Origin of the sequence: Variovorax sp. OV700 (genome assembly GCF_900099805.1) — a bacterium.
In the GTDB taxonomy this organism is placed as follows: domain Bacteria; phylum Pseudomonadota; class Gammaproteobacteria; order Burkholderiales; family Burkholderiaceae_C; genus Variovorax.
On the sequence record NZ_FNDR01000015.1, the window covers coordinates 1 to 111132 of the forward strand.

Consider the following 111132-nt stretch of genomic DNA (forward strand, 5'->3'; position numbering starts at 1 on the left):
GCCACGGCACGCTGGGCTGGACGCATGCCTGCGGCTCGGGCAAGTCGATTGCGCGCATCGTGAGCGGGCTCGCGCCGGAGGTGGATTTCGCGTTCACCGGGTTGACGCATGGCACACGAGGCAAGGCATTGGTGTCACCATTGGGTGGGCCATCTGCTTAGGCAGCTGATATGGCCTGGCACCGGAGGACCATTCAAACGGGGCCGCAGAGCGGCCTGATCGGCGGTGGCATGAAGGATCGGCTGTGTCGATTTCTGCAACGTGCCGGATCGTTTGTTCACCGGTTGGTCGTTCGCTCGGGTGCAATGGAAGAAGCCGCTTGGATGCCGCCACCCGATGTGCACTCAAAGCCTGCCGAGCCGCCGAACGAAGCACATCAACGCCGTCGGGTGTAAGTTAGTGCCATTCCTATCTGACATCTGGAGCAATGCATGATCGTCGAACGCATCTGGACCGGCAACGCCTATCGCAACTACAACTACCTGATCGTTTGCCCCGAGAGCGGCGAGGCTCTTGCCATCGATCCCCTGGACCACCAGAAATGCCTGGCGGCCGCCAAGGACAAGGGCTGGCAGATCACGCAGATCCTCAATACTCACGAGCATCACGACCACACGGGCGGCAATGAGGCCGTCGTCGCGGCGACGGGCGCCAAGGTGATTGCGCACCACCAGTCGGGCTCTCGCATTGCCGGCATGGATCGCGGCGTGAAGGCGGGCGACGTGATCAAGGTCGGCAAGACCGTCGAGCTCGAATGCATGGACACGCCCGGCCACACGATGTGCCACATCTGCCTGCGCTCTCACACCGAAAGGCCGGCACTGTTCTCCGGCGACACGCTGTTCAACGCCGGCGCGGGCAACTGCCACAACGGCGGCAATGTGGAATCGATGTACACCACCTTCGTCGAGCAACTCGCCAAGCTGCCCGACGACACCCGCGTCTACCCCGGCCACGACTACATCGAAAACAACCTGCGTTTCACGCTCGCGCGCGAACCCGACAACGCTGCCGCCAAGGCGCTGCTGCCTGGCGTGGCAGGGCATGACCCGGCCAAGGCCCGCGTCACGACGCTGCGCGAAGAGAAAGAGGTCAACACCTTCCTGCGTCTGTCGAGCCCGAGTGTCATTGCAGCGCTTCGCGAGGCCTTTCCCGATCTGCCCGAGAAGCCGGATCCGAAGACCGTGTTCGTCAAGCTTCGCGAGCTGCGCAACACATGGTGAGCCGCTAGCCAACATTACTCCGACCGTCGCGGGGCCGCATAGCGCCGCACCGATCGATCAGGTGCCTCGCACTCAGCCGAGTTCGGCCTTGGCCAGGCGGCACACCGACAGCAGCGCGAGCAGGTTGGGATCGCGCTCGCGTGTGCGCAGGAAGTTGAGCGCAATGGTCTGGCGCATCAGGTACCTGGACTGCAACGGGATCAACTGCACCTTCTGCGGCATGACACCGCGCACCCGCCCCGGCAGCAGCGTGTAGCCCACGCCGCCGCTCACCAGGTTCATGAGCGAGAAAATGTCGTCGGTCTTCATCACCACGTTGGGGGTGAAGCCGGCGATGCGGAAGGTCTCGACAAAACCCCGGTAAGTCACGAAGCCCTCGCTCAGGCTCACGAAGCGTTCGCCGGCGCAGCTGCTCAGGTCGATTTCCTTTTGCCCGGAGTAGGGCGAGCCGACGGGTGCCGCGAACTGGATGTCGTCCTCGAACAGGGGCTCCGACTCGACATCGGAAACATCCTCCGGGATGGCCATGAGCGCGGCGTCGATCGCGCCATCGCGCAGCTTCTGCAGCAAGTGCGCATTGGAGCCGAGCACGAGCTCGGTGTGCAGGTCCGGCTTGCGCAGCTTCATTGCCATGATCAGCTGAGGCACCGTGCGGCTCGTCAGGGAATAGAGCGAGCCGATGCGAATGCGGTCGGCCGAGTAGCCGGCGACTTCCCGCGTGGCGCGAATGCCCTCGGACATGGTGCGAAGCACTTCGCGCGCCACCTCCGCCAGCGCATGGGCGGCTTCGGTCGGATGCAGATTGCGGCCCTCGTGCCGGAACAGCGCGCAGCGCAGCCCGGTTTCCAGCGAATGCAAGGCGCGGTGCACGCTCACGGCGCTGATGTCGAGCTTTTCCGCCGCGCGGGCGAGATTGCCGGTCTCCATGAAGGCCAGCAGGATCTCGAGCTTGCGGAAGGTGATCTCTTCGTCGACGTGGAGGAGCATGGGCGGCCTGCGGATGAAATCTGATCGTAACGCCTGCAAGGCGATTGGATCGCGCGCCCGCGTGCGCTACATGTTGGCGCGGTGCGCCTGCTTGCGTTCGGTGAACTTCCTCGCGCCGAGCGAGTAGGCGCCGGACGCAAAATTGATGGCGTGCCCACGCCGGGCAGCGGTCGCGGCCTTGGCGAACATCTCGTCGCCCATTTCCTTCCACCACGATTTGGTGATAGCCACGGAGGTTGGCGACCACTGCGACACCTGCGCGCAGATTTCCGCCACCCGTTCGTCCAGGCGAGCGTCGTCCACGACTTCATGGACCAGGCCGAGCGCCAGGGACTGTGCGGCCGGCACGATCTCGGCGAGCAGCACGAGCCGCTTCATTGCTGCCTCCCCGATGATCGAATGCAGCAACGCGCTGCCGAAGATGGCTGCGGAGCCCACCTTGAACTCCGTCATGCCGAAGCGCGCCTGGGTGGAAGCGATGCGAAGGTCGGCCATGAGCGCGATCTGCAGTCCTGCGCCGGCGGCCACGCCGTTGATCCGGGCGATGACCGGCTTGCCGAGCGCGCGGAACACCTCGTACAGGGCCATATAGCTGTCGATCCGCGCGGCTGAGCCTGCCGCGTCCATGGCGGCGCTCTCGTGCTGGTCTTGTCCCGCGCAGAAAGCCTTGCCCGCGCCGGTGATCACGATCACGCGCACCTGTGCGTCGGCATCGGCCGACAACAGGGCGGACTGGAAGAGCTCGCGCTGCGTACGGTCGAACGCGTTCATGGCGTGCGGGCGATCCATCGTGATCAAGGCGACGCCCTTGTCGATGGCCAGGGTAACGCAGGGATTCAAGGAAGGCGTTTTGTCAGTCATTGGTCGGCTCCAGGATGTGTGTCGGGTTCTAGCGGGCCACCTTGATCCGCTGCACCACCTGCTCCCATTTGTTCGATTCGTTCTGCAGCCGGTCGCGCGCCTGGGCGGGCGTGCTGCGGACGGCCTCGATCCCGAGCTGCGCGAAGCGGCGCTTGACCGCCTCATCGTCCAGTGTCTCGTTGAGCGCCGTGTTCAGCGTGGCGATCACGTCGTCGGGCGTTCCCTTGGGCGCCAGCACCGCATAGACCGAGGCGGCAACGAACTGCGGCAGGCCCTGCTCCGCAAACGTTGGCAGGCCCGGGAAGATGTCCAGCCGCTGCGGGCTCGCCACACCCACGGCCACGACCTTTCCTGAGGCCAGGTTGGTGAGCGCGGTGGGCGAGGTGGTCACCATGAACTGGATCTCGCCCGCAAACAGATCGGCCATCGCCGGCGCGGAACCGCGATAGGGCACGTGCAGCAGTTCGAGCGACGCCTGTTGGCGGAACCACTCGGTGACGATGTGTTCGGTCGAGCCGTTGCCCGAGGAGCCGTAGGCGACCTTGCCCGGCTGCTGCTTGGCTTTGGCGGCCAGGTCCGCGTACGAGGCGATGCCGCTCGCCTTCGACGCGAGCATGACCAGGGGCAGTTCGCCGACGGTGGCCACCGGCCTGAAGTCTTTGGCGATTTCGTAGCCGACGGCCTCGGCACCGGACATCTTTTCCGACATGACGTAGGAGGTGGTCGGTGCCATGAGGAGGGTGTGGCCGTCCGGTGCCGCCCGCTTGACGAATTGCGCTCCGATTGCACCGGAGGCACCCGCCTTGTTGTCCACCACCACCGAGAGCTTCAGCTTCTGTGCCATGCCTTGCGCAAGGATGCGCCCGACCACGTCGACGCCGCCGCCGGCCGGGAAGGCCACGACCAGGGTGATGGGCTTGTCGGCGAGGGCGGCCTGGGCCCAGGCGCAGAAGGCGAGGCTCGAAACCATCACCATCGCTTGCCGCCAGCGATTCAAGTGAACTCGGATCATGGTTTTTCCTTTCAGTTGAGCAATCGATGGAGGCCTTGAATCGGGCGGGAGTCAGCGCTTGGCCGCGCGAAAGCCGGCAGCGTCAGCGTCCCACACACCCGTGACGCTGCGAGACAGCTCCTTCTTCTGGATCCGCTGTGTCGGCGTCTTGGGGAAGGCGCCGATGAACTCGACGTAGCGTGGAATCTGGAAGTACGGCAGCTTGCCGCTGCACCAGCGAAGCAGATCGGGCGGCGTGATGCTTGCGCCTTCGCGCAGGCGCACGAACAGCTTGAGTTCGTCTTCGCCCAACTCGCTGGGGACGCCGACCAGTGCCACTTCGGCCACCGCATCGTGCTGCGCAAAGACGCTCTCCACGTCCCAGGCCGCGATGTTGATGCCGCGGCGCCGCAGCATGTCCTTCTTGCGCCCCGCATAGAAGAGATTGCCGTTCGCATCGCGGTGCGCGAGATCGCCGCTCAAGAACAGCTCGCCGCGGCGCGCGGCTGCATCGGCCTGCGGATTTCTGAAGTAGCCCAAGAAGCCCAGGCGCGGGTTGAGGGCGCGAATGGCGACCTCGCCCTTGTCGCCCGGCTCGACCGGCGATCCGTCGTCCGCAAGAAGCGAGATCTCGTAGTACGACAGCGGCTTGCCGATGGAGCCCGGTGGCCCGTCGATGTTGGCCGTGACGAAGGTGATGAGTTCGGAGAGCCCATAGCCTTCCCGCATCGACACACCGAAACGCTCGGCGAACGCGTGCCACACATCGGCGGGACAGCCGCCTCCCCAGGCGATGCGCACGCGGTGCTCGCGGTCATCGGAGCGCTCCGGCTGCTTCAACAGCATCGGCAGCACGCTGCCCAGGTAGTGGATGTGCGTGGCCTGGTGGCGACGGACGTCGTCCCAGAACCCTGAAGCGCTGAAGCGTTCCAGCATCGCCAGCTGGAAACCGCCCGTGAGCGCGGCAATCGCGACGGCCACGCCGGAGCCGTGGTGTAGCGCCTCCCAGAACAGGAAGATGTCACCCGGTCCGGCCTCCGTCAAGCGAAGGATGGCCATCGGTCCGGCGCGCAGTTGGCGGTCGGACTTCAGAACGCCCTTGGGTGCGCCGGTGGTGCCCGAACTGGGACTGAGGGCAATGATCTCGTCGGTCCTCACGAGGGGCGCGGCATCGTCCTCGTCGCACGATGCGAAGCGGTCGAACTCTCCGTCGATGCCGTTGCGCCAGATCGTCCGGGGCAGGTTGATTCCGAGTTCCTCGAGAGCCGCGCGGAATGCGGTGTCGGCCACGATGGCCTGCGGCGCGAGTTCGTGGAGGAGGTGGGCCAGCGGTGCGCCCAGCAGGTGCACGTTGATCGGCACGCGAACCATCCCCAGTCGCGCCAGCGCAAAGAGCAGGTAGAGGTGGTCCGGGTGGCTGGGCAGCATGACCGCGACCCGGTCGCCCTTTTGCAAGCCTTGCGACTTCAACAGGGCCGCCACCTGGTTCACTCGCCGGTCCAGCATTCCGACGCTGATGCGCTCGCCCTTGAAGGAGCAGTAGATGTCTTCGGGATTCGAACGGGCGCGGCGAGCGAGCAGTTCGCCGATGGTTTCCTCGCTAAGCGGGTCCATGGCGACGGAGCCGGTCGAATGGTTTGCCTGCGACATCTTGTTCCCGTGAAATAGCCTTAACGAAGAATAATTGAAATGCAATTACATCGATTGCATTTCAATTAATGTTGCGCGTTATGCGGCGCTTCGTCAAGTGCGGGGATGTGGGTACCCCGGCAACCGCGCGCGGGCTGTTCGCCGGCTGATCGGCCGTCCGCAAGGGGAAATGGGGAAAAGCGCGCGGGAGCCGCGGCGCTCAGGTGGAGGCTTCGCGCGCCGCCAGTTCGAGCCGGGGAAGGATCAGTTCGCGCACCTGGGCGATGTCGTAGCGCGAACGGACGGTCGATACGTTCAGGGCTGCGATGGGGCGCCCCGAAAAGTCCGTCACGGGCACCGACACGGAGACGCCGTCGTCGCCGAAATTCTTCTCCGTGAACGAGTGGCCGTCTTCCGCCGCCTTGCGGAATATCGAAAGCACCTCCGATCGGCTGCGGGTGCCGAAGCGGGCACGCACCGCGGGGGACAACGCGTCGAGCATCTTCGCGAGCTGTGCCTGCGGAGCTTGCGAGAGAAGCACCTGGCCGGATGAAGAGGTGAGCGCGGGAAAGCGGCTCCCCACCGGGAGATTGATGGCCGTGACGTGCGCTCCCGGAATGTTGAGCAACACGACGACTTCGTCCCCGTCCAGCTCAACCCATGACACCGTTTCGCGCGTCTCCTTGGCCAGCTTCTCGAGCAATGGATACGCAAGCTCTCTCTGAGGATGGTGCCGATGGATGCCGCGCACCAGCCCCAGGAGCTTCAGCGAGGGGAGGTACTTTTTCGACTCGCGGTCCTTGCCGAGATAGCCGAGCCGATGAAGCGTGTAGACGAAACGCTGCGCCGCGCTGCGGCCCATGCCTGTGTGCTGCGCAATGTCGCCGATCGAGAGGGCGGAGGGATGCTCGTTGAACAGTTCGAGGATGCGCATCCCCTTTTCCATCGAACCGACGAACAGGCGCCCATCGACGTCGCCTTGATCTTCGTGCGAATCGGCCGGGGCGGAGGGGCGGCGCGTCGAGCGCTTTGGAGACGTGTCCACGAGGAGCGTGACGGTCGATGGTGTGAATACGTATCGAGGCGCGCCACGCTTTCAAGGCGCGGGCCGGATCGGGCAAGGGGCGAAAAATAGTGTAGCGCACCGGGTCGAGCCCGGCGCAACACCTCTCGCGCCCCTCGCCCCTTCGCACCGCTCACTCGGCAGTGGCCGGGTCGATCACGCTGTACACCCGGTCCACCCGGTCGGCCGGGAAGCCGCCAAGCTCCGCGTGCCGGCGCACCAGGGCTTCGTCGGCGGACTGGTAGACGCAGTAGATCCGGTCGTCGGTCACGTAGCTGTGGATCCACTGGATGTCGGGGCCCATGCTGCTCAACACGCCGCAGGACTTTTGCGAGATGGCCTTCAAGTCTGCCGGGGTGAATTGGCCGGCGCCGGGGATGTGCCGTTCGATAACGAATTTGGGCATGGCGATACTCCTATCTAGAATCATCGGTCAAGGGCGACCAAGACCTATGTTGCCGACGCGAAGCAGCCTCGTATTGCCCGCTCCGCCGGACTTGTTGACTGAAACCCCGCCCTCGCTCGACCGGGAGGAGACGATGGATGTCTTGTCGGACGTACTGCGGACCATCCGCCTGGAGGGCGCGCTGTTCCTGAACGGGGACATGCATGCGCCCTGGTGCTTCAAGGTGCCCAAGGGCACCGACATGGCGCGGCTCCTGAGGCCTGGCGCGCAGCGGCTGGCCATCTGCCACCTGGTGCTGCAAGGCGAATGCTGGGCCCAGGTCGACGGCGGGGAGCCAATCCGCGCATACGCTGGCGAAGTGATCGCCGTGCCGCATGGCGACTCGCACGTGCTGGGCAGCGGCCTGCACCATGCGGCGGTGGACGTGGCGCATGTGGTGAGTCCGCGCGCCCCCGAACTGGAGCGCATCCGCTACGGCGGCAATGGCGACCGCACGGTGCTGGTGTGCAGCTGGTTCGCGTACGAAGGCGATGCACCCAATCCCGTGATGGCGAACATTCCGCGCCTGTTCACCACGGCGTTGCGCAGCCGGCCGGCCGGCCCGTGGATCGAGCAGTCCGTCAACTTCGTATTGGGGGATGCCGCTTCGCACACGCCCGGTTCCGAGATGGTCGCCGCCAAGGTCGCGGAGGTGCTGTTTGCCGAAGTGCTGCGCGGCTACATCGAATCCATGCCCGCCAACGACCCTGGCTGGCTGGCCGGCCTGCGCGACCCCCACGTGAGCCGCTGCCTGGCGCTGATGCACGGCGAGCCCGCGCGCAACTGGACCGTCGACGCGCTGGCGCAGGAAACCCACATCTCACGCAGCGTGCTGGCGGACCGCTTCGCCGAACTGGTGGGCGTACCGCCCATGCAGTACCTGACACGCTGGCGCATGATCCTGGCCGCCGGCATGCTGCGTAGAGACCAGGGCAACCTGGCGCGCATTGCCGAGGGTGTCGGCTACGAGTCGGAAGCCGCCTTCAACCGCGCGTTCAAGCGCGAGTACGGGGTGTCGCCGGGGGCTTGGCGGCAGAACGGGGCTTAGCTGTGTCCAGTCGCTTGGCGCCGTAGACCTCTGAACCGCCGAACGCTGCGCGGTCAGTGCGAGCGGCGTGTACTCGCGGGGCACTCTAAGGGTTTGCGTTGACAAGATGAGGGTCAAACCCTGTTCCGGAGCACAGTAAGAATTACATAAGATTTGCGCCCACGTCCCAACCAAGGTACCCATGCTCGACGTCGACTTGCCAGCGCCCGCTGCGGCCGTTCACAGCCTTCTTGCCAGCCGCGGGATCGTTCCGGCGCTGGCCTTGCTCAACGATAGGACGTCCTATCGGTTCACGGCGATCTACAAATTGAACGGCGACGTGATGCACGCGGCGCATGCCTTCGACCGCGACTCTGAATACCGCACCTGGCTGAAGGTGGTGCCTCTGGGCAAGAGCTTCTGCCAGTACGCGCTCGAGCACGGCGAGTTCGTGACCAGCCATGCCTCCGAGGATCAGCGCCTGACAAACCGACCCTATGCCGGCATGGTCGAGTCGTACTACGGCCGGCTGCTGACGCGAGGATGCGGCACGCCCTATGGCACCTTCATCCATTTCGACTTGGAGTCGCGCAGCATCCCCACAGAGGAAATCCGCTTCCTGCGCGAGGTGATCCCGCAGTTCATTGACTACTTGGAATGAACGGGCGGCAACAACGGCTCACCAAACGAACGACTGGAGACGGTGCGTAGGCACCTGTGCCTCCTGGCCAGGCCGTGAGCACTTCATATCCCTCGGACGTCACAGCGACCATGTGTTCCCACTGCGCGGACAGAGACCCGTCCTTGGTCACGACGGTCCACCCGTCGGGCAATTGCCTGGTTTCGCGCTTGCCGGCGTTGAGCATCGGTTCGATGGTGAAGACCATCCCCGGCTCCAGCTCGAGGCCTTCTCCGCGCCGCCCGTAGTGCAGCACTTGCGGTTCATCGTGATAGACCTGCCCGATGCCGTGGCCGCAGTATTCGCGCACGACGCTGAAATGCTCCCGCTGGGCCACCGTCTGGATGGCATGGCCAACATCGCCCAGCGTTGCGCCAGGCTTGACCTGCCGGATGCCGGCCAGCATCGCTTCGTAGGTCGTCTCCACCAAGCGCCGAGCCAGCACGCTGGGGGCTCCGACGAAGTACATGCGGCTGGTGTCACCGAACCAGCCATCCTTGATGACCGCGACATCGATGTTGACGATGTCGCCCTTCTTCAGAATCTTGGTCAGAGAGGGGATGCCGTGGCAAACCACCTGATTGACGGAGGTGAGGATGGTCTTCGGATATCCCTGGTACCCGACGTTGGCTGGAATGGCGCCCTGGACATTCACGATGTGGTCGTGACAGATGCGGTCGAGTGCCTCCGTGCTCACCCCCGGCACGACGTGGGGCTCGACCACACTTAGAACCTCTGCGGCAAGGAGGGCGGCCCGCCGCGCCATCTCGAGTTCCTCGGCGGACCTGATGGGAACACCATGAGCCATCAGTGCTTCCCCGTCGAGGATGCGCGGGGCTTGCCCGGACGGGGCGTGACTGCCACGGTGATGTCCAGGCCCCCCCCGAGTTCGGCTCGTATCAACAGTTGGCAGATTTCGCGGTGGTCCAGCTCCGGGTGCATCTCGGTCAACATGCCGACGCGCATCCAGTGCTCTGCCTGCGCATTGATGGACCTGCTGAGCGCGTTCCCAGCCACGCGCAGGTTCTCGTGCATCAGGTCCGAAATTTTTACGATACCCATCAGTGATCTCTTGTATGAAATGTATATGAAGTATATAGGTTTCGTATGATGCGGCGCTGTCCGAGTGGATGAGCTCGATGAGGCCTTCAAGACGCCTTGGGCCCGAAGCAAGCACCCGGCTAACCCTCGGCTACAGCCGAGCCCGTTGCCGTCTTTCGAGTTGCCGTACACGCGACAGTCCACTCTCCTCATGCCTACTTTGCCAGGAGTGACGCAATCGCCGGCCCGGCCTGACCGACTGTGGCACCCAGCGCATCGGCATGACCGTTTGGACTGTTCAACTCGACATACTCCGCCGGGGTGCCTTGCGCCTTGAGGAACTCTACTGCGCGCTTTGACAGGAGCGGCGGAAAGATCTGATCTGAGCTGATACCCACGAACAGCGACTTGGCCTTGATGCGGTCTGGTTTGGCGCTGGGCAACTGCAAGGCCTTCAGCGTGTACAGCCAGCTGTTGGCGTCCATGCCCTTGGCACGCGCTTCGCCGATCTTCTCGAGGGTGGCATCGACCGCAAATTGGTTCGCCGTCGCGTCGCCGGGGTTCTTGCCCGGGTCGGCCCACTTCTGACCGAAAGCCTTGTCGGCCCAGGCGAAGCTGAGCGCGTCGAGTGTGACCTGCCGCATGGCCTGCGTCATGCCTGCCAGCGGCTCGGCCTTGCCGTGGTAGTCGCCGTTGGCCCAGTTCGGGTCCAGCCTCACGGCCGCGCCCCACGAGCTCATCTTGGCGGTGGCGTAGGCCGGGCTGTCGACGCCAGGTCCGACGATGGACAGCAGGCGCTGCACGCGGTCCGGGTAGGCCGAGGCCCATTCCACCGACATCCAGGCGCCAGCCGAAGCGCCAGCGACGGCGTAGATGGTTCGGATGCCCAACGAATCGAGCAGGGCCTTCTGCACCTCCACCGTGTCCCGCGCAGCCAGCACCGGGAAGCGCGTGCCCCACGGTTTGCCGGTGGCGGCGTCGATGCTGGCTGGGCCGGTGCTGACGACGGTGGCCGATGCGCGATTGGGGTTGGCCAACGCATCGGTCGCGATGACGAAGAACCGCTCGGTGTCGATCGGGAGGCCGGCGCCGATGATCGTGTCCCAGTAACCCGGCGCGGCGTCGCTCGCCGCATACCGGCCCGCGGCGTGCGAGGTGCCCGTGATGAAGTGATTGATGAGGATCACGTTGTCTCGCGCAGCATTCAGACGGCCGTAGGTTTCATAGCCGATGCGCACTCCCTTGATGACCTGGCCGTTCACGGTCGTGTAGGCGGGCAGGTTGAACACCTGCTTTTCCACGATGCCGTCGAAGGCCTGTGCGTTCGTCGTGACGATGGCCGCACAGACGGCGGCCGCGGCGCAAAGCAGCGCGTTTGAAAGAGAAGATCGTTGCATGGGGACTCCGAGTGGTGAGGCCCACACTTTCGGCGACCGTTGCCAGGAACGCATCTGGTTTGGCGCCCAAACGCCCGGCCGAGGGCGTCAACGGTCGTGAGGCGGTATCGAGCGGTCGCCGTTCGGTCGACCAAACTGACGGCTTAAGGACAAATTCGCCCAGTGGGCCCTTGATCCGTAGCGGCATGGCGTGCCAAGCTTTACAGTTCCGCGATGCAGCCGACTTACGCCAGTGATCAGCGTTGATTCATCCATTCCGGCCCGCTGGCTGGGCGCAGCGCGGCTGACAGCCGGCTCGTTCCTGCTGTGCGCAATCGCGGCCGGGCTGCTCTTCTGGGCCGCTCCTGCGCTCGGGACGCTCGCTCGCCTGTTCGTTTTCATCGAATGTGTCGGCATGGTCTTCATCGCGTGCATCGCGGTGCTTGGCCGCTCAAGACGACTGCTGCGAATGCGGGCGCTGTCGCGTTGGCTTCTCACCGGCGCGATCGCCATCCCATCGGGGTACTTCGGGGGTCATTTGGTCGCGCTCCTGATCCTGGACGAACCGGTTGGCGGCGTTGTGGGTCACGGAACCGACTACATGGTGGCGTTCGCATTCGGTCTGGTGCTGGCGGCGTTCGTCCTCTACGTCGCTGCGACGCGTGACCAGCTTGCCAAAGAGGCCGTCGCGCGATCCGATGCCCAGCGCCTCGCCACCGAATCGGAATTGCGGCTGCTGCGCGCGCAACTCGAGCCGCACATGTTGTTCAACACGCTGGCGAATCTGCACTCGCTCGTCGACGAGGACCCGCGACAGGCCCAGCGCATGATCGACCAGCTGATCGTCTACCTGCGCAGCACGCACGCAGCGTCGCGCGGCGAAGTGACGACGCTGCAGTCGGAGTTTGCGCAGCTGAGGGCATACCTCGAAATCATGTGCTTGCGCATGGGCCCCAGGCTGGCCTATCGACTCGAGTTGCCCGCCGAGCTGGAGCGATTTGCCATCCCGCCGATGCTGTTGCAGCCGCTGGTCGAGAATGCCATCAAGCACGGTCTGGAACCCAAGTTGGGCGCAGGAAGCATCGACGTGCTGGCACGGTCGATCGAGGGAGGCATCGAAGTCGCGATAGACGATACCGGTCTGGGCTTGTCGCCGCACCAGCCCGCTTCGCGTGGCGACAATGCGGGCAAGGTTTGCGGCTCCGGACTGGAGAATGTGCGTGACCGCCTCCAGGCCCTCTATGGCTTGCGTGCGTCCCTGACTCTGCAATCTCGATCGCCGTGCGGCGTTCGCGCGGTCGTGAGGATTCCATCGTGAACGCGTGGCGCGCCGTGATTGCCGAAGATGAACCGGTGCTGTCGCGAACACTGCAGCGGTTGTTGCTCCAAGCCTGGCCCGAGCTGGAGATCGCGGGCGTCGCCGACGATGGTTTGCGGGCGATCGAACTGGCCCAGACTCTGGCGCCCGATGTGATGTTCCTGGACATCAAGATGCCCGGCAAAACAGGCCTGGAAGTCGCCGAGGCCGTCGCTGACGAGTGGCCCGACGATCAGGCCGAACCGCTCTTCGTCTTCATCACCGCGTACGACAATTTCGCGATCTCGGCATTCGAGCATGCGGCGATGGACTACATGCTCAAGCCGGCGACGCTCGAACGCTTGCAGATCTGCGTGGAACGCCTGAAGCAAAGGTTGCACGAGCGCGCCCGGACACCGGCCGCCGGTGGCATGGCGGCCCTGATGCAGCGCGTTCAGTCGATCACGGATGCAGCCAACGCGCCTGAGAAGATCAAGATCATCCGCGCTGGGGTCGGCAACACCGTGCGGATGATCCCGGTCACGGAGGTGATCTGTCTGGAAGCCGCCGAGAAGTACGTCAATGTCGTCACGGCCCAAGGGGAGGCGCTCGTGCGCATGAGCCTGCGCGATCTGGTGTCGCGGATCGATGCCGCCGACTTCACGCAGGTGCATCGCGGCGTGCTCGTCAACACCCACTGCATCGTGAGCGCCACACGCGACGAGAACGGGCGCTACAGCCTGTCCGTGCGGGGCCTCCAGCGATCGCTCAAGGTCAGCCGTGCGTTCGGGCATCTGTTCCGCGCCATGTAGCGGCAGCAGGACCGGCTGGGAAAATACATGCAAAAACCCATATCAAAATCACTTGCCACGAGGAGCAATTTCCAATGCTGACGCAGACACTGAAAGACGGGGGTGATTCATTTGAGGTCTCAGTGCGCAAAGCCGCCACAGGTTCTTCGGTCGTTCTTTTTTCAGTTGGATCGGGCGGTCAGCCGGAACGGCTCTCTACGCTCCTGGACGCCTTGACTGAATCTGGTTGCACGGGTGTTGCGCCACATTTCGAGCGACTTGCGTCGACTACCCCCACAGAGGAGGAACTGACCCTTCGGGCAAGACGACTCACCCTTGCACTCGACGCATTCGTTGAGCCCTCCGCAAGAGCGATAGGCGTGGGGCATTCGATTGGTGCTGCCACCCTCGTCGCAATGGCCGGAGCTCAACTGTGGTTGGGGCCAGGTCAGCCTGTCAGCATCGCATCGGACCGTCGCTTGGCTCGTCTCGTCCTTTTGGAACCACCAACCGGATTCTTTCAAGGTCCGGGAGCACTTGATGCCGTGCGAGTTCCAGTTTTGTCGTGGGTGGGGTCGGCGGACAGTATCACCCCGCCAGCCCAAACAGAATGGCTTGCACGCGCCATGCACGATTGGAACGTTGTGGATGTCCGTATCACCGAAGGGGCTGGCCATTTCTCGTTCATGGACGTCCCACCGCCGCACACCACCGAGCCACTTCCCAACAAGCAAACGTTTCTGCGAGAGTATTCGAGCGAGATTTGCAAGTTCGTGGGGGCCGCCTAGAGAGCGAATTGCGACACGTAGCGTGCGCACATCCGCGGTCTACGCGCTCCGATGAGCATAAGTTAGGCATCGGCCTTGCTGACTTGAAAGCCGGCAATCGGCAAGATGCAGCCGGTCGCGGAACTCATTGAATGACCGGTTTGCAGGGCGGATTCAACCGGTCGATGCCACACACTAACCACCGCGTAGGCGGAAGGAGTGTTGCAGATGAAGAGGCAGCCACGGATCTACTATTCGGACAGCCAGAAGGCGCTGATGTGGGAGCGCTGGAAGCAGGGCTGGACGCAGCATGAGATCGGCAGGCTCTTCGATCGACCCCACACGTCGATCCACCGGATACTTGCAGAGACAGGCGGATTCCGGCCAGCGCAGCGATCGCGCGCATCGACTGTGTTGACGCTCGCCGAACGCGACGAGATCTCGCGAGCGATTGCGGCAGGCGAATCGATTCGATCAACTGCAGCGCGGCTCGGTCGAGCACCGTCGACGATCAGTGAGAGATCAAGCGCAATGAAATACTCCCGACCCCCAGATGACAAAGTCGCCGTGGCGGCGGAGGGTGTGTGCCAGGATGTCCTGTGACGCAAAGTCGGCGGTCGCCGAGAACTCAATCCGGAATTCACTGGCTGGGCTCACCAAGATCGACATCGTCCGACCGTCGCTCAAGGGTTTGGGTTCCCCGTTTGGATTTCCCGCTGGATGAGAGAACCACTTGACGCACAGCCCGGCGGCGAGCTCCCCGACAGGCACATGACGCAAGTGAGCCGGTGGCTTCTTGGCCCAGTCGCTGAACCCGACAAACCAGCCCGTTCCGCTGGTGTCTAAATCGCCGGCGTTGCCGAATTCGACATCGAGCGCGGGAAGCTGGTTTGATTGCATGCGGAATTCTGCGCTGGAGCGGGATGACCGGTTGTGGCCCGCATTCTGCCGTCGCAACATCGCTACGGTTGCTCGCCAGCGGCGAAGGCGGCAAATGGTCGCTCAAGGCAAGGGCGGGTCTCCCTCGTAGGCGCGCTGCAGCATCGCGCGCAATGCGGCACGGTCAAGCGGCCTTGGGTTGGGGTACGGGTTCTGCACGGCGAGATCGGCCACGCGGTCGAGCGACTCCGCGGGCAGGCCGAGTTCCTTCAGCGCCAGCGGTGCACCTGTCGCACGCATGAGCTCGTGAATCGCCTCCGGCACGCGGTTCTCAACAGTGCCGAGCGCGCGTGCCGCACGCGACATGGCGTCCGGCGCGCTGGCGGCGTTGTAGGCCAGCGTGTGCGGCAGCATCACCGTGTGCGTCTCGGCGTGCGGCAGGTTGTAGCTGCCGCCCAGCGTGTGGCACAGCTTGTGGTGCAAGCCCATGGACGCGGCGCCCAGCACCGTGCCGCACAGCCAGGCGCCGTAGAGGCCCTGTTCGCGTGCCGCATCGGATTGCGGCGCTTCCTGCAACCCGCGAAGCGCGGCGGCCATGGCGCGCAGGCCTTCCTCCGCCATGAGCGACACCACCGGGTTTCGATCGTGCGCATAGAGCGCCTCCGCGGCGTGCGCCATGGCATTGAAGCCGCTGGTCACGCACACCTCGAGCGGCAGCGTGCGAATCAGATCCGGGTCGTACAACACGGTGCGCGGCAACACCCGTGCATCGCGGCCGGTCTTCTTGATGCCATCCTCGGTGATGCCGTAGATGGACGTCATCTCGCTGCCGGCATAGGTAGTAGGGATGGCCAGGATGGGAAGCGAATGCTCCAGTGCGATGGCCTTGCCCAGGCCGATGGTCGAGCCGCCGCCGACGGCGACCATGCCATCGGCGCCCACCGACCGGGCGTGGGCGACGGCTTCGCGCGCGGTCTCGATGGGCACATGCATGACGGCACGGTCGAAGACGCCGGCGGCGCGCGTGCCCAGCCGTGCCGCGACCGACTCCGCGGTTTCGCGCTGCTCGGGCGTGCACAGCACCAGCGCACGCCGCACGTTCAAGGCAAGCAGTTCCTCTTCGAGGCGGCTCACACTGCCGCGTCCGAACACCACGCGGGCCGGCGCGCATTGGTAGGTGAAGGCCAAGTGCTCCATCGTTCAGTCCGCCGACGGTGTGCTGCGGTTCAACACGAAGTCGTAGTCCAGCGTGTAGTAGACCGGAGGCTTGGCAGGATCGCCAGTTTCGTGGCGCGCCCAATCGGCGATGAGGCTTGGGCGCACGCCGAAGACCGCATCGGATTCCAGGTAGCGCCCGCCGCTGCGGAACACATGGGTGATCAAGCGTTCATAGCCCTCCGCCTGGATCATGAAATGCAGGTGGGCCGGACGCCACGGATGGCGGCCGAGCGAGTCGAGCAGAGCGCCCACCGGGCCGTCGTGTGGAATCGGGTACTCATGCGCCACGATGGAGCGGAAGTGGTAGTGCCCATCGGCGTCGGTGCGCAGCTGGGCCCGGGCCCGATGCTCGGACAGCGACGGGTCGGGTTTCTGCACGTCGTAAAAACCTTCTTCGTCGGCCTGCCAGACATCGACCAGCGCGTGAGCAACCGGTTCGCCGTCTGCCCCGGTGACCCGGCCCTGCACGAAGCAGGGCGCACCTTTGGCGCCGTTGGCGATGTCGGCGCCATGCTCGATCATCGGCGCGCCCTCGACGAAGAAGGGCCCGAAGACCGTGGCCTCGGTGCAGCCCGCCGGCTTGCTGTTGTTCTGAGCCATGACCAGCGTGGACAGTCCGAGCACATCCGAAAGCAGGATGAACTCCTGCCGCTTGTCGTCGGTGATGTGTCCCGCGTCGGTGAGAAACCGGATGCCGCGCCACCACTCGTCCTCGGTGAGCTTCACCTCGCGGGCGAAGTCATGCAGATGACGCACCAGGCTGGCCATCACGGTGCGCAGCCGCGCATCGGGGGATCGATCCATCGACTCGAGCACTGCGTCGGTGATGGTGAATGAGTCGAGCGGTTTCATGGGTGGTTCTCCTGAAGGAAATGGTGGCCCGTGGCCTGGTCGAACACGGCCTGCGCCTCGTCGGCGGAGCTGCCGCGCCAGGCGACGATCTGGTCGGGGCGAATCAACACGAGCGGTGCCTCGTACAAGTCCCGCAGCATGGGCTCCGCAAGCCGCACGATCCGCAGGTCCAGGCCGCGCGCGTGCGCGATCGCTTCGAACGGCGCCGTGTCGGGCGGCTCCGAGCCCAGCGCGAGCACCGTCCAGTCGCGCCCGAAAAGATCGAACAGCGAACGACCGTCTCCCAGCCAGGCATGCGGCGGCCGGCCGCCGGGGCAGGCGGTGGGAACGTAGCGATTGGGCTCATCAGGCGGCGCCGCCGTGCCATCGGACACGATCGCAGGCGAGCCGTCGTAGCGCCCGCCGAAAGTGACGCCCGGGATGTTGAACTCCAGCCGTGCGTGCGCGTCCAGATGCTCGGCGGCGGCGCGGCGCTCGGCATCGCCACGGGGCGAATCTTCTTCGAGTTCGGGGCGCGCAGCGAACAGGCCGACCGAATCGGCGAATCGTCTCGCGTAGCCTGTGTTGCGCTCGGCCAGTGGGCGGCGCTCCGCCTCGTAGCTTTCCAGCAGCGCGGCGGGCGCCTGCCCGCGCAGCACGGCGGCCAGCTTCCAGCCCAGATTCACCGCGTCTTCGACCGCGGTGTTGTAGCCCAGGCCACCGGTGGGCGTGAACAGATGCGCCGCATCGCCCGCGATGAACACGCGGCCGCGCTGGAACTGTTTGGCAACGAGGGCGTGGCCAGCCTGCCAGACGCCCATCGACAAGATCTCGATCGGCACGTCCACGCCGACCGTCTGCGCGAAGATGCGACGCGCATCGGCCTCTGTCCAGGTCTCCGGGTTCTCGTGCGGATGCACGGCGGCGTGAAAAGCGTACTCGGCGACACCGTCCACGGACGCCATGAAGGCACGCCGCTCATGATTGACCGCGACGTACATCCAGGCCTTGGGATGGGGCAGCGCCGAGATGAATTGCGCAGACCGCAGGTAGATGGCGAACATCTTGCCGCCCATGAAGTCGCGCTGGATGCCGGTGACGCCGCCCCATTCGATGCCGAGCTCGCTGCGCACGATGCTGCGCGGGCCATCGGCGCCGACCAGGAATTTGGCCTTCACCTCAACCGGGTCGCCGCCTTCCGTGGGTCGGATGCACGCATCGATGCCGTCACCGGTGTCGGCGAAGCGTTCCAGCCGCCAGCCGTAGCGTACGTCGACCGTGGGCCACGCCTCGGCATGGCTGCGCAGTGCCGCCTCCACGAACTTCTGCGAGACGCGGTGCGGCAACTCGGCCGCGCTCCATGAGCCGGTCATAGACTTGATCTTCTCGGTGGCTTGTGCGGCAGTCGGCAAGTGGATGCGCGCCAGTTCATGGCCCGTGTAGCGCGTGAAGTAGGCAATGTCGGTTGGGTGGTCGGCCGGCAGGCCCAGGCGCCGGATCTCGTGCGCGAAGCCCAGCCGGCGGAAGTGCTCCATCGTGCGCGCCTGGGTGGCGTTGGCCTGCGGGTTGAAGGCGGTTCCCGGCTTCGCATCGACCAGCAGGCAGCGGATGCCCCTGCGGCCGAGTTTGTTGGCCAGCATGAGGCCGCACGGGCCGCCGCCCGCGATCAGGATTTCTGTCTCCACCGCGCGGGGCTGCACGGGGGCCGTAGTATTGGTGGAATAGGTCATGGACTTGGGGCCGTATGGGCTCGGCATCGCCGGCGAAGCGATGACTCCGCATAGATGCTTAGGTTACCTAAATACTTCAGGATTGCAAGGCTTTGAGGAATTCCCCTACACCCGGAAAGGGAGCGCGCGTCGACGAGGGCTGGCGCACCGACAACGTCGGGCGCCTGCTCAGCAGCGCGCTTCGCCGCTTCGAGGAGCGCGTGATGTCGTTAATGGTCGAGCGCGGCCATGCGCAGACACGCCGCTCGCACGTCAATCTCACGCGCCACCTCGACATCGGCGGTACGCGCATCACCGAACTCGCCCGTCGCGCCGCGATGACGAACGCGGCGATGACGGAGCTGATCGACCAATGCGAATCGATCGGGCTCGTCGAGCGGCTGGCCGATCCCGCGGACAAGCGCGTGCGCATCGTCCGATTCACGCCGGTCGGCGAAAGCTGGCTGAAGGATTTTGGCCGCGCCGTGGCGCAGGCCCAGCGCGAGATGTCGAAGGAGGTGGGTGAGGACCAGCTGGTCGTGGTGCTGGCTGCGCTTGCCAGCTACGCGGGCACGGGCGGGGAGCCCTGAGGGTTCCCGAGCGACCCCGTCAGTCGGGGGTCGCGGAATGGGCCTTTAAACGCCCAGGTACTGATGAACGATCTGCGGCTGCGCGCGCAGTTCGGTGGAACTGCCTTGCCAGACCACGCGCCCTTTTTCGATCACGAAGTGCCGGTCCGCCAGGTTCAGCAGGGACTTGACGTTCTTGTCGATGACGATCTGCGACAGCCCGTCGCGCTTGAGGTCCGCAAGCGAACGCCAGATCTCATTGCGGATCAGCGGCGCGAGCCCTTCGGTGGCCTCGTCGAGCACCAGCAGGCGCGGATTGGTCATCAGCGCGCGGCCGATGGCCAGCATCTGCTGCTCGCCGCCGGAGAGCTGCGAGCCGAGGTTGCCGCGCCGCTCCTTGAGGCGAGGAAAGAACTCATAGACGCGGTGCAAGCTCCAGCGCTCGCCGCTTCCCTTCTTGTTGTCGCGCGCGGTGGCGACCAGGTTCTCTTCCACCGTGAGGTTGGGAAAGACCTGGCGACCCTCGGGCACCAGCGCAAGGCCGTGGCGCGCAATGCGGTGCGAAGGCAGGCTGTCCACCCGGGCGCCGCCCACCCAGATGCTGCCGGCCGAAACGGGCAGCATGCCGAACAGGCACTTGACCGTGGTCGAACGGCCCATGCCGTTGCGGCCGAGCAGGGTGACGACCTCGCCCGTGCCGACCGAGAAGGAGATGTCGAACAGCGCCTGCGCATGGCCGTAGGAGGCCTGAACGCCTTGGACCGATAGAAATTCGCTCATGCTTCGGCCTCTTCTTCGCCCAGGTAAACGGCCCGCACTTCGGGGTGGTTGCGGATTTCTTCCGGCGTGCCGGTGAACAGGATCTTGCCGTAGACCAGCACGCTGATGCGGTCGGCCAAGGCAAACACCGCGTCCATGTCGTGCTCGACCAGCAAGATCGTGTACTGGCGCTTCAGCTGCTGCAGCAGCGCGATGACGCTGGTGGATTCCTGCACGCTCATGCCGGCCATGGGCTCGTCGAGCAGCAGGAACTTGGGCCCGGCCGCCAGGCTCATGGCCAGCTCGAGCTGGCGGCGCTCGCCATAGCCGAGGTCGCCGGCTGGCACATGGAGGCGGTTTGCGAGGCCCGTGGCGGCAAGCGCCTCTTCGGCGGACTGGCGCGCTTGCCGGTCGGCCGCCATGGGCTGCCAGAACCGGAAGGCGTGCTTGCGCGAGGCCAGCGCTGCGAAGGTCGCGTTCTCGATCACGCTGAAATCCTCGAAGATCGAGGTGATCTGGTAGGACCGCAGCAAGCCGCGTTGCGCGCGTTGGTGGATGGGCAGCGCGGACACGTCGGCACCGCGGAACCACACGCTGCCGCTGTCCGCTTCGAGCTCGCCGGACAGCTGGTTGATGAGGGTCGTCTTGCCGGCGCCATTGGGGCCGATGATTGCGTGAAGCTCGCCTTCATGGATGTCGAGCGACACTGAGTCGGTGACGAGCAGTGCGCCAAAGCGTTTGGTCAGCCCGTCGGTGCGAAGGACGCTGGTGGTCATCATGCGGATCCTTTCGCTGCGGCGATCGCATTGCGTGCCGTGGCCGAGTCGTCGACAAGCGTTGGCGCCTTGGGCGTTGGCCTTGCGTCGAAGCGCTCCAGCAAGCCGACGATGCCTCGCTTGCCCAGCAGTGCAACGATCACGATCAGCGGCCCGAAGATGACCATCCAGTGCTCGGTGAAGCCTTTCAGGACCTCTTCCAGGCCAAGAAAAACCAACGCACCCATGAGAGGCCCGAAGACCGTTCCCAGGCCGCCGATGACGACGATGACGATCAGCTCGCCCGAGACGGACCATGCGAGCGTGCTGGGTGAAGCAAAGGCGTTGAGGTTGGCCAGCAGCAGCCCCGCGACGCCGCACAGCATGCCGGACATCACGTACGCCAGCAACTGGTAGCGCACCACCGGGATGCCGGCGGCACTCACCCGCCGCGCGTTCTGCCTGGCGCCGCGAATCACCATGCCGAACGGCGCGACGCGCAGGCGCGCGAGCCACCAGATCGAAAGCACCAGCACGACGAACGCCGCGACATAGACGCTGGTTGCCGACGACAGGTCGATGGGCCCGAAGCGGCTGCCCAGAGCAATCGACAGGCCGTCGTCGCCGCCGTAGTTCTTCAGGCTCACGAACAGGAAGTAGCCCATCTGCGCAAAGGCCAGCGTGATCATGATGAAGGCGATGCCGCTGGTGCGAAGGCTGATCGCACCGGTGACCAGCCCGACCAGTCCGCAGGCACCCAGGCAAAGCAACAGGTGGACCCAGCCGCTGCCCACCCCATGGAACGACGCCAGGCCGACCGCGTAGGCGCCGAGCCCGAGGAACAGCGAATGGCCGAAGCTCACCAGGCCGCCGTAGCCCAGCGCGATGTTGAGCGCGCAGGCGGCAATCGCATAGATGATGATGCGCGCGAAGAAGGCGATGTAGAAGGTCTGGCCGGTGGCCTGCGCCACGAAAGGTACGCTTGCCAGCAGCAGCAGGACCAGCAGCGGCACCCAGGTGCTCGGGCGTGAAAGAAGTGTGGTCATGGGACTACCTGTTGGCGGGGAAGAGACCTTGGGGGCGCCACGCGAGCACCACGGCCATGAGCAGGTAAACCAGCATCGAAGCCAGCGCGGGACCGGCCGCATCGGCAAAGGAACGCTCGGTGACCTGGCGCAGCAGGAACGGCAGGAACACGCGGCCCATGGTGTCGACGATGCCCACGATCAGCGCGGCATAGAAGGCCCCGGTCACGGAGCCGATGCCGCCGATGACGATGACCACCAGCGTCGTGATGAGGACCGACTCGCCCATGCCCGACTGCACCGACAGGATCGGCCCGGCCATCGCGCCGGCAAGCCCCGCCAGCATCGCGCCGACGGCGAAGAGCATCGCGTTCAGCAGGCGAATGTTCACGCCGAGCGCGGCCACCATCGCGGGATTGACGGCGCCGGCGCGGATCAGCATGCCGACCTTGGTCTTGTTGATCAGCAGCCAGGAGCCGACCGCGACGGCCAGCCCGACCGCGATGATGGCGATCCGATACGAGGGGTAGCTGAACCCGCCGATGTCGATGGCGCCGCTCAGGAACTCGGGCACCTGCAGGAAGACGGGCTGCGACCCCCAGACGATGCGCACCAGCTCGTTGAAGAACAGCACGAGGCCGAAAGTGGCCAGCACGTGATCGAGGTGGTCCCGCCGATAAAGACGCGACACCGCCACGAACTCCAGCGCCAGGCCCAACAGCAGCGAGCCGACCATGGCCGCGGCAACGGCCCATCCGAACGATCCCGTGTACTGGAAGGCCGTGGCCGCAAAGTAGGCCCCCATCATGTACAGGGAGCCGTGCGCCAGGTTGACGAAGCTCATGATGCCGAAGACCAGCGTCAACCCCGCCGCCAGCAGGAACAACAGGACGCCGTACTGGAGCCCGTTGAGCAGCTGTGCAAGAACAACCGTGCTGCTCATGGGATCACTTCAGCGCGCACTGCGCGTGGTAGGCATCGACCTGTTTCGGCAGCGGCGTGGCCAGCAGCTTGCCGGAGACGCTGCTGCCGTTCTTCACGGTCTCGAACGCGTAGTAGTTCTGCACCGGCAGGTTGTTGTTGTTGAAGGCGAAGGGCCCCCGCACCGATTTCACTTCGCTGCCCGCGGCCTTGACGGCGGCGGCCAGCGCCTTGCTGTCGCCGGCCTTGGCCTTGCCGAGCGCGATGTTCAGGATGTTGGCCGCGTCGTAGGCCGTTGCGGCGTACTCGCTGGGTGTGCGCTTGTATTTGGCCTCGAAGTCGGCCACGAACTTCTTGCTCTCGGGCGTGTCCAGCGCCGCGTCCCACATGGCGCCGCTGATGCTGCCAACGGCCGCGTCGCGCAAGGCGGGCAGGGTGGTGCCGTCGACCGTGAAGACCGAATAGAGCGGCAGCTTGCTCATCAGGCCTGCTTGCGCCATCTGCTTGATGAAGTTCACGCCCATGCCGCCGGGATAGAACACGAAGACGGCATCGGGCTTGGCCGCCTGCAGCTGCGCGAGCTCGGCGGAATAGTCGGGCTGGTTGACCTGGGTGTAGACCTCTTCGACGATCTGGCCCTTGAAGTAGCGCTTGAAGCCGGTCAGCATGTCCTTGCCGGCCTGGTAGTTGGGGGCCATCAGGTAGACCTTCTTCACGCCCTTGTCCTGCGCGAACTTGCCCATGGCTTCGGCTGCGCCGTCGTTCTGCCAGGCGGTCGAGAACACATTGGGTTTGCAACCGGCACCAGCCAGCGGCGACGGTCCGGAATTGGTGGCAATGGCGACAACGCCGGACTCCGCGATGCGCGGCAGGCTGGCCATCATCACGTTGGAAAAGCTCAAACCGACGATGGCATCGACCTTGTCCTTGTCGATGAACTTGCGCACGATCTGGCCGCCGATCTCCGGCTTGAGCTGGTCGTCTTCCTTGAGCACCGTGGCCGGTTGTCCACCGAGCTTGCCGCCGAGCTGCTCGACCGCCAGCATGAAGCCGTCGACCTGGTCCTGGCCGACGACCGCGATCGGCCCCGACAACGGTGCCATGAAGCCGATGGTGGCGGCTGCCGCGAACTGGCTGGCGCCCGCGCAGGCGAGGGCGGCCAGAACCAGGCTGGTGCGGCGAAGGGAAGGTGTGCGTGTCGTCATGTCTTGTCTCGAGTGCTTATGAAATAAAAAAAGGTTGCAAGGGCGGCGGGGCCGGCCGAGCGTCGTGCAGCGTGCTACGCCAGCTCGCCCACCTGCGTTCGATGCGCGTGCAGCGCCTCGAAGATCGGTCCGTCGTTGAAGCGGAAGAGATCGAGCGTTCCCTGGCTGGCGGCATCGCAATGGGCCGCGAAGGGCTGCCACGACGGCACGACGAACATGTCGCCGCGCTTGACGCTCCATTGCTGCTCGCCCACCTTCACGGTGCCGCTGCCTTCGAACACCTGGTAGACCGACGAGCCGACCTCGCGCTGCACCAGGGTGCTCGCGCCTTGCCTGATGCGGTGCATCTCGGTGCGCATCGTGGGCAGCACGTCGCGTCCGGTGCTCGGGTTCGTGAAGCGAACCGCCGCGTGGCCCGGGCTCAATGTGGCGGGATGGCCTTCATCCTCCAGCGCCAGCTGGTCGGCCAGGGCGCGGTCGGTGTCGACCCAGCGGTAGGCCAGGAGCGGCGTCGCTGTCGGCGCCTCCGGCTGCGAGAGCGGACGCAGGCCCGGGTGGCCCCACAGGCGCTCCGAGCGCGAGCGCTCCGGCGTGGCTTTCTCGACCGTGCTGACGCGCTCTCGCCCGAACTCGAAGAACTGCGACTCCGTGTAATACGAGAAAGGAATATCCAGCCCGTCGATCCACGCCATCGGCGCGCTGGCTGCGTTGTGATGGGAATGCCAGTTCCATCCGGCCTGCGGCAGGAAGTCGCCGCGCGACATCCGCACCGGATCGCCGTTCACCACGGTCCACACACCTTCGCCTTCCACAACGAAGCGGAACGCGTGCTGCGAGTGGCGGTGCTCTGGTGCGTCCTCGCCCGGCATCAGGTACTGGATGGCGGCCCACAGCGTGGGCGTGGCAAACGGCCTGCCGCCGAGCGCCGGATTGGCCAGCGCGATGGCGCGCCGCTCGCCGCCGCGGCCCACGGGAACGATGCGCCCGGCCTCGCTGGCGAGCTCGACCAGGCGATCCCAGCGCCACAGATGAGGTACCGCCTTGCTGCGCGGGTGCCGCGGCATCAGGTCGCCGATCTCCGTCCACAGCGGAACGAGCAGCTCGCTTTCGAAGCCTCGGTAGAGCTGCTCGAGCGCGGGGCTGGGCTCGGGTTGGCCCGGGCCCGCGACGGCCTTCAGGCGCACGGGGGAGGGGACGGTGTCGACTGTCATGGAAGTTCCTTCGTGGGGATCGCTGCAGCGAGCGCTCGCGTGGCGCTTCTGACCGCTGTGTCGTTTTGTCGAGAGCCGGATTACGTCGGCTTGCGCTTCACTCGGCCGGACCGACCGTGAGCGTGATCTCGCCCACGCCGGCCACGCTGCCTTCGACGCGATCGCCAGGCTGGAGCGCGCCCACGCCTTCGGGCGTGCCGGTGAAGATCAGATCGCCGGGCTGCAGGTGGTAGTACTTCGACAGGTCCTCGATCAGCTCGGGGATGTTCCAGATCAGCTTGGAAAGATCGGAGCGCTGGCGCTCCTGGCCGTTCACGCTCAGCGCCAGCGCGCCTTGATCGAGCACCGTGCCGGCCATGGGGACGACCTCGGACACCACCGACGACTGCTCCACGTCCTTGCCGAGGTCCCAGGGCCGGCCCTTGTCGCGGGCCACGAGCTGCAGGTCGCGCCGCGTCATGTCCAGGCCGCAGGCGTAGCCGTAGATCAGCTTGTGCGCGTCAGCGCGGTCGACGCGGAAGCCGGGCGCCCCGACGACGAGCACCAGCTCCATCTCGAAGTGGTAGTTGGACGTGCCGGGTGGATAGGCCACGGTGGCGCCGGATTCCACCAGCGTCGGCAGGCTCTTGGTGAAATAGAACGGCACCTCCACCGTCTTGTCGACCGGCCGGCCCATCTCGATGGCGTGGGCGTGGTAGTTGCGGCCGACGAAGAACAGCCGGTTGACGGGCAGGCGCTCCGTCTTGCCGCGAACGGGCAGCGAGGCGATCGGAGGAGGGGTCCAGAGATAGGTGGTGGTCATGATGTGTGCAGTGCGTGGATCGGGGCGGACGCGCGTTGCGCATCCGTAAGTCAAAGCTTGGAGAGCGGCACCTGAAGGTCGGCGAGCTGGGCCGCATCGACGCTGGTGCGGCGCTCGATCAGGCGCCGCGCAAAGCGCAGATCGCGCGCAGAGTTCGGGCCCAGCGCCGCGACGACCTTGTCGGCGTCGAGGAAGAACATCACGAAGCTGCTGGCGCTCCGGTCGCCGCGCAACACCACGCGATGTGCCGGCGCCGGCATGCCAAAGATCTGCAGGTTGACGTCGTACTGGTCCGACCAGAACCAGGGCAGCGGCTGATGGTTCACCGTGGTGCCGAGCGCAGCGCGCGCGGCGGCGATGCCTTGCTCCTGGGCGTTCTGCCAGGACTCCAGTCGCATCCGCCGGCCCGCCCATTCGCAGTGCCAGGCCGCCACGTCGCCCGCGGCCAGAATGTCGGGATCCGAGGAGCGGCACTGCGAATCGACCAGCACGCCGCCATCGCACGCCAGGCCCGCCTCGCGGGCGAGTTCGTCGTTGGGAACGAGGCCGACCCCGACGAGGACAGCGTCGCATTCGAGTTCACGCCCGTTGCCGAACGAGGCCGTGAGGCTGCCTTGCGCGCTCTGCGCGAGGCGCTCGATGCCCGTACTCAGGCGGACATCGACACCGTGAGAGGTGTGCAGCTGCAGCAGGTAGTCGGAAATTTCGGCTGGAACGGTGCGTTCGCACAGCCGGCCCATCGCTTCCACGACGGTCACGTCCAGGCCTTTCTTCCGGGCCGTGGCGGCCACCTCGAGTCCGATCCAGCCGCCGCCGACGACGAGCAGCCGCTTACCGGCAGACAGCGCGGCACCGAGCGCCGCCGCATCCTCGATGCTGCGCAAGGAGAAGACGCCGGGCAGATTCGCACCCGGGATATTGAGGCGGCGTGCCCGCCCGCCGTTGCAGAGGATCAGCTTGTCGTAGGCAACGGGCTCTCCATGCGTGAGACGAAGCTGCTTCGCCGCCCTGTCGATGAAGGTCGCGCCCACGTTAGGCCGCCAGTCGATGCCGAGCGCATCGAAGGCTTCCGGTTTTAACAGATGCGTCGTGTCCGCATGAGCGTCTCCGGAGAGCACTGCCTTGGACAGTGGCGGGCGCTCGTAGGGACGATGGGGCTCGTCGCCGATCAGGACCACACGGCCCGCGAAGCCCTCGCTGCGCAGCGTCTGCGCGGCCCACCCGCCGGCCTGGCCGGCGCCCACGATGACGATGGTTTCGGTAGTCATGGGTTCAAGGCCATGGAAGGGAGGAGAGGCATCAGTCCAGCGAGAGGAACACGCGGCCCGCCTCGATCCTCACGGGGTACGAGCGGATCGCCTCGGTCACGGGGGCGCAGGTCGGCTTGCCGTTGCGCACGTCGAACTTGCCCTGGTGCAGCGGGCATTCGATCTCGTGCCCTTCGAGAAAGCCTTCGCACAAGCGCGCATGGCCGTGGGTGCACACGTTGTCGGTCGCGTAGATCTGGCCGTCCACGTTGTACAGCGCGATGTCGCGTCCGCCGACCACCATGCCGACCACATCATCGGTGGGCACATCGTCGACGGTTGCGGCGTCGGTCCATTGGGAATCGCTCATGGCTGGCCTCAGAGGGGATAGATGACGGAGTTGGGGATCATTTCGCTGTCGTAGATGACCTGGCGCGAGGCGAATTTCAGTCCCTCTTCGGTGCGCACGACGACGTCGATGTAGCGACCCACGCTGAAGACGCTCGAGAGTTCGGACAGCTTGGTGCGGAACACCGCGTAGTTGGCCTCGCACTCGAAGCGGTCCGCCTCGGCCTTCAGCACGAGCGGCGTCCCGACGACGTGGCGCTGGTAGTAGGGGTCGTGGAACAAGGTCTCGCGAATGCCGTAGACGCGGTCCTTCAGCATGCCCTTGCTCTCGAACGACAGCGTGGCCAGCGGAAAGCCGCGGTCGTAGTTCTCGCGCGGCTGCAGCCGGTAGCTGCAGTCGTCCGTGAAGAACTCCGGCCAGAGTTCCCATTCGCCGGAGCTCACGGCCTGGGCATAGCGGGCGTAGAGCTGGGTCAGGTCGAAGTAGTCCTGGAAGTTCATCTCAAGCCTCCATGACCTTGCGCCAGTACTCGTACATGCCCCGGATCAGCGTCTCGGTCACCATGTGGTCCGTGTCGCCGACCTCGCGGCCGCCGAGCTCGGCGAGCGTGCGGTGGAAAGGCTTCTGTTCGAAGCCCTTCTGCGAAAGCTCGATCACCTCGCCGTCGTCGGCCGAGACGAAGCCTGCCGGTCCGAAGAGATTGGCCTGGCGCAGCCGCCGCTGTGTCATCGCATCGTCGTCGTCCTCGAAGCCGAAGTGCGTCCACACGAAATCGAAGGCGCCGGGGCCGCTCGGCTGGATGTGCCGGGTCGAGACACTGTTGACCTGCTGCTGGAAGATCACGCTCGGGAACAGCGTCATCATCACCGCCGTGGGGCCTTTCCACCACGGCTCGGGCACGATGTCCAGAAAGCGGTCGTCGTTGAGCTTCATGCTTTCCTTGAAGCTCGATACCTGCGTGACTTCGGCGGCCTTGCCGCTGGCGCCGCGGGTCGAGATCATGGCGGCGTGCCGATGATGGCTGTCCATCTTCAGCTCCGACTTGTTGTCCGCACGCCAGAGCCCGAAGGTGACGAACCACGTGTGCAGCAGGCCCGGGTGGTAGGGGTCCTTGATGTTCTCCTGCATCAGCTTCCAGTTGCCCGGAATGCGCTGGCGGTTGTAGCCGAGGATCGTCAGCTTGCGGCCGTTGAAGAGGCGGTCGAAGTAGCCCAGGATTTCCGGACCCATGAAGTCTTCGAGCGACTCCACGTCCGCATCGAAGGACGCAAACACCACGCCGCCGCGGGTCGCGACCTTGAGCTTGTTGAGGCCGTGGTCGGCGGGCTTGAAGTCGGCCGGCATCCCGCCGTTGACCTTGCCGTCCTGCTTGACGCCGCGTCGGAAGGGCACGCCTTGCAGATCGCCGCCAAGCGAGTAGTTCCACTGGTGGTAGGGGCAGGTGAACCCGCTGGCTTTGCGGTTGCCGTGCCGCTCGCGGCAGAACTGCATGCCGCGGTGCGCGCACACGTTCTCCACCACGCTGATGGAGTCCTCGGCATCCCGCACCATGATCACCGAGCGTTCGCCGACGACGGTGCGCTTGAAATCGCCGACCTCCGGAATCTCGGCTTCCAGGCCCACATAGCACCAGTGGCCGCGGTAGAACAGGCGCTCGAGCTCGCGCCGGTGCTGATCGGCATCGGTGTAGGCCATGAAGGGGATGCGGCTGGTGCCCTTGTCTTCCCAGTGGATCTTCTGGGGAAAGACTGCTGACGTGTCGTCCATGTGTTGTCTCCTGTGCGGCCATGTTGCATGGGCCGCTCGTCTCGTGGTACCCGATGATCGGCAGTTCGGCCCCATCGTTCAATAGAATGTGCCGAATACCTCATATAGATTTCGCGAATGGGAGCCGGCGTGGAGCTCAAGGACATCGACCTCAACCTGCTGGTGGTGTTCAACCAGCTGCTCATCGATCGACGGGTGTCGAAGGTGGCGACGAATCTCGGCCTCTCGCAGCCAGGCGTGAGCAACGCGTTGGCGCGTCTGCGCAAGCTGACCGACGACCCCCTGTTTCTTCGAACGCCGAAAGGCATGGAACCGACGCCGTTCGCCGAACAGCTGGCCGCACCCACGGCGAGCGCGCTGCAAACGATCCATGCCGCGATCAACCAGCGCAGCTCGTTCGATCCGGCCACCTCGACGCGCGCCTTCACCATCGGCATGACCGACATCGGGGAAATCTATTTTTTGCCCAAGCTCATGAAGGAGCTGGCGCGCGTGGCACCGGGCCTGTCGCTCAGCACCGTTCGCAACACGGCGGTCAATCTGCAGGACGAGATGGAATCGGGCCATGTCACGCTCGCCATTGGCTTGCTGCCGCAACTCAAGAGCGGCTACTTCCAGCGGCGATTGTTCAAGCAGCACTACGTCTGCATGTTTCGCAGCGGCCACGCGCTGGACAAGCGGCAGATCTCGCTGGCCGAGTTCTCGCAGGCCGACCACGTGGTCGTGGTGTCGGAGGGAACCGGTCACGGCAAGGCCGACGAGCTTCTCAGCCGCAAGAAGATCGATCGCAAGGTCGTCTTGACCGTGCCGCACTACGTGGCGGTCGGGCACATCCTGCACGACTCCGATCTGGTGGCCACGGTCCCCGAGCGGCTCGCTCAGGCCCTGGCGGGACCCTTCGGGCTGTCATATGTCCGCCACCCGGCCAAGCTGCCGGAGATCGCGATCAGCCTGTTCTGGCATGGGCGGTATCACCGCGATCCCGCCGTGGCCTGGATGCGTGCCTTGATCATCCGGCTACACGGGGAGGGCGCTTCCGCCTGAGGCCGCGCCGGCAGCAGAAGTGTCGGATATGTCCTGTCACGAGTGCAGGCTGGTCACGCACCCGCGCGCCAACCAAGGCGGCTCGATGCTTCTGCGGCCGCATGGCGAACAGCTGACGCGGCACTGGAGTTCCAGTCGGCCGAAAAACTGTCCTGATGCCCCAGTGCCGTGATCACGACCACGGGTTCGCCGTCGTGATCGAGGACGGGCGCACTGAAAGCGTTGACGCCGGGAATCGGCTTTCCCTCGGCGCGTGTGACGCCATGGTCGCGGAGCTCCGCCACAGCCTCGCGCAGTTCCCTGGTCTTCGGCTTCAGCAGCAGCGCCTTCCGGTCTTCCGGATCGCCGAGCGCCACCGCCATGGCCTTCTCGATGCGCTCGGCGGGCAGCACGGCTGCAAAGGCGCGGCCGGTGGCCGTGCCGAGGATCGACATCACGGTGCCGGCGCGCATCGAGACGTGCAGCGGTTCGCGCGCCTCGATCATCCGGATGATCGTCGGCCCGAAGTTGCCCCAGATGGCCACCGCCACCGCGTGTCCGGTGGAGGCGGCCAGCTGCTGGGCGATGGGCAGCGCCACCCGTACAGGATCCAGCTGGTGCAGGCACGTCAGTCCCAGCCGCAATGCGGTGGGGCCGAGCGCATAGCGGCCGGTCTCGGCTTCCTGTTCGATCAACCCGAGCTTGCCGAAGCTCACCAGGTACGGGTGTGCGCGTGAAGCGGGAAGACCGGATCGGCTCGAGAGGTCGCTGAGCGTCAGGGGCGTCTGGCTGTCGGCCAGCGCAAGCAGCAATCGCCCCCCCACCTCGATCGCCTGGACGGCCCGCTGCGCCTTGTCTTCCTTCGCGGCTTCTTCGGGATGGCTGTCTCGCATATCGCCTTTCAAGTTGCTGGAAGTCTAGTTCGCTCCCGACGAAGAGATCTGCGACGTGCAGACCCGCCTGACGTGGCCGAGCGACCTAGGGAAAGTCCGCAAATCCATTTCAGCAAATCAGTTTGCCATAAACAAATTTAAGTTGCATACTGCAAATGCGTTTGTTTTAGACAAATATCGATCCCAAGGAGCCCCCGCATGAACACCGCCAAGAAATTCGCCTCCCAAGCTGACCTCGAAGAAAAGCAGATCAGCTTCGCGAGGCTCTCGGAACACGCCTGGGCCTATACCGCCGAAGGCGACCCGAACACCGGCATCATCGTGGGCGACGACTGCGTGCTGGTGGCCGACACCCAAGCCACGCCGGCCATGGCGCAAGACGTGGTCAGGCGCATTCGCGAGGTGACCGACAAGCCGATCAAGTACGTGGTGCTCACCCACTATCACGCGGTGCGCGTGCTGGGCGCGAGCGGCTTCGCGCCGCAACAGATCATCTCGAGCCAGGACACCCGCGACCTGATCGTCGAGCGAGGCGAGCAGGACAAGGCCAGCGAGATCGGCCGCTTCCCGCGCCTGTTCCAGAACGTCGAGACGGTGCCGCCGGGCCTGACCTGGCCCACCATGACCTTCACCGGCAAGATGACGCTGTGGCTGGGCAAGCTCGAGGTGCAACTGCTGCAGCTCGGCCGCGGCCACACCAAGGGCGACACCGTGGTCTGGTTGCCGAAGGACCGGGTGCTGCTCAGCGGCGACCTGGTCGAGTTCGATGCCACGCCCTACGCAGGGGATGCGTATTTCAAGGATTGGCCGCAGACGCTCGCGAACATCGCGGCGCTCAAGCCCACCGCGCTGGTTCCGGGCCGCGGCCCCGCGCTGTCGGGCGAAGAGCAGGTCGCAGCCGGCCTCAAGGCCACCGGCGATTTCATCGCCGACGTGCGCGCCTGCGTCGAAGCCGGCGTAGCTGCGGGCAAGGACCTCCATGCGGTCTACCAGGACACCTTCGCCCAGCTCAAGCCCAAGTACGGCCACTGGGTGATCTTCGACCACTGCATGCCGTTCGACGTGACGCGCTGCTACGACGAAGCCACCCAGTACCCGGACCCGCGCATCTGGACGGCCGAGCGCGACGTCGAGATGTGGAAGACATTGGAAGGCTGATTGCCTTGCTCCCTCCCCTCCCGGGGGAGGGTTGGGGTGGGGGCAGGCAGAGCGCCAGATTCGAGCGCTGTCAGCCCCCATCCCAGCCTTCCCCCAGCGGGGGAAGGAACAGTACAGAAGACAAGGACACGGAGACAACACGTGATCGACTACCAAAGCCTGCGCTTCGACTACAAGCGCCATCCCGACCAGGACGCCGCGGCGCCGGTGCGCCGCCCCCTGGTCGTCGTCGGCGCAGGCCCGGTGGGGTTGGCGCTGGCCATCGATCTGGCGCAGCACCAGATTCCGGTGGTCCTCCTGGACAACGACAACACGCTGTCCACTGGCTCGCGCGCCATCTGCTTTGCGAAGCGCACGCTGGAGATCTTCGATCGGCTCGGCTGTGGCGAGCGCATGGTCGACAAGGGCGTGTCCTGGAACGTCGGCCGTGTGTTCTTCAAGAGCGAGGAGATCTACAGCTTTGACCTGCTGCCGGAAGCGGGCCATGCGCGCCCCGCCTTCATCAACCTGCAGCAGTACTACGTGGAAGGTTTTCTGGCCGAACGCGTGTCCGAGTTGCCGCTGATCGACCTGCGTTGGAAGAACAAGGTCACGGGCGCCGTGCAGCGCGCGGACCACGTCGAGCTGACGGTCGAGACCCCCGACGGGCCGTACCGGCTCGAGGCCGACCATGTCGCGGCCTGCGACGGGAGCCGCTCGAGCATGCGCGGGCTGCTGGGGCTGGAGAGCAAGGGGCGCCAGTTCAAGGATCGTTTCCTGATCGCCGACGTGAAGATGAAACTCGACCGGCCCGCCGAGCGCTGGTTCTGGTTCGACCCTGAATTTCACCGCAACCAGAGCGTGCTGCTGCACATGCAGCCCGACAACGTCTGGCGCATCGACTTCCAGCTCGGCTGGGATGCCGACCCGGAAGAAGAGAAGAAGCCAGAAAAGATCATTCCCCGCGTCAAGGCACTGCTGGGCGAAGACGCGCAGTTCGATCTTGAATGGGCGAGCGTCTACACCTTCTCGTGCCTGCGGATGGATCGGTTCCGGCAGGGCCGCGTGTTCTTCGCGGGCGATTCGGCGCACGGTGTTTCACCCTTCGGCGCCCGCGGCGCCAACTCGGGCGTGCAGGATGCCGAGAACCTGGCCTGGAAGCTGGCCGCGGTCCTGCGGCACCAGGCGCCCGATGCGCTGCTCGACAGCTATGGCCACGAACGCGAATACGCGGCCGACGAGAACATCCTCAACTCGACGCGCGCCACCGACTTCATCACGCCGAAGAGCGAGATCAGCAGATTGTTCCGGGACGCGGTTCTGGAGCTCGCGAAGTCCCATGCTTTTGCGCGAACCCTGGTCAACAGCGGCCGGCTGTCCGTGCCGGCCACGCTGCGCACCTCGGCGTTGAACACGCCGGACACCGACGCTTTCCAAGGAGGCATGGTGCCGGGCGCCGTGGCGGCGGACGCGCCGGTGATCTGCGCCGACGGCAAAGCGGGCTGGCTGCTGCGGGAAGCAGGGCGCTGCGCGTTCACGGCGGTGGTGTTCGGCGACGGCGAGACGGCGGACCGCGCGGCGCGCGCCGTGGCCGAAGCCGGCGCCGCCGCCGGTGTGCCCATCGCGACGGTGCGCGTCCCGATCGACGAACCGCATGTGCTGGCAACCCGGCGCTACGACGCGCAGGCCGGCACGGTCTACCTGCTGCGCCCCGACCAGCACGTATGCGCGCGTTGGCGCCGGGCCGACGCCGGCATCGTGCGTGCCGCGCTCGATCGCGCGCTTTGCTGCAACGCCTGAAGGATATTGCCATGCCGCAAACCACCGCCGCGCACCTGACGACCGCACCGAACATCGATGCGCCTGACGATTTCTACGAGGCACTGATCGAAGCGCATCAGGGTCTCTCCTCGGACGAAAGCCACGCCTTCAATGCGCGGCTGGTGCTCGTGCTGGCCAATCACATCGGATCGCTGGCCGTGCTGCGCGAGGCATTCGCCGCCGCAACACGCCAGTGAATCAGCACTCATAACCACCGGAGACAAAACCCATGATTCGCCTTTTCCTGACCGGCCTCGCGTTGGCCGCAACAACCCATCTCGCCATTGCACAAGACACCAAGCCCATCGAATGGGTGGTCGGCTACGCCGCAGGCGGCGGCTCTGATTCCGTCGCACGCGCCACGGCCGAGACGATGTCCAAGAGTCTGGCCCGGCCTGTCGTCATCAACAACAAGCCAGGTGCGGCGACCAACATCGCTGCCGACTATGTGGCTCGCTCGAAGGACTACGGCAGTGTCATGCTGACGGCGGACTTCGCGACCCTCGCAGCCAACCCGTTCCTGTTTTCCAAGCTCAGCTACAACGCCGAGAAAGACCTCGCGCCGGTCGGCATGCTGGCGCGCTTTCCGCTCGTTCTGGTGGTCGGTCCCCAGGTGCCGGCGAAGAACTTCAAGGAATTCATCGCCTGGGCCAAGGCGCAACCCGGCGGTGTGAACTACGCCTCGGCCGGTGCCGGAAGTCCGCACCATCTGGCCACCGAGTTGCTGCGCGAAAAGACCGGCATCACCATGACGCATGTCGCCTACCGCGGCGCGGCGCCTGCGATGCAGGACATCCTGGGCGGCCAGGTGCCCTTCATGATGGTCGACACGGCCAGCGGCAATCAGTTCGTGCTGGCCGGCAAGGTCAAGGCCATCGGAGTCGCAAGCGCCAAGCGCATTGCCACCTTGCCCGACGTGCCGACGCTGGCCGAACAGGGGTTGAGCGATTTCGAGGCCTATGCGTGGCAGGGGCTCGCCGTGCCGAGCGGCGCGCCTGCCGACACGGTGGCAAAGCTCAACAAGGCACTGGTCGACGCGCTGAATTCGACCGCGGTGCAAGCACGTTTCCAGGCGCTGGGCGTCGAGGGACTGCCGGGCACGCCGAACGACATGGCCAAGTATGTCAAGGACGAGCGCGAACGTTGGGGCCGCCTCATCAAGGCGAACGGCATCAAGATCGATTGAGGTTCGAGCCTGGCATGAACGTCTACGGCAGAGGAAGCTCGCGCATGAGGTTGCTGCGCACCCACGTGAACGCGCCGGACTGGACGTTGTTCGCTTGCCAGCGGCGGAACTCGGGGTCGGCCGACAGCGGATCGGTGACCTTCGCGTACTCCGTCGCGTTCTCGAACTGCACGGTCAGAACATAGTTGCCCAGTTCGCCTGCGACCACGCTCCAAAGCTGAGGGCTGGGTGCGCCATGCTTTTTCCAGAGCGCCGCACCCGCCTTCGCGGCTTCGATGACGGCCTCGAGATCGGCTCCGGGGTTGGGTCGCAGGACATATCGCGCTTCGTAGGCCATAGAAGTCTCCTTCGTCATCGCAAGAGCGACATTGAAGCACCTGGGCGCTCAAGGGGCAATCGCCAATTGCAGCGCCATCGATTCAACGGCCCAGCTTTTCCGCCATGCGGCGTTGGAGGTCGGCAAAGTTCGCGCGCACCGCGTCCGCCAACGCAGGCAGCAGCGGGTTCGAATCCGTCTTCCGTCTCAGCAAGACAAGCACCTCGCCTGCGTCAGATCCGCGCAGACTGCAGAAACTCGTGCCCGCCACGCCAAGCAACGCGCACGAAGACGGCACCAATGCCACGCCGAGCCCGGCACCGACCAGGTCGAGCACGCCATGCACCGTGCTTGCTTCGTAGCGGATGCGCGGGCTGAAGCCGGCCTTTGCGCAGAGGTAGATCGACTGGTCGAAGTACGCCGGTCCCCGGTGCCGGGTGAAGGCGACGAAATCGTGCTCCGCGAAGCTGCGCAGTTCGACCGGATTGCCGGCGCGGCGTGCTTGCTGCGGTGTCAGCGCAAGGCAAAAAGGATCGGGCATCTGCGCCGCGACCGTCAGGCGCGGATGATGCGGCTTGCTGCGTGCGATTCCGGCATCGAGATGACCCGCGGCCACCGCCTCCGCCTGCTCGCTGCTGATCAGTTCGCGCAGTTCGATATGCAGCGCCGGATGCTCCTTCTTGAGGTGCCGGACGAGCTTCGGCAGCACCGTGCTGCTGGCGGAGGGCACGAAGCCGAGCGCCAGGTGGCCGCTGCTGGCGCTTCCCGTCACAGACTCCTTCATGCGCGCCGCGCGGTCGAGCAGATACCGCGCTTCCGGCAACAGCGACTCGCCTGCCGCCGTCAGGCGCACCCCTTTGGGATGGCGCACAAAGAGCGCAGTGCCCATTTCCTCTTCGAGCTGCCGGATCTGCACCGACAGCGGCGGCTGCGCGATGAACAGCTTCTCCGCGGCCCTGCTCAGGTTGCCCGTTTCGGCCACGGCCACGAAGTAGCGCAGGTGCCTCAGTTCCATGCTCATGAGAAACTCCATATTCAGGAGGTATCGGGTCCATAGCTTATCGGTGTTTGGCGTATCGAGACTCTGCGGCCAGAATTCGTCCATTCCAGGCGCAGGAGCGTCGGCACTGAATGGAGACACACATGAAAAAAGCTCTCGCCCTCCTGACGGGTTGCGCATTTGGCTTGGCCGCGTCGGCCCAGAGCTGGCCTGCCAAGCCGGTCAAGCTCGTCGTGCCGGCACCGGCCGGTAGCTCGCTCGACTTCATCGCCCGCACGCTGGGTGACAAGCTGCGCGAGCGATGGAAGCAGCCGGTCGTGATCGACAACAAGGCAGGTGCAGGCGGCATGCTGGGCATGACCGCCGTTGCCAAGGCGCCAGCCGACGGCTACACCTTGGGCGTCGGCTTCAACGGCCCGATCGCGTTCGGGCCGCACATGTACAAGAAGATGGCCTACGACCCCGCCAAGGACCTGCTGCCGATCGTTCTCACGTCGTCGCAACCCAACGTGCTGGCGGTAGCGGCCGGCAACCCCGCCAAGACCTTGCCCGAATTCGTGGCTTGGGCAAAAAAGCAGGGCGGCAAGATCAACTACGCCTCGGTTGGGGCAGGCAGCTCTTCGCACTTGACCATGGAGCTGTTCAGGAGTGTGGCTGGTTTCGAAGCCACGCATGTGCCCTTCGCTGGCTCGCCGCCGGCCGGTATTTCGCTGGCATCCGAAGAGACGCAGGCGCTGTTCACCGTGGCGCCTGCGCTGCTGCCGCTGATCCAGGGCGGCCGCATTCGCCTGCTGGCAGCCACCAGCCTCCAGCGCACCGAAACCATGAAGGACCTGCCGACGGTCGCCGAGGCGGGCTATCCCGGCTTCGAAGCCTTGGCGTGGAATGGCCTGTTCAGCGCCGCCGGCACACCGCCGGAACTGGTGCGCCGCATCAATGCCGACGTCAACGAGGTGATGAAGGACAAGAGCGTGCGCGACGCTTTCGCAAAGCAGGGTTTGATCCTCGGCGGGGGCTCGCCCGACGAGTTCAAGACCTTCATCGCGGCCGAAAGCCTCAAGTGGGGCGCCATCATCAAGAAGGTCGGCATCAGCATCGACTGACGCTGGAATGAAGCACCATGCAAGCCTTGCGCAAAACACGCCCGCAAGCGGGCCTCGAACTGATGGACGTACCAGCGCCCGTGCTGGAAGCCGATTCCAGCGATGTACTCGTGAAGGTCAGCGCCACAGGCATCTGCGGCAGCGACCTGCACGTGGACGACTGGACGTCCAGCTATGCCTTCATCACCCAGAGCATTCCTGTCACGATCGGGCACGAGTTCGTCGGGGTTGCACAGACCGGCGCCTTGACCGGCCAGCGCGTGGTCGTTCGTCCCTCGGTGACTTGCGGCGCCTGCGCCGCTTGCGCCACGGGCGATCACGATGGCTGCGAGAAGCGCCGCGGCATCGGCATGACGCGCGATGGCGCTTTCGCCCCCTGGGTCCGGGTCCCCCTGCGCAACTGCGTGCCCGTGCCCGACAGCCTGAGTGACGAGCTCGCAGCGCTCACGGAGCCGCTCACCATATCGATGCAGGCGCTTCGCATCGCAGGCGACGTGGCCGGCAAGCGCGTGCTGGTGATGGGCCCGGGCACCATCGGCCAGGGGATCGCCGCGCTGGCACGCCGTGCCGGTGCCGCGCAGGTCGTGGTCAGCGGCTGTCACGATGCAGCCCGATTCGACGCACTGCGCCGGATGGGCTTCGACGCCTTGGTCGATGTGGCTACGCAGCCGCTGGCCGAGGGCGCCCGGCCGCACACGGGCGGCGAACCCTTCGATGTCATATTCGAAGCGACGGGGGTGCCCGAAACCATCACGGAAGGCTTGGCGCTGTTGCGGCGCAATGGAATCGTGGTCGTCACCGGCATCCATGCCCGCCCGCTTCTGCTCGACCTGACACCGATGGTGCGCAACCAGCAACAAATGCGTGGCTCCTTTCGTCCGCCCGAATCCGATTGGCCCCTGGCCCTCGAGTTGATGGCCGAGATGAATGCCGTCATGCGCCCGATGGTCAGCCACGTCCTGCCGTTGTCGCAAGCCAAGGAGGGCTTTGCGCTGGCTCGCGCGAAGGCGGCGAGCAAGGTGCTCCTGAAGCCGGAAGCACGCGATGAGTGACGATATATCCGGCACGGGCGCCGTGTTGGCGCTGTGGAACGACGTCACGCCCGACGTCGAAGCCGAGTACAACGCGTGGCATGCGGGCGAGCACGTGCCCGAGCGGTTGACGGTTCCAGGCATGCTGTGGGGCCGGCGCTACCGACGCTCATGCAACAGCGCTGCGCCTCGCTACCTGACGATCTACGGCATGCGCGACGCGCAGGTCTTGGAAAGCGATGCCTATCGCCTTCTGCTGAGCAGGCCCACACCGATGAGCGCGCACATGCGCCCGCATCTGTGCAACCTGTCGCGCTGGGTGTGCGATGTCCGCGAGGCGCGCGGCTTCCTGGCACCAAACAGCCTGGCCATGTGGACGTTCGATGCGGAAGATGCGGCTCGCTCGTGCGCAGGTGCCCACGCATCCTGCACGCCTGACTTTCTTCTCGCCCAGCGGTCGCTCGATGCAGCGCCGTTGCCCTGGCTGACGGGCGGACAGGCGCAGGCGGTCGAAGGAAGCTGGCTGTTGGCCATGGGAATGCCCGAGCAGGCGATGGCTTCACCGCAGGCTGTCCCGGGCGCAATTCTGTACAGGCCTCTTCCGGTCCAGCCAGCTTTGCACCCAGCGATTCCGTGGCATTCTTCCTGCATACGATCGATCACTCCCTCCGACGTCGCCGAATTGACAGGACTTCAATGCTCGAACTCTTGACGGACCCTCAGGTTTGGATTGCCTTTGCCACCTTGACGGCGCTCGAACTCGTCCTTGGCATCGACAACATCATCTTCATCGCCATCCTGGTCGACAAATTGCCTCCCGCCAACCGAGAGTTCGCGCGACGCGCGGGGCTGTTCATGGCCATGTTCATGCGCATCGGCCTGTTGCTGGTTCTGGCCTGGATCGTCGGCCTGGTCGCTCCGCTTTTCTCGGTGTTCAATCAAGAAATATCGGGGCGAGACCTGGTCCTGATCCTGGGTGGCCTGTTCCTCATCTGGAAGAGCACGACCGAGGTTCACCAATCGCTGGAGGGGGAGCACGAGCACAAATCCAGCGCGGCCAAGGCGACCTTCACCTCCGTGATGCTCCAGATCGTTCTGGTCGATATGGTGTTCTCGCTGGACTCGATCATCACCGCCGTCGGGATGGTGGACGACGTGCGCATCATGATCGCTGCGGTGATTGCCTCCGTGCTGCTGATGATGCTGTTCGCCGGCCCCATCGGGCGCTTCGTCTCGAACCACCCCACCATCAAGATGCTGGCGCTGGCCTTCCTGGTGGTCGTGGGCGTCGTCCTCGTGGCGGAGGGCTTCGATCACCACGTGCCCAAGGGCTACGTCTACTTTGCAATGGCCTTTTCCGTGGCCGTTGAAATGCTCAATATCCGGATGCGCAAGAAAGCGGCCAAGGCCGTGAAACTGAACCCGCCCCATATGCCGGGCGAATGAAGAGCCGCGGTTGAAGTCGCTCAGCTGTCCGCCGACTGGTGCAGATGCCGCCGCAGCCGCCGCACGTTGAGCAGCACCAGCAGTGCGATCACCGGCACGGCGACCAGCGTCACCGCGGTTTCGTGCCAGCCCATGGCCTTGGCCAGCGGCTTCAGCAGGTAGTTGCTGAGCCCGACGCCGTAGTAGGTCATGGCGATCACCGACAGGCCCTCGACCGTCTCCTGCAGCCGCAACTGCAGGCCCTGGCGCCGGTCGAGCGAGCTGAGCAGCGCCTGGTTCTGCCGTTCGCGCTCGACTTCGGAGCGGGTCTGCAGCAACTGCGCGGCCCGGGCGATCCGCTCTGACAATTGCGTCTGCCGGGCCGACGTGGCGGCGCAGCTGTCCATGGCCGGACGAAACCGGCGCGCCATGAACTCCGACAGCGGCTGCAGGCCCGGCACCAGCGTCTCGCGCAGATCGACAAGCCGCTGGTTCACGATGCCGCTGTAGGCGCGGGTGGCCGCAAAGCGCGCACTGTTCTCGGCCATCGCATGCTCGACCTGCGCGGCCAGCGTGACAAGCTCGTGCAGCAGGACTTCGTCGCCATCCGTCGCATCGTGGAAGCGGGCCATCAGCGACGCCAGCTGGGTCTCCTCGGCCGCGAGCTGCCCCATGCGGCGCGAAGCCAGGGGCAGGCTGAGCAGGGCCATCATGCGGTAGGTGTCGACTTCGATCAGGCGCTGGACGGTGCGGCCCGCGCGTCGCCGGTTCATGGCGTGGTCGAACACCAGGAAGCGCGTCACGCCTTCTTTCGTGCGAAGGTCCGACACCACGGTGGCCGCGCCGTCGGCCACCCGGTTGCCCACCAGCAAATCGCTGCCGAAAAGCGGCGCCACCAGGCGCGCATGGGGCGGATCGCCGGGGCAGGGGAGCACGGCCAGCTCTGTCGCGGAAATCATGCGGCCGGGCAGCGAGGCCAGCCAATCGTGCGGCAGGGCATCGAGCCAGCCGGTGTCGAAAGCCTGGTCCATGGCGAGCTCGCCGAGATCGGTGAACACGGTGAATGTGTGGAACTCCGTGTGGCGCTCCCAGCGCACGCGCAGCGCGCCGCAGCGCACCTGGCACTGCGTGGCGGCGCCCGCTGCGGAGGCCTCGCCGCCCAGCCGCGCCAGATGCGCGATGCAAAGCGCGTCGTCGTCCGGGCCTTCGCGCAGCGTGGCAATGGCCAACGCGGCACCCGGCGTCGAGAGGGGCTCGAACGGGCGCGCGTGAATTTCGTCGGCCAGCTGCTGGCGACCTTCCACTTCTGTCGGTAGTTTCATTTCGGGCTTCGGGCTTCGGGCTTCGGGCTTCGGGCTTCGGGGAGAGGGCGGGGAGCAGGGTATCAGTCGGCCGCAGGCGCCGCGGATTCCTCCGTCCACCGCGCATGCGATGCGCCCAGGTGATGCAGCATGGCTGCCACCGCGGCCTGAGGATCGCGCGCTTCCAGCGCACGATAGATCGCCTCGTGCTCGGCGAACGCCGCTTTCCACGCCTGCGAATCCTCGGTGCGTTCGCTCATGCGCGACGAGATCGGGCTGTGCCGCCCATCGAAGAGTTCCCCGACCAGCCGCACGAGAACCGAATTGCCCGTCATCTCGGCGATGGCGATGTGGAAGCGCCGGTCGTTCTCGATCTGGGTGCGGCCGCTCCGGCCATCCTGACGCATGCTTTCGAGCGATGCCTTCACGCGCTCCAGATGCTGCGGGGTAACGCGGGCCGAAGCCAGCGTGACGACCGAGCCTTCGAGCATCGCGCGCGCCTGAATCATTTCAGACGGACTTTCGCCGACCGCGGGCGTTGCGCGCTCCGGCGCGTCCGGCGGCGCGCAGACATACACGCCCGACCCCATCCGTATCTCGACGCGCCCGTCGATCTCCAGGGCGATCAGCGCTTCGCGCAGCGAGGGGCGCGACACGCCCAACTGCAAGGCGAGCTCCCGCTCCGGCGGCAGGCGCGCGCCGACGGGCAGATTGCCGTTGCGGATGAAAGCCCGGATCTGGTCCGCGATCTGTTGGTAGAGCCGGCGGGTGTCGGCGGGTTTGGTGAGGGGAAACATGGGAAGAGCAGGTCGCGCAATCTGGTCATGCCAGTTTGCCACCCTCTATGTAGTGATTGCTACTAATGAGCGGTAATTTGCGGGAAAACCCGACAAGGGTTTGTTCCATCAAGGCCATTTTTGACGTTATGGCAAAGTGGCCTGCCAAATTGGTAAGGCCAAAACAGATGGCGGCGTTCCGTTTTGACGAGACGGAATGGTGCCAAGCAGCATGACACAGCGCATCGACTCGCATCAACATTTCTGGCGACCCGCGCGCGGCGACTACGCGTGGCTGCGCGCCGACGTGCCCACCCTCGCGCCGCTGATGCGCGACTTTCTTCCCGAGCACCTGGCGCCCCTCTTGCAAGCGCATGGGGTGGAGCGGACCGTGCTGGTGCAGGCCGCCGACTCGGAAGCTGAAAACAGCTTCATGCTCGAACTGGCCACCGCGCACGACGTGGTTGGCGGCGTGGTCGGCTGGGTCGACCTGGCCAGCCCCCGTGCCGTGGCTTCGCTCGAACGCATGACGCGGCATCCCAAGTTCAAGGGCGTGCGGCCGATGCTGCAAGACCTGTCCGATGACGACTGGATCGCGCGCATGCCGCGCCCCGACGCCATTCAGGCGCTCGTTCGCCTGGGCCTGCGCTTCGATGCGCTGGTGAAGCCCCGTCACCTGTCCTCGCTGATGCGCTTTCTGAAAGACTGGCCGCAGCTGCCCGTGGTGATCGACCACGCCGCCAAGCCGCCCGTGGGCGCGCACGGCACCGAGCCCTTCGCGGCCTGGCGCAAGGACATCGCCGAGCTTGCCGCGCTGCCGCAGGTGTGCTGCAAGTTCTCCGGGCTCTGGGGCGAGGCGCCGCAAGCCGCGCACCACGATGTCGATGTGGCGGCACGCGCCGTGCGCCCGGTGTGGGAGCAGCTTCTCGAGTGCTTCGGCCCCGCGCGCCTCATGTGGGGCAGCGACTGGCCGGTGCTCACGCTGGCCGGCGACTACGCAGGCTGGATCGCGGTCAGCGAAGCCTGCATCGGCGGCCTGTCGGCCAGCGAGCAGTCGAACCTTTGGCGTGGCACTGCGCAACGCTTCTATGGCCTTCCGACGGACTGACGCGCCATGCACCCCATCGTCACCATCCGCGACCTCTGCAAATCCTTTGCCGGCGTGCGCGCGCTCGACAAGGCGCAGTTCGACCTTCTGCCCGGCGAGGTGCATGCCCTGATGGGCGAGAACGGCGCGGGCAAGTCCACGCTGATGAAAGTGCTGGCGGGCGTCTACAGTAAGGACTCCGGCGAGGTGATGATCGACGGCCAGCCTGTGGACGTCGCGAGCCCGCGCGCGGCGCAGGCGCTGGGCATCGGGATCATCCATCAGGAGCTGAACCTGATGAACCACCTGAGCGCCGCGCAGAACATCTTCATCGGCCGCGAGCCGCGCGGGCGCTTCGGCCTCTTCATCGACGAAGACGGGATGCGCGCCGAGGCCGAGCGCATCTTCGCGCGCATGAACCTGCGGCTCGACCCGCACACGCCGGTCGGCGAACTCACGGTCGCCAAGCAGCAGATGGTCGAGATCGCCAAGGCGCTCTCGTTCGACTCGCGCGTGCTCATCATGGACGAGCCCACTGCCGCGCTCAACAACGAGGAAGTGGCCGACCTGTTCCGCATCATCGGCCAGCTCAAGGCGCAGGGCGTGGCCATCATCTACATCTCGCACAAGATGGACGAACTCAAGTGCATTGCCGACCGCGTGACCGTGATGCGCGACGGCCAGTACATCGCCACCGTGTCGATGGCCGACACGCCCATGGACACGCTCATCGCCATGATGGTCGGGCGCCAGCTCACCGAGGTGGAGAACGATTTTCCCGACACCTCGGGCAACGAGATCGTGCTCGAGGCCCGGGGCATCCGTCGCGGCTCGATGGTGCGCGATGCGAGCTTCGTGCTTCGCAAGGGCGAGATCCTGGGCTTTGCGGGCCTCATGGGTGCGGGCCGCACCGAGCTCGCGCGCGCCGTCTTCGGCGCCGACCGCATCGACGCGGGCGAAGTCTTCGTGCACGGCAAGAAAGTGTCGATCAGGTCGCCCGAGGACGCGGTGTCGCATGGCATCGGCTACCTCTCCGAAGACCGCAAGCACTTCGGCCTGGCCACCGGCATGGACGTGGAAACAAACATCGCCCTGCCGAGCATGAAGAAGTTCCTGTCGATGGGCGTCTTCATCGACCAGGCCGCCATCGAAGCCGCGGGCGAGCGCTACGTGAAGCAGCTCAGCATCAAGACGCCCTCGGTGCGCCAGCAGGTGCGGCTGCTCTCGGGCGGCAACCAGCAGAAGATCGTGATCGCCAAGTGGCTGCTGCGCGACTGCAGTGTGCTGTTCTTCGACGAGCCCACGCGCGGCATCGACGTGGGCGCGAAGGCCGAGATCTACCGCCTGCTCAATGAACTGGCCGCCGAGGGAAAAGCCATCGTGATCATCTCCTCGGAGCTGCCCGAGATATTGCGCGTGAGCCACCGCGTGCTGGTGATGTGCGAAGGCCGCATCACCGGCGAACTGGCGGGGCGTGAAGCCTCGCAGGAAAAGATCATGCAGCTCGCCACCCGGCGTGAAACCACCGCTGCTACCGCCGCCACCGCATGACGACTGGAGACAACGCTTTGACAACCCCCACCGCGACCACCGCCACCGCGCCCGGCTTCTCACTGAAGGCACGGCTCTTTCGTCCTGCTACGCGGCAGAAGCTGCTGGCCTTTGCCAGTCTGATCGCGCTGATGGTGTTCTTCAGCGTCGCGTCGCCGCAGTTTCTGCAGACCGACAACCTCGTAAGCATCCTGCAATCGACCGCGGTGAACGGCGTGCTGGCCATTGCCTGCACCTTCGTGATCATCACCGCGGGCATCGATCTTTCGGTAGGCACGCTGATGACATTCTGCGCCGTCATGGCCGGCGTGGTGCTCACCTACATGGGCATGCCGCTCGCGCTGGGTATCGCGGCCGCGATCTTCTTCGGTGCGCTGGCGGGGTTCGTGTCAGGCGTGCTGATCGCCAAGCTCAAGATCCCGCCCTTCATCGCCACGCTGGGCATGATGATGCTGCTCAAGGGCCTGTCGCTCGTGATCTCGGGCACCAAGCCGATCTACTTCAACGACACGCCGGACTTTCCGGCGATCTCGCAGGATTCGCTGATCGGCTACTTCATTCCGTCGCTGCCGATTCCGAATGCGGTGCTGATCCTGTTCCTGGTGGCGGTGGCCGCGAGCATCGTGCTCAACAAGACCATCCTCGGGCGCTACACCTTCGCGCTCGGCAGCAACGAGGAGGCGGTGCGCCTGTCGGGCGTGAACACCGACTTCTGGAAGGTCGTGGTCTACACGGTGAGCGGCGGCATCTGCGGCATTGCGGGCCTGTTGATTGCCTCGCGCCTGAACTCCGCGCAGCCTGCGCTGGGGCAGGGCTATGAGCTCGATGCGATTGCCGCGGTGGTCATCGGCGGCACCTCGCTCAGCGGCGGCACCGGCACCATCGTGGGCACGATCATCGGCGCCTTCATCATGAGCGTGCTGACCAACGGCCTGCGCATTCTTTCCGTCGCGCAGGAATGGCAGACGGTGGTGACGGGCGTGATCATCATCCTGGCCGTGTACGCGGACATCCTGCGCCGTCGCAGCAGCAGCAGCGCGCACTGATCCTGTTTCTACAACCGAAGGAGACATTCGCATGATTCAAAGAAGAGCAGTCGCAACCACGCTGGCCGTGTCCCTCATCGGCCTGTCGGGTTTTGCCCAGGCACAGCAGGCGCAAGAGATCTACATCCCGCTCGTGTCCAAGGGCTTCCAGCACCAGTTCTGGCAGGCCGTGAAGTCCGGCGCCGAACAGGCCGCGAAGGACCTGAAGGTGAAGGTGACTTTCGAAGGCCCCGAGACCGAGGCGATGGTCGACAAGCAGATCGACATGCTCTCCGCCGCGCTCGCGAAGAAGCCGCAGGCCATCGGCTTTGCCGCGCTCGACAGCCAGGCCGCCATTCCGCTCCTGAAGAAGGCGCAGGCCGCCAAGATTCCCGTGGTGGCGTTCGACTCGGGCGTGGACAGCGACATCCCCGTGACCACCACCACGACTGACAACAAGGCCGCCGCGGCGCTGGCCGCAGACAAGATGGCCGAGCTGATCGGCAAGTCGGGCGAGGTCGCGCTGGTGGTGCATGACCAGACCAGCCGCACCGGCGTGGACCGCCGCGATGGGTTCGTCAACCGCATCAAGTCGACCTACCCGAACATCAAGATCGTGAGCGTGCAGTACGGCGGCGGCGATCAGCTGAAGTCCACCGAGATCACCAAGTCAATATTGCAGGCCTCGCCGACCCTGAAGGGCATCTTCGGCGCCAACGAGGGCTCCGCCATCGGCGTGGTCAACGGCGTGAAGGAGATGAAGCGCAGCGGCAAGGTCGTAATCATCGGCTACGACTCCGGCAAGCAGCAGAAGAACGCCATCATCGACGGCAGCATGGCCGGCGCCATCACGCAGAACCCCGTGGGCATGGGCTACAAAACCGTGGAGATGGCGGTGAAGGCGGTCAAGGGCGAGAAGCTGCCCAAGGTGGTGGACACAGGCTTCTTCTGGTACGACAAGACGAACATCGCCGACCCCAAGATCGCAGCGGTGCTGTACGACTGATTCTTTCCCTGAAGACTCGTTCATGACCATCGTTCGATCCATGCGCGTACTGGACGTGCGCTTTCCCACTTCCCAGCAGCTCGACGGCTCCGACGCGATGAACCCCGACCCGGATTACTCCGCGGCGTACGTCGTGCTGGAGACCGACCAGCCGGGGCTCGAAGGCCATGGCCTGACCTTCACCATCGGCCGCGGCAACGAGATCTGCTGCGCGGCCATCGAGGCGATGCGTCACCTGGTCGTCGGGCTCGACCTGCAGTGGGTGGCTGAGGACATGGGCCGCTTCTGGCGGCACATCACGTCCGACAGCCAGCTGCGCTGGATCGGCCCCGACAAGGGCGCCATTCACCTCGCAACCGGCGCGGTGGTCAATGCGATGTGGGACCTGTGGGCCAAGTCCGAAGGCAAGCCGGTGTGGCAGCTGGTGGCGGACATGAGTCCCGAGGCGCTGGTGCGTTGCATCGACTTTCGCTACATCACGGACTGCATCACGCCCGAAGAAGCGCTGGCGCTGCTGCGCGATGCGGCTGTTGGCAAGGCCGGGCGCGTTGCCACGTTGCAGGCCGAGGGCTACCCCTGCTACACCACGTCGGCCGGCTGGCTCGGCTATTCCGACGAGAAGTTGCGGCGGCTCACGCAAGAGGCGGTCGATGCGGGCTTCAACCACATCAAGCTCAAGGTGGGGCGCGACCTGCAGGACGACATCCGCCGGCTGACCGTGGCGCGCGAGGTGCTCGGGCTCGACCGCCACCTGATGATCGACGCCAACCAGGTCTGGGAGGTCGACCAGGCCATCGACTGGGTGCGGCAGCTGGCTTTCGCCAAGCCCTGGTTCATCGAGGAGCCGACGAGTCCGGATGACGTCGAAGGACATCGCAAGATTCGTGAAGGCATCGCGCCGGTGGTGAAGGTGGCCACGGGCGAGATGTGCCAGAACCGCATCATGTTCAAGCAGTTCATCATGCGCGGCGCCATCGACGTGGTGCAGATCGATGCGTGCCGGCTTGGCGGCGTGAACGAGATCCTGGCGGTGATGCTGATGGCCGCGAAATACAAGCTGCCCGTGTGCCCGCATGCCGGCGGCGTGGGGTTGTGCGAGTACGTGCAGCACCTGTCGATGATCGACTACCTGTGCATCTCGGGAACGCGGGAGGGCCGGGTGATCGAGTATGTGGACCACCTGCATGAGCACTTCGTCGAGCCCTGCGTGATTCGCGGTGCGGCGTACATGCCGCCGACGGCCGCCGGTTTCTCGATCACGATGAAGCCCGAGTCGCTCGAGCGCTATCGCTTCCGTGGATAGTCGGAAAGAACAGAAAGGCATCGCGCAGTCATGGATCTGAACCTCAAAGACAAGGTGGTGCTCGTCACCGGCGGCGGAAGCGGCATCGGTGCGGCCATTTCGCTCACGCTCGCGCGCGAAGGGGCGGTGCCGGTGATCTGCGGCAAGAATCCGCTGGATGCGACGTTTGAAGAAGAGCTTCGCGCGCTGCAGCCGAAGGCGCGATTTCTTCAGTTCGAACTGATGGAGGAAGCGGGCTGTGCCAAGGCCATCGAGAGCACGGTCGCGGAGTTCGGCCGCATCGATGGCCTGGTCAACAACGCGGGTGTGAACGACAGCGTCGGCCTCGAAGCGGGGCGCGAGGCTTTCATGGCATCGCTGGACCGCAACCTCATTCATTACTACGTGATGGCGCATTTCTGCCTGCCGCACCTGAAGGCAAGCCGCGGCGCCATCGTCAACATCTCGTCGAAGACTGCGCTGACGGGGCAGGGCAACACCAGCGGCTACACAGCGGCCAAGGGTGCGCAGCTTTCGCTCACGCGCGAGTGGGCTGCTGCGCTGCTGGAAGATGGCGTGCGTGTCAATGCGGTGATACCGGCCGAAGTGATGACGCCGCTGTACCAGCGCTGGATCTCGGCGTTCGACGAACCCGATCGCAAGCTGGCTGCGATCACCGACAAGATTCCGCTGGGGCGGCGGATGACGACGCCGCAGGAGATTGCGAGCACTGTGGTGTTTCTGTTGTCCGACCAGGCCTCGCATACGACGGGGCAGTGGGTGTTCGTGGATGGCGGGTATACGCACCTGGATCGGGCGTTGACCTGATCACTTTCCGCTCTTCCTCCTTTTTTTCATCGACTGGATCGAACGACCCATGCGCCACTGCCTTGCCCTAGATCTGAAAGATGACGCGGCGCTGATTGCCGAGTACGAGGCCTACCACCGCAGCATCTGGCCAGAGGTGCGCGCCCATCTGCATGCGCATGGCGTGACGGGCATGGAGATCTATCGGCTCGGGACGCGGATGGTGATGCTGATGGAGACGGACGACGCGCGCTATGACGCCGAGGCCATGGCGGCTGCAACGCGGAACGATCCGAAGATCCAGGCGTGGGAAGAACTGATGTGGAAGTTCCAGGCGCCTACGCCGTGGACGCCTGCCGGAGAAAAGTGGGCGGGCATGAAGCGGATATTCGAGTTGTAGCTGCCTCTTGCACGCAACTGCGTTGCCAAAGGCAGCCAGCAACCTGTTGCTCCAGTGTTTCCTTTTTTGTCGACCTCGACTCGAATGCGAACCAGAACTGTCGCATGCGGGCGGGCCGAAGCGACGCGCCATGTCACTTTTCGGGGGCGACGCGCGCGTTTTTTGCTGACGGGGAAGTGGGCACGGATCGTGCGCCTTGTGCCACGGCAAGTCCCCGGCAAAGCCGTCCGGGCGGCAGCCGATTCTCTTTCAATCAAACAACGTTTTTCATGATCATTTTTTCCCGACGGTGCGTTTTTGCACTGATGATTTCGGTGCTCCTGTTCGGCTGCGGTGGTGGAGGCGGTGGCGGTGGCGGTGGTGGTACCCAAGGTGGGGGCTTGGCCGGCCTGATCGGCTTGGGCGGCGGCAGTGGCAGCCAGGGCGCCAATGGCGCCAGCCAGAGTGGTGGAAGCACAGGAAGCACAGGTGGTACGGGCAATACAGAGGGAGTTTCTTCGCCCGTCGCGGCGACCACTGCGTTGGTGACCAGGCTCGGCAAGCCCGCTCGGGTGCTGCTCGGACTCGGCGCGGGCAACCCCCCCGATCAGATGAAAAGCCAGGACATTCACCCTGACATCATGGACGCCTACCTTGTGGGAGTAGGCGCGGGCGCCTGGCCCACCTGGAACAGTCCCGATGGGGCGTACATCACGTACACCGCGCAGGCCATCCAGGCATACGGCGCGATCCCGATGTTCACGCTGTACCAGATGACGGCGCTCGGCGAGGGCAATCTGAGCGGCATCAACGACGCGACTTTCATGAACAACTACTGGGCGCAGGTACGGTTGATGTACCAGCGAATTGCAGCCCTCGGCACGCCCGTTCTGATCAATCTGGAACCCGACTTCTGGGGATTCGTTGCGGCGCAGGCGCCCGATCGCGATGCCACGCGGCTGGCGGCCGTCGTGGACAGCCAGCCCGAATGCGGCGGGTTGCCCAACACCGCCGGGGGCCTTGGCCAATGCCTGGTGCAGATGGGCAGGAAGATCGCGCCCAAGGCGTTGGTGGGATTCCCGCCCGCGTTCTGGAGCGGCACCGCTGCCGCAATCGGCGCCCAGATGCGGGCGGTCGGGGCCCATCAGGCGGACTTCATCGTCGCCCAGACCAGCGACCGTGACGCGGGCTGCTGGGAGGTGCCGTCGCCTCCCGCGGAATGCACGGGTCGAAGCGGTCCGTTCTACTGGGACGAAAGCAACACCACCAGCCCGAACTTCCACGAGTCGCAGCGCCAGATTTCCGACTATCGCGCGGCCCTGGGCAATGGGCTGCCGATCCTGTGGTGGCAAACGCCGATGGGCGTGCCGTCCGACACGCCCGGTGGCACCGACCTGCACTATCGCGACAACCATGTCGACTACATGCTGCGCAACGCTCAGGAGTATGGTGACACGCACACTTTTGCAATCGTCTTCAGCGCCGGTGGGAGTGTTCAGACCTCGATCAGCACCGATGGCGGCCAATTTGCGCGCCTGTCGGCTCAATATCTTGCACGAGGCGGCGCCACCTTGAAGTAGCGACGGCAACCGGGAAGGCCGAGAGGCTGATTTGTCCGTCAGGGTTTGTCCTGACGGTACAAAGACCCAAATGTCCTCCGCGCTACAAACGCGACGAGCCTATGTTCATAGGATTCGCAAGCGTGAAGGAAATATGCAATGAGAGCTCGATCTGGTTTGGTCTTCGCCCGTGTCGTTGAGTAGTGACCGATGCTGCCTGCCAAGGATCTGAGCGCCTTCTTTGAACGATGCATCTGGCCGCGCGCCCTGACGCAGGCAGAGCGCACCAAAGCGTTCGAGGCTCTGTACGTTCGTCATCATGAAGCGCACTCCTATGTGTGCCAACGCGACGAGATCGCCGACAGCTGGATTGGGGTGCTGGAGGGCTTCCTTCGTGTTCAGGACACCACGGTGGACGGCCGGCTGATCATGTTCACGGGGGTCGCCGCCAGCGGTTGGATCGGCGAAGGGTCGCTCCTGAAGCCGGAGCAGCGCAAGTACGACGTCATGGCGACGCGACCGACCATCACGGTCCATCTGCCACGCGCCACGTTCTCATGGTTGCTCGATCGAAGCATCCCGTTCAACCATTTCATGCTCTCGCATCTGAACGAGCGTCTTGGACAATTCATCGCGATGGTGAAGTTTGATCGACTGCTCGAACCGACGGCGCGAGTCGCGCGTGGCATCTCCAGCCTGTTTCATCCGGTGCTCTATCCGAACACGGACTCGACGCTGCGAATCAACCAGGAGGAAATCGGCTTGCTCGTCGGCATCTCGCGCCAGCGCGTCAACGTCGCCTTGACCGAACTGGAAACCGCGGGCCTCATTCAACGGGGCTACGGCTACATCACCGTGATGGACAGGCAAGCACTTGCCAGGTACTCCTAGCGCGGCTGCCGCACATCGAAACCGGAGGGTTTTTCCTTAGAAATCAGTGGCCGGAATGTCGGTCTTGGAACAGTTGGTCAAGGGCTCGCCTTTCAGAATCTCCTGGGCATCGCGCCATCTCGTTGCGGTGCGCAGGCTGAAAACTGACAAAGGAATAGAGACATGCACTTCTTCTCCCCAAAGGCACCCTTGGCTGGCGCGAAGCTTCACGTTGCTGCTGCTGTCAGCGTAGCGATGCTGGCAGCTTGCGGCGGCGGCTCCAACAACGGCGGCGCGCTCCCCCTGCTGCTCCCTGGCCCCCCAACTGCACAACCCGAAAGCCCTCCATCCGCACCGGTTGTGACGGCTCAAAAAGCATGTGGCGATCTGACCGGGAAAACCGTTGCAGGCGCCGCCCTGACGGCCGTGATGGTGGCTGCGACGGCAGACGTTCCCGTGTACTGCAAGGTCACCGGCACCATATCGCCCGCGTTGAACTTCCAGATATCTCTGCCAGAGGCATGGAACGGCAAGCTCTACTACCAAGGAGGAGGCGGCTACAACGGCGCCATTTCGCCGCCTTCGGTGCCGGCCCTGGGCCTGGGCTACGCCGTCATCGCAAGCGACTCCGGCCATCAGGACAATGCGTTGAGCGCGGACTTCGCGCTGACCGATACCTTTGCGGCCCAGCTGTTCGGCAGCCTCTCGGTACCCACGGTGATGTCGACGGCGAACGAGACCCTGGTGGCTGCCTATGGGTCTCTGCCGGCCAAGTCGTACTTCGAGGGTTGCTCGAACGGCGGGCGAGAAGCATTGATGGCCGTGCAGCGCTCGCCGAATCTCTTCGATGGGGTCATCGCGCGCGCACCCGCATACAACTGGGTCGGGTTCATGGGCGCCTTCAACCGAAATTCCAGGGCGCTTGCCGCGCCTGGCGGCGCATTCAGCGCTGCGAAGACGGCGCTCCTGAGCAAGCATGTCCGAGACGCTTGCGATGGGCTCGACGGAGTCGCCGACGGCGTGGTGTCGAACCAGGCTGCCTGCACGCCGGCGCTCGCCAATGTGGCGGCCCTGCGCTGTGCCGGCGGAACCGACTCCGGAGACAGCTGCCTGTCGGACGCACAGCTCGACGTGGTGGCGTCCTGGACCACGGAGGCAAGCTTCACGGGCAGCGCCACCTTCCGGAACGCCGGTTGGAACCTGACAGGAAACGAGGACGATCCGGGCGCCTGGAGGACTTGGCTCACGGGCGACGGCAATCTGACCATGGCGCTCCAGTTTCTGTTTCAGGATACGACGGTCAAGAACTATCTTGCCCGCGACAGGACGGTCAGCTCGCTCGCCTACACGCCCTGGGATCAGAACCAGAATGCGCTCTATGCCATGGCCGCGCTCAATGATGCGACCAACACGGACATCCGGCCGTTCATCAACAGCGGAGGCAAGCTGATCTTGTGGCACGGCGGAAATGATTCCGCGCTCAGTGCGAAATCGACCGTGGAGTACTACGGGAACATGCGAAGCTCGGTGGGCGCCGCGGCGGCTGACGCGGCGACGCGTTTCTATGTGGCGCCGGGGGTCAACCACTGCAGCGGAGGGCCGGGTGCCGATACCTCAGATCTGCTGACGGCTCTCGACCAATGGGTGACGAAAAGCAAAGCGCCCTCCACGTTGGTCGCGGAGAAGCGCGATGCAGACGGAGCAGTCGTCCTGAGCCGGCCTCTGTGCCAGTTCCCGCAGTATCCGAGATACACGGGTCCCGCCAATGATGCCGCCGCTTCCAAGTCAGCTGCCAACTACACCTGCAGCTCCTGAGTGATTGGGCCGCAGTTCTTTGCGCAGAATCTTTCCCACCGCTGATTTGGGCAATGATTCGAGAAACGTGATGTGGCGGGGAACCTTGTACGCCGCAAGGAGCTTGCGGCAATGCGCTTCCAACTCTTCCGCCTGCAAGCCCGGTGCGCGCCGGACGACGAAGAGGTGGGGCGCCTCCGCCGAACGCTCGTCCGGCACCCCGACGCACGCGCATTCGAGTACGTCCGGGTGCATGGCGACCACCCCCTCGATCTCGTTCGGATAGACGTTGAAGCCGGAGACCAGGATCATGTCCTTCTTGCGGTCGACGACGTACATCAGGCCCTGCGCATCCATGGTGACGATATCGCCGGTGCGGAACCAGCCGTCCTGCGTGAAGGACCTGCGCGTTTCCTCCTCGCGATTCCAGTAGCCCGCGAAGACCTGCGGGCCCTTGATCAGCAACTCGCCGGGCGTGCCGAGCGGCACCGGCTCGCCCGCATCGTCGACGATCAGGACATCGGTGGAGGGCACGGGCGCACCGATCGTGCCGTTGCAGCCGGGTGCATTGAAGGTGGCGCTGGGTGATGTTTCAGTGAGCCCGTAGGCCTCGGTGATGGGCGGGCCACCGGCTTTCACCCACTTCGCGGCAACTGCTTCCTGGATCGAGGCGCCGGCGCCGATGACAACGTTGCAGCGGGAGAAGTCGATGCCCGCGATCTCAGGCAAGGTCACCATGGCATTGAACATCGTGTTGACGCCGATCAGCATGTCGAAAGGCGCCCGCTTGAGTTCGGCGCAAAGCGCCTGGGCATCGCGCGGGTTGACCACCAGTCGGTTGTGGGCGCCACTGGCCAGCGATGTCAATGTGGTCCCGAGCGGAAAGATGTGGTACAGCGGCAGCGGCGTCACGATCTCGAAGTTGTCGATGTCGAGCGCCAGTGCCAACCATGACCGCATCTGCAGCGAGCTGGCAAGCACGCTGCGGTGCGTCAGGCACGCGCCCTTCGAAACGCCCGTCGTGCCGCCGGTGTACTGCAAAAACGCAAGATCGGATGGACCGACCTGCTCGCTGGTGAAGTCGGCGTCGGCCAACACGGACATCGCGTCGCGCAGGCTCACGATGCGGGCGCGGTCGTTCGCGGCCGCAGCATCGGGTTGGCCGGCCGTCGCGAACAATGACTGCTTCACCTCCCGCATCGGCACGGTCATGACATACCGCAGCTGTGTCTGGTCGAGAATCTCGCTCACCAGGCCCATGAAGGGCTCGGCCGCTACCAGCGCGGTAGCCCCGGAATCGGCCAGCTGGTAGGCCAGCTCGCGCGCCGTGTAGAGCGGATTCATGGTCACGCCCACCATGCCCGCGCGCAGGATGGCGGCCAGTGCCACCGGGTAGATGAGGTTGTTGTGCAGCAGCAGGGCCACCCTGTCGCCACGCTTGAGCCCGGCTGCTTGCAGAGAACGCGCGATGAGCGCCGACGCATGCTCGACCTGGGCGAAGGTCAGCGATTCACCAGCGCAGGTCACGGCCGTCCTGGCGGCGTACCTCGTGAAAGCGCGTTCCAGCAGGGTGACGAGGGTTTCTTGCTCGTCGAGGATGATGTCGCGGGGAAGTCCTGCCGGGTAGGAGGCATGCCAGAGTCGGTGTTCCATGTGATTTCTTTCGTGCGGTGGGCGGGGCTCAGGACTGCAGCGCTTCGCGCACGAAGTCCATCCGGTCCTGGCCGAAGAACATCTGGTCGCCGACGAAAAGCGTGGGTGCGCCGAACACGCCGCGCTCGACTGCTTCTTGCGTCGTGGCCTTCAGCGCGGCCTTGGTCTCGACGTCCTGCGTCAGGCGCTCGATCTCGGCAGGATCGAATCCACCTTCGGTCAGGATGCGGGCCGTGAGCTGCGCATCATTCAGGTTGAGCGCGTCGATCCAGAGCGCCTTGAACACGCAGGCCAGCAGTTGCTGCAGCTGCTCGGGGCGTCGCAGTTGAATGCCGGTGACCGCGCGCATGAGGAACAGCGTGATGACCGGGAAGTGCGGATTGCCCTGGAACGGAACGCCATACCGGCGCGCGTGGCGCTCGTAGTCCATCTGCGTATATCGCCCCTTGACGGGGATCGTGGCCGGCGAGGCGTTGCCGGTGGCCTGGTAGACGCCGCCCAGCAGCATCGGCCGGTAGACGAGGTCGGCACCGTGGCTGGCGCACAGGCCAGGCAACTGCGTCCACGCCAGGTAGGACGACGGACTACCGACATCGAAGAAAAAATCGACTGACTTGGGCATTCAAGGACTCCTTTAAATAAACGAACGTTTGGTAAACGGAAGCTATGTGATTAACGAACCCCCGTCAACGGGGTTTCACTGGGTTCTTCTTCGATTGACAAACGATCGTTCATTGATTAACGTGCGATGACTTAACGGACGTTTTTTAAAGGAGAACGCATGGACCAAACAGCCAACCACCGCGGTGTGGCTCTCGTCGTCGGCGCCGGCGACGCCACTGGCAGCGCCATTGGCGCGCGATTCGCCCGCGAGGGCTATGTCGCGTGCCTCACGCGGCGATCGGCCGACAAGCTGGAACCGGCCGTCGAACGCATCCGCGCGGCCGGCGGCCAGGCGTTCGGCTACGGCAGCGATGCACGCAAGGAGGACGACGTCGTCGCCCTGATCGACCAGATCGAGAAGGAGCGCGGCCCGATCGAAGTGATGGTCTTCAACATCGGCGCCAACGTGCCCAGCAGCATCCTGGAGGAAACGGGGCGCAAGTACATGAAGATCTGGGAGATGGCCGCCTTCAGTGCGTTCCTGAATGCGCGCGAGGTCGCGCGCAGGATGGTTGCGAGGGGTCGCGGGACGATTCTGTTCACCGGCGCGACGGCGGGCATTCGCGGCTCCGCGAACTTCGCGGCCTTTGCCGGCGCCAAGCATTCCCTTCGCGCACTGGCCCAGAGCATGGCGCGAGAGCTCGGCCCGCGGGGCATCCATGTGGCGCACATCGTGGTCGACGGCGCCATCGACACGGAGTTCATCCGCAGCAACTTCCCGGAACGCTACGCGCTCAAGGAGCAGGGCGGCATCCTGAACCCCGAGCACATCGCGGAGAACTACTGGTACCTGCACACCCAGCCTCGAGACGCCTGGACGTTCGAGATGGACCTGCGCCCCTACATGGAAACCTGGTGAAAGACACATGAAAACACGCATCACTGAACTCTTCGGCATTCGCCACCCGATCATCCAGGGCGGCATGCACTACGTCGGCTTTGCGGAGCTGGCCGCGGCCGTGTCCAATGCCGGCGGGCTCGGGCTCATCACGGGCCTGACCCAAAGAACCCCCGAGCTCCTGGCCAAGGAAATCGCGCGCTGCCGCGACATGACGGACGAGCCCTTTGGCGTCAACCTCACGTTCCTGCCGACCTTGTCCTCGCCGCCATATCCCGAGTACATCGCGGCGATTGCCGAGGGCGGCGTTCGCATCGTCGAGACGGCCGGGCGCAGCCCCGAGGCCTACATGCCCGCGCTCAAGAAGGCCGGCATCAAGGTGATCCACAAGTGCACCTCGGTGCGCCACGCGCTGAAGGCCGAAGCGATCGGATGCGACGCCGTGAGCGTGGACGGTTTCGAGTGCGGCGGACACCCGGGCGAGGACGACATGCCCAACATGATCCTGCTGCCCCGGGCCGCCGAGGAACTGAAGATTCCATTCGTGGCCTCCGGGGGCATGGCCGACGCACGCAGCCTGGTGGCGGCCCTGGCGCTGGGCGCTGACGGCATGAACATGGGCACGCGCTTCGTGGCGACGCAGGAAGCGCCGGTCCACCAGAACGTGAAGGACGCCATCGTCGCGGCCACCGAGCTCGATACGCGGCTCGTGATGCGCGGCCTGCGCAACACCGAGCGCGTGCTGACCAATTCATCGGTCGAGCAACTGATCCGGATCGAGAAGGAAAAAGGCGCCGATCTCAAGTTCGACGACATCATCGACCAGGTCGCGGGCGTCTACCCGCGCGTGATGCTGCAAGGCGAGATGGATGCGGGCGCTTGGAGCTGCGGCATGGTGGTCGGCCTGATCAACGACATTCCGACCGTGCAGGAACTGATGGACCGCATCATGGAGGAGGCGGAGCAGCTGATCACACGACGGCTCTCAGGGTTCCTGGAGCCTGCTCTGGCTTAGCCTGCGGACATCGGCCGGCCCACTTTGCCCAGTGAGCCGGCTCCGCATTTGACATGATGAGAGCTCCTGTCAAGCCGGCCTACGTGGCCCGGTACAGTTCGCTGTTCAACGGCGGCGAGCTTGCGTTCCCATGCGATGCGCGAGGCCGCGTAGACCTCGACGGGTTGAGCGAGCGGGCGCGCAACAACTACTTCTATGCCCGGGCCCTGACCGGACGCGCATTCGCCGCGCCAGTCATCATGGCCGGTGGCGAGGGATCGGCCCGATGTTGAAAATGAAGGCCGCTGTCCCTTGACGGGCGTTCACACCAGGTATCGCTGCACGGCTGCTTCGTTGAACTCGACACCCGACCCCGGCCGCTCGCTGGTGTAGGCCATCCCATCGCGCACGTCGAGCGGCTCCTTCAGGATCGGGTTCCACCAATCCATGTATTCGAGCCAATGCGCGGTCGGCGTAGCGCAAAGCAGATGGGCGCTGACTTCCGGCCAGAAATGGTTGGAAAGCGCCACGCCATAAAGCTGGCCCAGTGCGGCAATTTGTTGCCAACCGGTGACCCCGCCGCATCGCATGGCGTCGGGCATGGCCAGGCCGCGCACACCCGCGTCGAAGGCGTGGCGGAAACCGAGAGCCCCCAACCAGTTTTCACCGGCTTGCAACGGCGTGGTGATGGCTGCTGCCAGCTGCACCAACCCGGCATGGTCATGGGCAACGATCGGCTCTTCGATCCAGGCGAGGCCTTCGCCCTCCAGGGCGCGCAGGCGCCTCGCTGCGTCGCTGGTACCAAGCGATTGGTTGTAGTCGACCATGATGGCTGCGTCCGGGCCCATCGCCGAGCGCATGGCGCGCACGACGGCCAAGTCTTCCGCGACGGTCGGATAACCGATCTTCGCCTTGACCGCCTTGAAGCCTTTGCGCGCCCACTTCTCGGCGGACTGGCCGCTGCCCAGCGCGCCCTCATAGCTGACGCCCGCATAGGCCTGGACCGGTCGCGGCGATGATCCGAGCATGGTGGACAGGGGCAGCTCGTGTGCGCGAGCGAAAGCGTCCCATACCGCCATGTCGATCCCGGCCAGGGCCATCCCGACCAAACCTTCGGTGCCAAGCATCCGGAAGTGCCCATGCAGCCTGCGCGAGAGATCGGCGGGCGCCAGAGGCTGGCCGACGGCGACCGATTCGAGATTGCGCATCAGCTCGGCCAACGGCTTCTGTGCGGCGAGCCCGTAGCTGAACAGGATGCTATGGCCTTGTACGCCGGCGTCCGTGTTGATGGTCAGGAGCACGAGGGGCGATACCCCGACCGTGCCGGAGGCAGTGCGCAGGGGCTCGGGCATTGGAACGATGACGCAGCGGACCTGGAACGAGGTGATTTTCATTGGGTGATCTCGAAAATGGGTTCAGGCCGCCGCCCGCGCCGTTGTTGCCTGTGCCGCAGAGGAGGCCTCGAATTCGGCCAGCAGCGCCTGCCGGGCAATCTCCGCTTCAGCCATGCTGCGCTCCTTCACGTGGCCATAGCCGCGGATGCGCTGCGGCAGTTGGGCCAACTGGATTGCGATCTCGAGGGTGTGTGCGCGCAGTTCGCTTGCCAGGCGCTGCAACAGCACCTCGTAGTTGGCGATCAGCTCGCGTTCGGCACGGCGCTCGGCGGTGTAGCCGAACAGGTCGAATGGCGTGCCGCGCACAAATCGAAGCCGAGACAGCAGGCGCATCGCAGGCAGGATCCAGGGGCCGTATTCGCTTTTCTTCAATTGCCCGGTCAGCGGGTCGCGGCGCGACAGCAGGGGCGGGGCCAGGTTGAAGCGCAGGCGCTGCGGCCCCTCGAATTGCGCGACGAGGGCGGCCTGGAACTCCGGCGCCGTGTGCAGGCGCGCCACCTCGTACTCGTCCTTATAGGCCATCAGCTTGGCCAGGTTTTCGGCGACGGCCAGCGACAGCCGCTGGCTGCCGGGCGCCACCGCGGCCTCGGCTTGCGCGATTTTTTCAACCAGCGCGCTGTAGCGCAGTGCGTAGTCGGCGTTCTGGTAACGCCTGAGCAGTTCAGTGCGGTGCGACAGCACCTCCTGCAGCCCTTGTGGCAGCTTCGGCGCGGGCGGCGAAATACCGGCCGAGGCCGCCTCGACCGCGGCGCGGTTCGTGACCCAGAGGCGGCCCAGGCGCAGCGCGCGACGATTGGCCTCGACCTGCACGCCATTGAGCTCCAGGGCCCGCTCGATGGCCGCCACGCCCACCGGCAGCCAGCCCTTCTGCGCCGCCACACCCAGCAGGAGCGTATTGGCCGCCACCGCATCGCCGCACAGCGCGGTGGCGAGGCCGGTCGCGTCGACATAGTCCACATGCTCGGGGCGTACCACGCCCGCGACCTTGCGCTGGAGCATGGACACCTCGACCCGATGGTCCGGGTTCCTGGTGAAAACCGCGCTCGGCGGCACGCGGTTGTTGCCGAGGAAACGGCTGCGTTCCATGTCCAGCGTGCGTGACGCCTCGTCCGCCAGACCGGCGAGCATGTCGAAGGCCAGCATCAGGTCGGCTTCGCGCAGCCCGATGCGCTGGCTGGCGATGCCCGAGGGCGCCGCCGCGACGCGCAAGTGGCTGAAGACCGTCCCGTTCTTCTGAGCCACGCCGGTCATGTCGTAAACCGAGGCGGCCTTGTGTTCCAGGTGCGCCGCCATGGCCAGCACCGCGCTGACCGTGATCACGCCGGTGCCGCCGATGCCGGCCACCATGACGGAAAAGCCATCGGCAACGGGCCGCACCGGCGGTACGGGTATGTTCTGCAGCAGCGTCTCGGGTATGTCGCCCTGCGCGGGCCGGCGCAGGCTGCCCGAGGTGACCGTGACGAATGACGGGCAAAAGCCCTCCGCGCAGCGATAGTCCTTGTTGCACGAGGACTGGTTGATGGCGCGCTTGCGGCCCAGGGCGGTTTCCACGGGTTCGATGCTGATGCACCCGGATTGCGCTGAGCAGTCCCCGCAGCCCTCGCACACGGCCTGATTGATGAACAGCCGCTTGGGCGGATCGACCATGACCTTGCGCTTGCGCCGGCGGCGCTTCTCCGCGGCGCAGGTCTGTTCGTAGATGAGTACGGTGCAGCCCGCCACTTCGCGCAGTTCGCGCTGCACCGCATCGAGATCGTTGCGGTGACGTATCGTCACCTCTTTGGGCATGGCGGCATCGGACCGGTGCAGATCCGGATTGTCCGACACCAGCACCACCTGCTTCACGCCCTCGCCCAGCACTTGGCGGGCCACCCGGCTGACCGAAATAGGCCCATCCACGGGCTGGCCGCCCGTCATGGCCACGGCGTCGTTGTAGAGGATCTTGTAGGTGATGTTGGCTTTGCTGGCGACCGCGCCGCGCAGCGCCAGCAGGCCGGAGTGGTAGTAGGTGCCGTCTCCGAGGTTCTGGAACACATGGCGTGTCTTGGTGAAATGGTGCAGTCCGCTCCAGTTCATGCCTTCGCCGCCCATCTGCGTGGACAGCAGGGTGCGCGCCTTGTAGAACATCGCCATGCTGTGACAGCCGATGCCCGCCAATGCGAAGCTGCCTTCGGGCACGTTGGTGGATGTGTTGTGCGGGCAGCCCGAGCAAAAGTAGGGAGGGCGGCTGTCCTGGGCCGTCGCCAATGAGATGACGCCGCTGCGGCGAGGGGCCAGCAGCGCAATGCGCGCCTCCAGCGCTGCATCGGCCAGGCCCGCCGTGCGAAGGCGCGCGGCGATCGCCAGCGCGAGGTCCAGCGGTTCGAGTTGCTTCTCGAGGGTGACCAGCGGCGAACCATGCTCGTCGTTTTTGCCGACGATGCGCGGGCGCGCCGCGTCGTTGTACAGCATGGCGGCGGCCTGGCGCTCGACGAAGGCGGCCTTTTCCTCGATGAAGAACAGCTCGGCCTTGCCGGCGGCGAATTCCTTCAGCCCGACCGGCTCCAGCGGCCACACCATGCCGACCTTGTACAGCGCCAAGCCCAGCGTGCGAGCCCGCGCGTCGTCGATGCCCAGATAGGACAGCGCCTGGCGCGTGTCCTGGTAGGCCTTGCCGGCTGAAACCAGCCCGAACCGCGCACTCTCGTCGCCCATCGTGCATTGGTCGATGCGGTTGGCGCGCGCAAAGCGCAGGACCAGCGGCAACCGGTGATGCATCAGGATGGTTTCGTCGCGCGCCGGCGCGAACGCGCCACGGTAATGCACGCCCTCGGGCGGCAACAGATCGGCCGGGTCGGGCAGGGCGATGTGCTGCGCCTGCGGGTCGATGTCAACCGTGGCCGTCTGCTCGATGGTCTCGTTGACCACCTTGAGGCTGGCCCAGCAGCCGGCGTAGCGCGACAGCGCAAAGCCCAGCAAACCGAACCGCACGATGTCCTCGACGTTGGATGGATACAGCACCGGGATCGAGTTGGCGGCCATCGCCTGCTCGCTTTGATGCGCAACCGTCGACGACTTGCCGGGGTGATCGTCGCCGAACACCGCCAACACGCCGCCGCGCGGATGCGTGCCGGTGTAATTGGCGTGCTTGAAGGGGTCTCCGGAGCGATCGACGCCGGGCCCCTTGCCGTACCACATGGCGAACACCCCATCGACGTTGGCGGGACCCAGCGCGTCCAGCTGCTGCGTACCCCAAACCGCTGTCGCGGCCAGATCTTCGTTGACGCCCGGATCGAAAACAATGCCCGCCTCCTTCAGGTGCCGCGCCGCCGCCCACAGTGCCTGGTCGAATGTCCCCAACGGCGAACCGCGATAGCCGCTGATATAGCCGCCGGTGGACATGCCCGCGCGGCGGTCGCGTTCGCGCTGCAGCAGCAGCACGGCGATCAACGCCTGCGCGCCGGTCAGGAATGCCGAGCCCTGCGCCAGATTGAAGCGCTCGTCGAGGCTGGCGAGCGAGCGCAGCGCGCCGGCTTCGACCGGGGGGCGGGCGAGATCGATGATGTCGGGCGTCGGGCTCATCGTGCGGACGCTGCCGCGTGCTGGGCCTCGTAGACCTGCAGGTTGCAGTAGGCGGTCTGCAGCAGAGGAACCGCTGCGCCCACGAGCCTGGCTTGCGCAATCAGGTCGCCCAGGATGGCCTGTGATTCCAGTCGCGGTATGCCGGCCATCATGTCGCGCGCCATCGATGCGGCCCAGGGCGAAGCCGGGTCCAGCAGGACGCGCTGGACCATGCCGACCGAAGCTGGGCCCGGCGGGTGGCCGGACAGGGTGGCAACCTGCGTCACTTCGTCGATCGACTGACGGATCACGGCCTCGCCACCCGTGGCGCCCAGTATCTGGCCGACACTCGCGCGCATCAGCGTGGTCGCGGTGGCCCCGGACGCGAGCATCACCCACTTCTCCCACAACTCCTGCTCGATGTCGGCGGAGAACCTGCGCATGCCGGGCGTGCGCGCGATCAGTTCGTGAAAGCGATGTGCAACGGGCTCCTGCGACGCGGCACGCGCGCCGAGGACAAACACGTCGTTAGGCCCGAAGTGCTGGATCGCGCCGTCGGGCATCAGCATGGCGGCGATGTAAGCAATGCCGCCGAGCACCTTGTCGCTGCCGAAGCGCTGGTCCAGCCGGTTGTAGGCTTCCACGCCATTGATGACGGGCAGCACGAGCGCGCCCGCTGCCACTGCGGGGGCGATCGTGTCCATCGCCTCGTCGAGATCGAAGGCCTTGCAGGTCAGCAGCACCACATCGGCCTGTGCCGCAGGCCCGGCCAGTTCGGCGCGGCTGAGCGTCGCAACGGGCAGGTTCATGTCGCCCAAGGCACTGCGCGCGACCAGCCCATGCTCGCTCAGCTGAGCCCGGCGCCGCTCGCGCACGAGGAAACGCACTTGTGCCCCGGCCTGTTGCAGGCGAGCTCCGTAATAGCCACCGGCCGCGCCGGCTCCCAACACCAGAATTTGCATGGAGATTCCCTCTGTTTATTGCGCTTGCAAGTTGATCGACTTGGCCACGGCCCGCATCTTTGCGATCTCGTCCCTGAAGAAATTCGCCGCCTGCACCGTGTCCAGGGGCCCCAAGACTCGCGAGCTGTTTTCGCGCACGAAGCGCAGAAATTCAGGCTTTCCCAGCGCCTCGGCGCTGGCACGGTTCAGGCGCGCCACTTCGGCATCCGGAACCCTCGTCGGGACAAACAGGCCGCTCCAGACCGAGTGGCTGAACGACTTGAGGGAACTGCCCTCGTTCAAGGTCGGAACGTCGGGCAGGTCGGGGTTGCGCTGCTCGCTCGCAATGCCGATCGCCTTCACCTTGCCGGACTTCAGCAATCCGACCACAGGACCGGCGAGGGGAAGGAACGCCAGGTCAATCTGGCCGCCCACCAGGTCGGGCACCATCGAGGCCGTGCCTTTGTAGGGCACCGCCATCAGCTTTGCGCCGATACGCGCTTCGAAGTCGGCTGCCGCTATGTGGGATGAGGAGCCGTAACCGATGTTGCCGATGGAGAGTTCCGGGTTGCCAGGCTTGCGCACGTAGGCCACAAGCTCATCGACGTTCTTGAACGAATGCTTGGACGCGCTCAGCAAAATGAAGTCCGTCGTGCCCAGGGGCGCGACCAGCTTGAACGACTCCGGCGAGTATTTCGCCGTAGCAATGCTCAACGGTGCCAGGATCAGGTCGGGTCCGCTCGTGCCCAGGACCACAGCGTTGTCGGGCGCCGCCGAAGCCACGTTCATCGCGCCCAGCGCGCCGCTCAGGCCTGGCAGGTTTTCGACGACGACGGTCTGGCCCAATGCGTCCTGCAGGGCCGGTTGTATCTGCCGGAAGGTTACGTCCACTGCGCCTCCGGCAGGCCAGGCCACCCGAACAATGAGGGGCTTGCCGCTCGCGTTTTGTGCATACGCGGCGGGAAGGAAAAACGAAGCGGCGACTGCCGCGGCGAACAGAATTTTTTTCATCGAACTGCTTTTTTTAGTTGGCTGTGCGTTGTCTCTATGGCTTCGAAATTCTGCGGCGCACATCCCCAACCGGCGAGGTTCGGCAAGGTCAGGTGGGGGTTCATTTGCGCCATTCATGCCACCTTCTCCACGGGCAGCGCTCTACTGCGGCTGTAGGTTGGTCTGCCGCGCCAGTTCGCCATACTTTCGAATTTCGGCGTTGTAGAAATCGTCAGATTCCTTGGCCGACATCGTCAAGGTGATGACCCCGCCTTCGCTGGCGAACTTCTGGAATTCGGGGCTCAGCACCGCTTCGGTCACCGCCTTGTTCAGGCGTTGCACGATGGCGTCCGGCGTGGCTCGCGGCACCAGCAAGCCGATCCATTGCCGGTGGAGGACTGGCCGCTCGGGGTGGGCTTCAGACAGCGTGGGCACATCGGGCAGCATGGGGTTGCGCTTGGCCGCGGCAATGCCGATGGCGATCAGCTTCTTTTGCTGAACCATCGCCACGGTGGCCATGCCCAGTGGGATGAACCCGATGTCCACGTGGCCACCCAGCAAATCCTGGACGAGCGGCGCCATTCCCTTGTACGGTATGCCTGCCGCCTTGACGCCGCTGGCCGCCTTCATGTCGTCGCCTGCGAGCTGCGAGCTCGACCCCGGCCCCTGGTGGGCCAGCGACAGGCCGTTTGGCAATGTCTTGCTGTAATCCACAAGCTCGGCCAGCGTATGGGCCGTCATCGAGGGCCGCGCCACCAGCAGCATGTCGCTCAATCCCAATGCCGCCGCCAGCCGGAACTGGTCGGGTCTGTACTGGGCCGATGCCATTGCCAGCGGGGTCAGGATCACGTCGTTGGTGTGCCCCGCCACGACATAGCCGTCAGCCGGCGCCTTGAGGACATTGACTGCACCGATCGCTCCGCCCGCGCCGGACAGGTTCTCGACCATCAATGGCTGGCCCAGCTCGGCCTGCATCCTCGGCAGGATTTGTCGGATGAAGACGTCGGCAGTCCCGCCCGCAGGAAAAGCCACCCGGATCGTCACCGGTTTGGTCGGATAAGCCTGCGCCCATGAATTCGAGCTGATGGCTGCGGCGGCGATGAACGCCCCCAGCAAGATCGATCGTTTGATGCTGTGCATGAAATTGTCTCCGTTCTTGTTGGGCACCCGCCATCACCTTTCAGAGGCGGTGGGCGTACTTGGCTATCGCGCTCTCGTTCCATTCGATCCCGCTGCCGGGTCGGTCGGGGATGTGGACCAAGCCGTTGCGGACCTCGAAGGGCTCTGCCAGGATCAGATCGGCCCAATCGCACCACTCGAGCCAGTGGGCGGTTTCCGTCACCCGCATCAGGTGAGCCGAAAACTCGGGGTACAGGTGGGTGGACACTGGCACCCCCTTGGCTGCCGCGATGCCGGCGGCGCGCATCCGCCGGTCACGCCGCCGATGCGCATCAGGTCGGGCATCACGAAGTCTGTCGCGTCCAGCTCGAGTGCGATCTGCAGGTCGCGCGGACCCCAGAAGTTCTCGCCGACCTGGATCGGCGTCGATAGCCGGCGGCGCAACTGCGCCAATCCGGAAAGGTTGTCGCATGCAATCGGCTCCTCCATCCAGTAGAGCCCTTCGCCGTCCAGCGCACGGCAGCGCGCAATGGCTTCGTCCCTGGTGTGGGCCTGGCTGAAATCGGCCATGAGTTGCAGCGATGCGCCGCCAGCGCGCCGGGCGGCCGCGATGGCCGCAAGATCCTGCGCCAGGCTGTCGCGTCCCAGCCGGATCTTCAGGGCGGTGAAGTCCCCTTGCGCGATGAGCTCCTCCGTCTCGCGCGCCACCTCCGAGGGATCGATCAGCCAAAGGCCGTTGCTGTTGTACGCCTTGACCGGGCCCACGCTGCCGCCCAGGTAACGGGCCAGCGGCAACTGCGCCGCCTTGGACAGCGCGTCCCAGATCGCCATGTCGAGGCCGGCGATCGCGGCCAGCGTGACGCCTTCCAGTCCGATCGGCCACAGGCTTTGGCGCGCCTGGCGGAACAGGTCGACCGGATTGGCTGGCTTTCCCTTGAAGCGTTCAACGAGGTCGTGGATGAGGGGCGCGATGTAGCGCACGCTGTTGGGCAGATACGGCTGCAGGTAGCTGCGTCCCACCACGCCGCCCTGCATGTGCAGGTCGATCAGGATGATGGTCCAGGCCGGCGGGGACATGCTCTTGAGCACCGGCGTGCGCTTGAGCGGTACCAGCACGGCACGCACGTCGACGGACTCGATGGCCAGGGGAGGATGCATGGCAACCACCGCGTTCAACCCAGGGTGCCCGTGAAGGCGCCGCCGTCGAGCAGCAGGTTCTGCCCGGTCATGAAACCGGCGTTGGCACCGCACAGGAAAGCGCAGGCCTGGCCGAATTCCTCGATCGTGCCAAAGCGCCCGGCCGGCACCTGCTGCAGCATGGCGTCGCGTGCTTCGTCCGCGGTCTTGCCGCTGCGCTTGCCCAGCACGGCGAAGCCCATGAGGATGCGGTCGGTCGCGTGGAAGCCGGGCAGCAGGGCGTTGATCGTCACGTTGTGCTTCACGATCTGCCGTGACAGTCCGGCGACAAAGCCGGTCAGCCCCAGGCGCGCACCATTGCTGAGTCCGAGAAAATCAATGGGTGACTTGACCGCGCTCGAGGTGATGTTGACGATGCGCCCGAACTTGCGGCCGATCATGCCGTCCACCGTGGCGCGGATCAGTTCGATCGGTGCCAGCATGTTGGCGTCCAGGGCGGCGATCCACGCGTCGCGGTCCCATTCCCTGAAGTCGCCCGGTGGGGGCCCGCCCGCGTTGTTGACCAGAATGTCGGGTGCCGGCATCGCCGCAAGCACGGCTTGGCGGCCCTCGGGCGTTGCGATGTCGGCGGCCACGGTCTTTACCGTCGCGCCGGTGCTGGCGCGGATTTCGTGCGCCGTGCTCTCCAGAGCGTCCACGCCGCGCGCGGTGATGAGCAGCTCCAAGCCTTCATTCGCGAGCGCCAGGGCGCAGCCTTTGCCCAGCCCCTTGCTCGCGCCGCAGACGATCGCGCGCCTTCCTCTGATCCCCAAATCCATTGCTCACTCCTTGGTGTTGACAAGGTGCCTACACGCGCAAGACGGTGTGCCTTGCGTCGCCAAATTTTGTGGCGCTCGCTTCGGCTCGACGAGGTCTGGCAGCGCCAGAGGGGGGTTCGTTTGTGCCATGCAGCCTTGTCCCCGGGCTGCACGGTCTTTACCTTGTGAGGCGAGGCGCCGCTCAGGCGGCTCCGATGCGGTAGTCGCTCGGCACCTTGCCGGTCCAGCGCCTGAAGGCCTTGCGGAAGTTGGTGGCTTCACTAAAGCCCACCCGCTCGGCGATGTCGACGACGGGAAGCTTCGAATTGCTCAGATAGCCAATCGCCAGTTCCTTGCGGGTCTGATCGACCACACTCTTGAATGTCACGCCCTGGTCCGCCAGACGGCGGTGCAGCGTGCGCACCGACACGCCCAGCCGCTCGGCCAGCCGCGCAACCGACACCATGCAGCGGGCATCGTCCAGGCAGGCGCCACGCACCCGCCCCGCCCACCCGCCGGCCTGGTAGTCGCCGTACGAGGCGGCGACACACATCCGCCTGCACAACTCGTGGGTAATCGAATTGGCACCCGGGCAGGCCGCATCCAGGATCGCAGCATCGAAATGCCATTCGAGTACGTCGGCGCCGAACTCGGCTGTGCAACCGAAGACCTGCGCGTAGGACCGCCAGTGCGCTGGAGCCGGGTAGTTGCAGACGAGGCGCCGGGCGGGCAAGGGCACTTCGAGCACGCGCTGGAACAGGGAGTTGAGCGAGCTGCGCCAGAACTCCGCCACGAAGGGGAGGACGGCGCCAAAGCGCTCGGCCGGCGCACAAGCCAGTATGGCCAGGTCGCCTTGAACGCGCAGCGTGGGCTGCAGGAACGGCATGGCAGGCTGCATGTGCGCGATCCCGAATTCAAGTCCGTCCCGGAAGGTGGCGCTGCTGGCCATTGCGAAGCCGTAGATGCCGAAGTCGCCGATGCGCTGGCGTGCGCCGGCACGCAGGGCCGCGTCGGACTCGGACGACAGCTTCTGCGCATTGGCAAAGACCGCCATGCGTTGGGCCTGCGACATGGGGGCGTAGGCGTTGTCGATGTCGCCTGGCTCCAGCCCCGTGCGTGCGAAGAGGTCGGACAGGGCGACTCCTTCGCATCGCAACTGCGCTGCCAGCGCCGAGAACCCCAGCATGGCGGCGCCGGGCACAACGGCCGCTTGCACAGCCAGCGGGGTCAGTTGCATCATCAAGATCCTCCGCTTCGATCTAGTGAGCTTGGCCTGCTGCTAGACGCGTTCGAGACACAGGGCAATGCCCTGTCCCCCGCCGATGCACAGCGACACCACGGCCTTGCGGCCGCCGGTCCGCTGGAGCGCATGAGCCACCTTCGTGATCAGGATCGCACCCGTCGCACCAATGGGATGGCCGTGCGCGATCGCGCCGCCGTCGATGTTGTAGCGCGAAGGCTCGATCTTCAGCTCGTCGCGTACGACGATCGCTATCGCTGCGAAGGCCTCATTGACCTCGAAGCGGTCGACGTCCTGCACGTTCCATTCGGCACGGCCGAGCGCCTGGCGGATCGCGGGCAGCGGCCCCAATCCGAAGAAGCCCGGCTCGACCCCGGCCACCGCGACGCTGCGAATGGCGAGCATCGGCGTGAGGCCGGCCTCGCGCGCGACCGAAGCCTCGCAAACGATCATCGCGGCGGCGCCGCCGTTGATGCCTGGAGCGTTGCCGGCGGTGATGGTGCCGTCCGGACGGAACGCGGGCTTCAGGCGCGCCAGCGTCTCGGCGGTGGTGTCGGGACGGTTTCCTTCGTCCGCGGCGAAGACCGTGGATGCCTTGCCGCCCTTGATCGTCAGCGGCTCGATCTCTTCCTTGAGCCACCCGGCCTCTTGCGCGGCGGCAAACCGCTGCTGGCTCTGGGCCGCGAACGCATCCTGCGCTTCGCGCGTCACGCCGTATTTCTGCACCAAGTCTTCCGTGTGCCAGCCGGAATGCTTGCCGGAGAAGGCATCGTTCAACCCGTCGAGCAGCAGGGAATCCATGGCTTCGGCGTTGCCCATCCGCGCGCCGAAGCGCATGCCCGGCAAGAGGAACGGCGCGCGGTCCATGTTCTCCACGCCACCGGCGATCACCATTTGTGAAACCCCGGCGAGCACTTCCGCGTACGCGGTTGCGACGCCCTGCGCGCCGGATCCGCAGACACGGTTCACGGTCATGGCGGGCGCGCCGACGGGGAGGCCGCCCAGGACCGCGGCCTGCCTGGCCACGTTCATGCCGTTGCCCGCCTGCACGACGTTGCCCATCACCACGGAATCGACGCGCGCCGGGTCCAATCCGGAACGGCGCAGCACCGCGGCAATGGCGTGCGCGCCCAGTGCAGCGGTGGGCGTTGTCTTCAGCGACCCGCCGAAACTGGCGATCGCGCTTCGCGCCGGGGAACAGATGACGATTTCTTTGCTCATGGGGGACTCTCCTTGGTTAGATAACGGTCGCGCAGCAACTTCTTGTAGAGCTTGCCGGTCGCGTGGCGAGGAAATTCGAATTCGAAATCGATGCTCCTGGGCACCTTGATGGACCCGAGCAGCGCGAGGCAGCGGGCCTTCAGCGCATCGGCGATCGCCGGGCCAGTGAAGTCCGGGTGCGCCGGCTGGATGACGGCTTTGATTTCCTCGCCGTATTCCTCGTTCGGAACCCCGAAGACCGCGACATCCGCGACGCGCGGATCCTGCAGCAGCACGTCTTCGATCTCTTGCGGGTAGATGTTGACGCCGCCCGAGATGATGACGAAGTCCTTGCGGTCCGTCAGGTAGAGGTAGCCTTCATCATCGAGACGGCCGATGTCGCCGAAGGAGCGCCAGCCCTGCGGACTCGTCGCCGCGCGGGTCTTGGCGGGGTCGTTCCAGTACTCGAATTGCGCATCGCTTTCGAAGTAGACGTTCCCGGTTTCACCCGCAGGCAATTCATGGCCGGCGTCGTCCAGGATGTGCAGGATGCCGTCGGTCGCGCGTCCGACCGAGCCCTTGTGATGGAGCCATTCGCGCGACGTGATGGCCGTGGAGCCGATGCCCTCGGTGCCCGAGTAGTACTCCTGAAGAATCGGACCCCACCAGTCGATCATCGCCTGCTTGACGTGCACCGGGCAGGGCGCCGCGCCGTGAACCGCCTGCGCCATGGAGGCCGTGCTGTAGCGGCTGCGTACATCTCCTTCCAGTCGCAGAAGGCGGTGGAACATGGTCGGCACCCAGAGTGAATGCGTGCACCCGAAGCGCGCGATGGCGGCGAGCGCGCGCTCGGCGTCGAACTTCGCCATCACGATGCTGGTGGCGCCGGCATGGATGGCCGCCGACAGGAACCGATTGGGCGCGCTGTGATACAGCGGCGAGGTGGACAGGTAGACCGAGGAGGCGTCGAGCGCGAACGACCGGGCCACCGCGGCGTTGCGGTTGTCGACCGCATCGAAGTCGCCCTCGAAGGGCGGCTTGCGCACGCCCTTCGGCCGGCCGGTCGTGCCCGATGAATACAGCATCTCGCGTCCGGGCGCGAGAAGCGGCGGCAGCTCGCTCGACGCAGCCAGAGAATGCGCCTCCCAGGATTCGATGGCCGGATCCGCAAAGCCGATGCCGAGGCGCCGTGCACCGCCGAGATCCAGCGACGAAGCCGTTTCGGCGCTCATACAGCCGGACGACACGATGGCGACCGATGCCCCCGAGTCCTTCACGATGTACTGGAAATCAGCAGCCGAAAGCCGCGTCGAGGCGAGCACGTAGTACAGGCCGATGCGCTGCGCGCCGAGCGCAAGAAAAAGCAGTGCGGGCGAGTTCTCGATGCACAACACGATGCAGTCGTTCCGCTTCAGGCCGAGCGACAGCAGGGCGTTGGCCGCCCGGTTCGCCTCGCGCTCCAGTTGTCGGAAGCTGAACGCCTCGCCGGATTCGAGAAAGTGCACCGCCACCTTGCCGGGCGTGGCAGCTGCGAAGCGGCTCAGGTGGTACATGCCGGGCGATCGACAAGAGTGGTCAGAAAAGATCGATGGCCGGTTCCATCAATGCGGACGATCCCGCCCGGATCTCACCGCACAGCGCCGCCGTCTGCGGCAGCAGCCGCTGGAAGTAGAAGCGGGCCGTGGCGATCTTCGAGGCATAGATCGGATCGGTGGAGTCAATGTTCTTGAACGCCACCTCGGCCATCCGCGCCCAACTCCACGCGAGGGCAAGGTGCCCGACCAGGCGCAGATAGGGCGCAGCGGCCGCGCCTGCGGCGTGCGGGTCTTGCGCCGACGTGTCCACCAGTTCGCGGGTGAGCTGCCTGATGTCGGCGACCAGTTTGGTGAGCGGCTCCGTGAACTCGCGCATCGCCTCGCGCGGGCCGCAGGTCTCGGCGAATGCGCCGGCCATGTCCAGGAAGGCGCCCATCTGCCGGCCCTGGTCGGCCAGCACCTTGCGCCCGAGCAGGTCCATGGCCTGCACGCCGTTCGTGCCCTCGTACAGGCCCACGATGCGTACGTCGCGCAGGTGCTGCTCGACGCCGTTCTCGCGGATGTAGCCGTGTCCGCCGAACACCTGCATGGCGAGCAGCGTGCACTCCACCGCGAGGTCGCTGGACAGTGCCTTCACGAGCGGGGTCAAAAGGCCCAGCAGTTCGGCCGTCTCGTTGCGTTTGGCGGGGTCGGGATGAAGGCGCTGAACATCGCTCAGCTGCGCGGTCCACAGCGCCAGTGCGCGCGCGCCCTCGATGTTCGCCTTCTGCGTGAGCAGCATGCGGCGCACGTCGGCATGCCCGATGATCGGGTCGGCCGCTTCGGCCGACGATCGCGCGCCGCTGGCGCGACCCTGCAGACGCTCCTTCGCATAGGCCAGGGCCTTCTGGTAGGCCGCTTCCATCAGGCCGATGGCGATCATGCCGACCAGCACGCGCATGTGGTTCATCTGCACGAACATCCCGGCCAGCCCCTTGTTGGGCGCACCCAGCAGCCAGCCGGTCGCGCCGTCGAAATTGATGGTGCAGGTCGAGTTGCCGTGGATGCCCAGCTTGTGCTCGATGGAGCCGCAGACCACCGCATTGCGCGCGCCGGCCGCGCCGCTCGCATCGGGGATGAACTTGGGAACGATGAAAAGAGAAATGCCCTTCACGCCGGGCGGCGCATCCGGCATGCGCGCGAGCACCAGGTGCATGATGTTCTCGGTCAGGTCCTGCTCGCCACCCGAGATGAAGATCTTGCTGCCGGTGATGCTGTAGCTGCCGTCGGACTGCGCGACGGCGCGAGTGCGCATCAGGCCCAGGTCGGTGCCCGCGTTGGGCTCGGTCAGGCACATGGTGCCGGCCCACTCGCCCGAGGCAATCTTCGGCAGGTAGAGCGCCTTCTGTTCCTCCGAGCCATTGGCCGCCACGTTCACGTAGGTGGCATGCGACATGCCGGGATAGGACGACCACGCCATGTTCGCGCCGCCGAAGACTTCGTAGACCGCGTTGGCCACGACGGAAGGAAAGCCCTGGCCGCCGAACTCGGGGCTGCACGCGAGGCCGGCCCAGCCGTTCTTCGTGAATTCGTCGTAGGCTTTCTTGAAGCCGGGCGGGGTCTGCACCACGCCGGGCGAGGGCATGCTGCAGCCGTGTTCGTCGCCCGGGCCGTTGAGCGGCGCGATCACCTCGGACGCGAACTGCCCGGCCGCGGTGAGCACCTGGTCGATGGTCTCGGCATCGAGCTCCGGCTGGCCGCAGGCCTCCAGCATGGCCGGCACCTGGAGCACTTCGTGCAGCACGAATTGAATGTCCCGCATGGGGGCTTGATAGGTCATGGTGATGCTCCTTGCCTCAAGCCACTTCGAACAGGCCCGCGGCGCCCATGCCGCCACCGATGCACATCGTCACCACGACGAAGCGCGCGCCGCGCCGCTTGCCTTCGATGAGCGCATGCCCCACCAGCCGCGAGCCGGTCATGCCGTAGGGATGTCCGATCGTGATGCCGCCGCCGTTGACGTTCAGCTTTTCCGGATCGATGCCCAGGCGGTCGCGCGAGTACAGCACCTGGCAGGCGAAGGCCTCGTTCAATTCCCACAGGCCGATGTCGCTCACCTTGAGGCCGTGGGTCTTCAGCAGCTTGGGCACGGCCAGGACCGGGCCGATGCCCATTTCTTCCGGCGCGAGGCCGGCCACTGCGATGCCGCGGTAGGTGCCCAGCGCTTTGAGCCCGCGGCGCTCGGCAACCGCGCGCTCCACCAGCACGCAGGCCGATGCGCCATCCGAGAGCTGACTCGAATTGCCGGCGGTGATGACGCCGCCTTCGATGACGGGCTTGAGACTGGAAAGGCCTTCGAGCGTGGTGTCGGGGCGGTTGCCTTCATCGCGGTCCAGCGTGACGTCGCGGTAGCTGATCGCGCCCGTCTGCTTGTCGGCCACGGCCATGCGCGCGGTGATCGGCACGATCTCGTCGTCTAACAGGTGGCGCTCCTGCGCCAGGGCGGTGCGGCGTTGCGCTTCCGCGGAATACGCGTCCTGCGCCTCGCGCGAGATGCCGTACTTCTTCGCGACGATCTCGGCCGTGTGCAGCATCGGGATGTAGGCATGCTGCACGCGCGCAATGAGCAGCGGGTCGGCCTCTTCGCCCACCCACTTGACGAACGGGTTTTGCACGGCGGAGATGTTCTCCTGGCCACCGCCCACCGTCACGTCCATGCCGTCGACGATGATCTGCTTGGCCGCCGTTGCGATGGCCATCAGGCCGGAGGCGCATTGCCGGTCCATCGTCTGTCCCGGCACCGACTGCGGCAGTCCCGCCGCGAGCGCCGCGAGACGTCCGATGTTCATGCCCGCGGTGCCGGCGGCCATCGCGCTGCCGATGACGACATCCTCCACTTCCCCGGGATTGATGCCCGCCCGCTGCACGGCGTGCTGGATCGCGTGACCCATCAGGGTGGGTGACTTGATGTTATTCAATGCGCCGCGAAACGCGCGGCCGATGCCCGTGCGTGCGGTGGAAACGATGACGGCTTCTCTCATGATCAAACTCCAAGGGGTTCAGTAAACAGGTCGGCGTACCGGCTCGCCACCACGCGGCGATTCAGGCGCAGCGCGGGCGTGAGCTCTTCGTCGCCTTGATGCAGCGAGCGCGGGATGACCCGGATCGTGCGCACGCGATGGTTCTCGGGCAGGCGCCCGTTGGCAATTTCCACTTGCGCCGCGATGAGCGCAGTGATCTCGGGCAGGCCGAGCAGGCTGGCGTAATCGGTGAAGGGTAGGCGCTGCTGCTGCGCATGCTTCCTGATCCGCTCCTCGTCCAGAGCGAGCAGCGCCGCCGAATGTCCGCCTTCCGCCGGCACGACGATGGCGTCGGCGATGTAGGCACTGAGCCGGAATGCATCTTCCGCAATCTCCGGGCTGATGGATTCGCCTCGTGCGCCGATGGTCTGCGCGCGCACGCGGCCGAGCAGGCGAACGCGGCCGTGTTCGTCGACACGCCCGAGGTCGCCGGTGCGCAGCCAGCCGTCCGCAAGGGTCGCGGCAGGGCTCAGTGTTCCGCGCAGCCAGTAGCCCGGGCGCGGGATCGCACCGCGCACCAGCACTTCGCCATCGGGCGCCAGCTTCAGCTGAGTGCCTGTTTCGAATGGTGCGGATGCGGTCTCCATCGAGCGGCTGGCGGGAACAATCCTGCAGAAGCCGGCCTCGGCCATGCCGTAGCAATCGAGCAGGGGAATGCCGATGGCGTCGAACCAGTCGGCCACCTGCGCGGGGCTGGAGGCTCCGCTCGCGAGGGCGACCCGCACGTTCCGCAAACCCAGGGCGGAGCGTATGCGCGCCTGCGTCCTGCGCTGCAGCCAGCCGGGCCGGTGCGCCGAAAGGCACGAGGCGTACGCGGTTCGGGCGACAGGCACGGCTTCCTGCATGAACAGCTCGGTCGTTCCTTGCAGCTTTTCGAAAAAGCGCGGGGCGGCGAACAGGACGTGCGGCTCGACCTCGCTCATGTCGTTGAACACCGTGGCGCCGTTCTCCGGCAAGTGGAGCAAGGTTTCGTGCATGAGCATGGCCTTCTGGGCCAGCATGCGTTCGCCGTAGTGCGCCAGCGACGTGATCGACAGGGCACGATCACCCGGGCGCAGCTGCAGCCAATGACTCACGGCGCGCACTTCCCGCAGGAAGTCGTGCTGTCGCCGCGCCACCAGCCGCGCCGGGCCGGTGCTGCCCGCCGTGGCCGCGAGGAATGCAATCTGCTCCCCGGTGCCGGCGTCGATGCGGTTGTCGAACAGGGCGGGTTCCCTGGCCACGGCTTGCGCGCCGCGCGCAAGCCATTCGTCGTAGGAACTGACTTGCGCGTCCGTGAAGCGCGAGAGGCCGCGTGTATCAAGAACCACGATGTGGCGCAGATCGGGGCAGGTGTCGCGTACCGCGAGCACCTTCATCAACTGATCGGCATTCTCCACGAACACCACCCGCGACCCGGCTTCGACCAGCGCATGCCCGACTTGCGCGGCCATGCTGCACGGGTACATGCCGTGGGATACGAAACCCATGGCCTGCGCCGCCATGTCGACGATCAGCCACCGCGGCCGGTTGTCCGAAAGGACCGAGACCACCTCGCCGGCCTGCAGCCCGGACTCGGCCATCGCGAGCCCGATGGCCCGCGCCTCGCTGAAATAGCCGCTCCAGGACAGGCCCTGCCAGATGCCGCGCTCCTTGTGCCGGAGCGCGGGCCGGTCGCCCCCTTCAGCGCATCGGCGCCGCCACAACTGCGGCAGCGTCGCGAGACGCGCCTCGTCCGCGGCCAGGGATGCCGACACGTGGATCACAGGGCGCTCTTGGCCGGGTCGACCACGCTGGACCGTGCCGTCCAGCGGCCCTGCACGACCTGCTCGACCCGGGTCCATTCGGGATCGATGTGGTTGTTGGCGAAGCGCTGCGTGTCGTACGACGCCACGCCCTTGAAGGTGGACGCCTGGAGTGCCTTCACCAGCTTGTCGGTCGTCAGGTCGCGGCCAGCATTGCGCACCTCCTGCAGGAACCAGCTGGTGTAGTCGTAAAAGGCCGCGGCCACGTCGTCGGGCTCGGACTTGAAACGCTTGCGGTAGGCCTCAGCCCATGACTTCTCGGCGGGGGTGGCCTGGTCGGGCGTCGCAATGCGCCAGGTGCCGACGCCGAATACGCCTTCCATTGCATCCTTGCCGAGCGCGACGGTGAGGCCGGCGCGGCCCGGGCTGGCGGTCAGCACGTTGACGCCGGTCAACCCGAGCTTCTTCACTTCGGCTGCCACCGCGATGGTTTCGCGCGTGGTGGTCGCGCAGACGATGAGGTCCACGCCCGCGGCCTGCATGCGTGCGACGTGCGAGGAGAAGTCGAGATCGCCGACCTTGTAGCTGGCTTCGGCGGCGAGCGGCATGCCCTTGGCTGCGAGCGCCGCCTTCACACCCTTGCCGACCAGGTCGCCGAAGGGGCCTTCCTGGTAGACGAAGCCGACCTTCTTGCTGCCCAGGTTGCCGGTGGCCCACTTCACGGCCGCCGACGTCGTGCTGTCGTAGTTGAGGTTGGTCGTGAAGAGCAGCGGCGTCTGGCCAGCCGCCTGGCGCACGAGACCCGAGGCCGCATAGGGCGCGAAGCAGACCACGCCGGCGTCCACCGCCTTCTTGACCGTGGCCACGTTCGGTCCGGAACCGAACGGGCAGAGCAGGGCGAAGACCTCGTCCTTGCGGATCAGCTTGTCCACGGCGCGCACCGCCTGCGAGGGCTGGCTCGCGTTGTCCTCGATGACCAGCCGGAGCTTGCGGCCGTTGATGCCGCCGGCCTCGTTGGCCTCGTCGATGCGCATCTGGATGCCGTTTCGGATCACAGGCATGGCGATCGCCACCGGTCCGGAAAGGTCCAGATGCGTACCCAGCACGAGTTCCTTGTCGCCCACACCCGCGGCGCGCGCTGATGTTGCGGTCCACAGGGCTCCGGGTGCCACGGCGGCCAGGCTTGTCTTCAGGAGGGTTCGGCGATCGAGTGTCATGGCAGGGTCCTTTTCTCAGTTCCAGGAAGGGCGTCGCCGCGCCGGCCGGATCCCGCCAGCGACGCCTTGCGGCAGGTGGTGCGAAGCGCCACCCAGGTAAAACTCCTTGATGTCTTCGCGCTGCGAGAGGGCCTCGCAGCTGCCGGCCGCTGCCACGCGCCCCAGCTCGATGACGTAGCCGTGGTCGGCGGTGGCCAGCGCAATCGCCGCGTTCTGCTCGACCACCAGCACCGCGGTCCTGGTCTGCTCGCGGATGCGCTTGATGATGGCGAAGATGTCCTTGGTGAACAGCGGCGAGAGGCCCAGCGACGGCTCGTCGAGCAGAAGCAGGCGCGGTCGCCCCATCAGCGCGCGGCTGATCGCCAGCATCTGCTGCTCGCCGCCGGAAAGCAGGCCCGCCTGCTGGCGCTGGCGTTCGCGCAGGCGCGGAAACCAGTCGTACATCTGCTCGATGTCGCGCGCGATTTCCGCATCCCGCCTTGCGAACGCGCCCATGCGCAGGTTCTCCGTGATGGTGAGGAACGGAAATATCTGGCGGCCCTCGGGCACCAGCACGACACCGCCGCGAGCGACTTCATCGGCGTCCTTGCCGCCGACGGGCCGGCCCTCGAACTCGACGGTTCCGTTGGAGGGCGCGAGCACGCCGGCAATGGTGTTGAGCAGCGTCGTCTTGCCGGCGCCGTTGGCGCCCAGCACCGTGACGATCTGCGCGGCATGCACTTCGAGGCTCACGCCGTGCAGCGCGCGCACGGGGCCATACCATGTCTCAAGATTGCGGACGGACAGCAGCGAAGTCATGAGATCAGGTCCCCAGGTAGGCTGCGATCACGCGCGGGTCGGCTTGCACCTGTGCCGGCGTGCCGTCGGTCAGGACCTGTCCCTGGTCCATCACCACCACGCGATTGGCCACGGCGGCGACCAGCGACATGTCGTGCTCCACCATGACCACGGTCACGCCCAGTTCGGCCTGGATGTCTTCCAGCCAGTACGCGAGCCTGCGCGTCTCCTCGGGGTTGAGCCCCGAGGCCGGTTCGTCGAGCAGCAGCAACTGGGGCTCCGCGGCCAGCGCGCGACCGAGCTCGACGACCTTGCGCACGCCGTAGGGCAGTTCCGCCACCGGCCGATGCCGGAATGCGGCGAGGTCCAGCAGGCGCACGACGTCTTCGACGCGTTCGCGCGTATGGGCTTCCGCGCGCTGCACGGACGGCAGGTTGAACATCTGCGAGAAGAAGTTGCCGTGGTTCGCGCGGTGGCGGCCGAGCAGCAGGTTCTCCAGCACCGTCGCGCCCTCGAACAGCTCGATGTTCTGGAATGTGCGCGCGATGCCCTGGCGCACCACGTCGTGCCGTGCCAGGCGCGAGATCTCGTGCCCGTTGAAGCGGATGCTGCCGCTGCTGGCGTCGAACACGCGCGTGATGAGATTCAAGAGCGATGTCTTGCCCGCGCCGTTCGGGCCGATCACTGCGAGGATCTCGCCCGCGCCGACAGAGAAGCTCACATCGCGCACGGCCCTCACACCGCCGAAGGACAGGCTCAGCCGCTCGACCTCGAAGAATGCCGCGCTCAATAAAGCCCCCACGCTTGTCACTTCGTGTGCTGCGCTGCCCCCCGAGGGGGCCTTCGCCCCTTCGGGCGGCCGTTCGGCGCTCATCGGTAACGCTCCGATTTCATGTAGACCTTGGTCTGGTGAATGCTGCTCTTGCGCACCCACGGGAACTCGGCCAGCACCTTGCGGATGCGAACCCAGCGGGCGTTGAGGCCGCCCGGTTCGAGCAAGACGAAGAAGGTCAGCACGGCGCCGTAGACGAAAAGCTCCAGCCCGAACTGCGCGCCGAGCCTGGCAGGCAGTGCCTCCTTCAGCGAGGAGATGAACGAGGGCAGGAGGCCGATCAGGATCGCGCCGAGGATCGCCCCCCGAAGGCTTCCCAGTCCGCCGATGAACACCATCAAGACGAGCTGCAGCGACAGCGCCAGGCCGAACGCTTCCGGCGTGATGTGCTGCATCTGGTGCGCGAGCAATGCACCGGCCAGGCCCGAGCAAGCGGCCGAAAGGCTGAAGGCAAGCACCTTGGTGCGCGCGACGTCGATGCCCAGGCCCTGCGCGGCGGCCTCGGAGTCGCGGATGCCGATGAAGGCGCGGCCGGTGGCGGAACGCATCAGGTTGACCAGAAGGAGCAAGACCACCGCCAGCACCACCAGGCAAAGGAAGTAGAAGGCGCGCGGACCGCCGAGGCTGAGCCCGAAGAGGGTTGGGTCCGGAACCGCCATCCCGCTGTGGCCCCCGGTGACGCTCTTCCACCGGCCGAGGACATGCTCGCAGACGATGGCGAACGCCATGGTGACCATGGCCAGGTGCAGCCCCGACACGCGAATGGCCGGCATGCCGACGAGCAGCCCGCCAAGCGCCGCACCCGCGGTGGTGAGGAGCAGCGACACGGGCAGCGGCACACCCTGGGTCAGCAGGATGGTGTGGATGTACGCGCCGATGCCGACAAACGCGGACTGGCCGAGAGACACCTGCCCGGTGAAGCCCGTGAGCATCATGAGCCCGAGGCTGGCCACGCACATGATGAGGATGAACGTCGCCTCGCCGATGTGATACGCCGGCAGCACCCAAGGTGCGGCAATCAGGGCCGCCGCGAGCAGGCCATACGCGAGCCGCTCAGGCTTGCCGCGCAGCAGCCGCCGGCCGTCCTCGAATCCAGTTTCGTAGCGTGCCATGGTGTCAGACCCTCCGGCCGTGGCTTTCGCCCAGGATCCCGCGCGGATACAGGATGAGAACCGCGATGAGCACCAGGTAAGGTGCCACGTCCTTGACGCCGTCGGGCAGGTAGACGCCGGCGAACTGTTCGATGAGGCCGATGAGAAGGCCGCCGATGATGGCGCCCGGCGCGCTGCCGAAGCCGCCGAGAACCAGCGCTGCCAGTGCCTTGAGCATGACGAACCACAAGCCCAGGTCGACCAGCGTGATGGGCGCGAGCAACAGCCCGCACAGCGCGGCGATGGCGCCGGAGATTGCCCAGACCAGCGAATTCAGGCGCTTCACACGCACCCCGCAGAGGTATGCGGCCAGCTGGTTCTGCGACGTCGCGTGGATCGCAATGCCCAGCGTGGTGCGGCGCAGGAAGTAATACAGGAGCGCCGTCACGCCCATGGCGGCGCCGACGATCACCAGGTTGAGCTCGGCCACCACGCTGCCGCCGAGCTGCATGGATTGCCCTGTCCACGGCGTGGGATAGCTGCGCGATTGCGGCCCGAAGAACATGCTGACGCCGCCGCGGATCATGAAGCCGATCCCGATGGTGAGCATGACGCCCGAGAACTGGGGGCGGCCAACGATCCTGCGCATGATCTTCGCCTCCAGCAGAAAGCAAAGCGCGGCCGAGATGCACAGCACGATGACGAAGCTGAGCCAGAAGGGAAGGCCGGCGGCGACGACAAAACCCCAGCCGAGGAATGCGGAAAGCATCACCACGTCGCCTTGCGCGAAGTTGAGGACTTCGGTCGCCTTGTAGCTGAGTACGAGGCCGAGCGCGACGAGCCCATAGATTGCACCGCTGGAGATGCCTTGCACGATCAGCTGGGTCAGTTGCGTCATCACATCATCCGGTCTTGGCTTTAAATAACGATCGTTTGGTAAACGGTGGTGAACTATAGGTTTGCAATGAGGCCAGCGTCAACACGCTGGAGCGGGTTTGCAGCAGGGGGAAACCCTCGGCAATGGGGTCAATTCGCACTTATGAAAGTACGATCGTTTATCAAACGATCGAAATGCTATGATCGGCGCACTACACGTTCTTTCTGAGGGCCCATTCATGCGCTATCCGACAACCCACAAAGAGGAAACCCGCAAGAAGCTGCTCGCGAATGCCCGTGCCATCGCCAAGAAGGGCGGCTTCGGAACCACCGGGGTCGATGAATTGATGGCGAGCATCGGCCTGACCGGGGGCGCTTTCTATGGACATTTCCCGTCCAAGGAAGCGCTGTTCGCCGAGCTCCTGGAGCACGAAATCTCGAACAGCACCGACATGCTGGCCGGAGACCGCGACTCGCCGCCCGACCACGTCGCCAAGCGGCTGCGCAGCTACCTGAGCTCGTACCACGCGCTGCACCCGGAAACCGGATGCGTCCTGCCTGCGCTGGGGCCGGAGATCGCGAGGGCGGGACCCGAAGTGCGTGCGGCGGTCGAGGAGGGCTTGAAGCGCCTGCAGAAAAGCTGGAGCTCGCGCATCGGCGACCCTGATGCGGCATGGGCGCTGATTGCCCAGTGCGTCGGCGCACTGGTTCTGTCTCGGGCGGTCGAGTCGGAGCGCACCCGCAAGGAAATTTTGGCCTCCAGCCGCCGCTTCATCGACCAGACGCATGCGCTGGACGAGGCCCCTGCGAAGCCATCCAAGGCATCCTGACCGCCGAAGCCGATGTTGTCTCGGCGCGCCACTCCTGCACCTGCGCTGATGCAATCGCACTCTGCACCGCAGGTACACGCGGTTGCTGCCGCTAGCCTTCAGCGGTCAGTCTGCACCGACACCAAGGCGCATCAGCTCGCTCGTCTGGTCAGGCAGCACTATGACGCGGAACTAGGCAAGGTGGGTCTCAGAATCACGCAGTACCGGCTGTTGATGGAGGTTCTGGCGCATGGGCCCGTGCGTCCCTGTGACTTGGCCGAGACAATGTCGCTCTCTCCATCGACGCTGACGCGCACTCTCAGGCCTCTCATCTCGGCAGGCTGGGTGGATCTTGGACCGGGCGCCAACGGACGCACCCGCAGCGTGTGCATCACGACTGCCGGCCGCAGGAAGTGTGCCGAGGGCCTGCCTCGCTGGCACGGTGCGCAGGCCAGGGTGCATCAGTTGATCGGCAGCCAAAATGTCGGCGCATTGCATGCACTCATTGGGGAATGCTTGATAAGCATGTCTGCAGCGGACAGATGACCAAGTGCCTTGGTCTTCGCCGCGGAGCGCCTTTGGGCCAAGGATTCCACACCGACGGAGCCCACCATGAACCATCGTTCATTCTCGCTAGCCCTCTGGATTGCCGTGAGCGCCGTGGCCCTTGCACAGGTTGGCTGCGCCTACAAGGCCGGGGACGCAGTCGATGCGGGCCGCTCGACCGCCATAACCGTAGGGACCGAGAACGGCAGCATCAAAGGCCTTGCGAAAGGAGACGCAGAGGTGTTCCTCGGGCTGCCTTTCGCCGCGCCGCCAATGGGCAGCCTGCGTTGGGCGCCCCCCGAGAGAGCCGCGTCCTGGCAGGGCGTACGAGACGGGACGGTCGCGGGACCCAGTTGCCCGCAGATGGGTGGTTCCCCCGTCATCGGTCGAACCGAGAACGAGGACTGCCTCTATCTCAACGTCTATCGTCCCTCAGGCACTGCGTCGGGCGCATCGCTCCCCGTACTTGTGTATGTTCACGGCGGGGCCAATACGGTCGGCGGCGCAGTCCAGATCGACGGCGCTCGCATGGCGGCGGAAAACCGGGTTGTGGTCGTTGCCGTCAATCACCGCCTCGGCGCACTCGGTTTCTTGAATCATCCCGCGCTCGCCCAGCAGGCCAAGGATCGCCTGGCGGGCAACTATGCATTGCTCGACATCAAAGCAGCGCTGGAATGGGTTCAGCGCAACAGCGGTGCATTCGGCGGCAATCCCAACAAGGTGACGTTGGGAGGAACCTCGTCGGGGGGAACCAACGTTTGCGCGCTCCTTGTCAACGCTGGTACCGCTGGGCTTATTCATGCGGCGATTATTTCCAGTGATGATTGTTTGCGGGACGTCGACACGGTCGCGCAATCGGAGGCGCGCGCGGCCGCCTTTGCAGCCAAGCTTGGATGCGCGGATCCGGTGGGTGTTGCGACCTGCCTGCGCTCCAAGAGCGCCGGCGAGTTGGTGACTGCGGGCGGCGCCTGGAATCCACATGTCGATCCCAAAGGCTTCCACCGCAAGCCTGCGATCGACGCGATCGCGGCAGGCGAATGGAGGCCGGTGCCCGTATTGATGGGCAGCATGCGCGAAGAAGGGCGCGGGTCCGGCGTGGCTTTCGCCAACTTCACGGCCCAGGCATACGCAGCCTGGGTCTCCCGTCTCGTCGGGGTCGACCGAGCGCCAGCGCTGCTGGCAGCCTATCCTGCGGACAAATACGCGGGCCCGTACGCGCTGCCCTACGTCATCGGCGACTTCATTACCGACAGCGGAATGCGCGGCCTCGGCGGTTGCACCAACCTGGCGCTGGCGAGATCTTTCGCGCGGCAAACGCCCACCTACTATTACCAGTTCGAGGATCCAAAACCACCGGCGCCCTCGACGCCGCCCGGCTACGAGTTTCGCGCGTCACATGGTCTCGATACCCCGTTCACGTGGCCCGATTCGCCGCACATGGCGCAGTCTTCTTCACGGTTCACCGAAGCGCAGTGGCAGTTGTCGAAGGAGATGACCCGCTACTGGGCCGCTTTCGCCAAGAACTTCAACCCGGAGGTTCCCGGCCAGGCGGCTTGGCCTCGACTGATCGCGGACGGATCGTTGATGTCGCTGCGCCCGGGCGGACGGAGCCAAGCCTCGCCTGTCGCACAGTTTTCAGAGCTCCACAAGTGTGCACTGTGGGAAAAGATGCCCTGGGTGCTCGATCGCGGCGAACGCTGATCTGCTGCGATGCGGAACGGAGAAGACTTGCGCCCGAGCGATTTGCAGGTGGCGTAGGCGGTTGCGCCGCTTCGCCGAATCGAACGGGATCTCAATGCGACATGATTGCTGCCGCTCTGATGGGCTCAGCCTGCCACCCGCCGCCCAGCGCCTTGAACGCACTGACTGCCGCGCGCGCCGATTCCGTTTGCGCTTGCGCTCTTGCATCGGCCACGCGCAGCATGCTCTCGTCCGCCTGCAAGACTTCGATCAGGCTGACGACGCCTCGCTGATAGGCCGCGAACGATGCCCCTCGTGCACGGCCCAGCGATGCCTCCCCCTGTGCGAGCAGGCCGGCCTGTTCCTCGCGCTTGACCAGGGCGGAGAAGGCGTTCTCCACGTCTTCGGTCGCACGCAGCGCGGCGAGCCGGTAAGCCGCGAGCAACTCCGCGTCCTGGCCCTTGGCGAGTTCGATCTGCGCATCGATGCGCCCGAAGTCGAACAGCCGCCAGCGCAGCCCGAGCAGGGCCGCGGCCTGGCTCGCGCCCCCGGTGAACAGGTTGCCGCTGGCCACCGACGTGGCGCTGCCGAGGGTCGCCCCCAGGGACAGCTTCGGGTAGTACTCGGCCATGGCCACGCCGATGCGGGCGTTCGATGCGGCAAGGCGCCGCTCGGCGGCAATCAGGTCGGGCCGACGCCGCAGCAATTCGGCGGGCGATCCGGCGGCGCCGATGCGCGGTGCGACGGGAATGGCCGCTGTCGTCGCCAGTTCGTCGCGGTGCGTGCCCGGCGCCGCACCCAGCATCACGTCGAGCGCATTCATGGCCGCGGCCTCGCCCGCCTCGAGCGCCGGCACGGACGCACGAACCTGCGCCAGCGTGCCCTCGGCCTGGTGCAGCTGGAGCTCGGTGGCCAGCCCCTTGCCGTAGAGCAGGCCGATCTTCGCGAGCAGGTCCTGCTGCGTGCCGACTTGCCGGCGTGCAATGTCGAGGCGGGTTTGCAGGCCGCGCAGGGTGATGTAGATGTCGGCGGTCTGCGCGGCCACGGCCAGACGCGTGGCGGCCGCGCCGGCCTCCGATGCCTGGTAGTCGGCCAGCGCAGCCTCGCGTCCCCGGCGCAGGCCGCCGAAGATGTCCAGCTCCCAGCTGGCGCCGAGGTTCGCTTCGTAAGCGTTGCCGTAGCGATCGAAACCTGGCTGCGCGTTCAGGACCTGGCCCAGCGGCGTCTCCACCGACTGGTAGGCCCTGGCGGCTTGTCCGCTGAGATTGCCCGAAGGCAGCAGCGCTGCATTCGCCGCACCGAGCCCGGCCCGGGCCTGCGCCACGCGGGCGGATGCCTGCGCAAGATCGAGATTCTGTTTCAGCGCGTGGTCGACATAGCGGGCCAGTTGCGCATCGCCGAACCCGGTCCACCACGCCACCAGCTCGGCGTTGGCGGTGGCCGATCGCCGGTCGAGCGCTGCCTCGCCAATGAATCGGTCGGGCAAGGTCGGGGCTGGCCGGACATAGTCAGGCCCGACAGCACAGCCTGCGAGCAGGCTGAACAGCAGGGGCAGGGCAAAGGTGCGTTGGGACATGGCTTTGTTCCGTGACGAGCGGCAGAAATGGTGGAAAGAAGTGAGTGACTATAATTCAATTTGGTCACTTGTTGTCGATTGTTTGTCCGGGCGGTAAGCTCTCGGCATGAACAACGCAACTTCTTCTCCGCCGGTTGCGCGGGGACCGGCCGATCACGACGTGCGCGCGCAGATCGTCGTGGCGGCCACCGAGCATTTCAGCCAGTACGGGTACGAGAAGACCACGGTTTCCGACCTTGCCAAGGCCATCGGCTTCTCCAAGGCCTACATCTACAAGTTCTTCGAGTCCAAGCAGGCGATCGGCGAAATGATCTGCTCGAACTGCCTGCGCGAGATTGAGGCGGACATTCGCGCGGCGGTCGACGCGGCCGACCACCCGCCGGAAAAGCTGCGGCGCATGTTCAAGGCCATCGTGGATTCGGGCCTTCGACTGTTCTTCCAGGACCGCAAGCTCTACGAGATTGCCATCTCGGCGGCCAGCGAGCGCTGGCCGTCGGCCATCGCCCATGAACAGTGCATCCGGCATCTGATCGTCGAGCTTCTGAAGCTGGGGCGGGAGTCCGGCGACTTCGAACGCAAGACACCGATCGACGAGACCGCGGCGGCCATCTATCTGGTCGTTTATCCCTACGTCAACCCCGTGATCCTGCAGCTCAGCTCCGATCACACGGAGCAGGCGCCGGCGCAACTGTCGGGTCTGGTGCTGCGCAGCCTGTCGCCATAGACGAATAATTTTGTTGTGACTATTGACTAAATTAGTCACTGTTATCAAAATCGGGGTCCTGATCGATTCGTCAATGGGCCCCTCATGCACTCGCGCCGCTTCCTTACATCCGCCTTCGTCTGCGCCTTGCCGTTTGCGCTGGTCGCGTGCGACGACAAGACCCCATCCGATCCGCGCACCCAGACGCCGCTGGTGCGCGCCGCCACGGTCCAGACCGCTGTGTCCGCATCGCGCTCGTTCACGGGCACCGTGGCCGCTCGGGTTCAAAGCGACCTGGGCTTCCGCGTCTCCGGAAAGGTGCTGGAGCGCTTTGTCGACGCAGGCCAGACGGTCAAGCGCGGGCAGCTGCTCATGCGCATCGACCCGGTCGATCTGAGGTTGGCGGCGCGCGCGCAGCAGGAGGCGGTCAGCGCTGCGCGTGCGCGTGCGAAGCAGGCCGGCGACGAGGAAGCGCGCTACCGTGATCTGCGCGGCACCGGCGCCATTTCAGCCTCGGCGTACGACCAGGCCAAGGCGGCGGCGGATGCCGCCCAGGCCCAGCTCGGTGCGGCGCAAGCGCAGGCCGAGGTCGCGCGCAATTCGAATCGCTATTCGGAACTCACGGCCGATGCGGACGGCACTGTTCTTGAGACGCTGGCCGAGCCTGGCCAGGTCGTCAATGCCGGGCAGCCGGTGATCCGTGTGGCGCAGGCCGGGCGCCGGGAGGCCGTGGTGCAGTTGCCCGAAACCCTGCGTCCGGTCGTCGGCTCTGGCGGACAGGCCACGCTGTTCGGCAAGGAAGGTGTTGCCGTGCCCGTCAAGCTCAGGCAACTCTCTGATGCGGCCGACAAGCTCACGCGCACTTTCGAGGCGCGCTACGTGCTTGATGGCGAGCTCGCCAACGCGCCCTTGGGCGCCACGGTCACGGTCTATGTCGCCGATGGCAAGCCAGTCCAGGCAGGTGGCGTCCAAGTGCCCATCGGCGCCTTGTTCGATACAGGCAAGTCGACGGGCGTCTGGGTCATCGGCGGCGATCCGTCGACGGTGCGCTGGCAACCGGTGGCCGTCGAGCGTCTGGACGGAGAGCGTGCCCTGGTGGCCGGCCAACTCAAGCAGGGGGACCAGGTTGTCTCGCTCGGCGCGCACCTGCTGCGCGAAGGCGAGAAGGTGCGTGTCGCTGCCTCGGCCGCGACGCCCGCGGCTGGCGGAGCCCGCCCATGAGCGAAGGCCGTTTCAATCTGTCGGCGCTGGCTGTCCGTGAGCGATCCATCACGCTGTTTCTCATCTGCCTGATTTCGCTGGCAGGGCTGGTCGCATTCTTCAAGCTGGGCCGTGCGGAAGATCCGGCCTTCACGATCAAGGTGATGACCATCATCACGGCCTGGCCGGGCGCCACCGCGCAGGAGATGCAGGACCAGGTCGCCGAGAAGCTCGAGAAGCGCCTGCAGGAGCTGCGCTACTACGATCGCACAGAGACCTACACGCGGCCCGGCCTGGCGTTCACGACCCTGACGCTGCTTGACAGCACGCCGCCGGCCCAGGTGCAGGAACAGTTCTACCAGGCGCGCAAGAAGCTCGGCGACGAAGCGAGCAACCTGCCGGCCGGCGTGATCGGCCCGATGATCAATGACGAGTACGCGGACGTCACCTTCGCCCTGTTCGCGCTCAAGGCCAGGGGAGAACCGCAGCGCGTGCTGGTGCGCGACGCCGAGACGCTGCGTCAGCGGCTGCTGCATGTGCCGGGCGTGAAGAAGGTCAACATCGCCGGTGAGCAGTCGGAGCGCATCTACGTCGAGTTCGCGCACGACCGGCTGGCGACTTTGGGCATCGGGCCGCAGGACGTGTTCGCCGCGCTCAACAGCCAGAACGCGCTCAGCCCTGCGGGGTCCGTGGAAACCAGCGGCCCGCAGGTGTTCATTCGGCTGGACGGCCCATTCGACACCCTGCAGAAGATCCGCGACACGCCCGTGGTCGCGCAGGGCCGCACCCTGAAGTTGTCGGATGTGGCCACGGTCAGGCGCGGCTACGAAGACCCGGCCACCTTCATGATCCGCAGCGGCGGCGAGCCGGCGCTGCTGGTGGGCGTCGTCATGCGGGAAGGCTGGAACGGGCTCGACCTGGGCAAGGCGCTGGAGGTGGAAGCCCGCGCCATCAACGTCGAGCTGCCCCTGGGCCTGAGCTTCACCAAGGTCACGGACCAGTCGGTGAACATCAGCGCATCGGTCGACGAGTTCATGGTCAAGTTCTTTGCGGCCTTGCTGGTCGTCATGCTGGTGAGCTTCCTGAGCATGGGCTGGCGTGCGGGCCTGGTGGTGGCCGCCGCGGTGCCGCTGACCCTGGCGGTGGTCTTCGTCGTGATGGCCGCGACCGGCAAGAACTTCGACCGCATCACGCTCGGCTCGCTAATCCTCGCGCTCGGCTTGCTGGTGGACGACGCCATCATTGCCATCGAAATGATGGTGGTGAAGATCGAGGAGGGCTACAGCCATGTGGCCGCGTCCGCCTATGCCTGGAGCCACACGGCAGCGCCGATGCTCTCGGGCACGCTGGTCACCGCCGTCGGCTTCATGCCCAACGGTTTTGCGCCGTCGACTGCGGGCGAGTACACCAGCAACATGTTCTGGATCGTCGGCATCGCGCTGATTGCATCCTGGGTGGTCGCCGTGGTGTTCACGCCTTATTTGGGCGTCAAGCTGCTGCCGAACTTCAAGAAGATCGAAGGCGGCCATGCCGCGATCTACGACACGCCGCGCTACAACCGGCTGCGCCGCGTGCTGGCGCGCGTCATCGCGCGCAAGTGGTTGGTGGCGGGAGCGGTCGTCGGCCTCTTTGTGGTATCGATCCTCGGCATGGGCGTGGTCAAGAAGCAGTTCTTTCCGATCTCCGACCGCCCTGAAGTCCTGGTCGAAGTGCAGATGCCCTACGGCACCTCGATCACGCAGACCAGCGACGCGACGGCCAAGGTGGAGACCTGGCTGTCCACGCAGCCGGAGGCCCAGATCGTCACCTCCTACATCGGACAGGGCGCCCCCCGCTTCTTTTTCGCGATGGGGCCCGAACTGCCCGACCCGTCGTTCGCCAAGATCGTGGTGCGCACCGCCAGCCAGGAGGAGCGCGAAGCGCTGAAGCACCGGTTGCGTCAGGCCGTTGCCGACGGCCTCGCGTCCGAGGCGCGGGTGCGCGTGACCCAGCTCGTGTTCGGGCCGTACTCGCCGTTCCCCGTGGCCTACCGTGTCTCCGGGCCCGATGCGAACGAGCTGCGCAAGATCTCGGCGGAGGTGCGGCAGGTGATGAATGCCAGCCCGATGATGCGCACCGTCAGCACCGACTGGGGCACCCGCACGCCCACGCTGCACTTCACCCTGAAACAGGACCGCCTGCAGGCCGTGGGGCTGAGCTCCAGCGCCGTGGCGCAGCAACTGCAGTTCCTCCTGAGCGGCGTGCCGGTGACCACCGTGCGCGAGGACATCCGCACCGTGCAGGTGGTGGCCCGCTCGGCCGGCAGCACCCGGCTCGATCCCGCGAAGCTCGTGGACTTCACGCTCGCCGGTGCCGGTGGCCAGCGCATTCCGCTGTCGCAGGTCGGCGAGGTCTCGGTGCGCATGGAAGAACCTGTCATGCGGCGACGCGACCGCATGCCCACGATCACGGTGCAGGGCGACATCGCCGAGGGGCTGCAGCCCCCCGACGTATCGACCGCGATCACCGCGCAGTTGCAGCCGCTGATGCAGAAGCTGCCGGCCGGCTACCGCATCGTCGAGGCCGGCTCCATCGAGGAGTCGGAGAAGGCGACCCAGGCGATGCTGCCGCTGTTCCCGATCATGCTGGCGATCACGCTCCTCATCATTATTTTCCAGGTGCGCTCGATCTCCGCGATGGTCATGGTGTTTCTCACCAGCCCGCTCGGGTTGATCGGCGTCGTGCCGACCTTGCTGCTGTTCCAGCAGCCCTTCGGCATCAATGCGCTCGTAGGGCTCATCGCGCTGTCGGGCATCCTGATGCGCAACACGCTGATCCTGCTCGGGCAGATCCACCACAACCAGCAGGAAGGACTCGACCCGTTCCATGCGGTCGTCGAGGCGACCGTGCAGCGTGCCCGCCCTGTGATCCTCACGGCGCTCGCGGCAATTCTCGCGTTCATTCCGCTGACGCACTCGGTGTTCTGGGGCGCGCTCGCCTACACCTTGATCGGCGGCACCTTCGCGGGGACGATCCTGACGCTGGTGTTCTTGCCGGCGATGTATTCGATCTGGTTTCGGATCAAACCCGGCAATGCGGCCCAGCCCGCGCACTGATGCGCCTTATCACCATTCATTGAGACCGAAGGAACCAGTCATGTCGAGTTCATCAGTTGTAGTCGTAACGGGCGCATCCTCGGGCATCGGACGCGCCGCTGCGGAAATGTTCGTGGCGCGAGGCTGCCGGGTGTTCGGCACCGTGCGCGACCTGCGCAAGGCGCCCGCGCTGCCCGGTGTCGAGTTCGTCGAGATGGACGTTCGCGAAGAAGGCTCGGTTCAGAGGGGCATCGAATCCGTCATCGACCGGGCCACGCGCATCGACCTGCTGGTCAACAACGCGGGGATGATGATGATCGGCGCGGTCGAGGAAACCTCGACGGCCGAGGCTGCGCAGCTGTTCGACACCAACGTCTTTGGCATGCTGCGCGTGACGCGCGCGGTGCTCCCGTACATGCGCGAGAAGCGCCGCGGGCGAATCGTCAACGTCAGCTCCGTGCTCGGTGTGCTTCCGGCCCCGTACATGGGCCTGTATTCAGCCACCAAGCACGCGGTGGAAGGGCTGTCGGAGTCGCTGGACCATGAGGTGCGCCAGTTCGGCATTCGCGCGACGCTGGTGCAGCCGGCCTTCACCCGCACCAACCTCGATGTCAACGCGCCCCGTGTCAAGGCGCGGATCGCGGGCTATGACCGCGAACGCGACCTGGTGGCGCTCTCCGTGGCCGACAGCGTGAGCAGTGCGCCCGCGCCGCACGGCGTGGCAAGCACCATCGTCGAAGCGGCGCTCGGCCCATGGCGCATGCGCTGCACGCCGCCAGGGGAGGCGTCTCTGCTGACGAAATTGCGCCGCTTCATGCCGGCGGGACCGGTGGATGCGAGCCTGAGAAAAAAGCTCGGGCTCGGCCCTTCCTGAGCAGTTGCTCTGCCGCGCAACGAAGGAGAATATCGTGGACAGCCTGGATCGCGGCGCTCGAGCGCCGCTTCGGCGTGCGGTGAGCGGGTCAAAATCCAACCCTGTCGGCAGGCCCAGCAAAGCGCACACTGCCGACAAGTTAACTCCATATCGCGGCGGACCCCGAGGTCACCGAAAACATGATCACCTTGCACCACTGCGTCAGCGCACGCTCGTTCCGGCCTCTCTGGATGCTCGAAGAGATCGGGCTTTCCTATGATCTCAAGATGATGCCCTTTCCGCCGCGCGTGCTGTCTCGGTCGTATCTCGAGGTCAACCCGCTTGGCACGGTGCCGATGCTGTCCGACGGCGTCATGCGAATGACCGAATCGGCCGCGATCTGCCAGTACCTGGCCGCGCGATTCTCGGCGGGCCAACTGGATGTAGGTTGCGGCGAGCCGGACTTCGGGCCGTACCTCAACTACCTTCATTTCGGCGAGGCGACCTTGACCTTTCCGCAGACGCTCGTGTTGCGGTACGCACACTTCGAGCTGGCGGATCGAAAACAGCCGCAGGTCGCCGACGACTATGCCAAGTGGTTCCTGGCGCGCCTGCGAACGCTGGAGCCGCTGCTCGCCGAGCGCGACTACCTCTGTGCGGGGCGCTTCACTGCGGCGGACGTGTCGGTCGGCTATGCGTTGTTGCTGGCCGAGCATCTGGGCTTGGGAGAGCGCTTCACACCCTCGGTGGCAGCTTACTGGGAGCGTCTGCAGGCGCGACCTGGCTTCAAGGCGGCGATGGCGGCGCAATCGCAGGCTGCCAAGGCGCAGGGTGTCTCGGCGACCCCCGCACCCGACGTCAGATCCGATAGACCTTGACGGGCGAGCGCGGCCCCCATCCATCAAGAGCGCTCCTATTCTGCTGGCTGCTTCAGGCAGCGGGCGCAGCGAGCGGCATGCGTGGACCCGCCGCGGCTGCGCGCCGGTGAACAGGACAACGTAGCGCACCGCGCATGACTACGACCTGACGCTGTGTTTGGGTGACAACGCTGCGCGCACTTTGCTCGAGGCCATGAGTGATTCTCGTTATCATTTTTGGCTTGATTCTCGAGTGAAAAGAAACGCCACCATGCCCCTCCTACCTCGCCTGTCGGGCTGCCTGATCCTGCTCGCACTGGGGTGCGGATTGAATGCCACCGCCTTTGCCGAAGAAAGCCAGTTCGGGTACGTCTACACGACGGACCTGTTGCCCAAAGGGGCCAAGGAAATCGAACAATGGGCGACCTGGCGCAACAAGAAAATATCGGGGGTCTACGATCAGCTCGAGGGTCGCACCGAGTTCGAATACGGCGTGTCCGACCGGCTCCAGGTGGCCTTCTACGCCAACTATGCGTGGGCTCGTGCCTATCACAACGGACCCGACGGAGCGACAACGCCGCCCGAACAGTTTGCCGACAAGGATGTGGGCGCCGACGCGCACTGGAGCGCCAAGCGCTTCGTTGGCGTGTCCGGCGAGGCGATCTACCGCGTGCTCAGCCCCTACACCGACGGCGTGGGTCTGGCGTTCTATGTGGAGCCCACGGTGGGCCCCTCGTTCAGGGAACTGGAAACCAAGATCATCCTGCAGAAGAACTTTCTGGACGACAGGCTGACCACTGCTTTCAACTTCACCTATGCGCCTGAGTGGCGATACCTGGACGACGCCAGCACCACTTCGGGCAGAAGCTGGCAGCACGAGACCGACATCAATTTCAATGCGGCCTTGTCCTATCGCTTCGCACCGAATTGGTCGGCCGGATTCGAGTTCGTCAATGAACACGAATACAACAGCTACCTCTTCAAGAACCAATCGAACAGCGGCTACTACCTCGGCCCAGTCATCCACTACGGCGGGAAAAACTTCTTCATCACGGCAACGTTCCTGGAGCAGTTGCCTTGGGCAAAAGCTCACTCGGATACGGTGGCAGGCTCCCTCATCGGCGGCCGGGTCTTCGACAACGACTTTGAGCGGTATCGACTCCGCGTCAAGGCCGGCTACTATTTTTGACGGAACACGGCATGAAGCTCAATCAATGGGCGTGGCTTCCACTGGCCGCAATCTCCACGTCGGTCTATGCGACGACCTATTTCACCACCGAAGAAGCCCAGCAGGCGATTTTTGCTGGTGAGAAGCTGACGCCGGCGTTCATCACGCTGACCGATCAGCAGGCCAGGAAAATCGAGGACACCACCGACGTCAACGTGCGGCACAAGGAGATCAAGGCCTGGAAGGCCAGCGGCGGCGGATGGTTCATCCTCGACGAGGTGGTGGGCAAGCACGAGTTCATCACCTATGCCGTGGGACTGAATGCCGACGGCAGCGTCAGGCAGATCGAAATCGTCGACTACCGCGAGTCCTATGGCTACGAGGTGCGCAACCCCGATTGGCGCAAGCAGTTCACGGGCAAGACCTCCGCAGCGCCTCTCAAGCTGGAGCAGGACATACACAACATCAGTGGCGCGACGCTGTCAGCCAGGCACGTGACCGACGGCGTCAAGCGTGTGCTGGCCACCTATGCCATTGCGCTCAAGTAGTCTGCGCCGCGCGAGGCCGCTGCTCGGGACCTTGGTCGAGATCGCCGCGACCGGCGCATCGGCCAGCCTGCCGGCGGCGCTCGACGCGGCATTCGCGGCCATCGAGCGGATCGATCGGCTCATGAGTTTCCATGCGCCGCACAGCGATGTTTCCAGGATCAATGCCGCCGATGCCGGATGCGAGATCGGCGTCGATCCGCACACCTCCCACGTCCTGCATTTCGCCCGGACGCTGAGCGAACTGTCGAACGGCGCCTTCGACGTCACGATCGCCGACGTATTGATGCGCGACGACTTCCTGCCGCGGCAAGACGGCGTCGTGGCGGATACCGCCGCGGCGGCCACTTTTCGTGACCTGGTGCTGCTGCCCGACGATCGCGTCCGCTGGCGCCGCAAGGGATGGATCGACCTGGGCGGCATTGCCAAGGGGTATGCCGTCGATTGCGCCATCGGCGCGCTGCGTGCTCATGGCCTGGCGAGCGGCGTCGTCAACGCCGGCGGCGACCTGCGCTTCTTCGGCGAGCCGCAGCCGATTCATGTGCGCCATCCCGATGCGCCGGCTTCGCTGGTGCCGGTGGGCGTTTTCAGCGATTGCGCCGTGGCCACGTCCAGTGGCTATTTCTCGGAGCGGATGTCCGGCGGCGGCGTGACGGAGCCGTTGGTCGACCCTGTGCGCCGCGCGTGTGTCCGCTGGCGGCAAAGTGTCACGGTCGTTGCACCCGAGGGCATGACGGCCGACGCGTTGACGAAGATCGTGCGGCTCGCAGCGCAGGCCGCGCCGGGCATCCTCGAACGCTTTCGCGCGCAGGCCATCGTGATCGACAGCCGGGGGATGCGGCAATGCGGCGTCGGGATGCCGGCCGAGGCAACCGCTGCGTGAGGCCACCACATCTTCACCACGGCTGGCCACAGCCTGTTCGGCTGGGCCGCAGGCATGAGCGCTGGGTCTACGGGATGGCGGGCCTGCTGTTGCTGTCGGGCGCGGGTTGGCTGGTCGCCCACTACTTCCTCGCGATCTCGGGCGAATTCGGAGACCTGCATCATCCCTCCGAGCCGTGGTGGCTGCGCCTTCACGGCGCGGCAGCCATGGGCTTCCTGGTAATCGTCGGCACGGTGCTGCTGAACCACGTCGTGCGTGCGTGGCACCTGCGCAAGAATCACAAGAGCGGGCTTGTCTTCCTGGGGCTACTGGGCGCAATGGTCCTGACGGGCTACGCGCTCTATTACTTCGGCGGCGAAGAGGCCCGGCCCTGGATCAGCAAGGTCCATTGGATCGCAGGGCTCGCGTCGGCCGCGGGCCTGCCGATCCATGTCGCGCTGGGGCGGCGCCGCAAGAAGTGAGTCGCTGGCGGCGATGTCAGCCAGCTCCGGCCAGTGCCACCCCGCAAAGGGCCGCGCCGACCTGCAAGAGTGGCGTGCGCATCCCCTGGTCGTTCAAGTGCGCTGACCGGCGAGCGTTGGGAAAGCCACACGATGACGAGGCTCGACGCCAACGCGCATCCCCTGATGTGGCCGACTGGAAAAGCCGTCGTCTGTTCCGCAGTAGCGGGCCACGGCGCGTCCCAGATGCGTGATCTCGTTCACTGTCGCGCGGGGCGGTGCTGCGCCGTGCGGTGGTGAGAATGCCACCTTGATGTATCCGGCATCTTCCAGGTGCTTCAATTGATCGATGACAGAGTCGCCCCAGAACTGCATCGGCAGTCGCGCAGCCAGGACTTGGGTGAACAGCGTGTGTCCCATGTGCCTTTCCAGTCTTCAATCCTGGATCACATCAATCGCGCTCCGCGAGCAAATCGCATCGAGGTATGCGCGAAGTTGCGAATGTCGCCCAGCTTCGCGATCTCGGCGAGGCCCTCGTCGGTGATGCTCTCCACCGTTGCCATCGAGGCCTGGGCGTACCGCCCCGCGGGCTGAAGCGCTGTAATCCTGGCTTCGATCAACCCCGTGGCCATGAGCACGGACACATGTCGAACTTCTTCCGGCTCAACGACCTGCACCGGTAGTTGGGTGTGGAGAAGTCTCATCAAGAACGAGAGCGGCATTCGGTCCTCCGGGTGCCGGCGAGCGATGCCCCAAAATGTGCCGGCTTGTTTTGGGAGGGAAAGTGTGTTCTCGCGTGCGACAGGTCGCAACCGGGCATATCTGCAAGCGCGGGGCTAAATTTGTGAAATACATCACATTTGCCGACATTTTCAGGTGGAGAGATGCCTACTTCATCGCCTGCGGCCTCGGGGAGGCACTTCTGTCCAGCAGTTCTCTCAGGAAGCCCCAGGGAAAGATCCCCCGGTCGTGGCCATCGCTGAAGACGAACTGCACGCCGTAGGCGCCCACGGGCAGGATGTCCGTGAGTCGTATGACTGCGGCCGACGGCAACGCTTCTGCTTCGCCATCCTGCCCGGCCGTGCCGATTGAACGCTGGGCCTTGCAATCGGCGCAAGGGCAGCTCGATCGCAGCAGGCCGTACGTGGCCAGATGCCGCGCGCCATCCGCCCAGCAGAACTCCAGCGCGGCGCGCGCGCGATGGTCGATGATGGACTCAGGTGCCATGTGCGGCGGTGCCGATCTGCGCGATGGCCAGTCGGGCCGACTTGCGCACTTCCGGGTCGGGATCGTCGGCGGCGAGTTCGAGCGCGGGCAGCGCGGCGGCGTCGCCGATCTCACCGAGCGCGAGTGCCGCCTCCTTGCGCAAGTTGCTGATGCCGTGGCCCAGCGTCGCGAGCAGCGCCGAGACGCTCCCGGTGCTTCGCAGCCGGCCGAGGCTGCGCGCCGCGCGCAGGCGCACCTGCCAATAGGGGTCGTCCAGCGCGACCAGCAGTGCGGCCGACGCGACGGGCTGGTGCAGCTTGCCGAGCGCGGTGGCGGCTTCTTCCCGCACCTGCCAGCTGGCGTCGCGCAGCGCCGTTTCCAGTGCGGCGCGCGCATCGACATTGCCGATTGCGAATGCCAGCGCGCCCACGGCCGCGCGGCGCACTTCATCCACGGGGTCGGCAACGGCGAGGCCGGCCAGCGCGGGCAGCGCGGGCGCATGCTTCAGGTAGCCGAGCACGCCGATGGCCTCCCGGCGCAAGGCGATGGCATCGGCGGTGTCGTCGGCGGGGCGTCGCTGCTGCAACACCGCCAGCGCTGGCTGGGCGCTGGCGGGCACGCGCAGCTCGCGCAGTGCACGCAGCACGGCGGCGCGTACCCGCGCCGCTCCGGTGCCCGCGTGCGGCAGCAGCCAGGCGGCGGACGCAGGCTCCTTCAGTTCGGCGAGGCTGTGGGCGGCGGCATCGCGCACCTGCGCGTCGGGGTCGTCGAGCGCTTGCGCCAGCCCTTCGACGGCCGCCTGGTTCTCCATGGTTTCGAGCGCCAGCGCGGCGGCGGCGCGCACGGCCGGCGCATCGTCGCGCAGCGCGGCGACCAGCAGCGGCGTGTGCGCCTCGTCGGCCAGGTCTCCCAGGTCCATCACGGCGATGCGGCGCACTTCGGCGTCGGGGGAGTCCAGCCGTGCGGCAATGGCCTGAAGTTCGGGATCGTCGTGGAGGGCGGGGTTCATTTTTCTTTCAGATGGCGAAGCGCAGCTGCGCTGCGGCGGGGGCGCCGAGCGGCGTGAGGCGTTCCAGCGGCGCGCTGGCGTCCGCGTGCGGATGCAGCAGCTCCAGGCAGCGCCGTTTGAGCGCGATGAATCCGGAAGACGTGACCAGCGAGGGATCGCGAGGCCGGGCGAAGTCGAGTTCGAATTCGGCGACGATGCGGCCCGGCCTCGGCCCCATCACGAGCACGCGGTCGCCGAGAAACAGCGCTTCGTCGATGTCGTGCGTGATGAAGACGATGGTGGTGCGCACGCGCGCCCAGGCATCGAGCAGCTGGCGCTGCATCATGAGCCGGGTCTGGGCGTCGAGCGCGCCGAAGGGCTCGTCCATCAGCATCACACGTGGATGGTTGATGAGCACCCGCGCAATTTCTGCGCGCTGCTGCATGCCGCCCGAGAGCTGGGAGGGGTAGAAGCCCGCGAAGTCGCCGAGGCCGACGAGCCGCAGCATCTCGTGCGCCCGGGCATGGCGTTCTCGTCGGCCGACGCCCTGCATCTTCAGTCCGAAGGCGACGTTGTCCAGCACCTTCTTCCACGGGAAAAGCGTGTGGTGCTGGAAGACGAGGCCTCGGTCCGGATGCGGCCCGCGCACCGCCTCACCGTCCACCTGAATGGTGCCGCCCGCGGGCGTCAGGTGGCCGGCCAATGCGCCCAGCAGCGTCGACTTGCCGCAGCCCGAAGGGCCGAGCAGGCAGATGAACTCGCCGGGTTCGACATGCAGCGTGATGTCCTGCACTGCGTCGAAGGCCTGGGCGCCATGGCCCAGGCGCACGCGCAGGTCGTCGATGGCGATGCGGCCGGTTTGCACATCGGCCTTCACGATCTTTTCTCCTGCATGGCGCGCCAGGGCATCAGCACCTGGCCGATCCATCGCACCAGCGCACTGCTGCCCATGCCGAGCACGCCGATGAAGAGCATGCCGACCACGATGTCGGCGTAGTTCTGGATCGTGTACGACATCCACGTGTAGTAGCCGATGCCGAATTGACCGGAGATCATCTCGGCCGTGACCAGGCAGAACCAGGCGGTGCCCATGCCGATGGCCAGGCCGGTGACGACGCTCGGCATGGCACCCGGCAGGATCACTTCGCGGAACACCGAGAGCCGGCCGGCGCCCAGGCTGCGCGCCGAGGCGACGAGGCGGGCGTCCACGGCCTCGACGCCGTGCACGGTGTTGAGCAGCACGGGGAAGAGCGCCCCCACGAAGGTGATGAAGACCATCGATGCCTCCGACGACGGGAACATCAGGATGGCCAGCGGGATCCACGCCACCGCGGGAATCGGCCGCAGCACTTCGAGCGGCGGCAGCAGCGTGTCCTCGGCCCAGCGGGCACGGCCGATCGCGAGGCCCAGCGCCACGCCGGCCACTGCCGCGAGGCCGAAGCCGATGAACACGCGGCGCAGGCTCGCTGACAGGTGCTGCAGCACCAGCGGCGACTGCACCAGCGACCACGCGGACTCGGCCACCTCGCGCGGCGACGGCACGTTCTGAAAAGTGATGAAGCCCAGGTTCATACGCTGGCCCGTGGCGATGTGCCATGCGATCACGCAGGCGAGCAGCGCCGCGATGCGCCATGTGGCGCGCGGCAGGTTGGCATGGAAGAAGCTGGCCATGGGGAGGTGAGGTTGCAAAAAAACGCGAGGCGGGGCGCGTCAGCCGGCCAGCGCGGCGCGCACGCCGGCGAAGTCCGCCACCTTGCCGCCGTTCTTCGCGGCCCATCCCTCGGCTTGGTCCTTGAGCAGGAAGGCATCGACCTCGCCCTTGGCGCCGAGCACGAACCACGCATCGGCCGCGAGCAGCTTGTTGCCGCTGCTGCGGTCCTGCGCATAGACGACGCGCGCTTTCTTGCCGGCCTTCTCCAGCTTTTGCAGGTCGCCGAAGGCGTTCTCGGGCGAGGCGTAGTGCCGCACCAGCGGCTCGCCGGCCACCCAGACCTGGGCCACCCGGCTCACGTCGGCGATGGGCTTACCCGTGGCGGCGTCTTTCGCCACCAGCGGGGCGCGGGCGTAGTTCTTCAACTGCCTGTCGTAGTCCAGGCCGGCTTCCTTGAAGGCGGCGCGGATGTAGCCGTCCTGCACGAAGGCATTGGCATCGATGTCGTTGTCGGTGCGCTTCAAGAGGCGCAGCGTGTCGAGCGACGTCTTCACCGCCTGGCGGTACTCGGGCTTCCAGCTCAGGTCACGCGTCTGCAGGCCGAGCGGGCCATGGAACAGGTAGTTGACCTCGGCCTCGATGCCCGTGACTTTGGCGATCAGCTCGCTGTACTTCTCGGGCTCGGCGGCCACGAGGCGATCGGCTTCGAGCGCGGCGCGCAGGTAGGCGGTGACGACCTCGGGGTACTTCTTGGCGTAGTCCTCGTCGACCAGGCTGCCGTGGAAGGTGGGCGCGTTCGCCTGCGAACCGTCGTAGATCTTGCGTGCGAAGCCGCGGTACGGGAACAGCTCGGCGAACGGCACGAAGTCTGCATGCGCCTCGACCTTGCCGGCCTGCAGCGCGGGGCCGGCCACCTCGGGCGCCTGCGTGGTGATGTTCACGTCCTTCAGGGGGGCCCAGCCTTGCGCCTGGACGGCGCGCAGCAGCATGCCGTGCGAGGTCGATGCGAAGGGCACGGAGATGGTCTTGCCCTTGAGCTCGGCGAGCGACTGCACCTTCGAGTCCTTGGGCACGACGATGCCGTTGCCGCTGCCCGTCGTGCTGCCCGAGAGCACGGTGATGAAGATGCTCTTGCGCCCGGCCTTCTGAAAGGCTGCGCCGTTGAAGCTGCCCGGAAAGTCGGCCATCGAGCCGAGGTCGAGCTTGCCCGCGACCATCTCGTTGGTCAGCGGTGCGCCGGAGGTGAAGTTCTTCCACTCGATCTGGTACTGCGCGTCCTTGTACTTGCCGGTGCGCGGCAGGTACTTCTCCAGCAACTTCAGCTCGCGGATCAAGAGGCCGCCGGTGGCGCAGTTGATGGTGGTGTCTTGCGTGCCGATGGCGATACGGATGGTCTCGCCCCGCGCGGCCGGCAGTGCCAGCGTCAGCGCGAGGCCGAGGGTCGCGCCCCACAGGGCAGGTTTTCTCGTGGTCTTCATCGTGATGCTCCAGTTGAAATGCAGGGCCGCGGCTCAGCGCAGCAGGTAAGGGATGTCGACGGTGACCGCGCCGGTGGGGCAGTCCTTCTCGCAAGGCATGCAGTACCAGCATTCGTCGAACTTCATGTAGGCCTTGCCCTTGCTGAGGTCGATGGCGAGCACGTCGAGCGGGCAGACATCGACGCAGACGGTGCAGCCCTTGTGGGCGATGCACTTGTCCTCGTCCACGCGAACGGGCACGCTGGTGGGGTTGAAGGCGAGGGGCATGGGGGGCTCTCTTCTTGTCGGGATTGGGGGTGTCACGCCGCGACCGGCTCGCGCACGCCGGCGGGCACGCGCAGGTGCTGGTAGGCCGACATCTCGTGCGCATCGAGCGGCACGATGTAGGGATCGACGGGACGCTTGAAGCTCACCATTGCGTCGCCTTGCTTTTGCAGCTGCGTGTGGCAGAACCAGTCGCGGTCGTTGCGCTCCGGAAAGTCCACGCGGTGGTGGTACAGGCCCCAGCGGCTCTCGGTGCGGTAGAGCGAGGCGCGCGCGGCCATCTCGGCGCAGTCGCGAATGGCGTGCACCTCCATCGCGCGCATCAGTTCGTGCGGACCGGGGGCGGCGAGCTGTTCGAGGTCTTCGTGGATCTGCTCGAATCGCGAGAGACCGATTTCCATCTTGCGCGTCACCTTCGGCGGCTGCAGGTAGTCGTTGACCATGCGGCGCAGCTTGTATTCGACCTGCGCGGGCGGCAGGTCGCCACCCCGCAGGTTGGCATGTCGAAGGAGTGGCGCGCTGACACGGGCATGCTCGCGGGCCACCTGTTCTTCGTCGAGCGCGGGCAGTTCGTTCTCTGCGCAATGCCGCGCCGCGCTTTCTCCGGCGAGCCGCCCGTACACGAACGCGCCGAGCATGTAGTTGTGCGGCACGCAGGCCAGGTCGCCCGCGGCGTGCAGGCCCGGCACGGTGGTTCGCGCATGCTCGTCCACCCACACGCCCGACGCCGAATGGCCGCTGCACAGGCCGATCTCGGAGATGTGCATCTCCACCATCTGCGCGCGGTAGTCGGTGCCGCGCCCGGCATGGAAGCGGCCGCGGCTCGGGCGCTCGTTGGTGTGCAGGATCTGCTCGATGGTGGCGATGGTCTCCTCGGCCAGGTGGCTCAGCTTGAGGAAGACCGGGCCGTTGCCGCCCTGCAGCTCGTTGTAGAACTCCATCATCATCTGGCCGCTCCAGTAGTCGCACTCGATGAAACGCTCGCCCTTGTTGTTGGTGGTGTGGCCGCCGAAGGGGCCGGTCACGTAGGCGCAAGCGGGGCCGTTGTAGTCCTTGATGAGCGGGTTGATCTGGAAGCACTCGATGCCCGAGAGTTCCGCGCCCGCGTGGTAGGCCATGCTGTAGCCGTCGCCTGCGTTGGTCGGGTTCTCGTAGGTGCCGAAGAGGTAGCCGGAGGCGGGCAGCCCCAGCCGGCCGGCCGCGCCGGTGGCCAGCACCACCGATTTCGCGCGGATCACGTGGAACTCGGCCGTACGGCAGTCGAAGGCCATCGCGCCCGCGATGCGGCCGTCGGCCGCGGTGAGCAGGCGCGTGACCACCAGGCGTTGCGACATCTCCACGCGCATGCGCTTGAGGCGCCGATACAGCACGTTTTTGATGTTGTGGCCTTCGGGCATCGGCAGCACGTAGGTGCCCATGTGGTGCACCTTGCGCATCGCGTAGTCGCCGGTCTCGTCCTTCTCGAACTTGACGCCCCAGCGGTCGAGCTCCTCGATCATCGAATAGCTGTTGCGCGCATAGGCCATCACCGTCTTCTGGTTGACGATGCCATCGTTGGCGGTGGTGATCTCCTTCACGTACTGCTCGGGCGTGGCGAAGCCCGGCACCACCGCGTTGTTCAGACCGTCCATCCCCATCGAGATGGCGCCGCTGCGCTTGACGTTGGCTTTTTCCAGCAGCAGCACTTCGAGCTTGGGATTGGCTTCTTTCGCCTTGACGGCGGCCATCGGGCCGGCCGTGCCGCCGCCGATGACCAGCACGTCGACGGTGCGGGTGATGATGTTCATGGATTGGCTTTCGTCGTCGGGTTGGCGCGGGCGATGCGGAGCCGGTGCTGGAACGCATCGCCGCGGAAATAGAGGTCTTCGAAATCCAGCGGCGCGCCGTCAGCGGTGTGCGTGAGGCGTTCCACGCGCAGCACGGCCGTGCCTTCGGGCACGCTCAGTGCGCGCGAGAGCACCTCGTCGGCCAGCATCGCGTCGATCTGCAAGTCGGCGTGGCCGAGGGCGATGCCGTAGTCGTTTTCCAGGATCAGGAAGATGTCGCGCCCGGCCAGGTCCGCCTGGCGAAGCCGCTCGCCGATGGCGTGGGGCAGGTAGGTCACTTCGTAGGACACCGGGGCGCGGTTGAGGTGCCGCACACGCTTGATCTGCGCCACCGGCGTGCCTTCGGCCAGGCCCAGTTGCTGCGCCACGCGCGGCGAGGCCGGCACGGTCTTGTGACTCGTGACCTGGTTGCGGATCTCGTAGCCCATGCGCACCATCGCTTCGGCAAAACCTTCGAGCTGCGTGAGGTGCTGGAAGGCCTTGGGCCTGGCGACGAAGGTGCCCTTGCCCGGGATCTTGAAGATCAGGTTCTCGCGCTGAAGATCGCTCAGCGCCTGGCGCACCGTGATGCGGCTGACCTTGAACAGCGCGACCATTTCGCTTTCCGACGGCAGTTGCGCATGCGGTGCGTAGCTGCCGTCGAGGATGCGCTCGCGCAGCGTCTCGCGCACCTGGGTGTAGAGCGGGACGGGGGAAAAGGCGATGGGCTCGAGAGCCTTGGCGGTGGACATGCGGCTGACCTGTTATGACCGGTTGGACGAGGTCAAATGCTAGTCAGCGATGTCGGTGGCGTTAAATAACAAGAACGTGCTTTGATATTCGGAGAACGAGCGAGTGCCGCTGCATCGGATCGTTAGAACAGTTGGTTGTTTAAAACCGACTTTTCAGTTGTTTGAGCCTCGTCGCGCCGCTCCTACATTGATGGTCATCGCCATCAACCCGGATGGGAATAAATGAAGCAACGCACAGGAGCCCAAGCGCATGTCAGTGGAAGTTGAAAATGTCGTCGCCTTGCCGCCCGCCCTCGAGGAAGCGCGCATTCGTGCGGCCGAAGAGGGATGGAGCTACGCCGGTGGCGTGACTCCGCCCGTCGCATGGGCGCTGGTGCAGGGCGGCCGGGCCGTGCTGGTGGATGTGCGCTCGGGCGAGGAGCGCAAGTTCGTGGGCCACGTGCCCGAGAGCCTGCATGTGGCCTGGGCGACCGGCACGGCGCTCACGCGCAATCCGCGCTTTGTGCGCGAGCTCGAGGCCAGGCTTGCGAAGCACGGCGGCAAGGACGCGGTGGCGCTGCTGCTGTGCCGCAGCGGCAAGCGCTCGGCACTCGCGGCGGAAGCAGCCGCCAAGGCCGGCTTCAGGCACGTGTTCAACGTGCTCGAGGGCTTCGAGGGCGAGATCGATGCCCACCAGCACCGCGGCGCCTCGGACGGCTGGCGCTTCCACGGCCTGCCGTGGGTGCAGGACTGACGGCAGCGTTCCTTCCAGGGAGAACAACCACATGGCTCATTTCGAGGTGAGCGGCATCGTGCGCGCGCTGCATGGCGTGCGCGACGAATGGCGCGATTCACAGCGGCGCTCGCGCGAGCCCGGCGCACGCGAGTTTCCATCGCGCGACGCGCTCGCGCAGATCGTCGAGTCGCTCAAGGGCGCGCTGTTTCCGATGCGGCTCGGCCCGCCCGACCTGCGCCACGAAAGCGAAGACTTCTACGTCGGCCATTCGCTCGATTCGGCCTTGCAGGCCTTGTTGGCACAGGCACGCCTCGAGCTTGAATTCAACGCCCGGCACGAACCGCGTTCACCGGGTGAGATCGACGATGCCGCGACCGATGCGGTGCGCCGCTTTGCGGGTGCGCTGCCGCAGCTGCGTCGCCTGCTCGACACCGACGTGCTCGCCGCCTACCAGGGCGACCCGGCGGCGCGCAGCGTGGACGAGGTGCTCCTGTGCTATCCGGGCGTGCTCGCGATGATTCACCACCGGCTGGCGCACGAGCTCTACAAGCTCGGACTGCCGCTCTTGGCGCGCATCGTGGCGGAACTGGCGCATGCGCAGACCGGTATCGACATTCACCCCGGCGCGCAGATCGATGCAGGCTTCTTCATCGACCACGGCACGGGTGTAGTGATCGGCGAGACCGCCGTCATAGGCAAGCGCGTGCGCCTGTACCAGGCCGTGACGCTCGGCGCCAAGCGCTTTCCCACCGATGCCGAGGGCAACCCGAGAAAGGGCCTGCCGCGCCATCCGGTGGTGGAAGACGACGTGGTGATCTATGCCGGGGCCACCATCCTCGGACGCGTGACGCTGGGCAAGGGCGCGGTCATCGGCGGCAACGTGTGGATCACCGACGACGTGCCCGCGGGCGCGAGCGTGACGCAGGCCAGCCTGCAGAACGCGCCGAAGGGAGTCGGTGCATGAAGGATTTCGTCGAAGACTTCGGCGTGACCATCCGCCAGCTGCGCGAAGGCAAGGGCTGGTCGCAGGAAGCGTTGGCCGAGCGCGCCGACCTGAACCGCTCCTATGTCGGCGAAGTGGAGCGCGGGCGCGTCATCCCCTCGATCGTCACGGCGCACAAACTGGCGGCGGCCCTGGACATCAACATGGTGGGCCTGCTGCTGCGCTGCGAGCAGCTGGAGCAATCGCGTCTTGTGCGAAGGATCAACTTGGCGGCTATAGCCTGTTGAGGGAAAACCCCATGCCGCCTGACACTTGCGGCCACTTTCTTCTCAACACGGAGCCTTGATTCATGAGCGCAACAGTCGGTGGTACCACCGCCCTTGGCGACAACGCCGCACGCCAGTTAGCCAATGCCACCAAGACAGTCCCTCAGCTGGAGACCATCAGCCCGCGCTGGCTGACGCACCTCTTGCAATGGGTGCCGGTGGAGGCGGGCATCTACCGCGTCAACAAGGTCAGGAACCCCGAATCGATCAAGGTCACCTGCACCTCGCGCGAAGAGGAAAACCAGCTGCCGCGCACCTTCGTCGACTACGAAGAGAACCCGCGCGAGCACTATCTCAACGCCGTGAGCACCGTGTTGGACGTGCACACCCGCATCTCCGACCTCTACAGCAGCCCGCACGACCAGATCAAGGAGCAGCTGCGCCTCACGATCGAGACGATCAAGGAGAACCAGGAGAGCGAGCTCATCAACAACCCCGACTACGGCCTCTTGGCCCAGGTGAGCGAAGAGCAGCGCATCTTCCCGCTGACCGGGGCGCCCACCCCCGACGACCTCGACGAGCTGCTGACCAAGGTGTGGAAGGAGCCCGCCTTCTTCCTCACCCACCCGCTGGCCATTGCCGCCTTCGGTCGCGAGGCCACGCGCCGCGGCACGCCGCCGCCGACGGTGAGCCTGTTCGGCTCGCAGTTCATCACCTGGCGCGGCATTCCGCTGATCCCGTCGAACAAGGTGCCGGTGGCCGACGGCAAGAGCAAGATCCTGCTGCTGCGCGTGGGCGACAAGCGCCAGGGCGTGGTGGGCCTGTTTCAACCGGGCCTGTCGGGTGAGCAGGGCCCGGGCCTGTCGGTGCGTTTCATGGGCATCAACAACCATGCGATCGCGTCCTACCTGATCTCGCTGTACTGCTCGCTGGCGGTGCTGACCACCGATGCGCTGGCCGTGCTCGACGACGTCGAGATCGGCAAGTACCACGACTATCCCGACACCTACAAGTAAGCCGCAGTGAGCATCACACCATCGATTCCGGGCGAGGCGCCGTTCGATCCGGCCGTTCTCGCGCGCATGGCGAGCGCCATGTTCGCCGCGCTGCCCGGCACGCCGCCGAGCGCGTTGCCGGGCGTGGCCAACCCCCTGCTGCTGCCGGGGGCGCAGTTCCCCGCCAACATCGCGCCGCCGGGCTCGCCGCTGGCGAGTCCTGCCGGCTTCGGGCCGAGCGTGCCCGGCACGCCGATCCCGCAAGGGCAGATTCCCGGCGCCAACCTGGTGCCGGCATCGCCCACGCAATTGCCTTCGCTCGCGAACCGTGCGCCGGCCTTGGCGCCGCACGCGGTGGCCGGGAATGGGGTGCCGGACAGCGTGCTGTCGGTGGCGCCGGCTTTCGAGCCTCGTCTCGGCAGTGCGGTGCTGGGCGTGCCGCAGCAGCTCAACGCGCCTGCCTCGCCTTCCGCGTCGCCGTTCTACTTCCTGAGCAACAGCTTCGGGCATCCGTCGGCCGGCGCAGCCTCTGCCGTGTCCGCCCCTCCACAGGTCTTGCCCTCTCTCCCGCTCGCGGGAGAGGGCTGGGGTGAGGGCCTGCAGACGAACCAAGATGCGGGGTCGGCCCTCACCTCAACCCTCTCCCCAGAGGGGCGAGGGAGCAGCAGCCAACCGCAGGTGAGCCAGCAGCCGCAGTTCTACTTCGTCGACGCGGTGCGCCTTCCCAACGGCTTCGTCACGCCGGCCAAGCCCGATCCGCGCGGTCCCGACGCAGCGCAGCCTGCCGGCAGCGGCCAGCATCCTCCGTTCGACGTCAACGCCGTGCGGCGCGACTTCCCCATCCTGCAGGAGCGTGTGAACGGCAAGCAGCTGGTGTGGTTCGACAACGCCGCCACCACGCACAAGCCGCAGTCGGTCATCGACCGCATCGCGTACTTCTACGCGCATGAGAACTCGAACATCCACCGCGCGGCGCATGAACTGGCCGCTCGCGCCACGGACGCCTACGAGGGCGCGCGCGAGCGGGTGCGCAAGTTCATCAACGCACCCGAGGTCGAAGAAGTGATCTTCGTGCGCGGCACCACCGAGGCCATCAATCTCGTGGCCAAGAGCTGGGGCGGGCAGCACGTGGGCGAGGGAGACGAGATCATCGTCTCCAACCTCGAGCACCACGCCAACATCGTGCCATGGCAGCAGCTCGCCGCCGCCAAGGGCGCGAAGCTGCGCATGATTCCGGTGGACGATTCGGGCCAGGTGCTGCTTGATGAATACCGCAAGCTGTTGAACGACCGCACCAAGATCGTCGCCGTGACGCAGGTCTCGAATGCGCTAGGCACCGTGGTGCCGGTGAAGGAGATCGTCGAGCTGGCGCATCGTGCGGGTGCGAAGGCGCTGGTCGACGGCGCGCAGTCGGTCTCGCACATGCGCGTTGACGTGCAGGACATTGGCGCCGACTTTTTCGTCTTCTCCGGCCACAAGGTGTTCGGCCCCACCGGTATCGGCGTGGTCTGGGGCAAGCGCGAGGTGCTCGAGGACATGCCACCGTGGCAGGGCGGCGGCAACATGATTGCCGACGTGACTTTCGAGAAGACAGTGTTCCAGCCGATCCCGAACAAGTTCGAGGCCGGTACCGGCAACATCGCCGATGCCGTGGGGCTGGGCGCGGCCATCGACTACGTCAACAAGGTGGGCATCGAGAACATCGCCCGCTACGAGCACGACCTGCTGGTGTACGGCATGGCGCAGTTGGGCGCGATTCCCGGCGTGCGGCTGATCGGCACGGCGGCCGACAAGGCCAGCGTGATGTCTTTCGTGCTCGACGGCCATACCACCGAGGAGGTGGGCCATGCGCTCAACGACGAGGGGATCGCGGTGCGCACGGGCCACCATTGCGCGCAGCCGATCCTGCGCCGCTTCGGTGTCGAGACGACGGTGCGGCCGTCGCTGGCCTTCTACAACACCTTCGATGAGATCGACCGGTTGGTGACGGTGGTGCGGCGATTGGCAGGGCAGCGCCGCGTGGGCTAGTGAAAAAGGGCGGCCGGGACGCTCGTGGGCGCGCGATTGCACGTTCGTGCGACGACGTGCCGCGCAAGGCCAAGGTGCAGCGTACTCAGGAATGGCAGACGAAGCCGTCCTTGAGCAGCGTGATCTCGAACTGCAGATTGCCGGCGCGCGCATCTCGCGCCTGCGCCAGCGTGCCGTCGGCACGCCATTGGCGCAGGGCCGCTGCCAGGTAGTCGCGCGACACGGCATCGCCTTCGGGCAAGCGGATGGCTGCATCCGACGGTGGACGCAGATCGCTCGCCAGCGGCTTGTAGAAGCGCCATTCCTCGTTCTGCATGAGCCGTTCCAGCACCTCGGCGTCCTCGGCCAGTGCCACGCATTCGCCGGCCACGAAGGCGGACGCTGCATGGACCGAAGAGGGATAGCTGCGCGGCTGCGCGCCATAGCGCTGCCATACCGCGCCGGCGTAGCCCGAACCTTCGCCCACGCAGACCGGGGCACCGCGCAGCGCGGACGCTTCCTGAACCTTGCCCCGCCTGAGCGCGACCACGAGGCCGCGGCCGATGTCGTAGCTGCCGGGCGCGGCCGCGATGCCGGACGCGGATTGCGCAGGCACGCCGGTCACCAGCAGGTCGACGCGGCCTTCGCGCAGCGCGGCCTCTTGCGCCGCAGGGTCGAGGCCGACCAGCTCCAGCGGCACACCGAGCGAAGCCGCCAGTTGCCGTGCGAGCGTGGCGTCGAAGCCGTCGGGCTCCGGCGGCGTCGGCGTCTCGGGCGGGGCAGGGCGCGGATAGCGGCGCACGCCCACGATCAGCTTGCCGCGCTCGATCGCGCGGGAGAGCACCGGTCCCTTCGGCAGGCCCGACAGCACGGGCGTTGCGAAGGCCCAGGCGCCACCGATGCCCGCGAGCGCCACGGCCATCGCCAACGCCGTGCCTGCCAGCACCAGCCCGCGCTTCGACAGCCTGCGCTCAGTCATCGAGGCTCAGTCCCTTGCGCCAGCGCAGCAGCCGCCGCTCCAGCAAGGCCAGCAGGTAGTTGAGCAGCAGTCCGAGCACGGCCAACAGCAGGATGCCGGCATACATCGTCGGTATCTGGAAGGTCTCCTGCGAGTTGAGCGTGAGAAAGCCCAGGCCCGAATGCGCACCGATCATCTCGGCCGCCACCAGCGCCGTGATGCTGTAGGCGCCCGCCAGCCGCACGCCGGTGAAGATCGACGGCAGCGACGCCGGCAGCACCACCTTGAAGAAGACGAAGCGCCGCGAGGCGCCCATGGACAGCGCCGAGTTGACGAGCAGCCGGTCGACCTGTTTCACGCCGCCCACCGTGCTCAGCAGCACGGGCCAGAATGAGGCCCAGAAGATGATCGCCACCTTCGACTGCTCGCCGATCCCCAGGAACAGGATGAACACCGGGAACAGCGCGAAGGCCGAGGTCTGCCGGAAGAGTTGCAGCACCGGATCGACGATGGCAGCCAGCCGCTTGGAACTGCCGATCAGGAGGCCCAGCACCACGCCCGAGAAGCTCGCGAGCAGCAGGCCCCACAGCGAGCGCTGCAAGCTCGTCGCCACGTGTTTCCAGAGTTGGCCGGTCTCCACGAGCTGGCCGATGCTTGCGAGCACGGCGGATGGCGGGCTCAGGTAGGCATCGCTCACGACGCTCAGGCGCGGCAACGCCTCCCAGAGTGCGAGGAAGACCACGATGCCGATGCCGCGTTCGGCCACCCGGCCGAAGCCGTGTGCGAATCTGAAAAAGCGGCCCGGTGAGCTGGCCACCGGCGCGTCCAGAACCGCGCTCATGACACCACTCCATCGAGCGACCGCGGCTTCAACCCGATCTGCACTTCATCCTTCAGCACCTCCCACGCGCGCTGGCGCAGCGCGGCAAACTCGGCCGTGTGCCGCACCTCCGCCGAACGCGGCCGCGCGAGCGGAATGTCGATGATGTCCTTGATGCGACCGGGCCGCTGCGTCATCACCGCCACGCGGTCGGAGAGGTACACCGCTTCCTCCAGGCTGTGCGTGATGAAGACAATGGTCTTGCGGTACTGCCCCCAGATGCGCAGCAGCTCGCCCTGCAGGATTTCGCGCGTCTGCGCGTCGAGCGCCGCAAAGGGCTCGTCCATCAGCAGGATGTCGGGTTTGTAGGCGAGCGAGCGCGCAATGGCCACGCGCTGCTTCATGCCGCCCGAGATCTCGTGCGGATAGCGATCGGCAAAGCCGTGAAGGCCCACCAGTTCGAGGTATTCGTGCGCGGTGCGGCGGCGCGCGGCCTTGCCGATGCCGCGTATCTCTAGCCCGACCGCGATGTTGTCG

The 111132-nt window shown here is 65.8% G+C and carries 110 protein-coding genes and 2 pseudogenes (1 of these 112 only partly in view); 48 read left to right on the forward strand and 64 right to left on the reverse strand.

Features of this window, described 5'->3' with window-relative positions:
• Both BLR24_RS31130 and BLR24_RS26205 read left to right on the forward strand, forming a co-directional pair.
• A pseudogene (locus BLR24_RS31130) lies at positions 1-161 on the forward strand (amino acid dehydrogenase); the annotation flags it as partial.
• Between the two features lie 270 nt (positions 162-431).
• Positions 432-1223 (forward strand): hydroxyacylglutathione hydrolase, encoded by a 792-nt coding sequence (locus BLR24_RS26205; RefSeq protein ID WP_093022904.1) that lies wholly within the window; start codon positions 432-434, stop codon positions 1221-1223.
• Between the two features lie 72 nt (positions 1224-1295).
• Here BLR24_RS26205 and BLR24_RS26210 read toward each other — a convergent pair whose 3' ends face one another.
• The 6 genes from BLR24_RS26210 to BLR24_RS26235 form a co-directional block, all read right to left on the reverse strand.
• Positions 1296-2210: a LysR family transcriptional regulator gene (locus BLR24_RS26210; protein ID WP_093022906.1), complete on the reverse strand. Its 915-nt coding sequence runs from the start codon at positions 2208-2210 to the stop codon at positions 1296-1298.
• A 66-nt stretch (positions 2211-2276) separates the two neighbouring features.
• The gene (locus BLR24_RS26215) at positions 2277-3071 is read right to left on the reverse strand and encodes an enoyl-CoA hydratase/isomerase family protein (protein WP_093022908.1); all 795 of its coding nucleotides are present in this window, start codon (positions 3069-3071) and stop codon (positions 2277-2279) included.
• A 28-nt stretch (positions 3072-3099) separates the two neighbouring features.
• A complete protein-coding gene (locus tag BLR24_RS26220) occupies positions 3100-4083 on the reverse strand; it encodes a Bug family tripartite tricarboxylate transporter substrate binding protein (RefSeq protein ID WP_093022910.1) in 984 nt (327 codons plus the stop codon).
• Positions 4084-4134: 51 nt separating this feature from the next.
• Entirely contained in the window at positions 4135-5676 is a 1542-nt protein-coding gene (locus BLR24_RS26225; RefSeq protein WP_254787585.1) for an AMP-binding protein, read from the reverse strand.
• Positions 5677-5911: 235 nt separating this feature from the next.
• Positions 5912-6736, reverse strand: a complete 825-nt coding sequence (locus tag BLR24_RS26230; RefSeq protein WP_093022914.1) for an IclR family transcriptional regulator — start codon at positions 6734-6736, stop codon at positions 5912-5914.
• A 151-nt stretch (positions 6737-6887) separates the two neighbouring features.
• Positions 6888-7160, reverse strand: coding sequence for a DUF4242 domain-containing protein (locus tag BLR24_RS26235; protein WP_093022916.1), 273 nt, complete (start codon positions 7158-7160; stop codon positions 6888-6890).
• A 133-nt stretch (positions 7161-7293) separates the two neighbouring features.
• Between BLR24_RS26235 and BLR24_RS26240 the strand changes: the two genes are divergently transcribed.
• Positions 7294-8247 carry an AraC family transcriptional regulator gene (locus BLR24_RS26240; RefSeq protein WP_093022918.1) on the forward strand — a complete coding sequence of 318 codons (954 nt, stop codon included), beginning with the start codon at positions 7294-7296 and terminating at the stop codon, positions 8245-8247.
• 181 nt (positions 8248-8428) lie between these two features.
• On the forward strand, positions 8429-8887 hold the full coding sequence (locus BLR24_RS26245; protein WP_093022920.1) for a hypothetical protein: 459 nt from the start codon (positions 8429-8431) through the stop codon (positions 8885-8887).
• Here BLR24_RS26245 and map read toward each other — a convergent pair.
• The 3 genes from map to BLR24_RS26260 all read right to left on the reverse strand — a co-directional run bounded on the left by map (position 8868) and on the right by BLR24_RS26260 (position 11343).
• Positions 8868-9713 carry a type I methionyl aminopeptidase gene (map, locus tag BLR24_RS26250; RefSeq protein WP_093022922.1) on the reverse strand — a complete coding sequence of 282 codons (846 nt, stop codon included), beginning with the start codon at positions 9711-9713 and terminating at the stop codon, positions 8868-8870. The two genes, BLR24_RS26245 and map, sit on opposite strands and share 20 nt — an antisense overlap.
• A complete protein-coding gene (locus BLR24_RS26255) occupies positions 9713-9967 on the reverse strand; it encodes a ParD-like family protein (RefSeq protein WP_093022924.1) in 255 nt (84 codons plus the stop codon). Before BLR24_RS26255 ends, map begins: the two co-directional genes overlap by 1 nt.
• A gap of 194 nt (positions 9968-10161) precedes the next feature.
• Positions 10162-11343 (reverse strand): alpha/beta fold hydrolase, encoded by a 1182-nt coding sequence (locus BLR24_RS26260; protein ID WP_175543352.1) that lies wholly within the window; start codon positions 11341-11343, stop codon positions 10162-10164.
• 232 nt (positions 11344-11575) lie between these two features.
• On the opposite strand from BLR24_RS26260, the gene BLR24_RS26265 reads away from it, so the two are divergent.
• The 4 genes and pseudogenes from BLR24_RS26265 to BLR24_RS26275 form a co-directional block, all read left to right on the forward strand.
• Positions 11576-12640 (forward strand): sensor histidine kinase, encoded by a 1065-nt coding sequence (locus tag BLR24_RS26265; protein WP_093022928.1) that lies wholly within the window; start codon positions 11576-11578, stop codon positions 12638-12640.
• Entirely contained in the window at positions 12637-13431 is a 795-nt protein-coding gene (locus BLR24_RS26270; protein WP_175543353.1) for a LytR/AlgR family response regulator transcription factor, read from the forward strand. The genes BLR24_RS26265 and BLR24_RS26270 overlap by 4 nt, the downstream gene beginning before the upstream one ends.
• Positions 13432-13505: 74 nt before the next feature.
• A complete protein-coding gene (locus BLR24_RS30495; protein WP_139188799.1) occupies positions 13506-14198 on the forward strand; it encodes an alpha/beta hydrolase family protein in 693 nt (230 codons plus the stop codon).
• 207 nt (positions 14199-14405) lie between these two features.
• A pseudogene (locus tag BLR24_RS26275) lies at positions 14406-14693 on the forward strand (helix-turn-helix domain-containing protein); the annotation flags it as partial.
• A gap of 6 nt (positions 14694-14699) precedes the next feature.
• Here the strand turns inward: BLR24_RS26275 and BLR24_RS30500 are convergent.
• The 4 genes from BLR24_RS30500 to BLR24_RS26290 form a co-directional block, all read right to left on the reverse strand.
• A complete protein-coding gene (locus tag BLR24_RS30500; RefSeq protein ID WP_139188800.1) occupies positions 14700-15077 on the reverse strand; it encodes a hypothetical protein in 378 nt (125 codons plus the stop codon).
• Between the two features lie 102 nt (positions 15078-15179).
• On the reverse strand, positions 15180-16253 hold the full coding sequence (locus tag BLR24_RS26280) for a maleylacetate reductase (RefSeq protein ID WP_093022930.1): 1074 nt from the start codon (positions 16251-16253) through the stop codon (positions 15180-15182).
• A 3-nt stretch (positions 16254-16256) separates the two neighbouring features.
• Positions 16257-17126, reverse strand: a complete 870-nt coding sequence (locus BLR24_RS26285; RefSeq protein ID WP_093022932.1) for an intradiol ring-cleavage dioxygenase — start codon at positions 17124-17126, stop codon at positions 16257-16259.
• Positions 17123-18835, reverse strand: coding sequence for an FAD-dependent oxidoreductase (locus BLR24_RS26290; RefSeq protein WP_093022934.1), 1713 nt, complete (start codon positions 18833-18835; stop codon positions 17123-17125). The genes BLR24_RS26285 and BLR24_RS26290 overlap by 4 nt, the downstream gene beginning before the upstream one ends.
• A gap of 92 nt (positions 18836-18927) precedes the next feature.
• Between BLR24_RS26290 and BLR24_RS26295 the strand changes: the two genes are divergently transcribed.
• Positions 18928-19404, forward strand: coding sequence for a MarR family winged helix-turn-helix transcriptional regulator (locus BLR24_RS26295; RefSeq protein WP_254787588.1), 477 nt, complete (start codon positions 18928-18930; stop codon positions 19402-19404).
• A 45-nt stretch (positions 19405-19449) separates the two neighbouring features.
• Here BLR24_RS26295 and BLR24_RS26300 read toward each other — a convergent pair whose 3' ends face one another.
• The 11 genes from BLR24_RS26300 to BLR24_RS26350 all read right to left on the reverse strand — a co-directional run bounded on the left by BLR24_RS26300 (position 19450) and on the right by BLR24_RS26350 (position 29424).
• Positions 19450-20163 carry an ABC transporter ATP-binding protein gene (locus BLR24_RS26300; RefSeq protein ID WP_093022936.1) on the reverse strand — a complete coding sequence of 238 codons (714 nt, stop codon included), beginning with the start codon at positions 20161-20163 and terminating at the stop codon, positions 19450-19452.
• Positions 20160-20918: an ABC transporter ATP-binding protein gene (locus BLR24_RS26305; protein WP_055795457.1), complete on the reverse strand. Its 759-nt coding sequence runs from the start codon at positions 20916-20918 to the stop codon at positions 20160-20162. Before BLR24_RS26305 ends, BLR24_RS26300 begins: the two co-directional genes overlap by 4 nt.
• Positions 20918-21943, reverse strand: a complete 1026-nt coding sequence (locus BLR24_RS26310; protein WP_093022938.1) for a branched-chain amino acid ABC transporter permease — start codon at positions 21941-21943, stop codon at positions 20918-20920. The genes BLR24_RS26305 and BLR24_RS26310 overlap by 1 nt, the downstream gene beginning before the upstream one ends.
• Before the next feature lie 4 nt (positions 21944-21947).
• Positions 21948-22865: a branched-chain amino acid ABC transporter permease gene (locus BLR24_RS26315; RefSeq protein WP_093022940.1), complete on the reverse strand. Its 918-nt coding sequence runs from the start codon at positions 22863-22865 to the stop codon at positions 21948-21950.
• 4 nt (positions 22866-22869) lie between these two features.
• Positions 22870-24048, reverse strand: coding sequence for an ABC transporter substrate-binding protein (locus tag BLR24_RS26320; RefSeq protein ID WP_093022942.1), 1179 nt, complete (start codon positions 24046-24048; stop codon positions 22870-22872).
• Positions 24049-24122: 74 nt separating this feature from the next.
• On the reverse strand, positions 24123-25259 hold the full coding sequence (locus BLR24_RS26325) for a cupin domain-containing protein (RefSeq protein WP_093022944.1): 1137 nt from the start codon (positions 25257-25259) through the stop codon (positions 24123-24125).
• Between the two features lie 97 nt (positions 25260-25356).
• A complete protein-coding gene (locus BLR24_RS26330) occupies positions 25357-26061 on the reverse strand; it encodes a fumarylacetoacetate hydrolase family protein (RefSeq protein ID WP_093022946.1) in 705 nt (234 codons plus the stop codon).
• Positions 26062-26111: 50 nt separating this feature from the next.
• Positions 26112-27329 (reverse strand): NAD(P)/FAD-dependent oxidoreductase, encoded by a 1218-nt coding sequence (locus BLR24_RS26335; protein ID WP_093022948.1) that lies wholly within the window; start codon positions 27327-27329, stop codon positions 26112-26114.
• A gap of 31 nt (positions 27330-27360) precedes the next feature.
• Positions 27361-27678, reverse strand: coding sequence for a non-heme iron oxygenase ferredoxin subunit (locus BLR24_RS26340; protein ID WP_093022950.1), 318 nt, complete (start codon positions 27676-27678; stop codon positions 27361-27363).
• 8 nt (positions 27679-27686) lie between these two features.
• Positions 27687-28157, reverse strand: coding sequence for an aromatic-ring-hydroxylating dioxygenase subunit beta (locus BLR24_RS26345; RefSeq protein ID WP_093022952.1), 471 nt, complete (start codon positions 28155-28157; stop codon positions 27687-27689).
• Position 28158: 1 nt separating this feature from the next.
• Complete coding sequence (locus BLR24_RS26350; RefSeq protein WP_093022954.1) at positions 28159-29424, reverse strand: aromatic ring-hydroxylating dioxygenase subunit alpha; 1266 nt, start codon at positions 29422-29424, stop codon at positions 28159-28161.
• 129 nt (positions 29425-29553) lie between these two features.
• Between BLR24_RS26350 and BLR24_RS26355 the strand changes: the two genes are divergently transcribed.
• Complete coding sequence (locus BLR24_RS26355; protein WP_093023191.1) at positions 29554-30468, forward strand: LysR family transcriptional regulator; 915 nt, start codon at positions 29554-29556, stop codon at positions 30466-30468.
• 53 nt (positions 30469-30521) lie between these two features.
• Here BLR24_RS26355 and BLR24_RS26360 read toward each other — a convergent pair whose 3' ends face one another.
• A complete protein-coding gene (locus tag BLR24_RS26360) occupies positions 30522-31340 on the reverse strand; it encodes an IclR family transcriptional regulator (protein WP_093022956.1) in 819 nt (272 codons plus the stop codon).
• 198 nt (positions 31341-31538) lie between these two features.
• On the opposite strand from BLR24_RS26360, the gene BLR24_RS26365 reads away from it, so the two are divergent.
• The 4 genes from BLR24_RS26365 (at position 31539) to BLR24_RS26380 (ending at position 35484) form a co-directional block, all read left to right on the forward strand.
• The gene (locus BLR24_RS26365; RefSeq protein ID WP_093022958.1) at positions 31539-32498 is read left to right on the forward strand and encodes an MBL fold metallo-hydrolase; all 960 of its coding nucleotides are present in this window, start codon (positions 31539-31541) and stop codon (positions 32496-32498) included.
• A gap of 141 nt (positions 32499-32639) precedes the next feature.
• Complete coding sequence (locus tag BLR24_RS26370; RefSeq protein WP_093022960.1) at positions 32640-34277, forward strand: FAD-dependent oxidoreductase; 1638 nt, start codon at positions 32640-32642, stop codon at positions 34275-34277.
• Between the two features lie 11 nt (positions 34278-34288).
• On the forward strand, positions 34289-34495 hold the full coding sequence (locus tag BLR24_RS26375; RefSeq protein ID WP_093023193.1) for a DUF2783 domain-containing protein: 207 nt from the start codon (positions 34289-34291) through the stop codon (positions 34493-34495).
• A gap of 32 nt (positions 34496-34527) precedes the next feature.
• Complete coding sequence (locus tag BLR24_RS26380) at positions 34528-35484, forward strand: Bug family tripartite tricarboxylate transporter substrate binding protein (protein WP_093022962.1); 957 nt, start codon at positions 34528-34530, stop codon at positions 35482-35484.
• A gap of 22 nt (positions 35485-35506) precedes the next feature.
• On the opposite strand, the gene BLR24_RS26385 is transcribed toward BLR24_RS26380, so the two are convergent.
• Positions 35507-35821, reverse strand: a complete 315-nt coding sequence (locus BLR24_RS26385; RefSeq protein ID WP_093022964.1) for an NIPSNAP family protein — start codon at positions 35819-35821, stop codon at positions 35507-35509.
• A gap of 82 nt (positions 35822-35903) precedes the next feature.
• Positions 35904-36821, reverse strand: coding sequence for a LysR family transcriptional regulator (locus BLR24_RS30505; protein ID WP_175543354.1), 918 nt, complete (start codon positions 36819-36821; stop codon positions 35904-35906).
• Positions 36822-36943: 122 nt separating this feature from the next.
• Here BLR24_RS30505 and BLR24_RS26400 point away from each other — a divergent pair, with 122 nt between their 5' ends.
• Genes BLR24_RS26400 through BLR24_RS26415 form a run of 4 tightly spaced genes read left to right on the forward strand, consistent with a single transcriptional unit; the run spans position 36944 to position 40380 of the window.
• On the forward strand, positions 36944-37903 hold the full coding sequence (locus BLR24_RS26400) for a Bug family tripartite tricarboxylate transporter substrate binding protein (protein ID WP_254787590.1): 960 nt from the start codon (positions 36944-36946) through the stop codon (positions 37901-37903).
• A 17-nt stretch (positions 37904-37920) separates the two neighbouring features.
• A complete protein-coding gene (locus BLR24_RS26405) occupies positions 37921-38955 on the forward strand; it encodes a zinc-dependent alcohol dehydrogenase (RefSeq protein WP_093022969.1) in 1035 nt (344 codons plus the stop codon).
• The gene (locus tag BLR24_RS26410; RefSeq protein WP_139188802.1) at positions 38948-39646 is read left to right on the forward strand and encodes a DUF4286 family protein; all 699 of its coding nucleotides are present in this window, start codon (positions 38948-38950) and stop codon (positions 39644-39646) included. The genes BLR24_RS26405 and BLR24_RS26410 overlap by 8 nt, the downstream gene beginning before the upstream one ends.
• Positions 39631-40380 carry a TerC family protein gene (locus BLR24_RS26415; RefSeq protein WP_093022973.1) on the forward strand — a complete coding sequence of 250 codons (750 nt, stop codon included), beginning with the start codon at positions 39631-39633 and terminating at the stop codon, positions 40378-40380. Before BLR24_RS26410 ends, BLR24_RS26415 begins: the two co-directional genes overlap by 16 nt.
• A gap of 20 nt (positions 40381-40400) precedes the next feature.
• On the opposite strand, the gene BLR24_RS26420 is transcribed toward BLR24_RS26415, so the two are convergent.
• Positions 40401-41681, reverse strand: coding sequence for a DUF3422 family protein (locus BLR24_RS26420; protein WP_093022976.1), 1281 nt, complete (start codon positions 41679-41681; stop codon positions 40401-40403).
• A 62-nt stretch (positions 41682-41743) separates the two neighbouring features.
• On the reverse strand, positions 41744-42457 hold the full coding sequence (locus BLR24_RS26425; RefSeq protein ID WP_093022978.1) for a FadR/GntR family transcriptional regulator: 714 nt from the start codon (positions 42455-42457) through the stop codon (positions 41744-41746).
• A 211-nt stretch (positions 42458-42668) separates the two neighbouring features.
• On the opposite strand from BLR24_RS26425, the gene BLR24_RS26430 reads away from it, so the two are divergent.
• The 10 genes from BLR24_RS26430 (at position 42669) to BLR24_RS26475 (ending at position 53817) form a co-directional block, all read left to right on the forward strand.
• Positions 42669-43544, forward strand: coding sequence for an amidohydrolase family protein (locus BLR24_RS26430; protein ID WP_093023195.1), 876 nt, complete (start codon positions 42669-42671; stop codon positions 43542-43544).
• Between the two features lie 6 nt (positions 43545-43550).
• On the forward strand, positions 43551-45074 hold the full coding sequence (locus BLR24_RS26435; RefSeq protein ID WP_093022980.1) for a sugar ABC transporter ATP-binding protein: 1524 nt from the start codon (positions 43551-43553) through the stop codon (positions 45072-45074).
• Positions 45075-45091: 17 nt separating this feature from the next.
• On the forward strand, positions 45092-46120 hold the full coding sequence (locus BLR24_RS26440; RefSeq protein ID WP_093022983.1) for an ABC transporter permease: 1029 nt from the start codon (positions 45092-45094) through the stop codon (positions 46118-46120).
• A gap of 31 nt (positions 46121-46151) precedes the next feature.
• A complete protein-coding gene (locus BLR24_RS26445; RefSeq protein ID WP_093022985.1) occupies positions 46152-47105 on the forward strand; it encodes an ABC transporter substrate-binding protein in 954 nt (317 codons plus the stop codon).
• A 22-nt stretch (positions 47106-47127) separates the two neighbouring features.
• Entirely contained in the window at positions 47128-48408 is a 1281-nt protein-coding gene (locus tag BLR24_RS26450; protein WP_093022987.1) for an L-fuconate dehydratase, read from the forward strand.
• Between the two features lie 30 nt (positions 48409-48438).
• Positions 48439-49215: an SDR family oxidoreductase gene (locus tag BLR24_RS26455; protein ID WP_093022989.1), complete on the forward strand. Its 777-nt coding sequence runs from the start codon at positions 48439-48441 to the stop codon at positions 49213-49215.
• 49 nt (positions 49216-49264) lie between these two features.
• A complete protein-coding gene (locus BLR24_RS26460) occupies positions 49265-49594 on the forward strand; it encodes an L-rhamnose mutarotase (RefSeq protein ID WP_093022991.1) in 330 nt (109 codons plus the stop codon).
• 305 nt (positions 49595-49899) lie between these two features.
• The gene (locus tag BLR24_RS26465) at positions 49900-51153 is read left to right on the forward strand and encodes a hypothetical protein (protein ID WP_093022993.1); all 1254 of its coding nucleotides are present in this window, start codon (positions 49900-49902) and stop codon (positions 51151-51153) included.
• Positions 51154-51342: 189 nt separating this feature from the next.
• Positions 51343-52023, forward strand: a complete 681-nt coding sequence (locus tag BLR24_RS26470; protein WP_093022995.1) for a Crp/Fnr family transcriptional regulator — start codon at positions 51343-51345, stop codon at positions 52021-52023.
• Positions 52024-52185: 162 nt separating this feature from the next.
• Complete coding sequence (locus BLR24_RS26475) at positions 52186-53817, forward strand: tannase/feruloyl esterase family alpha/beta hydrolase (RefSeq protein ID WP_093022997.1); 1632 nt, start codon at positions 52186-52188, stop codon at positions 53815-53817.
• Here BLR24_RS26475 and BLR24_RS26480 read toward each other — a convergent pair.
• Both BLR24_RS26480 and BLR24_RS26485 read right to left on the reverse strand, forming a co-directional pair.
• Positions 53788-55449, reverse strand: coding sequence for an AMP-binding protein (locus BLR24_RS26480; protein WP_093022999.1), 1662 nt, complete (start codon positions 55447-55449; stop codon positions 53788-53790). The genes BLR24_RS26475 and BLR24_RS26480 overlap by 30 nt on opposite strands.
• A gap of 28 nt (positions 55450-55477) precedes the next feature.
• Complete coding sequence (locus BLR24_RS26485) at positions 55478-56071, reverse strand: 2-hydroxychromene-2-carboxylate isomerase (protein WP_093023001.1); 594 nt, start codon at positions 56069-56071, stop codon at positions 55478-55480.
• 159 nt (positions 56072-56230) lie between these two features.
• Here BLR24_RS26485 and BLR24_RS26490 point away from each other — a divergent pair, with 159 nt between their 5' ends.
• From BLR24_RS26490 to BLR24_RS26500, 3 genes are read left to right on the forward strand one after another with little or no spacing between them, the layout of a single operon-like run.
• The gene (locus BLR24_RS26490; RefSeq protein WP_093023003.1) at positions 56231-56971 is read left to right on the forward strand and encodes an SDR family oxidoreductase; all 741 of its coding nucleotides are present in this window, start codon (positions 56231-56233) and stop codon (positions 56969-56971) included.
• 7 nt (positions 56972-56978) lie between these two features.
• On the forward strand, positions 56979-57965 hold the full coding sequence (locus BLR24_RS26495) for an NAD(P)H-dependent flavin oxidoreductase (protein WP_093023005.1): 987 nt from the start codon (positions 56979-56981) through the stop codon (positions 57963-57965).
• A 53-nt stretch (positions 57966-58018) separates the two neighbouring features.
• A complete protein-coding gene (locus tag BLR24_RS26500; RefSeq protein WP_093023007.1) occupies positions 58019-58237 on the forward strand; it encodes a hypothetical protein in 219 nt (72 codons plus the stop codon).
• Positions 58238-58267: 30 nt separating this feature from the next.
• Here the strand turns inward: BLR24_RS26500 and BLR24_RS26505 are convergent, their stop codons facing one another.
• The 19 genes from BLR24_RS26505 to BLR24_RS26590 all read right to left on the reverse strand — a co-directional run bounded on the left by BLR24_RS26505 (position 58268) and on the right by BLR24_RS26590 (position 81435).
• Positions 58268-59338, reverse strand: a complete 1071-nt coding sequence (locus tag BLR24_RS26505) for an enolase C-terminal domain-like protein (protein WP_093023009.1) — start codon at positions 59336-59338, stop codon at positions 58268-58270.
• Positions 59339-59359: 21 nt separating this feature from the next.
• Positions 59360-62899 (reverse strand): indolepyruvate ferredoxin oxidoreductase family protein, encoded by a 3540-nt coding sequence (locus tag BLR24_RS26510; protein ID WP_093023011.1) that lies wholly within the window; start codon positions 62897-62899, stop codon positions 59360-59362.
• Positions 62896-63840 (reverse strand): 2-dehydropantoate 2-reductase, encoded by a 945-nt coding sequence (locus tag BLR24_RS26515; RefSeq protein ID WP_093023013.1) that lies wholly within the window; start codon positions 63838-63840, stop codon positions 62896-62898. Before BLR24_RS26515 ends, BLR24_RS26510 begins: the two co-directional genes overlap by 4 nt.
• Before the next feature lie 15 nt (positions 63841-63855).
• Positions 63856-64947 (reverse strand): tripartite tricarboxylate transporter substrate binding protein, encoded by a 1092-nt coding sequence (locus BLR24_RS26520; protein WP_093023015.1) that lies wholly within the window; start codon positions 64945-64947, stop codon positions 63856-63858.
• Between the two features lie 24 nt (positions 64948-64971).
• Positions 64972-65949, reverse strand: a complete 978-nt coding sequence (locus BLR24_RS26525) for a tripartite tricarboxylate transporter substrate binding protein (RefSeq protein WP_093023017.1) — start codon at positions 65947-65949, stop codon at positions 64972-64974.
• A 40-nt stretch (positions 65950-65989) separates the two neighbouring features.
• Positions 65990-66196, reverse strand: coding sequence for an enolase C-terminal domain-like protein (locus BLR24_RS31135; protein ID WP_254787592.1), 207 nt, complete (start codon positions 66194-66196; stop codon positions 65990-65992).
• The gene (locus BLR24_RS26530) at positions 66157-67086 is read right to left on the reverse strand and encodes an enolase C-terminal domain-like protein (protein WP_254787594.1); all 930 of its coding nucleotides are present in this window, start codon (positions 67084-67086) and stop codon (positions 66157-66159) included. Before BLR24_RS26530 ends, BLR24_RS31135 begins: the two co-directional genes overlap by 40 nt.
• 14 nt (positions 67087-67100) lie before the next feature.
• Entirely contained in the window at positions 67101-67883 is a 783-nt protein-coding gene (locus tag BLR24_RS26535; protein ID WP_093023019.1) for an SDR family oxidoreductase, read from the reverse strand.
• A 181-nt stretch (positions 67884-68064) separates the two neighbouring features.
• Positions 68065-69102 carry an AraC family transcriptional regulator gene (locus BLR24_RS26540; RefSeq protein WP_093023021.1) on the reverse strand — a complete coding sequence of 346 codons (1038 nt, stop codon included), beginning with the start codon at positions 69100-69102 and terminating at the stop codon, positions 68065-68067.
• A gap of 39 nt (positions 69103-69141) precedes the next feature.
• On the reverse strand, positions 69142-70323 hold the full coding sequence (locus tag BLR24_RS26545; RefSeq protein ID WP_093023023.1) for a thiolase family protein: 1182 nt from the start codon (positions 70321-70323) through the stop codon (positions 69142-69144).
• Complete coding sequence (locus BLR24_RS26550) at positions 70320-71855, reverse strand: AMP-binding protein (protein WP_093023025.1); 1536 nt, start codon at positions 71853-71855, stop codon at positions 70320-70322. Before BLR24_RS26550 ends, BLR24_RS26545 begins: the two co-directional genes overlap by 4 nt.
• A 22-nt stretch (positions 71856-71877) precedes the next feature.
• The gene (locus tag BLR24_RS26555; RefSeq protein ID WP_093023027.1) at positions 71878-73656 is read right to left on the reverse strand and encodes an acyl-CoA dehydrogenase C-terminal domain-containing protein; all 1779 of its coding nucleotides are present in this window, start codon (positions 73654-73656) and stop codon (positions 71878-71880) included.
• Between the two features lie 16 nt (positions 73657-73672).
• Entirely contained in the window at positions 73673-74857 is a 1185-nt protein-coding gene (locus BLR24_RS26560; protein ID WP_093023029.1) for an acetyl-CoA C-acyltransferase, read from the reverse strand.
• Positions 74858-74859: 2 nt separating this feature from the next.
• On the reverse strand, positions 74860-76632 hold the full coding sequence (locus BLR24_RS26565) for an AMP-dependent synthetase/ligase (protein ID WP_175543355.1): 1773 nt from the start codon (positions 76630-76632) through the stop codon (positions 74860-74862).
• A 5-nt stretch (positions 76633-76637) separates the two neighbouring features.
• Positions 76638-77837, reverse strand: coding sequence for an ABC transporter substrate-binding protein (locus tag BLR24_RS26570; RefSeq protein ID WP_093023033.1), 1200 nt, complete (start codon positions 77835-77837; stop codon positions 76638-76640).
• A 15-nt stretch (positions 77838-77852) separates the two neighbouring features.
• On the reverse strand, positions 77853-78635 hold the full coding sequence (locus BLR24_RS26575; RefSeq protein ID WP_093023035.1) for an ABC transporter ATP-binding protein: 783 nt from the start codon (positions 78633-78635) through the stop codon (positions 77853-77855).
• A 4-nt stretch (positions 78636-78639) separates the two neighbouring features.
• On the reverse strand, positions 78640-79416 hold the full coding sequence (locus BLR24_RS26580; protein ID WP_254787596.1) for an ABC transporter ATP-binding protein: 777 nt from the start codon (positions 79414-79416) through the stop codon (positions 78640-78642).
• Between the two features lie 68 nt (positions 79417-79484).
• Positions 79485-80558 (reverse strand): branched-chain amino acid ABC transporter permease, encoded by a 1074-nt coding sequence (locus tag BLR24_RS26585; RefSeq protein WP_093023039.1) that lies wholly within the window; start codon positions 80556-80558, stop codon positions 79485-79487.
• A 4-nt stretch (positions 80559-80562) separates the two neighbouring features.
• The gene (locus tag BLR24_RS26590; protein ID WP_093023041.1) at positions 80563-81435 is read right to left on the reverse strand and encodes a branched-chain amino acid ABC transporter permease; all 873 of its coding nucleotides are present in this window, start codon (positions 81433-81435) and stop codon (positions 80563-80565) included.
• A 217-nt stretch (positions 81436-81652) separates the two neighbouring features.
• Between BLR24_RS26590 and BLR24_RS26595 the strand changes: the two genes are divergently transcribed.
• The 3 genes from BLR24_RS26595 (at position 81653) to BLR24_RS26605 (ending at position 84469) form a co-directional block, all read left to right on the forward strand.
• Positions 81653-82243 carry a TetR/AcrR family transcriptional regulator gene (locus BLR24_RS26595; RefSeq protein ID WP_055795431.1) on the forward strand — a complete coding sequence of 197 codons (591 nt, stop codon included), beginning with the start codon at positions 81653-81655 and terminating at the stop codon, positions 82241-82243.
• A 48-nt stretch (positions 82244-82291) separates the two neighbouring features.
• The gene (locus tag BLR24_RS26600) at positions 82292-82768 is read left to right on the forward strand and encodes a MarR family winged helix-turn-helix transcriptional regulator (RefSeq protein ID WP_093023043.1); all 477 of its coding nucleotides are present in this window, start codon (positions 82292-82294) and stop codon (positions 82766-82768) included.
• Between the two features lie 66 nt (positions 82769-82834).
• A complete protein-coding gene (locus BLR24_RS26605; RefSeq protein ID WP_093023045.1) occupies positions 82835-84469 on the forward strand; it encodes a carboxylesterase/lipase family protein in 1635 nt (544 codons plus the stop codon).
• Positions 84470-84560: 91 nt separating this feature from the next.
• On the opposite strand, the gene BLR24_RS26610 is transcribed toward BLR24_RS26605, so the two are convergent.
• Positions 84561-86024 carry an efflux transporter outer membrane subunit gene (locus BLR24_RS26610; protein WP_093023047.1) on the reverse strand — a complete coding sequence of 488 codons (1464 nt, stop codon included), beginning with the start codon at positions 86022-86024 and terminating at the stop codon, positions 84561-84563.
• Positions 86025-86130: 106 nt separating this feature from the next.
• On the opposite strand from BLR24_RS26610, the gene BLR24_RS26615 reads away from it, so the two are divergent.
• The 9 genes from BLR24_RS26615 (at position 86131) to BLR24_RS26655 (ending at position 95768) form a co-directional block, all read left to right on the forward strand.
• Positions 86131-86748: a TetR/AcrR family transcriptional regulator gene (locus tag BLR24_RS26615; RefSeq protein ID WP_093023049.1), complete on the forward strand. Its 618-nt coding sequence runs from the start codon at positions 86131-86133 to the stop codon at positions 86746-86748.
• Between the two features lie 84 nt (positions 86749-86832).
• The gene (locus BLR24_RS26620; protein ID WP_093023051.1) at positions 86833-87948 is read left to right on the forward strand and encodes an efflux RND transporter periplasmic adaptor subunit; all 1116 of its coding nucleotides are present in this window, start codon (positions 86833-86835) and stop codon (positions 87946-87948) included.
• On the forward strand, positions 87945-91022 hold the full coding sequence (locus BLR24_RS26625) for an efflux RND transporter permease subunit (protein WP_093023053.1): 3078 nt from the start codon (positions 87945-87947) through the stop codon (positions 91020-91022). Before BLR24_RS26620 ends, BLR24_RS26625 begins: the two co-directional genes overlap by 4 nt.
• Before the next feature lie 40 nt (positions 91023-91062).
• Positions 91063-91875 carry an oxidoreductase gene (locus tag BLR24_RS26630; RefSeq protein ID WP_093023055.1) on the forward strand — a complete coding sequence of 271 codons (813 nt, stop codon included), beginning with the start codon at positions 91063-91065 and terminating at the stop codon, positions 91873-91875.
• A 179-nt stretch (positions 91876-92054) separates the two neighbouring features.
• A complete protein-coding gene (locus tag BLR24_RS26635; RefSeq protein WP_093023057.1) occupies positions 92055-92732 on the forward strand; it encodes a glutathione S-transferase family protein in 678 nt (225 codons plus the stop codon).
• Between the two features lie 250 nt (positions 92733-92982).
• Positions 92983-93900 carry a DUF6662 family protein gene (locus BLR24_RS26640; RefSeq protein WP_093023059.1) on the forward strand — a complete coding sequence of 306 codons (918 nt, stop codon included), beginning with the start codon at positions 92983-92985 and terminating at the stop codon, positions 93898-93900.
• A gap of 11 nt (positions 93901-93911) precedes the next feature.
• Positions 93912-94427: an FMN-binding protein gene (locus BLR24_RS26645; RefSeq protein ID WP_093023061.1), complete on the forward strand. Its 516-nt coding sequence runs from the start codon at positions 93912-93914 to the stop codon at positions 94425-94427.
• On the forward strand, positions 94408-95307 hold the full coding sequence (locus tag BLR24_RS26650; RefSeq protein WP_093023063.1) for an FAD:protein FMN transferase: 900 nt from the start codon (positions 94408-94410) through the stop codon (positions 95305-95307). The genes BLR24_RS26645 and BLR24_RS26650 overlap by 20 nt, the downstream gene beginning before the upstream one ends.
• The gene (locus BLR24_RS26655; protein ID WP_093023197.1) at positions 95304-95768 is read left to right on the forward strand and encodes a hypothetical protein; all 465 of its coding nucleotides are present in this window, start codon (positions 95304-95306) and stop codon (positions 95766-95768) included. The genes BLR24_RS26650 and BLR24_RS26655 overlap by 4 nt, the downstream gene beginning before the upstream one ends.
• A 93-nt stretch (positions 95769-95861) precedes the next feature.
• Here BLR24_RS26655 and BLR24_RS26660 read toward each other — a convergent pair whose 3' ends face one another.
• From BLR24_RS26660 to BLR24_RS26705, 10 genes are all read right to left on the reverse strand, one after another.
• A complete protein-coding gene (locus BLR24_RS26660) occupies positions 95862-96167 on the reverse strand; it encodes a hypothetical protein (RefSeq protein WP_175543356.1) in 306 nt (101 codons plus the stop codon).
• A 26-nt stretch (positions 96168-96193) separates the two neighbouring features.
• Positions 96194-96469, reverse strand: a complete 276-nt coding sequence (locus BLR24_RS26665; protein WP_093023065.1) for a hypothetical protein — start codon at positions 96467-96469, stop codon at positions 96194-96196.
• Positions 96470-96635: 166 nt separating this feature from the next.
• Positions 96636-96974, reverse strand: a complete 339-nt coding sequence (locus BLR24_RS26670; RefSeq protein WP_093023067.1) for a gamma-butyrobetaine hydroxylase-like domain-containing protein — start codon at positions 96972-96974, stop codon at positions 96636-96638.
• Positions 96964-97962, reverse strand: a complete 999-nt coding sequence (locus BLR24_RS26675; protein WP_093023069.1) for a HEAT repeat domain-containing protein — start codon at positions 97960-97962, stop codon at positions 96964-96966. The genes BLR24_RS26670 and BLR24_RS26675 overlap by 11 nt, the downstream gene beginning before the upstream one ends.
• Before the next feature lie 7 nt (positions 97963-97969).
• Positions 97970-98818, reverse strand: coding sequence for an ABC transporter ATP-binding protein (locus BLR24_RS26680; protein ID WP_093023071.1), 849 nt, complete (start codon positions 98816-98818; stop codon positions 97970-97972).
• Entirely contained in the window at positions 98815-99612 is a 798-nt protein-coding gene (locus BLR24_RS26685; protein WP_093023073.1) for an ABC transporter permease, read from the reverse strand. Before BLR24_RS26685 ends, BLR24_RS26680 begins: the two co-directional genes overlap by 4 nt.
• 39 nt (positions 99613-99651) lie before the next feature.
• Entirely contained in the window at positions 99652-101070 is a 1419-nt protein-coding gene (locus BLR24_RS26690; protein ID WP_093023075.1) for an ABC transporter substrate-binding protein, read from the reverse strand.
• Positions 101071-101103: 33 nt separating this feature from the next.
• Positions 101104-101337: a 4Fe-4S dicluster domain-containing protein gene (locus BLR24_RS26695; protein WP_018904228.1), complete on the reverse strand. Its 234-nt coding sequence runs from the start codon at positions 101335-101337 to the stop codon at positions 101104-101106.
• A gap of 32 nt (positions 101338-101369) precedes the next feature.
• Entirely contained in the window at positions 101370-103121 is a 1752-nt protein-coding gene (locus BLR24_RS26700) for a fumarate reductase/succinate dehydrogenase flavoprotein subunit (protein ID WP_093023077.1), read from the reverse strand.
• Positions 103118-103891 carry a GntR family transcriptional regulator gene (locus tag BLR24_RS26705; RefSeq protein WP_093023079.1) on the reverse strand — a complete coding sequence of 258 codons (774 nt, stop codon included), beginning with the start codon at positions 103889-103891 and terminating at the stop codon, positions 103118-103120. The genes BLR24_RS26700 and BLR24_RS26705 overlap by 4 nt, the downstream gene beginning before the upstream one ends.
• A gap of 250 nt (positions 103892-104141) precedes the next feature.
• Between BLR24_RS26705 and BLR24_RS26710 the strand changes: the two genes are divergently transcribed.
• The 5 genes from BLR24_RS26710 to BLR24_RS26730 all read left to right on the forward strand — a co-directional run bounded on the left by BLR24_RS26710 (position 104142) and on the right by BLR24_RS26730 (position 108838).
• Entirely contained in the window at positions 104142-104624 is a 483-nt protein-coding gene (locus BLR24_RS26710) for a rhodanese-like domain-containing protein (RefSeq protein WP_093023081.1), read from the forward strand.
• Between the two features lie 31 nt (positions 104625-104655).
• Positions 104656-105570 carry a serine O-acetyltransferase EpsC gene (gene epsC, locus BLR24_RS26715; RefSeq protein ID WP_093023083.1) on the forward strand — a complete coding sequence of 305 codons (915 nt, stop codon included), beginning with the start codon at positions 104656-104658 and terminating at the stop codon, positions 105568-105570.
• The gene (locus BLR24_RS26720; protein ID WP_012747027.1) at positions 105567-105836 is read left to right on the forward strand and encodes a helix-turn-helix domain-containing protein; all 270 of its coding nucleotides are present in this window, start codon (positions 105567-105569) and stop codon (positions 105834-105836) included. The genes epsC and BLR24_RS26720 overlap by 4 nt, the downstream gene beginning before the upstream one ends.
• A gap of 62 nt (positions 105837-105898) precedes the next feature.
• Positions 105899-106831: a family 2A encapsulin nanocompartment shell protein gene (locus BLR24_RS26725; RefSeq protein WP_093023085.1), complete on the forward strand. Its 933-nt coding sequence runs from the start codon at positions 105899-105901 to the stop codon at positions 106829-106831.
• A gap of 6 nt (positions 106832-106837) precedes the next feature.
• Positions 106838-108838: a family 2A encapsulin nanocompartment cargo protein cysteine desulfurase gene (locus tag BLR24_RS26730; protein WP_175543357.1), complete on the forward strand. Its 2001-nt coding sequence runs from the start codon at positions 106838-106840 to the stop codon at positions 108836-108838.
• Between the two features lie 85 nt (positions 108839-108923).
• On the opposite strand, the gene BLR24_RS26735 is transcribed toward BLR24_RS26730, so the two are convergent.
• The 3 genes in view from BLR24_RS26735 to BLR24_RS26745 are tightly spaced (each overlapping or abutting the next) and all read right to left on the reverse strand, a layout consistent with a single transcriptional unit that may run on beyond the window.
• Complete coding sequence (locus BLR24_RS26735; protein ID WP_093023087.1) at positions 108924-109796, reverse strand: transporter substrate-binding domain-containing protein; 873 nt, start codon at positions 109794-109796, stop codon at positions 108924-108926.
• Positions 109789-110616 carry an ABC transporter permease gene (locus BLR24_RS26740; protein ID WP_093023089.1) on the reverse strand — a complete coding sequence of 276 codons (828 nt, stop codon included), beginning with the start codon at positions 110614-110616 and terminating at the stop codon, positions 109789-109791. Before BLR24_RS26740 ends, BLR24_RS26735 begins: the two co-directional genes overlap by 8 nt.
• Positions 110613-111132: the 3' portion of an ABC transporter ATP-binding protein gene (locus BLR24_RS26745; protein WP_093023091.1), read on the reverse strand. 290 nt of this gene lie beyond the right edge of the window; the window shows 520 of its 810 coding nt (coding positions 291-810); the start codon falls outside the window, past its right edge; the stop codon is at positions 110613-110615. The genes BLR24_RS26740 and BLR24_RS26745 overlap by 4 nt, the downstream gene beginning before the upstream one ends.

Bases quoted from the DNA above. Each gene is read 5' to 3' on its own strand.
- BLR24_RS26420 (WP_093022976.1), bottom strand. From the start codon at position 41,681: ATGAAACTACCGACAGAAGTGGAAGGTCGCCAGCAGCTGGCCGACGAA.
- BLR24_RS26455 (WP_093022989.1), top strand. From the start codon at position 48,439: ATGGATCTGAACCTCAAAGACAAGGTGGTGCTCGTCACCGGCGGCGGA.
- BLR24_RS26325 (WP_093022944.1), bottom strand. From the start codon at position 25,259: ATGACAGTCGACACCGTCCCCTCCCCCGTGCGCCTGAAGGCCGTCGCG.
- BLR24_RS26620 (WP_093023051.1), top strand. From the start codon at position 86,833: ATGCACTCGCGCCGCTTCCTTACATCCGCCTTCGTCTGCGCCTTGCCG.
- BLR24_RS26245 (WP_093022920.1), top strand. From the start codon at position 8,429: ATGCTCGACGTCGACTTGCCAGCGCCCGCTGCGGCCGTTCACAGCCTT.
- BLR24_RS26690 (WP_093023075.1), bottom strand. From the start codon at position 101,070: ATGAAGACCACGAGAAAACCTGCCCTGTGGGGCGCGACCCTCGGCCTC.
- BLR24_RS26610 (WP_093023047.1), bottom strand. From the start codon at position 86,024: ATGTCCCAACGCACCTTTGCCCTGCCCCTGCTGTTCAGCCTGCTCGCA.
- BLR24_RS26570 (WP_093023033.1), bottom strand. From the start codon at position 77,837: ATGACACTCGATCGCCGAACCCTCCTGAAGACAAGCCTGGCCGCCGTG.
- BLR24_RS26255 (WP_093022924.1), bottom strand. From the start codon at position 9,967: ATGGGTATCGTAAAAATTTCGGACCTGATGCACGAGAACCTGCGCGTG.
- BLR24_RS26520 (WP_093023015.1), bottom strand. From the start codon at position 64,947: ATGAATGGCGCAAATGAACCCCCACCTGACCTTGCCGAACCTCGCCGG.
- BLR24_RS26450 (WP_093022987.1), top strand. From the start codon at position 47,128: ATGACCATCGTTCGATCCATGCGCGTACTGGACGTGCGCTTTCCCACT.
- BLR24_RS26575 (WP_093023035.1), bottom strand. From the start codon at position 78,635: ATGACTTCGCTGCTGTCCGTCCGCAATCTTGAGACATGGTATGGCCCC.
- BLR24_RS26225 (WP_254787585.1), bottom strand. From the start codon at position 5,676: ATGGACCCGCTTAGCGAGGAAACCATCGGCGAACTGCTCGCTCGCCGC.
- BLR24_RS26525 (WP_093023017.1), bottom strand. From the start codon at position 65,949: ATGCACAGCATCAAACGATCGATCTTGCTGGGGGCGTTCATCGCCGCC.
- BLR24_RS26485 (WP_093023001.1), bottom strand. From the start codon at position 56,071: ATGCCCAAGTCAGTCGATTTTTTCTTCGATGTCGGTAGTCCGTCGTCC.
- BLR24_RS26495 (WP_093023005.1), top strand. From the start codon at position 56,979: ATGAAAACACGCATCACTGAACTCTTCGGCATTCGCCACCCGATCATC.
- BLR24_RS26675 (WP_093023069.1), bottom strand. From the start codon at position 97,962: ATGAACCCCGCCCTCCACGACGATCCCGAACTTCAGGCCATTGCCGCA.
- BLR24_RS26625 (WP_093023053.1), top strand. From the start codon at position 87,945: ATGAGCGAAGGCCGTTTCAATCTGTCGGCGCTGGCTGTCCGTGAGCGA.
- map (WP_093022922.1), bottom strand. From the start codon at position 9,713: ATGGCTCATGGTGTTCCCATCAGGTCCGCCGAGGAACTCGAGATGGCG.
- BLR24_RS26260 (WP_175543352.1), bottom strand. From the start codon at position 11,343: ATGCAACGATCTTCTCTTTCAAACGCGCTGCTTTGCGCCGCGGCCGCC.
- BLR24_RS26360 (WP_093022956.1), bottom strand. From the start codon at position 31,340: ATGCGAGACAGCCATCCCGAAGAAGCCGCGAAGGAAGACAAGGCGCAG.
- BLR24_RS26685 (WP_093023073.1), bottom strand. From the start codon at position 99,612: ATGGCCAGCTTCTTCCATGCCAACCTGCCGCGCGCCACATGGCGCATC.
- BLR24_RS26695 (WP_018904228.1), bottom strand. From the start codon at position 101,337: ATGCCCCTCGCCTTCAACCCCACCAGCGTGCCCGTTCGCGTGGACGAG.
- BLR24_RS26720 (WP_012747027.1), top strand. From the start codon at position 105,567: ATGAAGGATTTCGTCGAAGACTTCGGCGTGACCATCCGCCAGCTGCGC.
- BLR24_RS26405 (WP_093022969.1), top strand. From the start codon at position 37,921: ATGCAAGCCTTGCGCAAAACACGCCCGCAAGCGGGCCTCGAACTGATG.
- BLR24_RS26700 (WP_093023077.1), bottom strand. From the start codon at position 103,121: ATGAACATCATCACCCGCACCGTCGACGTGCTGGTCATCGGCGGCGGC.
- BLR24_RS26445 (WP_093022985.1), top strand. From the start codon at position 46,152: ATGATTCAAAGAAGAGCAGTCGCAACCACGCTGGCCGTGTCCCTCATC.
- BLR24_RS26240 (WP_093022918.1), top strand. From the start codon at position 7,294: ATGGATGTCTTGTCGGACGTACTGCGGACCATCCGCCTGGAGGGCGCG.
- BLR24_RS26650 (WP_093023063.1), top strand. From the start codon at position 94,408: ATGCCATTGCGCTCAAGTAGTCTGCGCCGCGCGAGGCCGCTGCTCGGG.
- BLR24_RS26415 (WP_093022973.1), top strand. From the start codon at position 39,631: ATGCTCGAACTCTTGACGGACCCTCAGGTTTGGATTGCCTTTGCCACC.
- BLR24_RS26660 (WP_175543356.1), bottom strand. From the start codon at position 96,167: ATGGGACACACGCTGTTCACCCAAGTCCTGGCTGCGCGACTGCCGATG.
- BLR24_RS30500 (WP_139188800.1), bottom strand. From the start codon at position 15,077: ATGCAATCAAACCAGCTTCCCGCGCTCGATGTCGAATTCGGCAACGCC.
- BLR24_RS26410 (WP_139188802.1), top strand. From the start codon at position 38,948: ATGAGTGACGATATATCCGGCACGGGCGCCGTGTTGGCGCTGTGGAAC.
- BLR24_RS26310 (WP_093022938.1), bottom strand. From the start codon at position 21,943: ATGACCACACTTCTTTCACGCCCGAGCACCTGGGTGCCGCTGCTGGTC.
- BLR24_RS26665 (WP_093023065.1), bottom strand. From the start codon at position 96,469: ATGCCGCTCTCGTTCTTGATGAGACTTCTCCACACCCAACTACCGGTG.
- BLR24_RS26590 (WP_093023041.1), bottom strand. From the start codon at position 81,435: ATGACGCAACTGACCCAGCTGATCGTGCAAGGCATCTCCAGCGGTGCA.
- BLR24_RS26285 (WP_093022932.1), bottom strand. From the start codon at position 17,126: ATGAAACCGCTCGACTCATTCACCATCACCGACGCAGTGCTCGAGTCG.
- BLR24_RS26710 (WP_093023081.1), top strand. From the start codon at position 104,142: ATGTCAGTGGAAGTTGAAAATGTCGTCGCCTTGCCGCCCGCCCTCGAG.
- BLR24_RS26340 (WP_093022950.1), bottom strand. From the start codon at position 27,678: ATGAGCGATTCCCAATGGACCGACGCCGCAACCGTCGACGATGTGCCC.
- BLR24_RS26375 (WP_093023193.1), top strand. From the start codon at position 34,289: ATGCCGCAAACCACCGCCGCGCACCTGACGACCGCACCGAACATCGAT.
- BLR24_RS26480 (WP_093022999.1), bottom strand. From the start codon at position 55,449: ATGGAACACCGACTCTGGCATGCCTCCTACCCGGCAGGACTTCCCCGC.
- BLR24_RS26600 (WP_093023043.1), top strand. From the start codon at position 82,292: ATGCAATCGCACTCTGCACCGCAGGTACACGCGGTTGCTGCCGCTAGC.
- BLR24_RS26645 (WP_093023061.1), top strand. From the start codon at position 93,912: ATGAAGCTCAATCAATGGGCGTGGCTTCCACTGGCCGCAATCTCCACG.
- BLR24_RS26220 (WP_093022910.1), bottom strand. From the start codon at position 4,083: ATGATCCGAGTTCACTTGAATCGCTGGCGGCAAGCGATGGTGATGGTT.
- BLR24_RS26490 (WP_093023003.1), top strand. From the start codon at position 56,231: ATGGACCAAACAGCCAACCACCGCGGTGTGGCTCTCGTCGTCGGCGCC.
- BLR24_RS26540 (WP_093023021.1), bottom strand. From the start codon at position 69,102: ATGATGCAACTGACCCCGCTGGCTGTGCAAGCGGCCGTTGTGCCCGGC.
- BLR24_RS26335 (WP_093022948.1), bottom strand. From the start codon at position 27,329: ATGACTACCGAAACCATCGTCATCGTGGGCGCCGGCCAGGCCGGCGGG.
- BLR24_RS26235 (WP_093022916.1), bottom strand. From the start codon at position 7,160: ATGCCCAAATTCGTTATCGAACGGCACATCCCCGGCGCCGGCCAATTC.
- BLR24_RS26615 (WP_093023049.1), top strand. From the start codon at position 86,131: ATGAACAACGCAACTTCTTCTCCGCCGGTTGCGCGGGGACCGGCCGAT.
- BLR24_RS26505 (WP_093023009.1), bottom strand. From the start codon at position 59,338: ATGAAAATCACCTCGTTCCAGGTCCGCTGCGTCATCGTTCCAATGCCC.
- BLR24_RS26605 (WP_093023045.1), top strand. From the start codon at position 82,835: ATGAACCATCGTTCATTCTCGCTAGCCCTCTGGATTGCCGTGAGCGCC.
- epsC (WP_093023083.1), top strand. From the start codon at position 104,656: ATGGCTCATTTCGAGGTGAGCGGCATCGTGCGCGCGCTGCATGGCGTG.
- BLR24_RS26510 (WP_093023011.1), bottom strand. From the start codon at position 62,899: ATGAGCCCGACGCCCGACATCATCGATCTCGCCCGCCCCCCGGTCGAA.
- BLR24_RS26435 (WP_093022980.1), top strand. From the start codon at position 43,551: ATGCACCCCATCGTCACCATCCGCGACCTCTGCAAATCCTTTGCCGGC.
- BLR24_RS26555 (WP_093023027.1), bottom strand. From the start codon at position 73,656: ATGACCTATCAAGCCCCCATGCGGGACATTCAATTCGTGCTGCACGAA.
- BLR24_RS26735 (WP_093023087.1), bottom strand. From the start codon at position 109,796: ATGACTGAGCGCAGGCTGTCGAAGCGCGGGCTGGTGCTGGCAGGCACG.
- BLR24_RS26215 (WP_093022908.1), bottom strand. From the start codon at position 3,071: ATGACTGACAAAACGCCTTCCTTGAATCCCTGCGTTACCCTGGCCATC.
- BLR24_RS26345 (WP_093022952.1), bottom strand. From the start codon at position 28,157: ATGAACTTCCAGGACTACTTCGACCTGACCCAGCTCTACGCCCGCTAT.
- BLR24_RS26705 (WP_093023079.1), bottom strand. From the start codon at position 103,891: ATGTCCACCGCCAAGGCTCTCGAGCCCATCGCCTTTTCCCCCGTCCCG.
- BLR24_RS26350 (WP_093022954.1), bottom strand. From the start codon at position 29,424: ATGGACGACACGTCAGCAGTCTTTCCCCAGAAGATCCACTGGGAAGAC.
- BLR24_RS26560 (WP_093023029.1), bottom strand. From the start codon at position 74,857: ATGAGAGAAGCCGTCATCGTTTCCACCGCACGCACGGGCATCGGCCGC.
- BLR24_RS26365 (WP_093022958.1), top strand. From the start codon at position 31,539: ATGAACACCGCCAAGAAATTCGCCTCCCAAGCTGACCTCGAAGAAAAG.
- BLR24_RS26635 (WP_093023057.1), top strand. From the start codon at position 92,055: ATGATCACCTTGCACCACTGCGTCAGCGCACGCTCGTTCCGGCCTCTC.
- BLR24_RS26290 (WP_093022934.1), bottom strand. From the start codon at position 18,835: ATGACCTATTCCACCAATACTACGGCCCCCGTGCAGCCCCGCGCGGTG.
- BLR24_RS26640 (WP_093023059.1), top strand. From the start codon at position 92,983: ATGCCCCTCCTACCTCGCCTGTCGGGCTGCCTGATCCTGCTCGCACTG.
- BLR24_RS26595 (WP_055795431.1), top strand. From the start codon at position 81,653: ATGCGCTATCCGACAACCCACAAAGAGGAAACCCGCAAGAAGCTGCTC.
- BLR24_RS26550 (WP_093023025.1), bottom strand. From the start codon at position 71,855: ATGTACCACCTGAGCCGCTTCGCAGCTGCCACGCCCGGCAAGGTGGCG.
- BLR24_RS30495 (WP_139188799.1), top strand. From the start codon at position 13,506: ATGCTGACGCAGACACTGAAAGACGGGGGTGATTCATTTGAGGTCTCA.
- BLR24_RS26330 (WP_093022946.1), bottom strand. From the start codon at position 26,061: ATGACCACCACCTATCTCTGGACCCCTCCTCCGATCGCCTCGCTGCCC.
- BLR24_RS26210 (WP_093022906.1), bottom strand. From the start codon at position 2,210: ATGCTCCTCCACGTCGACGAAGAGATCACCTTCCGCAAGCTCGAGATC.
- BLR24_RS26430 (WP_093023195.1), top strand. From the start codon at position 42,669: ATGACACAGCGCATCGACTCGCATCAACATTTCTGGCGACCCGCGCGC.
- BLR24_RS26740 (WP_093023089.1), bottom strand. From the start codon at position 110,616: ATGAGCGCGGTTCTGGACGCGCCGGTGGCCAGCTCACCGGGCCGCTTT.
- BLR24_RS26670 (WP_093023067.1), bottom strand. From the start codon at position 96,974: ATGGCACCTGAGTCCATCATCGACCATCGCGCGCGCGCCGCGCTGGAG.
- BLR24_RS26385 (WP_093022964.1), bottom strand. From the start codon at position 35,821: ATGGCCTACGAAGCGCGATATGTCCTGCGACCCAACCCCGGAGCCGAT.
- BLR24_RS26460 (WP_093022991.1), top strand. From the start codon at position 49,265: ATGCGCCACTGCCTTGCCCTAGATCTGAAAGATGACGCGGCGCTGATT.
- BLR24_RS26585 (WP_093023039.1), bottom strand. From the start codon at position 80,558: ATGGCACGCTACGAAACTGGATTCGAGGACGGCCGGCGGCTGCTGCGC.
- BLR24_RS26280 (WP_093022930.1), bottom strand. From the start codon at position 16,253: ATGGAGCACTTGGCCTTCACCTACCAATGCGCGCCGGCCCGCGTGGTG.
- BLR24_RS26315 (WP_093022940.1), bottom strand. From the start codon at position 22,865: ATGAGCAGCACGGTTGTTCTTGCACAGCTGCTCAACGGGCTCCAGTAC.
- BLR24_RS26535 (WP_093023019.1), bottom strand. From the start codon at position 67,883: ATGGATTTGGGGATCAGAGGAAGGCGCGCGATCGTCTGCGGCGCGAGC.
- BLR24_RS26500 (WP_093023007.1), top strand. From the start codon at position 58,019: ATGATGAGAGCTCCTGTCAAGCCGGCCTACGTGGCCCGGTACAGTTCG.
- BLR24_RS26630 (WP_093023055.1), top strand. From the start codon at position 91,063: ATGTCGAGTTCATCAGTTGTAGTCGTAACGGGCGCATCCTCGGGCATC.
- BLR24_RS26205 (WP_093022904.1), top strand. From the start codon at position 432: ATGATCGTCGAACGCATCTGGACCGGCAACGCCTATCGCAACTACAAC.
- BLR24_RS26465 (WP_093022993.1), top strand. From the start codon at position 49,900: ATGATTTCGGTGCTCCTGTTCGGCTGCGGTGGTGGAGGCGGTGGCGGT.
- BLR24_RS26425 (WP_093022978.1), bottom strand. From the start codon at position 42,457: ATGTTTCCCCTCACCAAACCCGCCGACACCCGCCGGCTCTACCAACAG.
- BLR24_RS26515 (WP_093023013.1), bottom strand. From the start codon at position 63,840: ATGCAAATTCTGGTGTTGGGAGCCGGCGCGGCCGGTGGCTATTACGGA.
- BLR24_RS26725 (WP_093023085.1), top strand. From the start codon at position 105,899: ATGAGCGCAACAGTCGGTGGTACCACCGCCCTTGGCGACAACGCCGCA.
- BLR24_RS26545 (WP_093023023.1), bottom strand. From the start codon at position 70,323: ATGAGCAAAGAAATCGTCATCTGTTCCCCGGCGCGAAGCGCGATCGCC.
- BLR24_RS30505 (WP_175543354.1), bottom strand. From the start codon at position 36,821: ATGAGCATGGAACTGAGGCACCTGCGCTACTTCGTGGCCGTGGCCGAA.
- BLR24_RS26380 (WP_093022962.1), top strand. From the start codon at position 34,528: ATGATTCGCCTTTTCCTGACCGGCCTCGCGTTGGCCGCAACAACCCAT.
- BLR24_RS26320 (WP_093022942.1), bottom strand. From the start codon at position 24,048: ATGACGACACGCACACCTTCCCTTCGCCGCACCAGCCTGGTTCTGGCC.
- BLR24_RS26470 (WP_093022995.1), top strand. From the start codon at position 51,343: ATGCTGCCTGCCAAGGATCTGAGCGCCTTCTTTGAACGATGCATCTGG.
- BLR24_RS26530 (WP_254787594.1), bottom strand. From the start codon at position 67,086: ATGCATCCTCCCCTGGCCATCGAGTCCGTCGACGTGCGTGCCGTGCTG.
- BLR24_RS26305 (WP_055795457.1), bottom strand. From the start codon at position 20,918: ATGACCACCAGCGTCCTTCGCACCGACGGGCTGACCAAACGCTTTGGC.
- BLR24_RS26400 (WP_254787590.1), top strand. From the start codon at position 36,944: ATGAAAAAAGCTCTCGCCCTCCTGACGGGTTGCGCATTTGGCTTGGCC.
- BLR24_RS26475 (WP_093022997.1), top strand. From the start codon at position 52,186: ATGCACTTCTTCTCCCCAAAGGCACCCTTGGCTGGCGCGAAGCTTCAC.
- BLR24_RS26300 (WP_093022936.1), bottom strand. From the start codon at position 20,163: ATGAGCGAATTTCTATCGGTCCAAGGCGTTCAGGCCTCCTACGGCCAT.